The sequence below is a fragment of the Clavibacter tessellarius genome (genome assembly GCF_001618005.1).
GTDB lineage: Bacteria > Actinomycetota > Actinomycetes > Actinomycetales > Microbacteriaceae > Clavibacter > Clavibacter tessellarius_A.
The window spans coordinates 114,507-229,849 of the sequence record NZ_LQXA01000035.1; the positions used below are offsets into that span (position 1 = coordinate 114,507).

At 73.0% G+C, this 115,343-nt stretch carries 100 protein-coding genes, 2 tRNA genes, 1 other RNA gene and 1 pseudogene (2 of these 104 cut by a window edge); 50 read left to right on the plus strand and 54 right to left on the minus strand.

The window, feature by feature from the left end; genetic code table 11:
* The 3 genes from AWH51_RS09480 to AWH51_RS09490 all read right to left on the minus strand — a co-directional run.
* Positions 1-132, minus strand: partial view of an NAD-dependent epimerase/dehydratase family protein gene (locus AWH51_RS09480; RefSeq protein WP_063071826.1) — the start only. Its footprint begins 834 nt before the window's first position; the window shows 132 of its 966 coding nt (coding positions 1-132); its start codon is at positions 130-132; its stop codon lies off the left edge, out of view.
* A gap of 44 nt (positions 133-176) precedes the next feature.
* A complete protein-coding gene (locus AWH51_RS09485; protein WP_063071827.1) occupies positions 177-1,193 on the minus strand; it encodes a magnesium and cobalt transport protein CorA in 1,017 nt (338 codons plus the stop codon).
* A gap of 128 nt (positions 1,194-1,321) precedes the next feature.
* Positions 1,322-1,407: transfer RNA gene (locus AWH51_RS09490), tRNA-Leu, on the minus strand.
* 115 nt (positions 1,408-1,522) lie between these two features.
* On the opposite strand from AWH51_RS09490, the gene AWH51_RS09495 reads away from it, so the two are divergent.
* The 3 genes from AWH51_RS09495 to mshC are packed head-to-tail and all read left to right on the plus strand — an operon-like array spanning position 1,523 to position 4,982.
* Complete coding sequence (locus AWH51_RS09495; protein ID WP_063071828.1) at positions 1,523-2,833, plus strand: M20/M25/M40 family metallo-hydrolase; 1,311 nt, start codon at positions 1,523-1,525, stop codon at positions 2,831-2,833.
* Positions 2,834-2,875: 42 nt separating this feature from the next.
* Positions 2,876-3,694: an undecaprenyl-diphosphate phosphatase gene (locus AWH51_RS09500; RefSeq protein ID WP_063071829.1), complete on the plus strand. Its 819-nt coding sequence runs from the start codon at positions 2,876-2,878 to the stop codon at positions 3,692-3,694.
* A gap of 4 nt (positions 3,695-3,698) precedes the next feature.
* Positions 3,699-4,982 carry a cysteine--1-D-myo-inosityl 2-amino-2-deoxy-alpha-D-glucopyranoside ligase gene (gene mshC, locus AWH51_RS09505; RefSeq protein ID WP_063071830.1) on the plus strand — a complete coding sequence of 428 codons (1,284 nt, stop codon included), beginning with the start codon at positions 3,699-3,701 and terminating at the stop codon, positions 4,980-4,982.
* Positions 4,983-5,020: 38 nt separating this feature from the next.
* Here the strand turns inward: mshC and AWH51_RS09510 are convergent, their stop codons facing one another.
* Entirely contained in the window at positions 5,021-5,980 is a 960-nt protein-coding gene (locus tag AWH51_RS09510) for a PAC2 family protein (protein ID WP_063071831.1), read from the minus strand.
* Between the two features lie 89 nt (positions 5,981-6,069).
* Here AWH51_RS09510 and AWH51_RS09515 point away from each other — a divergent pair, with 89 nt between their 5' ends.
* From AWH51_RS09515 to lnt, 9 genes are all read left to right on the plus strand, one after another.
* Positions 6,070-6,765, plus strand: a complete 696-nt coding sequence (locus AWH51_RS09515) for an HAD family hydrolase (protein WP_063071832.1) — start codon at positions 6,070-6,072, stop codon at positions 6,763-6,765.
* Entirely contained in the window at positions 6,762-7,826 is a 1,065-nt protein-coding gene (locus tag AWH51_RS09520; protein WP_063071833.1) for a tRNA (adenine-N1)-methyltransferase, read from the plus strand. The genes AWH51_RS09515 and AWH51_RS09520 overlap by 4 nt, the downstream gene beginning before the upstream one ends.
* A 61-nt stretch (positions 7,827-7,887) precedes the next feature.
* Complete coding sequence (locus AWH51_RS09525) at positions 7,888-8,931, plus strand: FKBP-type peptidyl-prolyl cis-trans isomerase (protein ID WP_063071834.1); 1,044 nt, start codon at positions 7,888-7,890, stop codon at positions 8,929-8,931.
* Between the two features lie 46 nt (positions 8,932-8,977).
* A complete protein-coding gene (locus AWH51_RS09530; RefSeq protein ID WP_063071835.1) occupies positions 8,978-9,985 on the plus strand; it encodes a helix-turn-helix transcriptional regulator in 1,008 nt (335 codons plus the stop codon).
* Positions 9,982-10,971: a helix-turn-helix transcriptional regulator gene (locus AWH51_RS09535; RefSeq protein ID WP_063071836.1), complete on the plus strand. Its 990-nt coding sequence runs from the start codon at positions 9,982-9,984 to the stop codon at positions 10,969-10,971. The genes AWH51_RS09530 and AWH51_RS09535 overlap by 4 nt, the downstream gene beginning before the upstream one ends.
* Positions 10,972-11,170: 199 nt before the next feature.
* Positions 11,171-11,512 (plus strand): Sec-independent protein translocase subunit TatA, encoded by a 342-nt coding sequence (tatA, locus tag AWH51_RS09540; RefSeq protein ID WP_063071837.1) that lies wholly within the window; start codon positions 11,171-11,173, stop codon positions 11,510-11,512.
* A gap of 54 nt (positions 11,513-11,566) precedes the next feature.
* Positions 11,567-12,319 (plus strand): twin-arginine translocase subunit TatC, encoded by a 753-nt coding sequence (gene tatC / locus AWH51_RS09545; protein WP_063071944.1) that lies wholly within the window; start codon positions 11,567-11,569, stop codon positions 12,317-12,319.
* 103 nt (positions 12,320-12,422) lie between these two features.
* Positions 12,423-14,894, plus strand: coding sequence for a DEAD/DEAH box helicase (locus AWH51_RS09550; protein WP_063071838.1), 2,472 nt, complete (start codon positions 12,423-12,425; stop codon positions 14,892-14,894).
* The gene (gene lnt / locus AWH51_RS09555; RefSeq protein WP_175345502.1) at positions 14,891-16,489 is read left to right on the plus strand and encodes an apolipoprotein N-acyltransferase; all 1,599 of its coding nucleotides are present in this window, start codon (positions 14,891-14,893) and stop codon (positions 16,487-16,489) included. The genes AWH51_RS09550 and lnt overlap by 4 nt, the downstream gene beginning before the upstream one ends.
* A gap of 87 nt (positions 16,490-16,576) precedes the next feature.
* Here the strand turns inward: lnt and AWH51_RS09560 are convergent, their stop codons facing one another.
* Together AWH51_RS09560 and AWH51_RS09565 are read right to left on the minus strand one after the other, a co-directional pair.
* Positions 16,577-16,942 (minus strand): RNA polymerase-binding protein RbpA, encoded by a 366-nt coding sequence (locus AWH51_RS09560; protein ID WP_063071839.1) that lies wholly within the window; start codon positions 16,940-16,942, stop codon positions 16,577-16,579.
* 60 nt (positions 16,943-17,002) lie between these two features.
* On the minus strand, positions 17,003-17,824 hold the full coding sequence (locus tag AWH51_RS09565) for a glycerophosphodiester phosphodiesterase family protein (RefSeq protein ID WP_063071840.1): 822 nt from the start codon (positions 17,822-17,824) through the stop codon (positions 17,003-17,005).
* Between the two features lie 175 nt (positions 17,825-17,999).
* Between AWH51_RS09565 and AWH51_RS09570 the strand changes: the two genes are divergently transcribed.
* The 3 genes from AWH51_RS09570 to AWH51_RS09580 are packed head-to-tail and all read left to right on the plus strand — an operon-like array spanning position 18,000 to position 21,388.
* Positions 18,000-18,779 (plus strand): SDR family oxidoreductase, encoded by a 780-nt coding sequence (locus AWH51_RS09570; protein ID WP_063071841.1) that lies wholly within the window; start codon positions 18,000-18,002, stop codon positions 18,777-18,779.
* Between the two features lie 51 nt (positions 18,780-18,830).
* Positions 18,831-20,918: an alpha/beta hydrolase family protein gene (locus AWH51_RS09575; protein WP_063071842.1), complete on the plus strand. Its 2,088-nt coding sequence runs from the start codon at positions 18,831-18,833 to the stop codon at positions 20,916-20,918.
* Complete coding sequence (locus tag AWH51_RS09580; RefSeq protein WP_063071843.1) at positions 20,915-21,388, plus strand: NUDIX hydrolase; 474 nt, start codon at positions 20,915-20,917, stop codon at positions 21,386-21,388. Before AWH51_RS09575 ends, AWH51_RS09580 begins: the two co-directional genes overlap by 4 nt.
* Positions 21,389-21,449: 61 nt before the next feature.
* Here AWH51_RS09580 and AWH51_RS09585 read toward each other — a convergent pair whose 3' ends face one another.
* From AWH51_RS09585 to AWH51_RS09610, 6 genes are all read right to left on the minus strand, one after another.
* Entirely contained in the window at positions 21,450-22,466 is a 1,017-nt protein-coding gene (locus tag AWH51_RS09585; RefSeq protein WP_063071844.1) for a LacI family DNA-binding transcriptional regulator, read from the minus strand.
* Positions 22,467-22,501: 35 nt separating this feature from the next.
* Positions 22,502-23,431 carry a carbohydrate ABC transporter permease gene (locus tag AWH51_RS09590; RefSeq protein WP_217491915.1) on the minus strand — a complete coding sequence of 310 codons (930 nt, stop codon included), beginning with the start codon at positions 23,429-23,431 and terminating at the stop codon, positions 22,502-22,504.
* A complete protein-coding gene (locus AWH51_RS09595; RefSeq protein ID WP_081235020.1) occupies positions 23,428-24,390 on the minus strand; it encodes a carbohydrate ABC transporter permease in 963 nt (320 codons plus the stop codon). Before AWH51_RS09595 ends, AWH51_RS09590 begins: the two co-directional genes overlap by 4 nt.
* 74 nt (positions 24,391-24,464) lie before the next feature.
* A complete protein-coding gene (locus AWH51_RS09600) occupies positions 24,465-25,781 on the minus strand; it encodes an extracellular solute-binding protein (protein ID WP_063071845.1) in 1,317 nt (438 codons plus the stop codon).
* The gene (locus AWH51_RS09605; RefSeq protein WP_063071846.1) at positions 25,778-27,940 is read right to left on the minus strand and encodes a glycoside hydrolase family 36 protein; all 2,163 of its coding nucleotides are present in this window, start codon (positions 27,938-27,940) and stop codon (positions 25,778-25,780) included. The genes AWH51_RS09600 and AWH51_RS09605 overlap by 4 nt, the downstream gene beginning before the upstream one ends.
* A 71-nt stretch (positions 27,941-28,011) precedes the next feature.
* Positions 28,012-30,711, minus strand: a complete 2,700-nt coding sequence (locus AWH51_RS09610; protein WP_063071948.1) for a CBM35 domain-containing protein — start codon at positions 30,709-30,711, stop codon at positions 28,012-28,014.
* 484 nt (positions 30,712-31,195) lie between these two features.
* On the opposite strand from AWH51_RS09610, the gene AWH51_RS09615 reads away from it, so the two are divergent.
* Positions 31,196-31,402 carry a hypothetical protein gene (locus tag AWH51_RS09615; protein ID WP_063071847.1) on the plus strand — a complete coding sequence of 69 codons (207 nt, stop codon included), beginning with the start codon at positions 31,196-31,198 and terminating at the stop codon, positions 31,400-31,402.
* Here AWH51_RS09615 and AWH51_RS15910 read toward each other — a convergent pair.
* The 7 genes and pseudogenes from AWH51_RS15910 to zapE form a co-directional block, all read right to left on the minus strand.
* Positions 31,386-31,592, minus strand: a pseudogene (locus AWH51_RS15910) (universal stress protein); the annotation flags it as partial. The gene AWH51_RS09615 and the pseudogene AWH51_RS15910 overlap by 17 nt on opposite strands.
* Before the next feature lie 224 nt (positions 31,593-31,816).
* Positions 31,817-33,124, minus strand: a complete 1,308-nt coding sequence (locus AWH51_RS09625) for an endo-1,4-beta-xylanase (RefSeq protein WP_254654530.1) — start codon at positions 33,122-33,124, stop codon at positions 31,817-31,819.
* Between the two features lie 169 nt (positions 33,125-33,293).
* Positions 33,294-34,091: a putative protein N(5)-glutamine methyltransferase gene (locus AWH51_RS09630; RefSeq protein ID WP_081235030.1), complete on the minus strand. Its 798-nt coding sequence runs from the start codon at positions 34,089-34,091 to the stop codon at positions 33,294-33,296.
* Positions 34,092-34,215: 124 nt separating this feature from the next.
* A complete protein-coding gene (locus AWH51_RS09635; RefSeq protein ID WP_063071850.1) occupies positions 34,216-34,641 on the minus strand; it encodes a MarR family winged helix-turn-helix transcriptional regulator in 426 nt (141 codons plus the stop codon).
* 208 nt (positions 34,642-34,849) lie between these two features.
* Complete coding sequence (locus AWH51_RS09640) at positions 34,850-35,689, minus strand: aldo/keto reductase (RefSeq protein ID WP_063071851.1); 840 nt, start codon at positions 35,687-35,689, stop codon at positions 34,850-34,852.
* 223 nt (positions 35,690-35,912) lie between these two features.
* The gene (locus AWH51_RS09645) at positions 35,913-37,199 is read right to left on the minus strand and encodes an ammonium transporter (protein ID WP_063071852.1); all 1,287 of its coding nucleotides are present in this window, start codon (positions 37,197-37,199) and stop codon (positions 35,913-35,915) included.
* Positions 37,200-37,450: 251 nt separating this feature from the next.
* The gene (gene zapE / locus AWH51_RS09650) at positions 37,451-38,515 is read right to left on the minus strand and encodes a cell division protein ZapE (RefSeq protein WP_063071853.1); all 1,065 of its coding nucleotides are present in this window, start codon (positions 38,513-38,515) and stop codon (positions 37,451-37,453) included.
* Between the two features lie 156 nt (positions 38,516-38,671).
* Between zapE and AWH51_RS09655 the strand changes: the two genes are divergently transcribed.
* The 7 genes from AWH51_RS09655 (at position 38,672) to AWH51_RS09685 (ending at position 46,441) form a co-directional block, all read left to right on the plus strand.
* Positions 38,672-39,583, plus strand: coding sequence for a sulfurtransferase (locus tag AWH51_RS09655; protein WP_063071854.1), 912 nt, complete (start codon positions 38,672-38,674; stop codon positions 39,581-39,583).
* Positions 39,580-40,020 (plus strand): SufE family protein, encoded by a 441-nt coding sequence (locus tag AWH51_RS09660; RefSeq protein WP_063071855.1) that lies wholly within the window; start codon positions 39,580-39,582, stop codon positions 40,018-40,020. Before AWH51_RS09655 ends, AWH51_RS09660 begins: the two co-directional genes overlap by 4 nt.
* Positions 40,017-40,763: a dihydrofolate reductase family protein gene (locus AWH51_RS09665; protein WP_063071856.1), complete on the plus strand. Its 747-nt coding sequence runs from the start codon at positions 40,017-40,019 to the stop codon at positions 40,761-40,763. The genes AWH51_RS09660 and AWH51_RS09665 overlap by 4 nt, the downstream gene beginning before the upstream one ends.
* A gap of 80 nt (positions 40,764-40,843) precedes the next feature.
* Entirely contained in the window at positions 40,844-41,440 is a 597-nt protein-coding gene (locus AWH51_RS09670) for a DUF3000 domain-containing protein (protein WP_063071857.1), read from the plus strand.
* Between the two features lie 416 nt (positions 41,441-41,856).
* The gene (locus AWH51_RS09675) at positions 41,857-43,035 is read left to right on the plus strand and encodes an HRDC domain-containing protein (RefSeq protein ID WP_063071950.1); all 1,179 of its coding nucleotides are present in this window, start codon (positions 41,857-41,859) and stop codon (positions 43,033-43,035) included.
* Between the two features lie 71 nt (positions 43,036-43,106).
* The gene (locus AWH51_RS09680; protein WP_063071858.1) at positions 43,107-44,315 is read left to right on the plus strand and encodes a thiolase family protein; all 1,209 of its coding nucleotides are present in this window, start codon (positions 43,107-43,109) and stop codon (positions 44,313-44,315) included.
* Entirely contained in the window at positions 44,312-46,441 is a 2,130-nt protein-coding gene (locus AWH51_RS09685) for a 3-hydroxyacyl-CoA dehydrogenase NAD-binding domain-containing protein (protein ID WP_063071859.1), read from the plus strand. Before AWH51_RS09680 ends, AWH51_RS09685 begins: the two co-directional genes overlap by 4 nt.
* Before the next feature lie 63 nt (positions 46,442-46,504).
* Here AWH51_RS09685 and dxs read toward each other — a convergent pair whose 3' ends face one another.
* The 5 genes from dxs to dut form a co-directional block, all read right to left on the minus strand.
* Positions 46,505-48,457, minus strand: a complete 1,953-nt coding sequence (gene dxs / locus AWH51_RS09690) for a 1-deoxy-D-xylulose-5-phosphate synthase (RefSeq protein WP_063071860.1) — start codon at positions 48,455-48,457, stop codon at positions 46,505-46,507.
* Positions 48,458-48,571: 114 nt separating this feature from the next.
* Positions 48,572-51,385, minus strand: coding sequence for an aconitate hydratase AcnA (gene acnA, locus AWH51_RS09695; RefSeq protein WP_063071861.1), 2,814 nt, complete (start codon positions 51,383-51,385; stop codon positions 48,572-48,574).
* A gap of 213 nt (positions 51,386-51,598) precedes the next feature.
* Positions 51,599-52,372, minus strand: coding sequence for a DUF3159 domain-containing protein (locus AWH51_RS09700; RefSeq protein ID WP_254654531.1), 774 nt, complete (start codon positions 52,370-52,372; stop codon positions 51,599-51,601).
* A 2-nt stretch (positions 52,373-52,374) separates the two neighbouring features.
* Positions 52,375-53,064, minus strand: a complete 690-nt coding sequence (locus AWH51_RS09705) for a DUF3710 domain-containing protein (RefSeq protein ID WP_063071863.1) — start codon at positions 53,062-53,064, stop codon at positions 52,375-52,377.
* Positions 53,061-53,531 (minus strand): dUTP diphosphatase, encoded by a 471-nt coding sequence (gene dut / locus AWH51_RS09710; protein ID WP_063071864.1) that lies wholly within the window; start codon positions 53,529-53,531, stop codon positions 53,061-53,063. The genes AWH51_RS09705 and dut overlap by 4 nt, the downstream gene beginning before the upstream one ends.
* 38 nt (positions 53,532-53,569) lie before the next feature.
* On the opposite strand from dut, the gene AWH51_RS09715 reads away from it, so the two are divergent.
* Positions 53,570-54,019, plus strand: coding sequence for a DUF3093 domain-containing protein (locus AWH51_RS09715; protein WP_063071865.1), 450 nt, complete (start codon positions 53,570-53,572; stop codon positions 54,017-54,019).
* A gap of 47 nt (positions 54,020-54,066) precedes the next feature.
* On the opposite strand, the gene AWH51_RS09720 is transcribed toward AWH51_RS09715, so the two are convergent.
* Positions 54,067-54,360, minus strand: coding sequence for a DUF4193 domain-containing protein (locus AWH51_RS09720; protein WP_012038342.1), 294 nt, complete (start codon positions 54,358-54,360; stop codon positions 54,067-54,069).
* Between the two features lie 325 nt (positions 54,361-54,685).
* Between AWH51_RS09720 and sepH the strand changes: the two genes are divergently transcribed.
* Entirely contained in the window at positions 54,686-55,885 is a 1,200-nt protein-coding gene (gene sepH / locus AWH51_RS09725) for a septation protein SepH (RefSeq protein WP_063071866.1), read from the plus strand.
* Between the two features lie 26 nt (positions 55,886-55,911).
* Here sepH and AWH51_RS09730 read toward each other — a convergent pair whose 3' ends face one another.
* Positions 55,912-57,051: an alkaline phosphatase family protein gene (locus AWH51_RS09730; protein ID WP_063071867.1), complete on the minus strand. Its 1,140-nt coding sequence runs from the start codon at positions 57,049-57,051 to the stop codon at positions 55,912-55,914.
* A gap of 84 nt (positions 57,052-57,135) precedes the next feature.
* On the opposite strand from AWH51_RS09730, the gene AWH51_RS09735 reads away from it, so the two are divergent.
* A complete protein-coding gene (locus tag AWH51_RS09735; protein ID WP_063071868.1) occupies positions 57,136-59,682 on the plus strand; it encodes a DNA gyrase/topoisomerase IV subunit A in 2,547 nt (848 codons plus the stop codon).
* A gap of 81 nt (positions 59,683-59,763) precedes the next feature.
* On the opposite strand, the gene AWH51_RS09740 is transcribed toward AWH51_RS09735, so the two are convergent.
* Entirely contained in the window at positions 59,764-61,842 is a 2,079-nt protein-coding gene (locus AWH51_RS09740) for a DNA gyrase/topoisomerase IV subunit B (protein WP_063071869.1), read from the minus strand.
* A gap of 212 nt (positions 61,843-62,054) precedes the next feature.
* Here AWH51_RS09740 and AWH51_RS09745 point away from each other — a divergent pair, with 212 nt between their 5' ends.
* Positions 62,055-62,282, plus strand: a complete 228-nt coding sequence (locus AWH51_RS09745; RefSeq protein ID WP_012038337.1) for a DUF7455 domain-containing protein — start codon at positions 62,055-62,057, stop codon at positions 62,280-62,282.
* 108 nt (positions 62,283-62,390) lie between these two features.
* Here the strand turns inward: AWH51_RS09745 and AWH51_RS09750 are convergent, their stop codons facing one another.
* The 5 genes from AWH51_RS09750 to AWH51_RS09770 form a co-directional block, all read right to left on the minus strand.
* Positions 62,391-63,119: a type 1 glutamine amidotransferase gene (locus tag AWH51_RS09750; RefSeq protein WP_063071870.1), complete on the minus strand. Its 729-nt coding sequence runs from the start codon at positions 63,117-63,119 to the stop codon at positions 62,391-62,393.
* The gene (locus AWH51_RS09755; protein ID WP_063071871.1) at positions 63,116-64,396 is read right to left on the minus strand and encodes a Mur ligase family protein; all 1,281 of its coding nucleotides are present in this window, start codon (positions 64,394-64,396) and stop codon (positions 63,116-63,118) included. Before AWH51_RS09755 ends, AWH51_RS09750 begins: the two co-directional genes overlap by 4 nt.
* Positions 64,397-64,399: 3 nt before the next feature.
* A complete protein-coding gene (locus AWH51_RS09760; RefSeq protein ID WP_081235024.1) occupies positions 64,400-65,887 on the minus strand; it encodes an RNA polymerase sigma factor in 1,488 nt (495 codons plus the stop codon).
* Positions 65,888-66,099: 212 nt separating this feature from the next.
* The gene (locus AWH51_RS09765; protein ID WP_063071872.1) at positions 66,100-67,422 is read right to left on the minus strand and encodes an MFS transporter; all 1,323 of its coding nucleotides are present in this window, start codon (positions 67,420-67,422) and stop codon (positions 66,100-66,102) included.
* A gap of 54 nt (positions 67,423-67,476) precedes the next feature.
* Entirely contained in the window at positions 67,477-68,397 is a 921-nt protein-coding gene (locus tag AWH51_RS09770; protein ID WP_063071873.1) for a proteasome assembly chaperone family protein, read from the minus strand.
* Positions 68,398-68,534: 137 nt separating this feature from the next.
* Here AWH51_RS09770 and AWH51_RS09775 point away from each other — a divergent pair, with 137 nt between their 5' ends.
* From AWH51_RS09775 to sucB, 3 genes are all read left to right on the plus strand, one after another.
* Positions 68,535-70,043, plus strand: coding sequence for a leucyl aminopeptidase (locus tag AWH51_RS09775; protein ID WP_063071874.1), 1,509 nt, complete (start codon positions 68,535-68,537; stop codon positions 70,041-70,043).
* Between the two features lie 91 nt (positions 70,044-70,134).
* The gene (gene lpdA / locus AWH51_RS09780) at positions 70,135-71,508 is read left to right on the plus strand and encodes a dihydrolipoyl dehydrogenase (protein WP_063071875.1); all 1,374 of its coding nucleotides are present in this window, start codon (positions 70,135-70,137) and stop codon (positions 71,506-71,508) included.
* 58 nt (positions 71,509-71,566) lie between these two features.
* The gene (gene sucB, locus AWH51_RS09785) at positions 71,567-73,015 is read left to right on the plus strand and encodes a 2-oxoglutarate dehydrogenase, E2 component, dihydrolipoamide succinyltransferase (protein WP_063071876.1); all 1,449 of its coding nucleotides are present in this window, start codon (positions 71,567-71,569) and stop codon (positions 73,013-73,015) included.
* A gap of 22 nt (positions 73,016-73,037) precedes the next feature.
* Here the strand turns inward: sucB and AWH51_RS09790 are convergent, their stop codons facing one another.
* Positions 73,038-74,525: a protein kinase domain-containing protein gene (locus AWH51_RS09790; RefSeq protein WP_254654532.1), complete on the minus strand. Its 1,488-nt coding sequence runs from the start codon at positions 74,523-74,525 to the stop codon at positions 73,038-73,040.
* A gap of 348 nt (positions 74,526-74,873) precedes the next feature.
* Here AWH51_RS09790 and AWH51_RS09795 point away from each other — a divergent pair, with 348 nt between their 5' ends.
* Positions 74,874-75,584: a DUF4191 domain-containing protein gene (locus AWH51_RS09795; protein WP_063071877.1), complete on the plus strand. Its 711-nt coding sequence runs from the start codon at positions 74,874-74,876 to the stop codon at positions 75,582-75,584.
* A gap of 54 nt (positions 75,585-75,638) precedes the next feature.
* Positions 75,639-76,355, plus strand: a complete 717-nt coding sequence (locus AWH51_RS09800) for a J domain-containing protein (RefSeq protein ID WP_063071878.1) — start codon at positions 75,639-75,641, stop codon at positions 76,353-76,355.
* Positions 76,356-76,392: 37 nt separating this feature from the next.
* Here AWH51_RS09800 and AWH51_RS09805 read toward each other — a convergent pair whose 3' ends face one another.
* A complete protein-coding gene (locus AWH51_RS09805; protein WP_063071879.1) occupies positions 76,393-76,821 on the minus strand; it encodes an RDD family protein in 429 nt (142 codons plus the stop codon).
* A gap of 193 nt (positions 76,822-77,014) precedes the next feature.
* Between AWH51_RS09805 and glnA (AWH51_RS09810) the strand changes: the two genes are divergently transcribed.
* Entirely contained in the window at positions 77,015-78,439 is a 1,425-nt protein-coding gene (glnA, locus tag AWH51_RS09810) for a type I glutamate--ammonia ligase (protein ID WP_063071880.1), read from the plus strand.
* Positions 78,440-78,562: 123 nt separating this feature from the next.
* Here the strand turns inward: glnA (AWH51_RS09810) and AWH51_RS09815 are convergent, their stop codons facing one another.
* Together AWH51_RS09815 and glnA (AWH51_RS09820) are read right to left on the minus strand one after the other, a co-directional pair.
* On the minus strand, positions 78,563-81,583 hold the full coding sequence (locus AWH51_RS09815) for a bifunctional [glutamine synthetase] adenylyltransferase/[glutamine synthetase]-adenylyl-L-tyrosine phosphorylase (RefSeq protein ID WP_063071881.1): 3,021 nt from the start codon (positions 81,581-81,583) through the stop codon (positions 78,563-78,565).
* 58 nt (positions 81,584-81,641) lie between these two features.
* The gene (glnA, locus tag AWH51_RS09820; RefSeq protein ID WP_063071882.1) at positions 81,642-82,979 is read right to left on the minus strand and encodes a type I glutamate--ammonia ligase; all 1,338 of its coding nucleotides are present in this window, start codon (positions 82,977-82,979) and stop codon (positions 81,642-81,644) included.
* A gap of 85 nt (positions 82,980-83,064) precedes the next feature.
* On the opposite strand from glnA (AWH51_RS09820), the gene panB reads away from it, so the two are divergent.
* Positions 83,065-83,934 (plus strand): 3-methyl-2-oxobutanoate hydroxymethyltransferase, encoded by an 870-nt coding sequence (gene panB / locus AWH51_RS09825; protein WP_063071883.1) that lies wholly within the window; start codon positions 83,065-83,067, stop codon positions 83,932-83,934.
* A 9-nt stretch (positions 83,935-83,943) separates the two neighbouring features.
* Here panB and AWH51_RS09830 read toward each other — a convergent pair whose 3' ends face one another.
* Positions 83,944-84,126, minus strand: coding sequence for a hypothetical protein (locus AWH51_RS09830; RefSeq protein WP_063071884.1), 183 nt, complete (start codon positions 84,124-84,126; stop codon positions 83,944-83,946).
* 74 nt (positions 84,127-84,200) lie between these two features.
* Between AWH51_RS09830 and ppgK the strand changes: the two genes are divergently transcribed.
* Positions 84,201-85,022, plus strand: coding sequence for a polyphosphate--glucose phosphotransferase (gene ppgK, locus AWH51_RS09835; RefSeq protein ID WP_063071885.1), 822 nt, complete (start codon positions 84,201-84,203; stop codon positions 85,020-85,022).
* 78 nt (positions 85,023-85,100) lie between these two features.
* Here ppgK and rnpB read toward each other — a convergent pair.
* The 7 genes from rnpB to AWH51_RS09870 form a co-directional block, all read right to left on the minus strand.
* Positions 85,101-85,481, minus strand: an RNA gene (gene rnpB, locus AWH51_RS09840) — RNase P RNA component class A.
* 43 nt (positions 85,482-85,524) lie between these two features.
* Entirely contained in the window at positions 85,525-86,259 is a 735-nt protein-coding gene (locus tag AWH51_RS09845) for a zinc ribbon domain-containing protein (protein WP_063071886.1), read from the minus strand.
* A 75-nt stretch (positions 86,260-86,334) separates the two neighbouring features.
* Positions 86,335-87,162, minus strand: a complete 828-nt coding sequence (locus AWH51_RS09850) for a Nif3-like dinuclear metal center hexameric protein (RefSeq protein ID WP_063071953.1) — start codon at positions 87,160-87,162, stop codon at positions 86,335-86,337.
* A gap of 49 nt (positions 87,163-87,211) precedes the next feature.
* The gene (locus tag AWH51_RS09855; protein ID WP_063071887.1) at positions 87,212-87,409 is read right to left on the minus strand and encodes a hypothetical protein; all 198 of its coding nucleotides are present in this window, start codon (positions 87,407-87,409) and stop codon (positions 87,212-87,214) included.
* A 72-nt stretch (positions 87,410-87,481) separates the two neighbouring features.
* Positions 87,482-88,087, minus strand: a complete 606-nt coding sequence (locus AWH51_RS09860; RefSeq protein WP_063071888.1) for an energy-coupling factor transporter transmembrane component T — start codon at positions 88,085-88,087, stop codon at positions 87,482-87,484.
* On the minus strand, positions 88,084-88,770 hold the full coding sequence (locus tag AWH51_RS09865; protein WP_063071889.1) for an energy-coupling factor ABC transporter ATP-binding protein: 687 nt from the start codon (positions 88,768-88,770) through the stop codon (positions 88,084-88,086). Before AWH51_RS09865 ends, AWH51_RS09860 begins: the two co-directional genes overlap by 4 nt.
* Positions 88,767-89,414: a biotin transporter BioY gene (locus AWH51_RS09870; RefSeq protein WP_063071890.1), complete on the minus strand. Its 648-nt coding sequence runs from the start codon at positions 89,412-89,414 to the stop codon at positions 88,767-88,769. Before AWH51_RS09870 ends, AWH51_RS09865 begins: the two co-directional genes overlap by 4 nt.
* 85 nt (positions 89,415-89,499) lie before the next feature.
* Here AWH51_RS09870 and AWH51_RS09875 point away from each other — a divergent pair, with 85 nt between their 5' ends.
* A complete protein-coding gene (locus AWH51_RS09875) occupies positions 89,500-90,153 on the plus strand; it encodes a TetR/AcrR family transcriptional regulator (protein ID WP_081235034.1) in 654 nt (217 codons plus the stop codon).
* Here AWH51_RS09875 and AWH51_RS09880 read toward each other — a convergent pair.
* Positions 90,113-90,185: transfer RNA gene (locus AWH51_RS09880), tRNA-Val, on the minus strand. The genes AWH51_RS09875 and AWH51_RS09880 overlap by 41 nt on opposite strands.
* 91 nt (positions 90,186-90,276) lie before the next feature.
* Between AWH51_RS09880 and AWH51_RS09885 the strand changes: the two genes are divergently transcribed.
* Positions 90,277-90,966 (plus strand): DUF1345 domain-containing protein, encoded by a 690-nt coding sequence (locus AWH51_RS09885; protein ID WP_063071891.1) that lies wholly within the window; start codon positions 90,277-90,279, stop codon positions 90,964-90,966.
* Between the two features lie 18 nt (positions 90,967-90,984).
* Here the strand turns inward: AWH51_RS09885 and AWH51_RS09890 are convergent, their stop codons facing one another.
* Positions 90,985-91,458 carry a peroxiredoxin gene (locus AWH51_RS09890; protein WP_063071892.1) on the minus strand — a complete coding sequence of 158 codons (474 nt, stop codon included), beginning with the start codon at positions 91,456-91,458 and terminating at the stop codon, positions 90,985-90,987.
* Positions 91,459-91,684: 226 nt separating this feature from the next.
* On the opposite strand from AWH51_RS09890, the gene aceE reads away from it, so the two are divergent.
* The 6 genes from aceE to AWH51_RS09920 all read left to right on the plus strand — a co-directional run bounded on the left by aceE (position 91,685) and on the right by AWH51_RS09920 (position 99,382).
* A complete protein-coding gene (gene aceE, locus AWH51_RS09895) occupies positions 91,685-94,411 on the plus strand; it encodes a pyruvate dehydrogenase (acetyl-transferring), homodimeric type (RefSeq protein ID WP_063071893.1) in 2,727 nt (908 codons plus the stop codon).
* A gap of 16 nt (positions 94,412-94,427) precedes the next feature.
* Positions 94,428-95,702, plus strand: coding sequence for a PucR family transcriptional regulator (locus tag AWH51_RS09900; RefSeq protein WP_063071894.1), 1,275 nt, complete (start codon positions 94,428-94,430; stop codon positions 95,700-95,702).
* 94 nt (positions 95,703-95,796) lie between these two features.
* The gene (locus AWH51_RS09905; protein ID WP_063071895.1) at positions 95,797-96,717 is read left to right on the plus strand and encodes an ACP S-malonyltransferase; all 921 of its coding nucleotides are present in this window, start codon (positions 95,797-95,799) and stop codon (positions 96,715-96,717) included.
* A 31-nt stretch (positions 96,718-96,748) separates the two neighbouring features.
* Positions 96,749-97,762, plus strand: a complete 1,014-nt coding sequence (locus tag AWH51_RS09910) for a beta-ketoacyl-ACP synthase III (RefSeq protein ID WP_063071896.1) — start codon at positions 96,749-96,751, stop codon at positions 97,760-97,762.
* Positions 97,763-97,812: 50 nt separating this feature from the next.
* Positions 97,813-98,061 carry an acyl carrier protein gene (locus tag AWH51_RS09915; RefSeq protein WP_012038305.1) on the plus strand — a complete coding sequence of 83 codons (249 nt, stop codon included), beginning with the start codon at positions 97,813-97,815 and terminating at the stop codon, positions 98,059-98,061.
* Between the two features lie 79 nt (positions 98,062-98,140).
* On the plus strand, positions 98,141-99,382 hold the full coding sequence (locus tag AWH51_RS09920) for a beta-ketoacyl-[acyl-carrier-protein] synthase family protein (protein ID WP_063071897.1): 1,242 nt from the start codon (positions 98,141-98,143) through the stop codon (positions 99,380-99,382).
* Between the two features lie 102 nt (positions 99,383-99,484).
* Here the strand turns inward: AWH51_RS09920 and AWH51_RS09925 are convergent, their stop codons facing one another.
* Together AWH51_RS09925 and AWH51_RS09930 are read right to left on the minus strand one after the other, a co-directional pair.
* Positions 99,485-100,927 (minus strand): O-antigen ligase family protein, encoded by a 1,443-nt coding sequence (locus AWH51_RS09925; RefSeq protein WP_063071898.1) that lies wholly within the window; start codon positions 100,925-100,927, stop codon positions 99,485-99,487.
* Positions 100,928-101,145: 218 nt separating this feature from the next.
* Positions 101,146-101,664, minus strand: a complete 519-nt coding sequence (locus AWH51_RS09930; RefSeq protein WP_012038303.1) for a DUF3145 domain-containing protein — start codon at positions 101,662-101,664, stop codon at positions 101,146-101,148.
* 269 nt (positions 101,665-101,933) lie between these two features.
* On the opposite strand from AWH51_RS09930, the gene AWH51_RS09935 reads away from it, so the two are divergent.
* Entirely contained in the window at positions 101,934-102,521 is a 588-nt protein-coding gene (locus tag AWH51_RS09935) for a helix-turn-helix transcriptional regulator (RefSeq protein WP_063071899.1), read from the plus strand.
* Positions 102,522-102,564: 43 nt separating this feature from the next.
* Here AWH51_RS09935 and AWH51_RS09940 read toward each other — a convergent pair whose 3' ends face one another.
* Entirely contained in the window at positions 102,565-103,419 is an 855-nt protein-coding gene (locus AWH51_RS09940) for a DUF1684 domain-containing protein (protein ID WP_063071900.1), read from the minus strand.
* A 105-nt stretch (positions 103,420-103,524) separates the two neighbouring features.
* Between AWH51_RS09940 and AWH51_RS16285 the strand changes: the two genes are divergently transcribed.
* Entirely contained in the window at positions 103,525-103,707 is a 183-nt protein-coding gene (locus tag AWH51_RS16285; protein ID WP_063071901.1) for a hypothetical protein, read from the plus strand.
* A gap of 74 nt (positions 103,708-103,781) precedes the next feature.
* Here the strand turns inward: AWH51_RS16285 and AWH51_RS09950 are convergent, their stop codons facing one another.
* A complete protein-coding gene (locus tag AWH51_RS09950; RefSeq protein ID WP_063071902.1) occupies positions 103,782-105,452 on the minus strand; it encodes a bifunctional 3'-5' exonuclease/DNA polymerase in 1,671 nt (556 codons plus the stop codon).
* Between the two features lie 278 nt (positions 105,453-105,730).
* Here AWH51_RS09950 and AWH51_RS09955 point away from each other — a divergent pair, with 278 nt between their 5' ends.
* From AWH51_RS09955 to AWH51_RS09965, 3 genes are all read left to right on the plus strand, one after another.
* Positions 105,731-105,934 carry a cold-shock protein gene (locus AWH51_RS09955; RefSeq protein ID WP_012038298.1) on the plus strand — a complete coding sequence of 68 codons (204 nt, stop codon included), beginning with the start codon at positions 105,731-105,733 and terminating at the stop codon, positions 105,932-105,934.
* A 119-nt stretch (positions 105,935-106,053) separates the two neighbouring features.
* Entirely contained in the window at positions 106,054-106,341 is a 288-nt protein-coding gene (locus AWH51_RS09960) for a hypothetical protein (protein ID WP_063071903.1), read from the plus strand.
* A gap of 140 nt (positions 106,342-106,481) precedes the next feature.
* Positions 106,482-108,047, plus strand: coding sequence for a sugar transferase (locus AWH51_RS09965; protein WP_063071904.1), 1,566 nt, complete (start codon positions 106,482-106,484; stop codon positions 108,045-108,047).
* Positions 108,048-108,096: 49 nt separating this feature from the next.
* On the opposite strand, the gene AWH51_RS09970 is transcribed toward AWH51_RS09965, so the two are convergent.
* From AWH51_RS09970 to AWH51_RS16290, 3 genes are read right to left on the minus strand one after another with little or no spacing between them, the layout of a single operon-like run.
* Complete coding sequence (locus tag AWH51_RS09970; RefSeq protein ID WP_063071905.1) at positions 108,097-109,125, minus strand: glycosyltransferase family 4 protein; 1,029 nt, start codon at positions 109,123-109,125, stop codon at positions 108,097-108,099.
* Positions 109,122-110,363 (minus strand): lipopolysaccharide biosynthesis protein, encoded by a 1,242-nt coding sequence (locus AWH51_RS16045; protein WP_063071906.1) that lies wholly within the window; start codon positions 110,361-110,363, stop codon positions 109,122-109,124. The genes AWH51_RS09970 and AWH51_RS16045 overlap by 4 nt, the downstream gene beginning before the upstream one ends.
* Positions 110,360-111,451, minus strand: coding sequence for a hypothetical protein (locus AWH51_RS16290; RefSeq protein ID WP_063071907.1), 1,092 nt, complete (start codon positions 111,449-111,451; stop codon positions 110,360-110,362). The genes AWH51_RS16045 and AWH51_RS16290 overlap by 4 nt, the downstream gene beginning before the upstream one ends.
* Positions 111,452-111,902: 451 nt before the next feature.
* Here AWH51_RS16290 and AWH51_RS09985 point away from each other — a divergent pair, with 451 nt between their 5' ends.
* Together AWH51_RS09985 and AWH51_RS09990 are read left to right on the plus strand one after the other, a co-directional pair.
* Positions 111,903-113,018: a glycosyltransferase gene (locus AWH51_RS09985; RefSeq protein WP_063071908.1), complete on the plus strand. Its 1,116-nt coding sequence runs from the start codon at positions 111,903-111,905 to the stop codon at positions 113,016-113,018.
* A gap of 261 nt (positions 113,019-113,279) precedes the next feature.
* Positions 113,280-115,202, plus strand: a complete 1,923-nt coding sequence (locus AWH51_RS09990) for a glycosyltransferase (RefSeq protein ID WP_063071909.1) — start codon at positions 113,280-113,282, stop codon at positions 115,200-115,202.
* A 103-nt stretch (positions 115,203-115,305) separates the two neighbouring features.
* Here AWH51_RS09990 and AWH51_RS09995 read toward each other — a convergent pair whose 3' ends face one another.
* Positions 115,306-115,343: the final stretch of an acyltransferase family protein gene (locus tag AWH51_RS09995; protein ID WP_063071910.1), read on the minus strand. 1,087 nt of this gene lie beyond the right edge of the window; 38 of the gene's 1,125 nt are visible here — the last part of the coding sequence; the start codon falls outside the window, past its right edge — the gene reads right to left on this strand; the stop codon is at positions 115,306-115,308.

Sequence of the window (115,343 nt, forward strand, 5' to 3'; positions counted from 1 at the left end):
CCAGAGCGGGGACACGCGGTAGGGCTCGCGGGTGCCGCGGCTGACCGCGACGACGTCGTGGCCGGAGTCCACGAGGCGGGGGACGAGGAAGGTCCCGATGTGGCCGGTGGCTCCGATGACGACGACGCGCATCCCGTCACCCTATCGGCGCGCCGGGCGGCCGACCGGCCCGCGGATCAGATCCAGCCGCGCTTCCGGAACGCCGCGTAGAGGATGCCGCCCATCACGACCATGAGGCCGAGCGCGAGCGGATAGCCGTAGGTCCACTTCAGCTCCGGCATGTTGGTGAAGTTCATGCCGTAGATGGTGCCGACGAGCGTCGGCGCGAAGAGGATGGCCGCCCAGGACGAGATGCGCTTCACCTGGTCGTTCTGCGCGAGGCTCGTCTCGGTGAGCTTCTTCATCTCGTCGTTCTGGCGCTGGCCGACGAGGGTCGTGTGCACCGTCAGCGCGTTCTGCAGCAGCGTGCGGAAGGCGTCCGCCCGCTCGGCGACGCGGATGACGTGGTCGTGGACGTCACGGAAGCCGCGGCGCAGCTCGAGGTCCACGTCGCGCCGCTCGGCGGCGGCGCGGAGGTCGTCGAGCATCGCCCCGAGGGGCGCGGTGGCGCGCTGGAAGGCCGTGACCTCGCGCATGAGCGCGTAGATGCGGCGGGAGACGTCGGGATCGGCGCCGAAGATCTGGTCCTCGATCTCGTCCACGTCGTCCTCGAGGCCCGCGGCGACGGGCCCGTACTCGTCGACGACCTGGTCGAGGATCGCGTAGAGGACGGCGGTGGGGCCGAGCGCGAGCAGCTCGGGGTCGTCCTCGAGGCGGTGGCGGACGGCGGAGAGGTCGGGCGACTCGGCGTGCCGGATGGTGACCACGAAGTCCGGCCCCACGAACACGTGCAGCTCGCCGAACTCGACGCGCTCATCGGCGTCGACATAGCGCGCGGGCCGCAGGACGACGAACCAGGTGTCGCCGTAGCGCTCCATCTTGGACCGCTGGTGGCCGGTGAGGGCGTCCTCGACCGCGAGCGGATGCAGCCCGAACTCGGCGGCGACGTGGTGGAGCTCGTCCGCGTCCGGGCGGTAGAGGCCGATCCACGCGAGGCCCTGGCGCTCGCGCATCACCTCGAACGTCTCGTCGAGGCTCTCCGGATCCGCCGTGCGGACCCCCTGGACGTACACGGCGCTGTCGACGACGGTCATGCGATCTCGCTCTCGGGTCGGAGGCCCGTCGCGCGGGCCGAGAGCGACTGTAGCCGGGCGGTGGCCGAGCCGGCCGGGAACGAGGAAGAGCCGGTCGGATCCTCGTGGATCCGACCGGCTCTCGTGTGTGTCCGAAGGGGGACTTGAACCCCCACGCCCTAATACGGGCACTAGCACCTCAAGCTAGCGCGTCTACCAATTCCGCCATCCGGACAGGATGTGCGGCCCGCCGTCTCCGGCTGCCGAGAGACGACATTAGCACGGCTCGGGAGGCCTCTCGACCACCCGCCGGGCCGGACGCCCGTGCCCGGCCTCGATAGCGTGGACCCATGACCGACACGCTCCCCGACGACCTCGACGCCACCGCGCGGATCGCCCGCGACCTCATCCGGTTCGACACGACCAACCACGGCGAGGGCCGGTCGGAGGGGGAGACGGAGGCCGCCGAGTACGTCGAGCAGCATCTCAAGGACCTGGGGCTCGAGCCCGAGCTGATCGACGCCGCGCCCGGCCGCACGAGCGTCCTCGCCCGCATCCCGGGGCGCAACCGCGACAAGCCCGCGCTCGTCGTGCACGGCCACCTCGACGTGGTCCCCGCCGACCCGGCGAACTGGTCCGTCGACCCGTTCGGCGGCGTCATCAAGGACGGCATGCTCTGGGGCCGCGGCGCCGTGGACATGAAGAACATGGACGCGATGATGATCACCGCGCTCCAGGAGATCATCACCTCCGGTCGCGCCCCCGAGCGCGACCTCATCATGGGCTTCTTCTCCGACGAGGAGGCGGGCGGCGTGCTCGGCTCCGCGTACGTCGTCGAGAACCGCCCCGAGTGGTTCGAGGGGGCCACCGAGGCCATCAGCGAGGTCGGCGGCTACTCCATCGACCTGGCCGGCAAGCGCGCGTACCTGCTGCAGACGGGGGAGAAGGCGCTCATCTGGATCCGCCTGGTCGCCACCGGCACCGCGGGCCACGGCTCGCAGGTCAACCGCGACAACGCCGTCACGCGCCTCGCGGGCGCGGTCGCGCGGATCGGCATGGAGGAGTGGCCCGTCCACCTCACCGACACGACGCGCCAGCTGCTCGACGAGATCGCCCGGATCGTCGGCGCCGACCCGAAGCAGGTGACGCCGGACGACCTGGCCATCGCCACGGGCACGGCCTCGAAGTTCATCGCCGCGACGCTCCGCACCACCACCAACCCGACGCTGCTCACCGCCGGCTACAAGCACAACGTGATCCCCGACACGGCCGAGGCCCTGGTCGACATCCGCGTGCTCCCGGGCGAGGAGGAGGCCGTGCTCGCGCGGGTCCGCGAGCTGGCCGGCGAGGGCGTCGAGGTGCGCATCGTGCACCAGGACGTCGGCCTCGAGAACCCGTTCGACGGTCCGCTCGTGGACGCCATGGTCGCCACCCTCGGCGCGCACGACCCCGAGGCCGAGGTGCTGCCCTACATGCTCTCCGGCGGCACGGACAACAAGGCGCTCAGCCTCCTCGGGATCACCGGCTACGGCTTCGCGCCGCTCAAGCTGCCGGCCTCGATGGACTTCCCGGCGATGTTCCATGGCGTCGACGAGCGCGTCCCGCTCGACGCACTAGTCTTCGGGAGGCAGGTCCTGCGCGACCTCCTCCTGAACTACTAGATCCGAGCCCCAGGTGGGCCACCCGACACTGGGAGCACCCGTTTGAGCTATCTCGAGGCGATCATCCTGGGCCTCGTCCAGGGTCTGACCGAGTTCCTGCCCATCTCCTCGAGCGCGCACCTCCGCATCGCCGGGCTCTTCCTGGGCGGCGACCCGGGCGCGACGTTCACCGCCATCACGCAGCTCGGCACCGAGCTCGCGGTCGTGGTGTTCTTCCGCAGGCGCATCGGCAAGGTCCTGTCGGCCTGGTTCCGCTCGCTCCGCGGCGGCATGCCGAAGAGCGACCCGGACGTGCGCATGGGCTGGCTCGTCATCATCGGCACCATCCCCATCGGCATCGCGGGCTACCTCTTCCAGGACACGATCCGCTCCACGTTCCGCTCGCTCTGGATCGTCGCCATCGTGCTCATCGTCTTCGGCATCCTGCTCGGCCTCGCCGACCGGTACAGCCGCAGCGACCGGCTCGAGAAGGACATGACGTACGGGCACGGCGTGAGCATCGGCATCGCCCAGGCCCTCGCCCTCGTCCCCGGGGTCTCCCGGTCGGGCGCCACCACCACCGCGGCGCGCGCCTTCGGCTACGCCCGCCCGGTCGCCGCCGAGTACTCGTTCCTCCTCGCCGTACCGGCCGTCTTCGGCAGCGGCCTGTACGAGCTCGTGAAGAGCTTCGACGAGACCGGCCAGGCGGGCGCGGGCCAGACCGCGGTCGCGACGCTCATCGCGTTCGTCGTCGGCCTCGCGGTCATCGCGGGCCTCATGCGGTACATCTCCACGCGCACCTTCATGCCCTTCGTCGTCTACCGCGTCGCCCTCGGCGTCGTGCTGCTCGTGCTGCTCGGCACGGGTGCGATCGCGGCCTGATCCCGTGCGCGCCTGGTCACGTACCGCCGTCCCCGCCGTCGCGGGGGAGCCGCCCGTCCCGCAGCTGCACGACACGAGCAGCGGAACCGTCCGTCCCGCCGAGTGCGCGGGCGACGGCCGCGTGGGCCTCTACGTGTGCGGCATCACGCCGTACGACGCGACGCACATCGGACACGCCTCCACCTACCTCGCCTTCGACACCCTGCAGCGCGTCTGGCTCGACCGCGGCTACGACGTGGCGTACGTGCAGAACGTGACCGACGTCGACGACCCGCTGCTGGAGCGGGCGACCGCCACGGGCGTCGACTGGCGCGATCTCGCCGCCGAGCAGGTCGAGCTGTTCCGCACCGACATGGAGGCGCTGCGGATCCTCCCGCCCGACTCCTACGTCGGCGTGACGGAGGTCGTCGACGAGGTCGCGGCCGCCGTCGCCGAGCTCGTGCGACGCGGCACGGCCTACCCGGTCGACACCCCCGACGCCGTCGAGCCCGGCGCCCGGGACCTCTACTTCGACGTGGCCCGCGCGGGCGAGGACGGCCCCTGGGCGCTCGGCGACGAGAGCCGCTACGACCGCGACACGATGTCCGCGCTCTCCGCCGAGCGCGGCGGCGACCCCGAGCGGCCCGGCAAGCGCGACCCGCTGGATCCGCTGCTCTGGCGTGCCGAGCGCGCGGGCGAGCCCGCGTGGGACGGCGTCGTCGGCCGCGGACGGCCCGGCTGGCACATCGAGTGCGCCGTCATCGCGCTGCGGAAGCTCGACCGGCCCGTCACGGTGCAGGGCGGCGGATCCGACCTGATCTTCCCCCACCACGAGATGTCCGCCGGCCACGCCTCCGCCCTCACCGGCGAGGACTTCGCGTGCGTGTACGCGCACACCGGGATGGTCGCCTACCAGGGCGAGAAGATGAGCAAGTCGCTCGGCAACCTCGTGCTCGTGTCGCGCCTGCGGGCCGCGGGCGTGGATCCGCGCGCCATCCGCCTCGCGCTCCTGGCCCAGCACTACCGCACCGACTGGGAGTGGACGGACGCGCTCCTCGCGGAGTCGGTCGCCCGGCTCGCCGCGTGGGACGCGTGGGTCGATGCGGCGACGCCGCCCGTCGACGCCGTCGCGGAGGAGCCCGGCGAGCTCGTGCAGCTGGTGCGCGAGCGGCTGGCCGACGACCTGGACACCCCGGGCGCGCTCCTGCTGCTCGACCTCCGCGTGGCGACGGGCGTGCCCGCGACGCCCGTCGAGGTCGAGGCCGTCGACGCGCTGCTCGGCGTGCGGCTGGGGAGCCCCGCGGCCTGACCGGCGCAGGAGTCCGCGCGGTCCGCCGCGGCGCCGCCCTACTGGTCCTTCGGGTCCTTGGGCTCCCGGGGCCGCCACGGCTCGTCCGGGCGGTCGTCGCCTCGGCCGCGCGGCCCGTCGCCGCGGCGGAGGTACTTCTCGAACTCCTGCGCGATGGCCTCGCCGCTCGCCTCGGGGGAGTCGACGGTGTCCCGCGCCTGCTCGAGCTGCTGGATGTAGGACGCCATGTCCTCGTCCTCGCCCGCGAGCTGGTCGATGCCGGCCTCCCAGGTGGCGGCCTCCTCGATCAGCTCGCCGCGCGGGATCACGACGTCGACCATCTCCTCGAGCTTGTCGATGAGCGCGAGCGTGGCCTTCGGGGACGGCGCGCTGTGCACGTAGTGGGGGACCGAGGCCCAGAGCGAGACGGTGGGCATGCCCATCTCCTCGGCGCGCTGGGCGATGATGCTGAGGATCCCGACCGGTCCCTCGTACGTGCTCCGCTCGATGCCGAGCTCGGCGCGCACGTCCGCGTTCTCGCTCGTGGAGAAGACCGTGATGGGACGCGTGTGCGGAACGTCCGCGAGCAGCGCGCCGAGCAGCACGACGCCCTCGACGCCCGCGGCGCGTGCCGCGTCGAGCACCTCGGCCGTGAAGGCCGTCCAGTGCCGGGACGGCTCGACGCCGAGGAGGAGGTGGATGCTGCCGCCGTTGTCGCCGCTCACGCCGAGCTGCGCGTCGGCGGCCAGGTCCTGCGCGGGTCGCCGGGGGTCCTTCGGGCCGTAGAGCGTGGCGCCCGGCCACTCGAGCTCGCGGGTGCCGTCCTCCGCGAAGCCGATGGTGGGGCGGTTGAACTGGAAGTCGAAGTAGTCCTCGGGATCCACCGACGACACCGCCTCGAGGTCGAGGAGCTCCTTGAGCGCCCGGACGGCTCCGCTGGCGGCCTCGCCCGCGTCGTTCCAGCCCTCGAAGGCGACGACCAGCAGCCGTCCGCTCACGAACCTCTCGGCATCCGCCACGTGACTCCCGTCCCCTCCGACCCGACCACCCGGCCGGCGGTCGTCGTACGATCCTAGGACGCGGCGGCCCCCCGATAGACTCGCTCCCCGTGATCAGCAACAGACCCGCGGCCGTCCTCTGGGACATGGACGGCACCATCGTGGACACCGAGCCCTACTGGATGGTGGCGGAGGCGGCGCTGGTCGGCTCGTTCGGCGGCACGTGGACGCACGAGGACGGGCTCCGGCTCGTCGGCAACGGGCTGCCCGACTCGGCCCGCATCCTGCAGGAGGCCGGCGTCGACCTGCCCGCGGGCGAGATCATCGACCGCCTCAGCGACCGGGTGATGGAGCAGATCCTCGTCGAGGTGCCGTGGCGTCCCGGCGCGCGCGAGCTCCTCCGCGCGATCCGCGAGGCCGGCATCCCCACCGCTCTCGTCACCATGTCCATCGGCCGCATGGCCCGCCAGGTCGCCGACGCCGTCCCCTTCGACGCGTTCGACCACGTGGTCGCCGGCGACGACGTCTCCCGCAGCAAGCCGCACCCCGAGGCGTACCTGGCCGCGGCCGACCTGCTGGGCGTGGACATCCGCGACTGCGTCGCCATCGAGGACTCGGTGCCCGGGGTCGCCTCCGCCGTGGCCTCGGGCGCCACCGTGATCGCCGTCCCGCACCACGTCCCCCTGCCCGCCGACGACGCCTACGTGCTCTGGGACACGCTCGCCGGCCGCACGCTCGCCGACGTCGAGGCCGCCCACGATGCCCGGCGCGCCGGCGCCCCGACCCGCGACGAGGTGCGCGCATGACCGTCGACACCGCGGCCGCGCGCTTCAGCGGCCCGTTCCGCGCGGGCGACCGCGTGCAGCTGACCGGCCCCAAGGGCCGCCTCAACACGATCCTGCTCGAGCCCGGCAAGGTGTTCCACACCCACCGCGGCATGATCGACCACGACGACCTCATCGGCCTGCCCGACGGCAGCGTCGTGACGAACAGCGCTGGGGTCGAGTGCCTCGCGCTCCGCCCGCTCCTGTCCGACGTCGTCATGTCGATGCCGCGCGGCGCCGCGATCATCTACCCCAAGGACGCCGCGCAGATCCTCGGCCTCGCCGACGTGTTCCCGGGCGCCACGGTCGTGGAGGCGGGCGTCGGATCCGGCGCGCTCTCCATGTGGCTGCTGCGCGCCCTCGGCCCCACCGGCACGCTGCTCTCCTTCGAGCGCCGCGAGGAGTTCGCCGACGTGGCCCGCGGCAACGTCTCCAGCTACTTCGGGCACAGCCCCGAGAACTGGTCCATCACGCTCGGCGACCTCGCCGAGGCGCTGCCGACCGTGACCGAGCCGCACTCCGTCGACCGCGTCGTCCTCGACATGCTGGCCCCGTGGGAGTGCGTCGACGCCGTGGCCGAGGCGCTCACGCCCGGCGGCGTCCTGCTCTGCTACGTCGCCACCGTCACGCAGCTCTCGCGCGTGGCCGAGGCGCTGCGCGACACGGGCCTCTTCACGAACCCCGACGCGAGCGAGACGATGATCCGCGACTGGCACGTGGAGGGCCTCGCGGTCCGCCCCGAGCACCGCATGATCGGGCACACCGGCTTCCTCATCACCGCCCGGCGCCTCGCGCCCGGATCCGTCCTCCCGCAGCTCAAGCGCCGCGCGTCGAAGTCGGACTTCAGCGACGAGGACATGGAGGCCTGGACCCCCGGCTCGCTCGGCGAGCGCCGGGTCAGCGACAAGGTCCTGCGCAAGCGCGTCCGCATCGCGGAGCACGGCGCCGAGCTGGCGGGCGCGCGCGACGCGGCCGAGGCGGGCGGCGCGGCGGATCCCCACGGCGCGGCCGATGCGCCGGAGCCCGCCGACCCCACCGCCTAGGATGACAGGGCCGATCACGCGGGTGCGTGCCGGCCACCCCCACCATCGAAAGAGGAGTCACGTGCGCCGTTCCGCCGCGCTCACCGTCTGCGCAGGGCTCGTCCTGTCGCTCGCCGCCTGCAGCCCCTCGGGCTCCGGATCCGGTTCCGCGGCCGACTGCACGCCCCTCGGGCAGCCCGGCACCTCCTCGAGCGCGGTCCAGGCCACGGGCGACGTGGGCAGCGCCCCCGCCTCCGTGACGTTCCCGACGCCGCTCAAGCCCTCGGGCACCGAGGTCTCCGTCCTCGTCGCGGGCGACGGGGAGCGGGTTCAGCCGCACCAGGGCATCACCGCCGCGGCCTCCATCGTCGACGGCAAGACGGGCGAGACGCTCGCGGAGTACGCCCGCGTCGCCCCGAACTCGCGCACCACCGGGTCGAACGTCTTCACCACGGCGTCGCTGCACGAGGGGCTCCCGTACCTCGAGGACGCGATGACGTGCATGCCGGTCGGCTCGCGCCTCGCCGTCACCGTGCCGGTCTCCACCGTCTTCCCGGGCCAGGACCTCTCCTCCCGCGGGCTCGAGGCCACGGACGGCCTCGTCCTCGTCGTCGACATCATCTCCTCGTTCCCGGAGCGTGCCACCGGCGACCGGCGTCCCGCGCAGGCCGGGTTCCCCTCGGTCGTCACCACCGACGACGGCGTCCCGGGCGTCACGATCCCGCCGAGCACCCCGCCCACGGACTACCGCGACGCGCTGCTGCGCGCCGGCGACGGCGACGAGGTCGCCGAGGGCGACGTCGTCACGATGCAGTACACGGGAGTCGTCTGGGGCACGAGCGCCTCGGCCGAGAAGCAGGCCGTCTTCGGATCCAGCTGGGCCGCCGGCGGTCCCCTGCAGGTCCCCGCCGCCGCGAGCACGGCCGGGTCGGCGTCCGCGCCCTCCGCGGTCGTCGTCACCCCCGGACTCGCGAAGGCCCTGGTCGGCAAGCACGTGGGCGACCAGGTCATCGCGGTCGTCCCGCCGGGCGACGGATTCGGCGACCAGGCGTCCGCCAAGGTCCCCGCGGGTTCCACGCTGGTCTACGTCGTGGATATCCTCGGGACGAGCAAGCCGAGCAAGTAAGCGCATCGCCACCGGCCGGGGGCTGCACCACCGTGAGGACATCCGAGTGCCCGAGTCATCCCCCCGCCCCGCCGTGCCGGTCGAGGAGCGGCTGTTCAGCCTGGTGCTGGCGCTGCTCGCCACCGAGCAGGGCCTGACCAAGAACGAGGTCCTCTCGAGCGTCCAGGGGTACCGCCAGCGGTATCGCGCGGGCGGCGACAACGCGAACCTGGAGCGCCAGTTCGAGCGCGACAAGGACGACATCCGCGACCTCGGCGTGCCGCTCGAGACGGTCGAGTCCCCCGGCCAGGAGGGCAACAACCAGCTCCTGCGGTACCGGATCCCGCGGGGCGCCTACGAGCTGCCCGCGGACCTGTCCTTCACGCCGGAGGAGACGACGCTGCTCAACCTCGCGGCCATGGTCTGGCGCGAGGGGTCGCTGTCGGGGGAGTCGCGCCGCGCGCTCATCAAGCTCCGCTCGCTCGGCGTCGAGTCGGACGACCCGGTCATCGGCTACGCGCCTCGGCTGCGCACGCGCGAGGCGGCGTTCGGGCCGCTCAGCGTCGCGTTGGAGCGTCACGTGCTCGTCACGTTCGGCTACCTCAAGCCCGGGGAGCGCGCCGCGCGGACCCGCACCGTCGCGCCGCTCGCGCTCGTCCAGCACCAGGGGCGCTGGCACCTGCACGGCATCGACCAGGACGCCGACGGCCCGCGCACCTTCCTGCTCTCCCGCATCGTCGACCGCGTCCGCGTCACGAGCCGCGCGTTCACGCCCGAGGGGGAGGACCACGCCGAGCGCGCCCTCGCCGACCTCGACCGGGTGTGGGCGAACGGCGTCGGCGAGGTGTCGGTGGTGCCCGGCAGCGACGCGGAGATCCGCCTCCGCCGCCGCCGCGACACCGAGGACCTCGGCGACGGGCGCCTGCGCGTGCACTACTCCGACACCAACCTGTTCGCGGACGAGGTGGCCGGCTTCGGCCCCGAGGCGCGCGTGATCGCGCCGCCGCGGCTGCGCGACGCCGTGCGCGCCCGCCTCGCCGAGACCGCCGCCGCCCACCGGGAGGACGCATCGTGACCGACCGCGCCGCACCGCTCCAGGCGCAGGACAAGCTCGCCTTCCTGCTGGCCCTCGTGCCGTACCTCACCGACCACGGGCGGGTGAGCGTCGCCCAGGCCGCCGCGCACTTCCGGGTGCCGGCCGAGCAGATCCGCCAGGCCGTGCGCCTCATCGCCGTCTCCGGCGTCCCGGGATCCACCGCGTCGTACCAGCACGGCGACCTGTTCGACATCGCCTGGGACGACTTCGAGGACAACGACCAGATCGTCATCACGCACATGGTCGCCCTCGACGACTCGCCGCGCTTCTCCGCGCGCGAGGCGGCGGCGCTCATCGCGGGCCTCCAGTACGTCTCCTCCCAGGCCGACGCCAGCGACCTCGACCTCGTCGGGCAGCTCATGGCGAAGCTGGCGCGCGGCTCCTCGGCGAGCCCCAGCCAGGTCGCCGTCGCCGCCGGCGCGGGCGACCGCACGCGCGAGGACCTGCGCCGCGCCATCGCCGACGTGCGCCGCGTCGAGTTCGACTACCGCAGCCCGCGCGGCGGCACGGAGCGCCGGGTCGTGGATCCGCTGCGCCTCGAGTCGGTCGATCAGGACTGGTACCTGCGCGGCTGGGATCTGGCGCGCGGCGCCGTCCGCACGTTCCGCCTCGACCGCCTCGACGAGCTCCTCGTCACCGACCTCCCGCCGGAGCACCGCCCCCAGGACGTCGTGCTCGGCGACACCCTGTTCGAGCCGAGCCCCGACGACCTCCGCGTCTCGCTGGAGGTGGAGGAGTCCGCGCTGCCGCTCCTCGGCGACTTCGTGGGGGACGAGCGGCCCGTGCCGATCCCCGGCAGTCCGGGCCGCGTGAAGCTCACGGTGCGCGTGGCGCACTACCAGGGCCTGGTGCGGCTCGTCGCGGGCATGGCCGGCGTCGTCGTGGTCACCGGCCCGCCGGAGGCGCGTGCGGCCGTCGCCGACTGGGCCGCACGCGCCGCGGCCGCCTACGACGCGGAGGGCTGACCGGGCTCCACCTGCCGCGGGCGGGCTCCGCTCCGGTCGCCCGACCCCTCGTCGGCTCCCGCGAACACCGGTAGGCGCGCGAGGCGAACTCCGCGTGAACCGCTCGGCCCTCCCTGCCGTCCCCAGGGTCCCGACGATAGACTCGTCCTCAATCCGACAACGACTGTCCGGCCTTCGTGACCTAAGGAATGTGAACCACATGCTCGGAAACGCCTTCAGCGGCTGGCACCTCGTCATCATCCTCGTCGTCATCGTCCTGCTCTTCGGCTCCACCAAGCTGCCGGCCCTGGCGAAGAGCGTCGGCCAGTCCATGCGCATCTTCAAGGGCGAGGTCAAGACCATGAAGGAGGAGAGCGCATCCGACCGCCGGGACGACACCCGCGAGGAGAACCGCCGCCGCGACGAGGAGCGCTACCGCTCGGACGACCGCGACGCCCCGCGCGACTTCGTCCGCCCCAGCGACACCCGCGCCGACGAGCCCCGCTACGACGCCCCGCGCTACGACTCCCCGCGTGACGGGGACTCCCGCCCCCGCGCCTGATCCGTGAGCACCACCGAGCGGCCCCGCGCCACGAAGCGGGACGCCGAGGGGCGCATGTCCCTCGTCCAGCACCTGCTGGAGCTGAAGAAGCGCCTGTTCATCGCCGGCGTGGCCATCGTCCTGGCGATGGTCGCGGGCTGGTTCCTGTCGTCGTTCGTGCTCGAGGCGCTGCGCGCGCCCATCGAGGAGATCAACGCCGAGCAGGGGCGGAACGCGAGCCTCAACTTCCCGACCATCACGTCGGCCTTCGACCTGCGACTGCAGATCGCCCTCTACGTGGGCCTCATCATCTCCAGCCCGGTGTGGCTGTACCAGGTCTTCGCCTTCCTGGTCCCCGGCCTCACGAAGACGGAGCGCCGCTACACCTTCGGCTTCTTCTTCTCCGCCGTGCCGCTGTTCCTCGGCGGATGCGCGGCCGGCTGGTTCGTGCTGCCGCACATCGTCGCGCTGCTCACGCAGTTCGCCGGAGCGGGGGACTCCTCGTTCATCACGGCGCGCGAGTACTTCGACTTCGTGCTGAAGCTCGTGTTCGCGGTGGGCATCGCGTTCGTGCTGCCGGTGTTCCTCGTGCTGTTCAACTTCATGGGGATCCTCACCGGCACGGCGATCATCAAGTCGTGGCGCATCGCCATCCTGCTGATCATCCTGTTCTGCGCCATCGCGACGCCGGCGGCCGACGTCATGTCGATGTTCCTGCTGGCCGTGCCGATGACGGTCCTGTACCTGATCGCCGCGGGCATCTCGCTGCTGAACGACAAGCGTCGTGCGCGTCGGGCCGCGACGCTCACGGACGACCTGCTGCCCTGACGCGCGCGGGTCCCGCGCATCCGACGCCCGTCCCGCGAGGGGCGGGCGTCGTCGCGTCCGCGCCCGGCCGACGCCCGGATCCGCCGCCTAGACTGGCGGCATCGTGACAGACCAGCTCTCGCCCGCCGAACGCTACGCCGCCTCCCGGAGCCGCCGCGGCCTGCCGCTCCTGGAGCAGTTCGCCAGCGGCCTGCGCTTCGACCTCGACCCGTTCCAGCGCGCCGCTGCCGCCTCGCTCGAGAACGGCCGCAGCGTGCTCGTCGCCGCGCCCACCGGCGCGGGCAAGACCGTGGTCGCCGAGTTCGCGGTGTTCCTCGCGATGCAGCGTCCGAGCGCCAAGATCTTCTACACGGCGCCGATGAAGGCCCTGAGCAACCAGAAGTACGCCGAGCTCGTCGCGGAGTACGGGCCGGACGAGGTGGGGCTCCTCACGGGCGACACGAACGTCAACAGCCGGGCGCGCATCGTCGTCATGACGACCGAGGTGCTGCGCAACATGCTCTACGCGGACTCCGACCTCCTCCGCGACCTCGCCTTCGTCATCATGGACGAGGTGCACTACCTCGCCGACCGCTTCCGCGGCGCCGTGTGGGAGGAGGTCATCATCCACCTGCCGCAGAGCGTGCGGATGATCTCCCTGAGCGCCACGGTCTCCAACGCGGAGGAGTTCGGCGACTGGCTGCAGGCCGTCCGCGGTGAGACCGACGTCATCGTCTCGGAGGATCGTCCCGTGCCGCTGGAGCAGCACGTCATCGTGCGGCACCGCATGGTCGACCTCTTCGACTCCTCCGGGCTCGCGGCCACGCATCGCGTGAACCCCGAGCTCGTCCGGATGACGCACGGCGGCGGCCGCGAGTCCGCCCGCGTGCGCGCCGGGCAGAGCCAGGGCCGCGGCCGCGGGGGAGCGGGCGGCGGTTCCGGACGACGCGCTCCGGGCCCCTGGGAGCGCGGGCGCATGGACCGGCCCGAGGTGGTCGCCCTCCTCGACGAGCGCAACCTCCTGCCGGCCATCTTCTTCATCTTCAGCCGCGCGGGCTGCGACGCCGCGGTCAAGCAGGTGCTCCGCGCGGGCGTCCGGCTCACGCACGCGGACGAGCGCGACGAGATCCGCGCCGTCGTGGAGGAGCGCTGCCGCACGCTGCGGGACGAGGACCTCGCCGTCCTCGGCTACTGGGAGTGGCTCGAAGGGCTCGAGCGGGGCGTCGCCGCGCACCACGCCGGGATGCTCCCCGCCTTCAAGGAGGTCGTCGAGGAGCTGTTCCAGCGCAAGCTCGTGAAGGCCGTGTTCGCGACCGAGACGCTGGCCCTCGGGATCAACATGCCCGCCCGCACGGTCGTGCTCGAGCAGCTGGAAAAGTTCAACGGCGAGGCGCGCGTGCCGCTGACACCGGGGGAGTACACGCAGCTCACGGGCCGCGCCGGCCGCCGCGGCATCGACGTCGAGGGCCACGCGGTCATCCAGTGGAAGGACGGGCTGGATCCGCAGGCCGTCGCCTCGCTCGCGTCCCGTCGCACGTACCCGCTCAACTCCAGCTTCCGGCCCACCTACAACATGGCCGTCAACCTGATCGACCAGTTCGGCCGCGAGCGCACGCGCGAGGTGCTCGAGTCGTCGTTCGCGCAGTTCCAGGCCGACCGGGCCGTGGTCGACCTCGCCCGCAAGGTCCGCACGCAGGAGGAGTCCCTCGCGGGCTACGAGAAGGCGATGGCCTGCCACCTCGGCGACTTCCGCGAGTACTCGGGCCTCCGCCGCGAGCTCAGCGACCTCGAGCGGGCCACCGCGGCGCGCGCCGACATGCAGCAGCCGGGCCAGCACGGCGAGCGCGACAAGCGCCAGCGCCAGCTCGCCGACCTCCGCCGCCGGATGAAGGCGCACCCCTGCCACGCCTGCAAGGACCGCGAGTCGCACGCGCGCTGGGCGGAGCGCTGGTGGCGGCTCAAGCGGCAGACGGATGCGCTGGGCCAGCAGATCCGCACGCGCACCAACGCCGTCGCGAAGGTCTTCGACCGGGTCACGGAGCTGCTCCTCTCCCTCGGCTACCTGAAGCGCGCCGTCGACGGCCAGGTGGCGCCGACGCCGAACGGGCGGATGCTGAAGCGCATCTACGGCGACCGCGACCTCCTCGTCGCCGAGTGCCTGCGGACGCAGGTGTGGGTCGACCTCGACCCCGCCGGGCTCGCCGCGATGGCCGCGTCGCTCGTCTACCAGCCGCGCCGCGACGAGGGCGACCGCAACGAGCGGAACCTGCCGCGCGGGGCGTTCCGGCCGGCGCTCGAGCGCACGGAGGAGATCTGGTCGCGGCTCGACGACGTGGAGCGCGAGCGCCGCCTCCCGACGACCGAGCCGCTCTCGACGGGCTTGTGCGCGCCCATGCACCGCTGGGCGCGCGGCGGCACCCTGGACGCCGTGCTCGACGAGGCCGACCTCGCCGCGGGCGACTTCGTCCGCTGGACCAAGCAGACCATCGACCTCCTCGACCAGCTGTCGATCGTCGCCGACGGCCCCGTCTCCCGGAACGCGCGCACGGCCCTCGACAGCATCCGGCGCGGCATCGTCGCGTACTCGTCGGTGTGACCGCGCTCGCCCGCGCGCCCCGACGGGAGCGCGCCGCCCACCCGCTCGTCGACGTCGACGTCGACGAGCCGCGCATCCGCCCGCCGCTGCCGCTCTGGGGTGCGATCCTGGCGGCCGCGCTGTCCGGCCCGGTCCTCGACGCCGCGTTCCCCGACCGGGGTCTGTGGCCGATGGTGTTCCCCGGCATCGCCCTCGTGCTCCTGGCGCTCCGGGGCCGGCGCGCGGGGCCGGCGTTCCTGATCGGGCTCGTGGCCGGACTGGCCTTCTACCTGACCCACATCGAGTGGGCGTCGCTCTACCTGGGACCCGTGCCGTGGATCGCCCTCTCGGCGCTGGAGTCGCTGTTCGTCGCCACGGGCGCCGCGGTCATCGCCACGGCGTACCGCTGGATCCCCCGCGCGTTCCCCAGGGTGGCGGGACGGGTCGTGCTCCTGCCCGTGGCCGTCGCGGGCCTCTGGACGGCGCGCGAGGCGATCTCCGCGGTGTGGCCGTACGGCGGCTTCGCGTGGGGGCGCGTCTCGCTGTCCCAGTCCGAGGGCCCGTTCGCGCACCTCGTCACCTGGCTCGGCCTGTCCGGTCTGTCCTTCGTCCTCGTGCTCCTGGTGGCGCTGCTGCTCGAGCTGGCGGCCGAGGAGCGCGTCCGGCGGTCATCCCGTGCGCTCGTGGCCGGGATCGCCGTCGCTCTCGTGCTGGTCGTGCCCGCGTTCCCGGTGACGACCACCGGGACGACGCGCGTCGCCGCCGTGCAGGGGAACGCCAAGGCCGGGTACTTCGACGGCGCGCGCTACGGCGACATCCTGCGCGCGCACCTCCGGGCGACGGAGGAGATCCCGTCCGACGCGGGCGTCGACATGGTCGTGTGGCCCGAGAACGCGGCCGACGCGGATCCGCTGCGCGACCCCGGATCGGCCGCCGCGCTCGACCGCGTGGTGGCCCGTCTCGGCGCGCCGCTCGTCGTCGGCACCGTGACGGAGCGCGACGGCCGCTTCTACAACGAGTCGCTCGTGTGGACGGGGGGTCGGGCGACCGACCACTACGACAAGAAGCACCCCGTGCCGTTCGGCGAGTACGTGCCCGACCGCGCGTTCTGGGAGCCGTTCGCGCCCGACCTCATCGGCCTCATCCAGCGCGAGTACACGCCGGGGACGACCGACCAGGTCATGGACGCCGCGGGCGTGACCGCGGGCATCGCCATCTGCTTCGACATAGTCGACGACCAGCTCACGACCGACATGGTGCACGAGGGCGCGGACCTCATCCTCGCCCAGTCGAACAACGCCGACTTCGGCCGCACCGACGAGAGCGTGCAGCAGCTGGCCATCGCCCGGATGCGCGCGCTCGAGACCGGCCGCAGCGTCGTGAACATCTCGACCGTGGGCACGAGCGCCGTCGTCGGCCCGGACGGCCGCGACCTCGACCGCCTGCCGTGGTTCACCGCCGGCTCGATGGTGGTGGACGTGCCGACCGCGGACGTCGTGACGCCCGCGATCCTCGTGGGCCGCGACATCGAGTGGCTCGTCTCGGGGCTCGGCCTCGGAGCCCTCGCGGTCGCCGGTCTGGCGCTCGGGCGCCGCGGGCGACGCGCGGCGCGCTGACCCGGCCGGCGACGACGGCCCGGACGCACGAGAGCCCCCGGCCGAAGCCGGGGGCTCTCATGACGCGCCGCGATCGGAGGGCGCGGGTCAGGCGCCGATGCGCTGCTGTCCGCGCCGGGCGCGCAGGACGGCGAGGCGCTCCTCGAGGAGCTCCTCCAGCTCGGCGCGCGTGCGGCGCTCGAGCAGCATGTCCCAGTGGCTGCGGGGGATCTTCGCCTCGACCTCGTCGTGGGCCACGGGCGCGCCCTCCGAGTCGAGCAGGCGGCCCTCCTGGCCGCTCTTCGGCGACTCCCACACCTCGGGGACCTCGGCGTCCGCCGAGAACACGACCTCGAACGTGGTGCCGTCGGCCGTGCGGTAGGTCTTCCTCTGCCGGGGGGAGAAGCTCACGCCCTCCTCGCTCTGCAGGCTCGTGGAACCGAGCCGCATCCCGCGCAAGCTGCGATCTGCCATGGTGGTCTCCTCTCGCGATGCACTCCCCGTTGTAAACCGCGCGGCTGAGAGGATCCTTTCTCAGGACGTCCGGTTCCCAGGCGAATCCCAGTCCCTGGCTCGCAATTCGGCGACGGCCCGCTCCGGCCTGTCCGTCACGATCCCGTGCACCCCTGCTCTGACCAGGCGGATCATCTCCGCAGGGTCGTCCACCGTCCACACGTGCACCTCGCGGACCACGCGCGCCAGTCCGCGGACCATGGCGGGGGATGTGGTGCGGATCCCCAGGACCGTGCGCGGCATCTGCACGGCGTCGATCCCGCGGAGGGCCGCGCGGACGACACGGGAGAGGCCGAGCCGCGCTCCGAGCACCGCGATGACGAGGCGCAGGGCGTCGGCCGACGTCGCGACGCCCGGCAGGAGCGCGACCGCGCGCCTCCGCCGCGGTCCCGAGAAGGAGGTGACGAGCACGCGCTCCACGGCGTCGGCCGCGAGGATCTCGCGCGCGACCGCAGCGGGTGCCGAGCGCCCCTTCACGTCGACGTTGACGCGCGCCGACGGCAGCGCGCGGAGGAGCTCCGCCAGGGTCGTGACGCGGGCCCCCGACCCGAGGTCGATCCCGCGCAGCTCGGCCAGGGTCATGCGCTCGACGCGGCGCCGGTCGCCCGTGAGCCGACGGAGGTCGGCGTCGTGCCACAGCACGCACGCGCCGTCCGCCGTGACGCGGGCGTCGGTCTCGAGGTGCGTGATCCCGGCGTCCCACGCGGCGCGGAAGGCGCCGAGGGTGTTCTCGACCGTTCCGGGTCGGATGCCGCCGCGGTGGGCGAGCACGCGGGGGAGCGCGTCGTCGAGGTAGCGGACGGGGCGCGCGGCGCCGGGAGCGTCGTGGGGGAGGTGCGCCATGGCCCGTGCCGTCCCCCCTCGCCGCCTCACCCGAACCTAGACCCGAGCGCGCGGGCCCGTTGGTAGGCTCTCAGGCGCCGTCGGCGTGGTGCCCAGCCCGCCCGTCGGAGTCCCGGCAGCAGCCGGATGACCCGTCGCGCGCCCACGGGTGCGCACCTTCGAGGAGGAGACCCCTGTGAGCACCGTCGACGAGATCCGCCCGTTCGCCCCCGACGAGCTGCGCGGTCGGCGCGCCCTCGTGACGGGATCCTCCCGCGGCATCGGCGCCGACACGGTCGCCTACCTCGCCGGCGCCGGCGCGGACGTGGTCGTCAACTACCGCAACAAGGCGGCCCGCGCCGAGAAGCTCGTCGCGAAGCTGACCGAGGGCGGGTCGAAGGCCGTCGCGGTCGGGGCCGACCTGACGGACCCGGCGTCGGTGGACGCGCTCATGGCGACGATCCGCACCGAGCTCGGCGGGCTCGACGTGCTCGTGCTCAACGCGTCCGGCGGCATGGAGAGCGGCATGGCCGAGGACTACGCCATGACCCTCAACCGCGACGCGCAGCTGAACGTGCTCCGGAGCGCCCTGCCGCTCCTGACCGACGGCGGCCGGGTCGTATTCGTCACGAGCCACCAGGCCCACTTCATCCGCACCACCGAGACCATGCCCGAGTACGAGGCGGTCGCCCGCAGCAAGCGCGCGGGGGAGGACGCCCTGCGCGAGCTCATCCCCGAGCTCGACGCCCGCGGCATCGGCTTCGTCGTCGTCTCGGGCGACATGATCGAGGGCACCATCACGGCCACGCTCCTCGGCCGCATGAACCCGGAGGCCATCCAGGAGCGCAAGGAGGCATCCGGCGGCCTCTACAACGTCTCGCAGTTCGCGGCCGAGGTCGCGCGCGCGGTGGTCGACCCGATCCCCGCGGACCACCTCCGCCTCGTGGGCGACACGAGCAGCTTCCGTCCCGAGTGAGGCGGCCGCGCGGCCCGTGGCCGGCGGCGGGCGCGGGCTAGGCTCGGGGCGATGAAGACCACGGATCTCGACCTCCTCACCTCCGTCTCCCGCCCCGCCGTCTCGCCCGACGGCCGCCTGGCCATCGCGTCCGTGACGCGGCCGCGGGTGCATGCCGACGCGTACACCGGCCAGCTGTGGGAGGTGGCGATCGACGGATCCGTGCCGCCGCGCCGCATCACGCGCGGGTTCCGGGACACGGCGCCCCGCCTGTCGCCCGACGGCGCCGTGCTGGCGTTCCTGCGCGCGGAGCCGAAGGGCCCGCCGCAGCTGCACGTGGTCCGCGCCTCGGGCGGCGAGCCCGTCGCCGTGACCGACGAGCTGCTCGGGGTCGGCGCGTACGACTGGGCGCCGGACGGGACGCGCATCGTGTACGCGGCACGTGTCGCCGAGCCCGGCCGGTACGGGAGCGTCGAGGGCGTCTCCTCCGCGGCCGAGCCCGCCCGGCGGATCACGACCACGAAGTACCTCGCCAACGGGCTCGGCTGGTCGACCGACCGGCACGTGCAGCTCCACCTCGTGGAGGTCCCGGACCTGGACGCCGAGCCGTTCGCGGCGGCGGTGCCGTCGGGGTACCCGGACGCCGCGGATCCGGCCGTGCGCGGCACGGGCGCGGACGCCACGCCGTCGGCCGCCGAGCGCGCCGGGGTGCCGCCCGTCGTCCGGCTCACCGACGAGCCGGTGGACCACGGATCCCCGCGCTTCTCCGCCGACGGGTCCGAGGTCCTCTTCGTCGCCTCGCGGCACGAGAGCCGCGACGACGACCTGCTCGCCGGCGCCTACGCCGTGGCGGTGCCCGCCCGCGGCGCGGCCCCGTCGGGCGTGGCCGAGGTGCGCACGGTCGTCTCGCACGAGGCCGGGCTGGGCATCGGCGAGGCGGTCGCCGTGGCCGGGGGCCGCGTCTTCCTGCTCGCCCAAGACCTGGGGGAGAGCGGCGTCGACTTCGTCGCGCGCAACACGTCCCTCTACGTGCTCGATCCCGGCGACGCCGCCCCGCGCGTCCTCACGGACGCGGAGACGACCGATCTCGGCGGCAGCGACATCACCGTGCTCGACCGGGACGCCGTGCTCGTCCTCAACGCCTCGCGCGGGACCGTGCAGCTGCTGCGCGTCGACACGGACGGGGCCGTCGAGGCCCTCGTCGACGACCAGGTCGAGGTCACGGGGGTCGGCGTCGGGGGAGCGACCATCGTGGTCTCCCTGACGGATCCGCGCACGCACGGCGACCTCGCGCTCGTCCGCGACGACCGCGCGCCCGACGCGAGCTCGGCCCTCGTCCCGCTCACCGACTTCTCCGCCTCGCTCCGCGAGCGCGGCATCCGTCCGCTGCACGAGCTCGTGGTCGACGGCCGCGACGGATACCCCGTGCACGGCTGGGTCGTGCTGCCGGAGGGGGAGGGGCCGCACCCGGTCCTCCTCGTGATCCACGGCGGACCGTACGCGGCCTACGGCGTGCACCTGTTCGACGAGGCGCAGGTCTACTCCGACGCCGGCTACGCCGTCCTCCTGTGCAACCCGCGCGGCGCCGCCGGGTACGGGCAGGCGCACGGACGCGTCATCAAGGAGCGGATGGGCACGGTCGACATGCACGACGTGCTCGACTTCCTCGACGGCGCGATCGCGGTGCACGAGTCCCTCGACGGATCGCGCACCGGCATCATGGGCGGGTCGTACGGCGGCTACCTCACGGCCTGGACCATCGCGCACGAGCACCGCTTCCAGGGCGCGATCGTGGAGCGCGGCTTCCTCGACCCGGAGCTCTTCACCGGCACGTCCGACATCGGCACGTTCTTCGGCGAGGAGTACACGGGCCATGACGAGGAGACGCGTCGCGCGCAGAGCCCGCAGGCGTCCGCGCACCAGGTGCGCACGCCCACGCTCGTCGTCCACTCCGAGGACGACCTGCGCTGCCCGCTGTCGCAGGCCGAGCGGTACCACCTCGCGCTGGTGCGCGCGGGCGTCGAGACCGAGATGCTCGTGTTCCCGGGCGAGGACCACGAGCTGAGCCGCTCGGGCCGCCCGCGGCACCGCGTGCAGCGGTTCGAGGCGATCCTCGAGTGGTGGGCGCGGCACCTGCCCGTCGGCGGAGGCACCCGATGAGCGACGGCGAGGTCGTGCGGCACGTCCGCGACACCGCGCGGATCCTGCTCGTCGACGAGCGCGACCGCCTGCTGCTCTTCCTCACGAACTACTCCACGGACGTGGACCTGCCGCCGCGCTGGCTGACGCCCGGCGGCGGGATCGACCCGGGCGAGACGCCGGCCGTCGCGGCGCGCCGGGAGCTGTTCGAGGAGACCGGGATGCGCGTCGACTCCGTGGGCGAACCCGTCTGGGAGCACGACTACGCGCGCAACCGGATCGACGGCGGACTCGACGTCGGCCACTCGACGTTCTACCTGGTGCGGACGGAGGCGTTCGCGCCCGTGTCGGACAACTGGATGCCCGACGAGTTCGACGACATCCACGCGCACCGCTGGTTCACGCTCGACGAGCTGGCGTCGACCGAGGATCCGGTCGAGCCGGCGGAGCTCGTCGAGGTCGCGCGCAAGGTGCTGTCCACCCGGTCGTGATGCGGCCCGGAGGGCGTTCCCTCCGCGCGACGCCGTCGCCTGTCCCGCCCGGCGGGGAGCGCTAGCGACGCCGCGGGGCCGGCCCCGTGCTCTCGCGCGCGACGACGACCGCCTCGTCCGTGGTGAGCGGCGCGGTCGGCTCTCCCGCCATCAGGGACTCCAGCTGCCCGAAGGCGCGGGTGCCGAGGGCGGCGAAGTCCTGGCGTGCGGTCGTGAGGGCAGGCGAGAAGAGCTGGGCGATCGGGTGGTCGTCGAAGCCCGCGACGCTGACGTCGGCTGGGACGGCACGGCCCTCGTCGGCGAGGCCGCGGATGACGCCCATGGCGATCTCGTCGTTGCCGCACAGGACGGCCGTCACGTCCTCGTGGGCGAGCTGTCGGCCGATCGCGCGGCCTGACGCCGGCTCCCACGTGGCGTCGTGGATCGTCGGCTCCTCGATGCCGCTCTCGGCGAGGGTCCGGCGCCACCCGGTCGTGCGGCCGTCCTCCTTGCCGGACGGGGGCACGCGCACGTAGTGGACGGTGCGGTGCCCGAGCTCGAGCAGGTGACGGGTGAGCGCCGCGGATCCCGCGGCCTCGTCGATGACGGCCTGCGGGACGGCGGCGGCGATCTCGCCGGAGATGGCGACGGTGGGCAGGGACGACGGGACGGCGGCGAGGGCGGCGACGCCCTGGGGGTCGAACTTCAGCACGACGACGCCGGCGACCGCCTGCTGGAGCGCGAAGTCGACCGCCGTGCCGACCTCCTCCGGGTCCACCGAGTCGACGACCGTGATGCTCACGAGGTACCCGGACGCGCGTGCGCTCACCTCGATCCCGCGGAGGGTCTCGGCGTAGCCGTAGCGCGAGGTGCCGCCGGACAGCACGGCGATGACCCGGGACCGCCCGTTGGCCAGCGCCCGGGCGGCCGGGTTCGGGCGGTAGCCGAGCTCCTGGATCGCCTTCCGCACCCGCTCCGTCTTCTCGGCGCTCACGCGCGCGGCGCCGGTGATCACCCGGGACACGGTGGGCGCGGAGACGCCGGCGACGCGGGCGACGTCGTCGAGGTTGGCGGGTCGGCCGGCGGGGACGGTGGGCATGATCCCCTCACCATATGGCGGGACGACCGCGGCGGTCACTTGACGGCGCCACTGGTGATGCCCGCGATGATCTTGCGCTGCATGACCATGAAGGTGACGAGCAGCGGCAGGCTCATCACGATGACGTAGGCGAAGATCAGGTGCCAGTTCTGCAGGTAGAGCCCGCTCGAGGCGACCTGGAAGAGGTTGAGCGGGAGGGTGTCGAGACGCCCGCCGACCACGAACAGCGCGTAGAAGACGTCGTTCCAGACGTACAGGCAGATGAGGATCGTCGCGGTGGCCAGGGTCGGACCGAGCAGCGGCAGGATGATGCGGACGAACACGCGCACGGGTCCGGCGCCGTCGACGCGGGCCGCCTCCTCCAACTCGACCGGGATCGTGCGGACGAATCCGGTGACGAAGAAGACGACTGTCGAGAGGTACATGCCCATGTACACGGCGATCATGCCCTCCGGCGTGCCCGCGAGCCCGATCTGGCGCAGCAGCAGCACGATCGTGACGACGGCCGGCGGGAGCACGATGCCGCTGATGGACAGGGCGTAGACGACCGCCATCACGCGGCTCGAGCGGCGGGCGAGGACCCACGAGGCCATGGATCCCAGCAGCAGCACCCCGAGCACCGAGGGGACCATGACGAGCAGGCTGCCGAGGAAGGCCGGGAGCATGCGGCCGTCGGCGACCACGGTGGCGACGTTCTCGAGCAGCTGCCACCGGGAGGGCGGTGCGAGGTCCGGTCGCAGCGCCTCGGCCTGGTCCTTGCCTGCCGTGACGACGACCATCCAGAACGGGATGCCCAGGAGGATCACGACGAGGGCGATCGCCGCGAGGGGCTGGAGGATCGGACGTCGAGGCCGCCGGGCGCCCCGCCGTCGCGGAGCGTCCGCGCCCGGCCGCCCGGCGGCCGAGGACGCTCGCGGGTCGGACGGGGCCCCGAGGGTCGGGGAGGCGGCGGCGGAGACGTTCACGAGAGCACGTCCTCTCTCGTGCGCAGGATGCGGATGACCGGGAAGGCGAGCACCGCGACCATGAGGAAGAGCGCGAGGCTCATCGTCGTGGCCTGGGCGAAGAGCCCCTGCCCGAAGGTGCGGAAGATGAAGATGTCCAGGAGCTCCGTGGTGCCGCCCGGGCCGCCCCCCGTGGTGGCCTGCACCACGTCGAAGCCGTTCATGGATCCGAGCAGCGAGGTGGCGACGTTGAACGTGACCGCGGGCGCGAGGAGCGGGAAGCGGATGGTGCGGAAGGTGGCCCACCAGCCGGCGCCGTCGAGGCGGGCGGCCTCGAGGACGTCGCCGCTGATGGTCTTGAGGCCGGCGAGGTAGATGAGCATCGAGAGGCCCATCCACTTCCACGCGTGGATGAGGGCGACGACGACGATGGTCCAGGTGGTGCTGCCGAGCCATGCGGTCGTGACCGGGGTGCCCGTGACGGCGCCGAGGATCGCGTTCACTGCGCCGTCGGGCTTGAGGAGCGCCTGGAAGACGTAGCCGACGGCCAGGGCGGACATGACGACGGGGACGAAGAACGCGACGCGCGCCATGCGGTTCACGCGGGTGTCCGCCTCCAGGACGAGGGCGAGCACCAGCCCGGAGAGGTTCTGGAGGACGGCCACGAGGACGGCGTACACGAGCGTGATCCGGAGGCCTCCGACGAGGCTGCCGTCGGCGAGCAGGGAGGCGAAGTTGTCCGTGCCGACGAACGCGATGCTCGACTTGTAGCTCGACCAGTCCGTGAACGCGTAGACGAAGTCGAAGGCGGTCGGGATGAGGAAGAACACCACGAGCACGACGAGGGCGGGGACGAGGAACCACGCGGGGTGGTCGTGTGACCGGCGGCGGGTCGTCCCGCCGCGTCGGCCGGCGGCGGGCGGAGGGGTGGCCGATGGCCGCGCGGTCGGGGCGCGGAGTGCGGTCGGGGATGCGGTCATGGGGGCTCCTCGAGGATGCGGGGACGAGGCGGCGCGCGGCCGCCCCGTCGGGGACGTGCGGAGGGGAGGGGCGGCTAGAAGCCGGTGGCGCCCTGCGCCTTGGCGAGCTCGGCGAACTGCCGCTGGGTGGCCTCCGCGACCTCCTGGGGCGTCATCGTCCCCTGCAGCATGTCGGCGAGGTCGAGGTAGAGGTCCGGGTTGGCGATGGCGAGCACCTGCATGGATCCCACGGCGTCGGGGACGGACGCGGCCGCGGCCCGGAGCGCCTCGGGTACGTCGGACGGGGTGTCCACCCCCGTGAGGACCGGCACGGTCGACTGGTCCTGGACGAAGGCGGGGTAGCTCTCGCCCATCCAGTAGGAGAGGAACTGGCGCGCGGCGGCCTCCCGCTTCGCGTCGCCGGTGCGGAACGCGACGAGCGCGTCGCTCTGGTCGGGGATGAAGGTGGCGACGTTGCCCGTGGGGGAGATGGGGAAGAAGCCGATCTTCTCGTTCAGCTCCGCGGTGTCGGCCTTGGCCTGGAGCTGCGTGAAGAAGCTGTTCACCTGCATGACCATGGCGGCGCGGCCGGACAGGAGGGCGTCGCCCTGGTCCTCGAAGGTGGCCGTCCGGATGTCGGAGTTGAACAGGCCCTCGTCGACGAGCCCCTGGTATCCGTCGATGGCGTCCTGGATGGTGGGATCGGTGAACTTCTCCTTCCCGGAGTCGACGCGGTCCCAGAGGCCGCCCTTCGCCGCGTCGGCGAGGGCGACGGACACCCACCACTGCGTGGCCCACTTGTCGCCGCCCATCTCGAAGAAGGGCGTGACGCCCCTGGCCTTGAGCTCGCGCGCGTCGGCGAGGAACTCGTCCCAGCCGGTCGGGGTCGTGGTGATGCCGGCGTCGGCCAGGACCTGCTTGTTGTAGTAGACGCCCTCGACGGCGGGGGTCGAGACGAGGGCGGCGTAGCGCGTGTCGTCGAGCACGCCGGTGATGCCGGCGTAGTCCGCGGCGTACGAGCCGAGCCACGGGGCGCCGTCGAGGGGCTGGAGGTGCTGCTTCGCGTTCAGCGCCGTGAGGCTCGATGCGGTGGGCTGCCAGAAGGCGAGGTCGGGCTCGTCGCCGGTCGCGACCTTGGTCTGGACCCCCTGCTCGTAGGGATCGGGGATGGTCTGCACCTCGACCTTCGCGCCGGTCGCCGCCTCGAAGCCCGCGACGACGCTGTCGGGGGTCTTCGTGCTGTTCTGCGCGGCCCAGATGGTCAGGGTCGTGCCGGTCAGGTCGGCGTCCTCGGCCGGCCAGGTGACGGGTCCGGCCGCGGGGCCTCCCGCTCCGGGGTCGCTGCAGGCGGTGAGCGCGAGGGCGGCGGTGAGGGCGAGTGCCGTCGCGCCGGTCTTCCAGGTGAGCTTCATCGGTCGTCCTTCGAGATGGGGTGATGCGGGGGAAGGGGGGTGAGGGAGAACGTGCGTGCGCCGACGGAGCCGGCGGGGGAGCGGACGGTGAGCGTGCCGACCTCGGCGTCCCACCGGGTTGGCCACCGGGCCAGCCGCCGCGGGAAGACGACGTCGACGTAGACCTCCCGGCCCCGGAGCGCGGGGAGCGCGAGCGCCTGCTCCCCGTCCGCGTCGCCGCGGTCCCAGACCGAGACGAGGGTGACGCGGTCGGTGGAGAGCGCGGCGCTGACTAACCGGTCCTCCCATCCGGGCAGCCCGGTGGGCCAGGAGGGCACGGCGTCGACGAGCTCGGGACGCAGGGACCGCGCGGCGGAGACGGCCTCGCGGACGAGGTCCAGCTGCTCGCCGTCCATCCGGTTGAGGTACCCGGACAGGAAGTAGCGGCCGAGCAGGCTCGTGACGAGGCAGAAGGCCGACTCCTCCTCCGTCATCGACGGCTGGGGGTAGGCCCAGCTCGCCGCCTGCTCGGGGAGCATCGACAGGGGGGCCGCCGCCGCGATGGGCGGATACAGCAGGAAGTCCTGCTGGTCGGAGGTGGATTGCGCCTGGACGCGGGATAGGATCGCCGGGTCGGCGCGCATGGCCCCGGAGGAGCAGGCCTCCAGGACGAGCTCGGGGTGGCGGTCGAGGACGCCGTCGAGCCAGGTCAGCACGGCGCGGGAGTGGCCGAGCAGGCCCGCGCCGGCGCTGGGGGCGTCGACGTCGGTCCCGGCGCCGGGGTCGGTGTTGTAGTCGAGCTTGAAGTAGCCGACCCCGAAGTCGCGCACGAGGCGGTCGACGACCTCGTCGAGGTGGGCGCGCGCTGCGGGGTGGCGGAGGTCGAGGTGCAGCCGCTCCTGCTCCTGGATCCGTCGGCCCGCGCGCTGGAGGAACGCGTCGTGGGGGAGGGACGAGGCGACGGGGCTCCGGACCCCGACGGACTCGGGCTCGAGCCACAGGCCCGGGACCATCCCGTGGGAGCGGATCCGGTCGGTGACCTCGGCGAGGCCGCCCGCGAACCGGACGCGCGACGGCTGCCAGGCGCCGACGCTCGGCCACCAGTCGCCTCCGTCGTCGTACCAGCCGGCGTCGATGCAGAACACCTCGGCTCCCACCGCCGCAGCGGCGTCGACGAGCGGGAGCAGCTTCTCGGTCGTGGGATCGCCGTCGAGGGTGTTCATGTAGTCGTTGAAGACGATGGCGGGGCGTGCGTCGTCCGGATGCGCTCGCCGCGTCGCGCGGCGGTGGCGCGTCAGCGCGGCGGCGGCCGCGTCGAGGTCGGCTCCGAGGGCGATGGTGACCGGCACGGTCGTGAAGGCCTCCCCGGGAGCGAGCGGCTGCTGCCACTGGTGGTCGACGTCGGTGGGGCCGGAGAGGGCGACGAACACGTCGTCGACGTGCTCGCCCACCTCCCAGCGCCACGGCCCGTTGTTCTCGACCTGCCACAGCCACGTCATCCCGCCCGCGGCGGAGACGGCGCCGCCGAGGGGGAGCGCGCCGCCGGTCGACCAGGTGCCCTGCGAGGTGCGCCGGACGGCCGATCGCGGGGTGTGGCCGGTCAGGTCCTGGTGGATGGCGGGCAGCTCGTCGCGCAGACGGGTCGTCGTCCACCGCCCTTCGCCCAGCCAGTCGCTGCGGCCCTGGAGGAGCGACCAGGCGTCGGCCGTCGGGAGCGAGCCGTCCCGGGATCCGAGGGCGTGGGCCCAGGAGCTGACGGAGTGGAGCGTGAGCGGCGCGTCTCCCGTGTTCTCGATCGTCGTGGACGCGCTGAACGCCGCGTGCCCCGCGGCGCGGAGGTGGAGGGTGCTCCGGATCCCGTCGGGGGAGTCGGAGACGAGGTCCAGGCCGCCGTCCGGCGTGGTGCGCGCGTGGGCGAGCCGGAGGGTCGTGCCGAGTCGCGACTGCACGAGGCGGGATCCGACGAGGGTGCGCCCGTGGCCGGCGGCGAGGACGTCCGTCACCGGGATGGCCCCGGGGATGCGCACCTCCACCCCCGCGGCACGGGCGCCCGCGAGGCGGACGGGCGCGTCCCCGTGTGCGAGCTCGAGGGTGAGGCCGGGGGTGCTCCAGCGGATCTCGCCGGGCGGCTGCGACGTCGTCCGATCGTCCCGGGGGAGCAGGAGGGGGTCGAGGGTCATGGGGTCCTTTCGTCCCGCGTGACGGGAGGGGAGCCGGCTGGCGGCCTCGCGGTCGCCGGCCGGCGCGGGCGTCAGCGGGAGGTGGTGACGGGCGAGCCGACGGCCTGCTTGGCGAGCGTGACCGTGTCGATGTCGGGGGCGTACGCGCTCGCGTTGCCGAGGGTCAGCGCGCCGCCCGCCGTGGTGAGGGTGACCGGCTGCGCGTAGTCCCAGAAGCTGCTCCAGGAGTAGTCGTGCCGTACGGTCACCCGCGCTCGGGCTCCGCCGGCCTCGGAGACGTCGACGAAGCGGCTGATCACCTGCGGGTTGTAGTTGATCGCGGCCGTCTTGTCGGCGTTGGCCGCGGAGAGGGTGAGGACGTAGTCGCCCGCCCCGAGCCCGGACGGGCGGGTCATCGTCGCCGTGTTGCCCGCTCCGCCGCCCAGGCTGCCCAGGACGCCGACCGCGCTCTGCGCGTCGGCCGAGCCGTTCGACCCGCTCGACGCCGGCAGGGTGCGGATCGCCGTGGCCCCGGCGCGGGCGAGCTGCTCGGCCTCGACGCGGACGGCGTTCCCCGGCGCGGTGTCCGCCGCCCGCTGGCTGGAGCCGCGGGTGGTCGTGATGTCGGTGACGGTCACCCCCGTCGACGAGGAGACGCCGATCTCGTTCACGCCCTGGGTCAGCCACACGCGGACCGTGGTGCTCCACGCGCCGGCCCCCGCCACGCTGCCTGCGGGCACCGACCGGTCGCCGACCCTCAGCCCGAGCGAGGACGCGCCCTCGGTCGTGTACCGCACGGCGACGTCGTGGTAGCCGCTCTCGGCCGCGGAGACGAAGAACGAGGCCGATGCCGATCCGCCGAGACGGGCACCGCCGTCCGCCGCGGCGCGGGGCTGCTGGTAGACGAGGCGGGCGCCGGATGCGAGGCGGGCCTCGGTCGCGGGATACGTCGTGGGCTCGCCATCGGTGGCGTCGCGCAGCTCGAAGCGGTCGAGCGTGACGGCGCTCCCCGGGAGCCGGGTCGTCCCGTCGCGGCTCGCCCGGAGCGAGAGCGAGTGGGTGCCGGCGCGGAGCGGGACGAGGACGTCGGTGCTGCCCCGGTACGTGGAGGACAGGTCGGCGGAGTACTTCACGAGCTGACCGAAGGCTCCGTCGACGAAGAGCGCGTGCTGTCCGGGTGCCTGGCCGGCGCCGGCGAGCACGGACAGGCGGTAAGTCCCGTCACGGGGCACGGTGACGTTCCACGTGGCCGAGGATCCGACCTGGTCGAACCCGCCGACGTCGCTCCCGCCGGAGGCCATGAAGGACCACTCGCGCGTGGGATCCTGCGCCTGGACGGTGGCGTCGTGGAGCGCGGTGGCCTCCGCCTCCACGCTGCTGACGAGCGAGGAGTCCACGGCGGGCCGCTGGGCGAGCGGCTTGGTGATCTGCACCTCGTAGGCGGAGTACCTGTCGCTGTTCGGGATGGTGAGGGTGGTCGCGCCGGAGGCGAGCGCGGCGCGGGTCGAGAGGACGACCGGGGGCTGCCGGGAGAGGCCCTCGGCGCCGTTCAGCCGCGCGGCGCGGACGACGACGTCGACGCTCGTGCCGAAGCTCGCCGGATCCAGGCCGGTCAGGTCGAGGCCGATGTCGGACGATCCGCCGCCGACGAGCACGGTCGCCTTGCCATCGGCGTCGTCGCGGGCCCCGATCGCCTGCACCGTGTCGGCGACGTCGGCCTTCGGGGGAGTGACCTTCACCGTGCGGCTGCCGGCGAGGTCGCCGTACCACTTGAACATCCACCAGCCGCCGTTGGCGCCGTTGCTCCGGGCGGAATTGTCGGAGAGGTTGCCGGCGTAGTTCCAGTAGGCGGTCTGCGCGTCGACCTTGCGGTCCTCGAACATCGAGAGCCACTGGACGAGCTGTCCGGGCACGCCCATGTCGCGGAGCATGCCGTACTCGGTGATGTCGACCGGGATGTCCGGCAGGCCGAGGTCGCGGAGGATCCCCTGGTACTGGTCGTCGTGCCCGCGGAATGTGGCGAGGTTCTGGGTCCCGAGCTCGTGCCAGATGAAGACGTCGGGGAGCTCGGACCTCTGCTTCGCGTACGCGAGCAGGTCGCGGCTGCGGTCGGCGCGCCAGACCGAGTCGCCGGGACCGCCGATCCTCGCCTTGCCGAGGCCGTGCGCCGCGTAGATCTGCTGGATCGCGTCGTACGCGGCAGACCAGTCGGCGAGGAACTGCGACTTCTGGTTCGCCCAGTCGGGGTACCAGTTGCCGCCGTCGGGCTCGTTGAACGGGATGAACACGTACTTCTCGGGGTGCTCGGACTTCGTGGCCACGGCCTCCACAGCCTTGCGGAGCAGGGGCAGGTAGTCCCACTCGCCGTCGCCGTTCGCGTCCCCGGGGCGCTTGCCGCCGTTGTAGGCCCAGTCGGGGTACTCGTCCTGGAGGTAGACGTACAGGTCCTTGCCGCCGGCGGAGAAGAAGCCGTGCTCGACGTCGAGGGCGTCGCCATCGGGGTGCTGGGTACCCTGCGGCGGCTTCTGCGACGTGTTGGTGACGTGGGCGCCGGCGAGGACGGCGGGCGACGGGGATCCGTCGTCGCCGAGCCCGTACAGCGTGCCCGTCGCACCGCCGCGGAAGGCGCCGGTGCTGGTGCCGAAGTCGACGGCCACGCGACTGGTCGCGGCGGATGCGGATGTGGGGGATGCGACCAGCGACGCGCCGGACAGCGCGAGCGACAGCGCGCCTGCGGCTGCGGTGCAGCCGAGCAGCGCCCGTCGGAGAGGGGACCGGGTGGACTTCGACAACGTGTGCACTCCTTCGTACTTCCTCTAGGCCATCACGACTCCGTGAAAGCGCTGTCACGGATCATGTCCGATGACGCGGAGGTGCGCAAGCGCTTTCACGGAACTTGCGCCGGTGTTCACCTGGATGGCCGCAGGCCGGCGTCGCACGACGCGGTGTCCCGGCGGGCGGCTCGGCTGGCGACCGCGCGGGGTGGCACACGACGTCCCGACGAACGACGTCCACCAGGCGCGTCGGCCTCGAAGCGATGGCGTGACGCAGGAGCCGTGTGGCCGGGCATCAGGAGTTCACGAGGCAGGCTGGCTCAACCCGCTCTCGCCCTGATCAACACCGCTGATAATGTACATTATGTCATATGAGGCGTAGTCGCGGCTCGGTCGGGGTGACCGGACCGCCCTCCTCGGCCCCAGCGGCCCCAGCGGCCACGGCGCGCTGCGGCCACGGCGCGCTGCGAGGCGACCGGCACCGGATGGTGGCGACCACCTCGTGACGCTGCGTGCACTGCGCTGGCGCTCCCGGCCGGGCCGCTCCGCGATGGACGGCGACGAGAACTTCACGCGCTGCGTCGACGACGTCCGCGACCGCAGGACGGTCATCGCGGTCGCCGGCCTCAGCATGCCCGCGCGCGGCGGGGAGCATCTCGCCCTCCCCCGCCGCGCTCGAGGCGACGCGCGGCTCAGCCCCGGGTGGTGACGAGCGACGGCGCGGGCGCGTCGGACGCGCGGCTCCCGTCGCCGAGGGCTTCCGCGCCGGCGCTGACCGGGTCCTCGTGCTCGACGAGCGGGGCGTGCATGACCAGCACGGGGCAGGCGGCGTGCTCGGCGCAGGCGGAGCTGACGGATCCGAGGAGGAGCCCGACGAAGCCGCCGTGGCCCCGGCTGCCCGCCCGGGGAGGACGGACGTCCGCGAGCGCGGACGCGGTGGTGCGGGGAATGCTCATCGTCGAACACCTTCCATGCGTTCCGACTCCGGTGTCGGATTCTCGCAACGTAGGCACCCCCTCCCCCCGGGGCAAGGTATCCGAAGACCTTCGTCGCATGAGGCGACGAACGCGGAGCGGCCCCCGTCCTCGGCGAGGACGGGGGCCGCTGCGGTGTCGGGCGGTGATCAGCCCTTCGGCAGGGGCGGGCGCGCCGGGAGCAGGCCCGGGTTCACGATGCCCCAGTACGCGGGCATCGCCTCCTGGTTGGTCCCGAACGGGAGCGGCTGCTCCCAGGGCTGGTCGATCGCCGGGCTGTGCAGCCAGGTGTGCGAGTTGTCGGATCCCCAGAAGGTGACCGAGTCGAGGTTCCCGGCCTCCTGCCGGATCATCGTGAACAGGTCCTTGTAGACCCAGCCCACGGCCGCGGCGGTGTCGTCCGGGTTCGAGTAGACCGGCGCCGTGTGGCTCCGATTCTGGCTGTCGCCGGTCGCGGCCGCCTGCGAGGCGCCGACGTCGAGCTCGGAGACGGCCTCGAGGAGCTTCGGGTCGATCGCCTTCACCGCGTGGATAGTGGTGCGGAGCTCCTCGATGTCGCTCCGGAGGCCGATGTGGCTCTGCTGCGACACGCCCTCGACCGGGATGCCGCGCTTCAGGAGGGCGGAGATGAGTCCGAGGTAGTCGGTGCGCTTGCTCGGCGAGTCGGTGTTGTACTCGTTGATGAAGAGCTTGACGCCCGGGAAGTACTTCTTCGCGAGCTGGAAGCCCTCGTCGACGAAGCCCTCGCCCAGCACCTGGAACCAGCGGGTGTCCTTCATGTGGTGCGGGTTGGCGTTGGGGCCGTCGTCGATGACCTCGTTGACGACGTCCATGGCCCAGATGGGGCTGTTCCCGTTCGGGTAGCGGGACGCGATGTGGTCGGAGATCGCCTTGACGTGGGCCTCCATGCGCGCCTTCAGCAGCGCCTGGTCGGCGGGGCTGTTCGTGAGCGGCCGACCGTTGTCGAGGAAGAACCACGCGGGCGTCTGCGGCATCCAGAAGTCGACGTGGAAGTACATCTTCATGCCGTGGGCGTCGGCGAAGTCCAGCAGACGGTCGATGCCGGAGAAGTCGAACTGGCCCTCGACGCGCTGGATGGCATCGGCCTTGCCCTCGTTCTCCGGGGTCATGGCGTTGAAGTGGCGGGCGATGAGGTCGGACGAGGTGCCCTGCACCTCACCGCTGCCCATGGCCACGCCGACGTGCTCGATGCCGGCGTCGCCGAGGACGTCCTTGAGGGCGGGGACCTGCATGCCGGGGACGGGCGTGCTGGGGGCGGCCGCGGAGGCGGAGGCGACGGGGACGCCGACGGCAGCCGCGGTGAGGACGGCGGCGGCCGCGGCGACGGCGGCGAGGCCGCGGCGGGGTCGGCGGCGGCGGAGCTCGGGATCGGGGTGGGACGGCGTCACGCGGACGGACGCCTCGGAGCGGGTGGAGCGGATGGGACGGGGAGTCACTGGTGCCTCTCGTGCGATGGATGGGACACAGGGACTCTAGGCAGGACCGCCCCGACGCCGCGCGGCTTGTTGACAGGTGCCAACGAGATCGGCGGCGGGTCACGGATGCGGGCGGTCCGTCGCCGTCGCCGTCGCGTGTCGCCGGCGGGTCGGCCGGTCCGCCGCCTGGTCAGCGCGGGCGGCGGCCGGTGACGACCCGGGTGCCGTCGTCCGCGTCGTCCTCGGGCGCGTCGATCCGCTCCACCCGCGCCTCGAGCCCGGCATCGGCGAACGCGGCGACGGCGTCGTCGAGCTGCGCGTCCGCGACCTCGACGAGGAGGATCCCGTCGGGCGCGAGCCAGGGGCCGCTCCCCCGCGCCACGCGTCGCAGCACGTCGAGCCCGTCGGGCCCGCCGTCGCGCGTCGCCTCCGGCTCGTGCAGGCGGGCCTCCGGCGGCATGAGGGCGAGCGCGGCACGCGGCACGTACGGCACGTTCGCGACGAGGACGTCGATCCGGCCCCGCAGGTCGTCCGGCAGGGCGTCCAGCAGGTCGCCGCGGTGCACGGTCGCGCGACGCGGCTCGAGGTTGCGGGCCGCGCAGGCGACCGCGACCGGATCCACGTCGGAGGCGTGGACCACGGCGCCGGGCACGTCGTCGGCGATCACGGCGGCGATGGCGCCGGATCCGCAGCAGAGGTCGACGACGACGGGTCGCCGTCTCCCCCGGGCCGCCGCCGCGGCGGCATGGGCCAGCCGCTCCGTCCGGCGGCGCGGGACGAAGACTCCGCGGTCGACGAGGATCCTCCGCCCGGCGAACTCCGCCCAGCCGATGACGGTCTCGAGCGGCTCGCCGGAGACGCGGGCGGTCGCCATCGCCTCGAGCTCCGCTGCCCGTGCCGCCAGGAGTCCGCGCGTCGCGGGGATCGACGGGGCCGTGGGGTCCGTGGGGCGCGCCGGATCCGGGTGGCGCTCGACGGACGCGGCCATGAGGAGCTCGGCCTCCTCCTCGGCGAAGACGCATCCCGCGGCCCGGAGGCGGAGCACGAGGGAGGCGAGGCCGGGAGCGTCGACGCGGCGGGCGTCGTCCGGCGTCGTCACGGTCGCCGCACGCTCAGGCGTCGCTGCCGAGGTGATCCAGCAGCGCGGCGACCCGGAGGAGCTCCTCGCCGCGCACCGGCGGGTGCGCGTGCTCCGCGGCCTGCACGAGCCACTCGGCGCGGGCGAGGTGCACCTCCGCGAGGAGCTGGCGCCCGCCGTCGGTGAGGCGCAGGAAGGATCCCGCGGCGTCCTGCGACTCGACGACGAAGCCCTTCTGCATGAGGCTCGCGAGGCTCGGGACGGTGGCCGCGCGTGCGGTGCGGGTGTCGAGCGCGAGCGACGTGCGGTCCATGCGCTCGGTGCCGGCCAGGCGGCGCAGGATGAGGATCTGCACGCCGGTGAGGCCGTCCCAGCTGGCGTCGACGGACGTGTCGATGCGCTCGGTCACGGCGCTCAGCGCGTGCGCGAGCCGGGTGTGCGGCTCGGTCGGGTCGGTCACGGGTGCTCCTCGGATGCGTGACCGCTCGCGCGTCGACCCCGCGGCTGCGGGTGGGCGGCGGGTGTCATGTCGTGATGCTCACGGTAGCGCCGGCGGGGGCCCCGCACGAGGGCGGATCCGGGATGCGACGCGGGACGACGACGCCCGCCGCGGCCGGGGCCGGGCGGGCGTCGGGGTGATGGGGCGTCGCCGGGGTCCGGCGGCCGGATCAGGACGGGAACTGCGTGAAGTCCGCGGTGTCCGGGTCGGCGCCGAGTCGCGTGCCCGACTCCAGGGTGTCGATCTCCGCGAGCTCCTCGATCGAGAGCTCGACCTCGATGCTCTCGAAGTTGGCGACGATGCGCTCCGGGGTCACCGACTTCGGGATCACGATGCGGCCCTGCGCGAGGTGCCAGGCGAGCACGATCTGCGCGGGCGTGGCGTCGTGCTCCTTCGCGAGGCGCGTGACGATCTCCGACTCGAGGTCGGCGCCCTGGCCGAGCGGGCTGTACGCCTCGACCTCGATGCCGCGCTCCACCGAGAACGTGGAGAGGTCGTGCTGCTGGAACGTCGGGTGCACCTCGATCTGGTTCACCACGGGCACGACGTCGGTCTCGGCGGCCAGCTGCTCGAGGTGCTTCTCGAGGAAGTTGGAGACGCCGATCGCGCGGATGAGGCCCTCGGCGTGCAGCGCCTCGAAGGTCTTCCACGTCTCGACGAACAGGCCGTGGCGGGCGTAGGGCCAGTGGATGAGGTAGAGGTCGACCGCGTCGACGCCGAGCTTGCGGCGGCTGTCCTCGAAGGCGGTGCGCGCGCTGTCCGCGCCCTGGTCGCCGTTGCGGAGCTTGGTGGTGATGAAGAGCTCTTCGCGCGGGATGCCCGTCGCCTTGATGGCGGCGCCCACGCCCTCCTCGTTGTAGTAGCCGGCGGCGGTGTCGATGTGGCGGTAGCCGGCCTCGAAGGCGCGCTCCACGGCCTGCTGCGTCTCGGCGGGCGGGGTCTGGAAGACGCCGAAGCCCAGCTGCGGGATGGTGACGCCGTTGTTCAGGGTGATGAGGGGGGATGCCATGTGCTCTCGTCTTCTTCGTCTCGATGGTCACGGGGGCGGGGCGCCGTCGTGCTCGGCTCCCCGCGTGCATCCACCGTACGCCCGGCTCGCGTCCCGACGACCGGGGGGACGGCGGGCTCCGCGCTGGGCGAACAGGAGACCGCGCGCCCGGCGCGTCCCGAGCACGACGACGGGCGCCGTCCTCTCGCGAGGAGCGGCGCCCGTCGGGTGGCGCGGAGCGGGATCAGCGGCCGGAGGTCTCCAGCACGTAGCCCTCCTCGCCGTGGACGATCGTGTCGATGCCCGCGATCTCGTCCTCGTTCTTCACCCGGAAGCCCATGGTCTTCTGGATGATCGTGCCGATGACGTACGAGAGCACGAAGGAGTAGATCAGCACCGCGAACGCGGCGAGGGCCTGCTTGCCGAGCTGCTCGAAGGTGCCCGAGTAGATGAGGCCCACGTTCGTGGCGAAGATGCCGATGTAGAGCGTGCCGATGAGGCCGCCGATGAGGTGGATGCCCACCACGTCGAGCGAGTCGTCGAAGCCGAGCTTGAACTTCAGCTCGATCGCGACGGCGCAGACGGCGCCGGCGACCAGGCCCAGCACGATCGCCCAGATGGGCGACAGCGAGGCGCAGGCCGGGGTGATGGCGACGAGGCCGGCGACCGCGCCGGATGCGGCGCCCACCGAGGTCGGCTTGCCGTCGCGGATCTTCTCCACCACGAGCCAGCCGAGGATGGCCGCGGCGGGCGCCGCGATGGTGTTGAGGAACGCGACGGCCGCGAGGCCGTCGGCCGCGAGCTCGGACCCGGCGTTGAAGCCGAACCAGCCGAACCAGAGGAGGCCGGCGCCGAGGAGCACGAACGGCGGGTTGTGCGGCACGTGCATGCCCTTGGCGAACCCGACGCGCTTGCCGAGGACGAGCGAGAGGGCGAGCGCCGCGGCGCCCGCGTTGATGTGCACCGCGGTGCCGCCCGCGAAGTCGATGGCACCGACGTTGTAGGCGATCCACCCGCCGTCGACGTTCGCGCCGTCGACGGCGGTGAAGTTGAAGACCCAGCTGGCGACCGGGAAGTAGACGACCGTCGCCCAGACGCCCGCGAACACCATCCACGCGCCGAACTTGGCGCGGTCCGCGATGGCGCCGGAGATGAGCGCGACGGTGATGATCGCGAAGGTCGCCTGGAAGGCGGCGAAGGCGAGCGTCGGGTAGGCGGTGGTCTGCTCGCCGAGGGCGGCGGTATAGGCGTCGCCGAGGCCGAGCTGGCCGAGGTCGATGCCGAGGACCCCGTCGATCCCGACGAACCGGTCGTTGGCGCTCGGCCCGCCGGGACCGTTGCCGAACGCGATGGCGTAGCCGTACAGGACCCAGAGGAGCCCGATGAGGCCCATGGCCCCGAAGCTCATCATCATCATGCTGATGACGCTCTTGGCCTTGACGAGCCCGCCGTAGAAGAACGCCAGACCCGGCGTCATCAGGAGGACCAGCGCCGCGGCGATCAGGAGGAAGGCGGTGTTGCCTTGATCCATGGTGTTTCACCTCTCGTAGATCGTGCAGGGGGTCGCACCGACGGGAGGCGAGCGGCCGCCCGTGTGGTCGGGGGGTTCGGCGCGAGCCGGGTGCCGGGTACGGCTCCAGTGTCCGGGGGCGAGGTTTCGCGGGCTCGCCGGCCGTGTTTCGGGCGCGTTACACGGGCGGCGGCCGTGTGAACATCGTGTTACCGGGGGCCTCGGAGGCCGTCGCGGGCGTCCCGCACCCAGCTCCGCGGGAGGCGCGTGCGCTAGAGCTCGCGGGCCGAGGCGGTGAGCGAGATGAGCCGGGAGATGGCCCGCAGGTACTTCTTCCGGTACCCGCCCGCGAGCATCTCGGCGGAGAACGCCTCGTCGAACGGCGTCCCCGTCGCCAGCAGCGGGATCTGCGCGTCGTACACGCGGTCGACGAAGGCGACGAAGCGGAGCGCGTCGGTCTGGCCCGTCAGCTGGGCGACGTCACGGAGGGCGATCACGTCGACGCCCTCGATGAGCTTCACGTACTTCGAGGGGTGCAGGCGGGCGAGGTGCCCGACGAGGTCCGCGAAGCCGTCGACCGTGACCGCACGCCCGCCGGAGCCCGCGGCCTCGGCCCGCGCGTCGAGGTCGGCGTCGGCGACCGTCACCGCGTGGCCCTCGAAGGCGCGGCGGCGGTAGTCGAGGCCGTCGATGCGGATCGTGTCGAACCGGTCGCTCATCGCCTGGATCTCGCGGAGGAAGTCGGCCGCGGCGAAGCGCCCCTCCCCCAGCGCGTTCGGCGGGGTGTTGCTCGTCGCGGCGATGCGCGTGCCGTCGGCCACGAGGTCGGAGAGCAGCCGGGTCATCATCATGGTGTCGCCCGGGTCGTCGAGCTCGAACTCGTCGATGGCGACGAGCGTCGCGCCGCGGAGGATCTCCACCGCGCCCTGGTAGCCGAGGGCGCCGACGAGCGCGGTGTACTCGATGAAGGTGCCGAAGTACTTCGGTCCCGGCATGGCGTGCCAGAGGGACGCGAGCAGGTGGGTCTTGCCGACGCCGAAGCCGCCGTCGAGGTAGACGCCGGGCTTCACGGCCGGTGCCTTCCGCCGGGAGAAGAGCCCGCCCCGGGATCCGGCGCGGTCGCCCGAGAAGGCGCGGAGGACCTCGACGGCCTGCGCCTGCGTGTCGTACTCGGGGTCGGGCCGGTACGTGTCGAACCGCGCCTCGTCGAACTGGCGCGGGGGCACCAGGTGCGCGGCGATCTCCTGGCCGGTGATGCTCGGCGACCGGCCGACCAGCGCGCCCGGTCCCGCGCCGCGCTCGTCGTGGTGCCGGGATCCGGTGTCGGTGTTCGTCACAGGTGGGTCTCCGGCTGTCATGGGAAGGTCCCGCGCATCGCGAACCGTTACCGTGGATGGTGGTCGACGCGCGCGCCGAGCGCCCGCGGAAGACCCCCAGACTAGACCGCGTTCCACCCAGCGCGGCCCCCGAGGCCGCGAGATCAGGAGAGCCCCATGGCCGTCGAGCCGGACACCACCCCCAGGTTCGCCGAGTACGCGCACCCCGAGCGGCTCGTGAGCGGCGACTGGCTCCAGGAGCGCCTCGCCGACGGCGCGCTCACGCCCGGCCTCGTGGTCGTCGAGTCGGACGAGGACGTGCTGCTCTACGAGACCGGCCACATCCCCGGAGCCGTGAAGCTCGACTGGCACACCGACCTCAACGACCCGGTCCAGCGCGACTACGTCGACGGCGAGCGGTTCGCGCAGCTCATGTCGGAGCGCGGCATCGCCCGCGACAGCACGGTCGTCATCTACGGCGACAAGAGCAACTGGTGGGCCGCGTACGCCCTCTGGGTGTTCACCCTCTTCGGCCACGAGGACGTGCGCCTCCTCGACGGCGGCCGCGACAAGTGGATCGCCGAGGGCCGCCCGGTCACCACCGACCAGCCGGTGGTCGCCCCCGCCGAGTACCCCGTGGTCGAGCGCCGCGACGAGGAGATCCGCGCATTCAAGGACGACGTGCTCGCGCACCTCGGCAACCCGCTCATCGACGTCCGCAGCCCCGAGGAGTACACGGGCCAGCGCACGACCGCGCCCGCCTACCCCGAGGAGGGCTCGCTCCGCGCCGGCCACATCCCCACGTCGCGCAACGTGCCGTGGGCCAAGGCCGCCGCCGAGGACGGCTCCTTCAAGACGCGCGCCGAGCTCGACGCCGTCTACCGCGAGGGCGCGGGCCTCTCCGACGGCGACGACGTCGTGGTGCTCTGCCGCATCGGGGAGCGCTCCAGCCACACGTGGTTCGTCCTCACGCACCTGCTGGGCTTCGAGGGCGTCCGCAACTACGACGGATCCTGGACCGAGTGGGGCTCCGCCGTGCGCGTCCCCATCGTCCAGGGCGCCGAGCCCGGGGAGCTGCCCTCCCGATGACCGGCTCCCCCGTGCTGCCCGCGGCGCTCGCCGAGATCCGCGACGACTTCCTCGCGCTCGGGCAGCGCGACCGGCTCCTGCTGCTGCTCGACTTCAGCAACGAGCTGCCGGAGCTGCCCGCGCGCTACGCCGAGCACCCCGACCTCCTCGAGCGCGTCGAGGAGTGCCAGTCGCCCGTGTTCATGTTCGTGGAGGTCGTCGAGGGCGACGTGCACGTGCACGCGCAGGCGCCGGCCGAGGCGCCCACGAGCCGCGGCTTCGCCTCGATCCTCGCCCAGGGCCTCGACGGGCTCCCGGCCGAGGAGGTGCTCGCGGTGCCGGACGACTACCCGTCCACCATCGGGCTCGACGCGGCCGTCTCCCCGCTGCGCATGCGCGGCATGACGGCCATGCTCGGCCGGGTCAAGCGGCAGGTGCGCGAGCGGCTCGCCGGGTGAGGATCACGCGGGTCCTCCCCGTCGCGGGCGCCGGCGAGGCCGCGGCGTCCCGCGGGCTGGAGGACGACGGCACGCGCGCGTGGCTCGAGGGCCTCTACCGACCCGGATCCCCGGTCCACGTGCGCCTCAACTTCGTGGCCTCCGTCGACGGCAGCGTGATCGGCGCCGACGGGTCGTCCGACAGCCTCAGCAGCGCGGTCGACCGCCGGATCCTCGGCGTGATCCGCGAGGTCGCCGACGTCGTCCTCGTGGGCGCCGGCACCGTGCGCGCCGAGCGGTACGTGCTGCCCCGCCGCACGCCCCTGGCGGTCGCCACGTCCTCGGGAGACCTCACGGGCCACCGCTTCGACGCGGATGCCGCCGCGGGATCGCTCCTCGTCCTGTGCCCGCCCGAGGCGCGCGACCGCGCCGTCGCCACGCTCGCCGGGGTTCCCGCCGAGATCGTCCCGGTCCCGCTGGGCGCCGCGGCCGACGGCCGCCTCTCCGGCGATGACGTCGTCGACGCGCTCGGCCGCCACGGCCTCACCGGCGTGGTGTGCGAGGGCGGGCCGGCGCTCGCCGCGGCGCTCGTCGCGGCGGGCCGGGTCGACGAGCTCTGCCTCACCACCTCCCCCGAGCTCGTCACGTCCCTGACGCCGCTCGTGCCCGTGGGCTCCGGGGTCCGCGCTCCGCTGCGACTCACGCAGCTGCTCCTGGACGACGACCACCGCACGTACGCCCGCTGGGCGGTCGACCGCGGCTGATGCCCTGGTCGCGGGCGCATCGCCGCGGGCCGACCGGCGTGGCTCCCGGCGGGCGCGACGGCGGACCGTAGTCTGCCCACGTGGTAGACACCCGTGACAGTGCCGAGGATCCGCCCGAGTTCCGCGCGGCGCTGGACGCGCTCCGGCGGGCCACCACCCGGTCCGAGCTCGTGCTGACCGAGATCCCGTCGCCGTCGTCGAACCTCGCGCCCTACGCCGTGGCGCTCGCCGCCGACGTGTCGCCGTCCGGCCACGCGTCCGACTCCGAGCTCGGCACGGGCCGCTTCATCCTCCTGCACGACCCCGAGGAGCCCGACGCCTGGGGCGGCGCCTTCCGCATCGTCTGCTTCGCGCAGGCCCCGCTCGAGACCGACATGGGCACCGACCCGTTCCTCGCCGACGTCGCGTGGTCGTGGCTCGTCGACGGCCTGGCCTCCCGCGGCGCGCGCTACACGGCGCCCTCGGGCACGGCCACCCGGATCATCTCCACCGGCTACGGCGAGCTCGCGCGCCAGGGCAGCGGCGCCAAGATCGAGCTGCGCGCCTCGTGGACCCCCGCCGACGCCGACGTGACCGCCCATGTGGAAGGCTGGGGGAAACTACTGTGCATGCTCGCCGGACTCCCTCCCGCGGGCGAAGGAGTGACACTGCTATCAGCGCGACGCACCCGGACGTGAACGCCCCGTCCGACACCCCCGACCCCGCCGACGGACGCCAGGAGGCCACCGGCTCCGCGACCGCGACGCCACTGACCCGGCCGGCCATGGGCGCGTCCCTGTTCTCGGACGTGCCGGGATCCACGGCCACGGACGCCGTGGTCGCGCGCACCCGGACGCGCACCCGCCGGGAGGCACCCGCCGTGGAGCCCGCGGCGGCGCCCGAGGCGGACGCAGCCGAGGCGGACGCGCCCGACGGGCCGGTCGCGGAGCCCGCCGAGCCCGAGGCCCGATCCCGCTCGTCCCGCGGTCGCGGCCGTCGCGCGTCCTCCGCTCCGGCCAGCGCGGCTCCGGAAGCCGAAGCCGCCGCCGACGCCCCGGATGCCCCCGCGCGCCCCGCCCTCCGCGAGGCCGCGGCGACGGGCGACCTCACGGTCATCGACACGCGCGAGGAGTACCTGCGCGCGGTCGAGGCCATCGCGGCCGGCACCGGACCCATCGCCGTCGACGCCGAGCGCGCCTCCGGCTTCCGCTACAGCCAGCGCGCCTACCTCATCCAGGTGTTCCGCCGCGGCGCCGGCACGTTCCTGTTCGACCCGCCGGCCGTCGGCTCGTTCGCCGAGCTCGACGCCGTGATCCGCGACGTCGAGTGGGTGCTGCACGCCGCGAGCCAGGACCTCGCGTGCCTCCGCGAGGTCGGGCTGGATCCGCAGCGCATCTTCGACACGGAGCTCGCCTCGCGCCTCCTCGGACTGCCCCGCGTGGGCCTCGGCACGGTGGTGGAGGAGCTGCTCGGGATCCACCTGGCCAAGGAGCACTCGGCGGCGGACTGGTCGACCCGGCCGCTCCCCCGCGCCTGGCTCGTGTACGCGGCGCTCGACGTGGAGCTGCTCGTCGACGTCCGCGACGAGATCGCCCGGCGCCTCGAGGAGCAGGGCAAGACGCGCATCGCCGAGCAGGAGTTCGCCGCGACGATCGCCAAGGAGGCGAAGCCCGCGCGCGTCGAGCCGTGGCGTCGCCTCAGCGGACTGCACGGCGTCCGCGGCGGCCGCAACCTCGCCGTCGCCAAGGAGCTGTGGGAGGCCCGGGACGCGTACGCGCGCGAGGTCGACACGAGCCCCGGCCGCCTCGTCCCCGACGGCTCGCTCGTGGCCGTCGCGCGCGTGCTGCCGCAGTCCAAGCGCGACCTGGCGGCCGTCCGCGAGTTCTCGGGCCGGGCGAGCCGCAGCGAGATCGACCGGTGGTGGGCCGCGGTGGAGCGCGGGTTGGCGGCCACGGAGTTCCCGTCCCTGCGCGGCACCGGCGAGTCGATGCCGCCCGCCAAGGCCTGGGCCGACAAGGACCCCGCCGCCGACCGCCGCCTCAAGCGCGCGCGTGCGGCCGTCCAGGACGTCGCGGACGGGATGTCCCTCCCGCAGGAGAACCTGGTGACGCCCGAGGTCCTCCGCCGCGTGGCCTGGACGCCGCCCGCCGACCTCGCGCCCGAGGCCGTCGGCGAGGCGCTCGCGTCGTGGGGGGCGCGCCCCTGGCAGATCGAGGCGGCTGCGGCTGCGGTGGCCGCGGCCTTTGTCGATGCGGACCAAGAGGACGACGCACCCGACGACGGGGCCTCGTAGGAACAGTCAACGGATTCGGCCCCCGTCCGGCTTCTTCCTAGGGTGGGGGAAATCGATGCGAGGAGGCGTCAGTGGTCGAGAGAGCCGAAGTCCATTTCGTGGACGGGGTCCGCACCCCGTTCGGGCGAGCGGGCGAGAAGGGCATGTACTGGCGGACCCGGGCCGACGACCTCGTCGTCAAGGCCATGATCGGGCTGCTGGAACGGAACCCGCAGGTCCCGAAGGACCGGATCGACGAGGTCGCCATCGCGGCCACGACGCAGACGGGCGACCAGGGCCTCACGCTCGGGCGGACGGCGGCGCTGCTGGCCGGGCTCCCCCGTTCGGTTCCGGGCTTCGCCATCGACCGGATGTGCGCGGGCGCCATGACGAGCGTCACCGCGACGGCCGGCGGCATCGCCTTCGGCGCGTACGACCTCGCGATAGCCGGCGGCGTCGAGCACATGGGCCGCCACCCGATGGGCTTCGACGCGGACCCGAACCCGCGCTTCCTCGCCGAGCGGCTCGTCAGCCAGGACGCCCTCAACATGGGCAACACGGCCGAGCGGATCCACGACCGCTTCCCGGCGCTCACCCGCGAGCGGGCCGACCGCTATGCGCTGGCCAGCCAGCAGAAGACCGCCCTCGCGTACGCGAACGGCGACATCCAGCCGGACCTCGTGCCCGTCGCGACTCGATCCGACCAGGGCTGGGGGCTCGCCACCCGCGACGAGGCGATGCGCCCCGAGACGACGCTCGAGGGCCTCGCCGGGCTCCGCACCCCGTTCCGCCCGCACGGCCGCGTCACGGCCGGCAACTCGTCGGGCCTCAACGACGGCGCGACGGCCGCCCTGCTCGCGAGCGGCGACGCCGTCAAAGAGCTCGGCCTCGCCCCCAAGATGACGCTGGTGTCCTTCGCCTTCGCGGGCGTGGAGCCCGAGATCATGGGCATCGGACCCGTGCCGAGCACGGAGAAGGCGCTCCGCAAGGCCGGCCTCACGATCGACGACATCGGGCTCTTCGAGCTCAACGAGGCGTTCGCCATCCAGGTGCTCAGCCTGCTCGACCACTTCGGGATCGACGACGCCGATCCGCGCGTCAACGAGTACGGCGGCGCCATCGCCGTCGGCCACCCGCTCGCGTCCAGCGGCGTCCGGCTGATGAACCAGCTCGCGCGCCAGTTCGAGCAGCACCCGGAGGTCCGCTACGGCCTCACGGCGATGTGCGTCGGCCTCGGCCAGGGCGGCAGCGTCATCTGGGAGAACCCGCACTTCACCGGCAAGAGGAAGAGGAACAAGTGACCGACACCAGCCGCTTCCGGGAGCTCGTGGCGCTCGATCCCGACGAGGTCGTCACGCACTCGTTCGTCCGCGACGTCCACCTGCCCTCCGGCGGCGTGCTCGCGCTCGTCACGCTCGACAACGGGCGCGACCACACCCGGCCGTCCACGCTCGGGCCGGCCACGCTGCTGGAGCTCGCCGATGTGCTCGACCGCCTCACGGTGCGCGCGGCCGCCGGGGAGATCCGCGGCGTCGCGATCACCGGCAAGCCGTTCATCCTCGCCGCGGGCGCCGACCTCAGCAAGGTCGGCGAGATCCCCAGCCGCGAGGTCGGTCGTCAGATGGCGCAGCTCGGGCACGACACCCTCGGACGGCTGCACCGGCTCGGCGTGCCGTCGTTCACGTTCGTCAACGGTCTCGCGCTCGGCGGCGGGCTCGAGATCGGGCTGAACTCCGACTACCGCACGGTCGACGAGTCGGTGCCGGCGGTCGCGCTGCCCGAGGTGTTCCTCGGCATCATCCCCGGCTGGGGCGGGGCATGGCTGCTGCCGAACCTCATCGGCATCGAGAACGCCCTGAAGGTGATCATCGAGAACCCGCTCAAGAACAACCGCACGCTGAAGGCGGAGGACGTCATGGAGCTCGGCATCGCCGACGCGTCGTTCCCGTCCGCGTCGTTCCTCGAGCAGTCGATCCGCTGGGCCGACGGCGTCATCTCGGGCGCCATCGAGGTGAAGCGCCCGAACGCGCCGGGGCGCCTCGAGCGCATCGCCAAGTGGGACGTCGCCATCGGCATCGCCCGGAAGTCCCTCGAGCAGCGGATCGGCACGGTCGCGCTCTCGCCGTACCGGGCGCTCGACCTGCTCCAGGGGGCGAAGCGCAGCACCCGCGAGGAGGGGTTCGCCGCGGAGGACGAGGCCCTCGCGGACCTCATCTCGGGCGACCAGTTCCGCGCGAGCATCTACGCGTTCGACCTCGTGCAGAAGCGCGCCAAGCGGCCCGCGGGAGCGCCGGACAAGGACCTCGCGCGTCCGGTCACCAAGGTCGGCGTGGTCGGCGCCGGGCTCATGGCCTCGCAGTTCGCCCTCCTGTTCGTGCGTCGGCTGCAGGTCCCCGTCGTGATCACCGACCTCGACCAGGCGCGCGTCGACGCGGGCGTCGCCGGCATCCACGGCGAGATCCGGAAGCTGGCCGAGAAGGGTCGCGTCTCCCCCGACGAGGCCAACCGGCTCACGGCGCTCATCACGGGGACGACCGACAAGGCCGACTTCGCCGACGCGGACTGGGTCATCGAGGCCGTCTTCGAGGAGCTCGGCGTGAAGCAGGCCGTGTTCGCGGAGATCGAGCAGCACGTCTCCGAGACGGCGATCCTCGCGACGAACACGTCGAGCCTCTCGGTGGAGCGCATCGGCGAGCGGCTCGCGCACCCGGAGCGGCTCGTGGGCTTCCACTTCTTCAACCCGGTGGCGGTCATGCCGCTCATCGAGGTCGTGCGGACGCCGCAGACCACGGACGAAGCGCTCTCGACGGCGATGCAGGTCGCGAGGAAGCTCAAGAAGAACGCCGTGATCACCCGCGACACCCCGGGGTTCGTGGTCAACCGGATCCTGGCCAAGGTCCTCGGCGAGGCCATGCACGCGGTGGACACGGGCACGCCGTTCGAGGTCGTCGACCGGTCGCTCGCGCCGTTCGGCCTGCCGATGACGCCCTTCGAGCTGCTCGAGCTCGTGGGCCTCAAGGTCGGCGCGCACGTGCTCGACACGCACCACGCGGCCTTCCCCGACCGGTTCTTCGAGAGCCCGAACCTGCACCGGCTCGCGGACCTCGGCCGCATCTACGCGCGCGACGCGAAGGGACGGCCGACGGGCTTCGACAAGGAGGCGGTGCGGATCGTCAAGGGCGGCAAGTCGCCCATGACGGCCGAGGAGATCCGCGAGCGGGTCGAGACCGGCCTCGCGGACGAGGTGCACCGCATGCTGCAGGACGACGTGGTGCACGCGGCCGAGGACATCGACCTGTGCCTCATCCTGGGCGCCGGCTACCCGTTCCAGATGGGCGGCCTCACGCCCTACCTCGACCGGGTCGGCGCGAGCGAGCGCGCGTTCGGCACGACCTTCCACCAGCCGGCGATCCGCGGCGTCGCGTAGCGCGACACCGCACGACGGAGGGCCCGGCCGCGACGGCCGGGCCCTCCGTCGTCGTGCTGCGGCCTACGGCTGCTCGTCGTCCTCCGGGGCCACGGACACGCGGTCGGCATCCTCGCGCAGGGGCCGGGCGGCCGGCACGCGGCTGCCGAGGACCTGCGCCACCACGTCGCGCGCGATGTGCTGCGGCGTCAGGCCGACGCGCTCGAGGATCTCCGCGCGGCTGGCGTGGTCGAGGAACTCGTCCGGGAGCCCCAGCTCGGTCACGCCCGTGTCGATGCCGGCCTCCCGGAGGTCCTGGCGGATCCGGGTGCCGATGCCGCCGACGACCACGCCGTCCTCGATGGTCACGACCAGGCGGTGGGCGCCGCCGAGCTCGACGACGCTCCGCGGCACCGGGACGACCCAGCGGGGGTCCACGACGGTCGCGCCGATGCCCTGGGCCTGGAGCCGCTCGGCGACCTCGATGCCCATGGCCGCCATCGGACCCACGGTCACGATGAGGACGTCCTTCGCCTCCGACTCGTGCAGCACGTCCACGCCGTCGTCGAGGCGCCGCAGGGCATCGATCTCGTCGCCGACGACGCCCTTGGAGAAGCGCACGACGGTGGGCGCGTCGTCCACCTTCACGGCCTCGCCCAGCTCCTCGCGGAGGCGCGTCGCGTCCCGCGGGGCGCTCAGGCGGATGTGCGGCACGATCTGCAGCAGGGCGAGGTCCCACATGCCGTGGTGGCTGGGTCCGTCCGGACCGGTCACGCCCGCCCGGTCGAGCACGAAGGTCACGCCGGCGCGGTGCAGGGCGACGTCCATGAGGACCTGGTCGAAGGCCCGGTTGACGAAGGTCGCGTAGAGCGCGACGACGGGGTGGAGGCCGCCGAACGCGAGGCCGGCGGCGCTCGTCACCGCGTGCTGCTCGGCGATGCCCACGTCGTGGACGCGGTCGGGGTGCTTCTCGGCGAACTTGTGGAGGCCCACGGGGCGCAGCATGGCGGCCGTGATGCCGACGATGCGCGGGTCCTCGTCGGCGAGGGCGAGGATCTCGTCCGCGAAGACGCTCGTCCAGCTCGCGGCCTGCGCGGCGTCGATCGGCTCCCCCGTCTCGGGGTCGATCTGGCCGACGGCGTGGAACTGGTCGGCCACGTCCCGGCGCGCCGGCTCGTAGCCGCGGCCCTTCTCCGTGATGGCGTGCACGATGACCGGGGCGCCGTAGTCGCGCGCCTGCTGGAGCGCCTCCTCCATGGCCTGCTGGTCGTGCCCGTCGATGGGCCCCAGGTACTTGATGTCGAGGTTGGAGTAGAGCGCCTCGTTGTCCGTGACGCGCGTGAGGAATCCGTGCAGGCCGCCGCGGAGCCCGCGGTAGAGGCTGTCCCCCGGCGCCCCGAAGACCCCGAACACGCGCTGGCTCGTCTCGTAGAGGCCGCGGTAGGTGCGGCGCGTGCGCACCGTGTTGAGGAACCGCGCCATGCCGCCGATCGTCGGGGCGTAGGAGCGGCCGTTGTCGTTGACGACGATGATGAGCTTGCGCGTGTTGTCGTCGGAGATGTTGTTGAGCGCCTCCCACGTCATGCCGCCCGTGAGGGCCCCGTCGCCCACGACCGCGACCACGTGCCGGTCGGTCTGCCCGGTGATCCCGAAGGCCCGGGAGATGCCGTCCGCCCAGCTCAGCGAGCTGGACGCGTGCGAGCTCTCGACGATGTCGTGCTCGGACTCCGACCGCTGCGGGTAGCCGGCGAGGCCCCCGGACGCGCGGAGCCGGCTGAAGTCCTGGCGGCCCGTCACGAGCTTGTGCACGTACGACTGGTGCCCGGTGTCGAAGACGATCGCGTCCTTCGGCGAGTCGAAGACCCGGTGGATCGCGAGGGTCGTCTCCACGACACCGAGGTTCGGGCCCAGGTGGCCGCCGGTCTTGGACACCTCCGCGACCAGGAACTGCCGGATCTCCACGGCGAGCTCGAGCATCTGCCCGGGGCTCAGCCGGTCCAGGTCACGGGGTCCCGTGATGGTCTCGAGGATTCCCATGCTGACCGCCTTCCCTCGGACGCCATGTCGCGACGTCCGCCTCATCGAGTGTACGCAGGGCCCTGCATGCACGAAGGAGGCCGGGCGTCGCCGCCCGGCCTCCTCAGCCTCCTGTTACGCGACGAGGCTGCGCAGCACGTACTGCAGGATGCCGCCGTTGCGGTAGTAGTCCGCCTCGCCGGGGGTGTCGATGCGCACGACCGCGTCGAACTCCACCTTCTCCTTGCCCGCGGGCGAGTCGGAGGTGGGGGCGGCGACCACGCGCACGGTGCGCGGGGTGGTGCCGGAGTTCAGCGCCTCGAGACCGGTGATGCTGATCTCCTCGGTGCCGTCGAGCCCGAGCGTGTCCCAGGTCTCGCCCGCCGGGAACTGCAGCGGGACGACGCCCATGCCGATGAGGTTGGAGCGGTGGATGCGCTCGAAGCTCTCGGTGATGACCGCCTTGACGCCGAGCAGGCTCGTGCCCTTGGCCGCCCAGTCGCGCGACGAGCCGGAGCCGTACTCCTTGCCCGCGAGGATCACGAGCGGGGTGCCGGCGACCTGGTAGTTCTCCGACGCGTCGTAGATGAAGGACTGCGGGCCGCCCTCCTGCGTGAAGTCGCGCGTGTAGCCGCCCTCGACGCCGTCGAGCAGCTGGTTGCGGAGGCGGATGTTCGCGAACGTGCCGCGGATCATGACCTCGTGGTTGCCGCGACGCGAGCCGTAGGAGTTGTAGTCCTTCCGCCCCACGCCGTGCTCGTCGAGGTAGCGGCCCGCGGGGCTGTCCGCCTTGATGGAGCCGGCCGGGCTGATGTGGTCGGTCGTGACCGAGTCGCCCAGCTTGGCCAGCACCCGCGCGCCCGTGATGTCGGCGACCGGCGTGGTCTCCATCGTGAGGCCCTCGAAGTACGGGGGCTTCCGCACGTAGGTGGACTCCGCGTCCCACTCGAACGTCGCGCCCGTGGGCGTGGGGAGCGAGCGCCAGCGCTCGTCGCCGTCGAAGACGCCGGCGTACTGGTGCGTGAACATGCCCGTGTCGATGGAGCTGTCGATGGTCGACTGGACCTCGTCCGCGTCGGGCCAGATGTCCTTGAGGAACACGTCGTTGCCCTCGGTGTCGGTGCCGAGCGCGTCGGCGTCGAAGTCGAAGTTCATCGATCCGGCCAGCGCGTACGCGATCACGAGCGGCGGGCTCGCGAGGTAGTTCATCTTCACGTCGGGGTTGATGCGGCCCTCGAAGTTGCGGTTGCCCGAGAGGACCGCCGTCACCGCGAGGTCGTTGTCCTGCACCGCGGCGGAGATCTCGTCGAGCAGCGGGCCCGAGTTGCCGATGCAGGTCGTGCAGCCGTAGCCGACGGTGTAGAAGCCGAGGTCCTCGAGGTACGTCGTGAGGCCGGACTTCTCGTAGTAGTCGGTGACGACCTTGGATCCGGGCGCCAGCGTGGTCTTCACCCACGGCTTGGCCTTCAGGCCCTTCTTGCTGGCGTTGCGGGCGAGGAGCCCGGCCGCGAGCATGACCGACGGGTTCGACGTGTTGGTGCACGAGGTGATCGCCGCGATGGCCACCGCGCCGTGGTCGAGGGTGAAGTCGCGCCCGTCCTCGAGGGTGACGCGCGTGGGCTTCGTGACGCTCGTGGGGCTGTTCGACGCGTGGTGCGTCTCGTGCGTGGAGTGCTCGTCCTCCGGCTGCAGCTCGCCCGGGTCGGACGCGGGGAAGCTCATGGCCGACGCGAGGTCGACGATGTCGTGGTCGACCTTCGCGTAGTCGTTGAGGTCGCGCTCGAACTGCGACTTCGCGTCCGTCAGCTCGATGCGGTCCTGCGGGCGCTTCGGGCCGGCGATGGACGGCACCACGGTGGACAGGTCGAGCTCGAGGTACTCGCTGAAGGTGGGCTCCACCGACGCGTCGTGCCAGAGCCCCTGCTCCTTGGCGTAGGCCTCGACGAGCGCGACCTGCTCGTCGCTGCGGCCGGTGAGGCGCAGGTAGTCGAGCGTGACGTCGTCGATGGGGAACACGGCGGCGGTCGAGCCGAACTCGGGGCTCATGTTGCCGATGGTGGCGCGGTTCGCGAGCGGGACGGCGCCGACGCCGGAGCCGTAGAACTCGACGAACTTGCCGACGACGCCGTGCTTGCGCAGCATCTGCGTGATGGTGAGCACGACGTCCGTCGCCGTGACGCCTGTGGGGATCTCGCCGGAGAGCTTGAAGCCGACGACCTTGGGGATGAGCATCGAGACCGGCTGGCCGAGCATGGCCGCCTCCGCCTCGATGCCGCCGACGCCCCAGCCCAGCACGCCCAGGCCGTTGACCATGGTCGTGTGCGAGTCGGTGCCGACGCAGGTGTCGGGGTAGGCCTGGAGGACGCCGCCGACCTCGCGCGTCATGGTGACGCGGGCGAGGTGCTCGATGTTGACCTGATGCACGATGCCGGTGCCGGGCGGGACGACCTTGAAGTCCTCGAACGCCGTCTGGCCCCAGCGGAGGAACTGGTACCGCTCGCCGTTGCGCTCGTACTCGATGTCGACGTTGCGCTCGAGCGCGTCCTCGGAGCCGAAGAGGTCGGCGATGACCGAGTGGTCGATGACGAGCTCGGCGGGCGCGAGCGGGTTGATCCGGGTCGGGTCGCCGCCCAGCTCGCCGACGGCCTCGCGCATGGTGGCCAGGTCGACGATGCAGGGGACGCCGGTGAAGTCCTGCATCACGACGCGGCCCGGGGTGAACTGGATCTCGGTGTCGGGCTCGGACTCGGGCACCCAGTCGCCGAGGGCGCTGATCTGCGACCCCGTGACGTTCTTGCCGTCCTCGGTGCGGAGCAGGTTCTCCAGCAGCACCTTGAGGCTGAACGGGAGCCGCTCGTGGCCCGGCACGGTGTCGATGCGGTAGATCTCGTAGTCGGTGTCCCCGACGCGGAGTGTGTCCTTCGCGCCGAAGCTGTTGATTGCAGACACGTGGCCCTCTTCCCTCGCTGGATGGGCGCGGAACCCGCGTTCCGCCCGTCATCCGATCTTGGTCGCCCGCCGCGGCCGGGTCCAGTAAGGCGACCCTGAGCGGGCGCGCCGACGCGGGCGGGGACGGCGTCGATGTATCTCGACGTCGAGATAAACGTATCACCGCCTCGACCGGTCGTCGCCGCGGCGCGCGCGGGCGGGACGGGTCTCGCGTCAGGCGGCCGGGGAGGCCGAGCGGTCGGCCGCGTACACCGCGCGGACGAAGAGCCACGAGAGCACGAGCAGCACGCCGTAGAGCGGCGTGCCCATCACGAGGCGAGCGACGCCCAGCGCGTCGATCGCGTCGGCGAGGTAGAGCGGGAGCTGCACCGCGAGGCGGAGGCCGAAGAACGCGACCCACACGAGCGTGAGGAGCCGGAGCGCGCGGGACTTCCGCCGGTCGCCTCGCCAGGCGGTGCCGTCCCCCATGAGGAAGCCGACGGCGACGCCGACGAGCGGCCAGCCGACGACGACCGACACGAGCAGCACGGTGAAGTAGGCCCCGTTGGTCCAGAGGCCGAGGGCGTAGAAGTCGCGCCCCTCCCCGGACCGCAGGGCGAGGACGGCGGAGATCACGATGCCGACGAGGCCGCCGACCGCGGGGGCGACGGCCGAGCGCTGGACGAGGCGGGCGATGACCGCCACGACCGCGACGCCGACCGGGACGGCGACCGACAGCACGATGTCGCGCGTGAGCGTGAAGGCGACGAGGAAGAGGAGGCCGGGCACGATCGCCTCGAGGACGCCGCGGACGCCGCCCATCGCGCCGATCAGGGCGGAGGGCGTCATCGGCTCGCCGCGCGCGGCCTGGCCGAGCCCGGCGCGCTCGGCGGCCTGGGCCATGCTCGCGCCGAGCGCCTCGCCCGCAGCCGGAGCGGCGGGACCCTGCTGCTCGGACCCGGCGTCGGCTGGCGCGCCCGGCCGGCGCGGCTCGTCGCCCGCCGTCACGCTCAGGAACCCAGCGCCGGGGCCGGGGCCTCGCCGGCGGGTGCCGCGCCCGACGTGGTGCCGACCTGCGCGGCCGGCATCTTCAGGGGGATGAGGTCGCGCGGGGGCATCGGCGAGGATCCGCGGACCACGACGACGCTGCGGAACAGGTCCTCGACGGCGGCGGCCGCCTCGGGGTCGGACACGGCGCGGCCGGTGATGACGCCGCGCAGGAACCAGCGCGGACCGTCGACGCCGATGAAGCGCGCGTCGCGGGTGGTCGCCGCCGGCTGGCCCGGCTGCGGGACGACGGGGATGACCGCGTGCAGCTCGGGGCCGAACGGACCGTCGGCGAGGCGCGTGGTGCCGCCCTGCTTCTGGATCTGCTCCCCGATCGTCGTGCGGATCTCATGCCACAGGCCGCTCGAGCGCGGCGCCGCGAAGGGCTGCACCTGGAGGCTGGACTCGGCGAAGTCGAGCCCGACGGCGACGACCTGCTGCGTGCCCTCGGCCACCTCCAGACGGAGGTGCAGGCCCTCGCGCGGCAGGATCTTGATGCCGCCGAGGTCGACATAGGGACGGACCGGGTTCGCCTCGGTCTCGTCGAGCGGCCCCTCGTCGGCCCGGTCGTCGGGCGCGGACTTCGCGTCGAGGACGTGCTCGGCCTCGTCCGCGACCGTGTCGTCGGGCTGGTCGGTGGTGTCGTCGGTCATGTTCGGTCTCCTGACTCTCGGGCGGGGAGGGCGCCGGTGCCCGTGGAGCCGAAGCCCCCCGAGCCGCGGTGGCTCCCGGGCAGCTTCTCCACGGGCACGAAGCGCACCCGGCTGACCGGCATGACGACGACCTGCGCGATGCGGTCGCCGACCGCGACATCGTACGCGTGGTCGGCGTCGGTGTTGAGGAGCGTCACCCGGATCTCGCCGCGGTAGCCCGCGTCGACGGTGCCGGGCGCGTTGACGATGGTGATGCCGTGGCGTGCCGCGAGCCCGCTGCGCGGAAGCACGAAGGCGGCGTGGCCGTCCGGGAGGGCGATCGAGACTCCCGTGCCGACGGTGGCCCGCCGACCGGGCTCGAGGCGCACGGCCTCCGCGCTCACGAGGTCGGCACCGGCGTCGCCGGGGTGCGCGTAGGCGGGGATCGGGGCGTCGCCCGCGATGAGGACGTCGACGGGATCGGGCACGGTGAGAGGCTAGTGCAGGAATCTGATCGAATAGGCGCATGCCCCCACCCCCCTACAGAGAGCGGCTCCGGCCGGCTCCCTGGCTCTTCGTCGCCACCGCCCTCGTCATCCCCGCGAGCCTGCTCGTCTTCCTCCCCATCAGCGTCGTCGCCGGGGTGGTGGTCGCGATCGTCCTCTACGCGGGGGTCGTCGCGACGCTCGTGCTCACGAGTCCCGTGATCGAGGTGGTCGACGGGCGGCTGCGGGCCGGCCGCGCCACCATCGACGTGGACCAGCTCGGCGAGCCCGAGGCGTTCCGCGGCGCCGACGCGACGGCCGAGCGCGGCGTGCGGCTGCACGCGCGGGCGTTCCTCGTGATCCGAGGGTGGGTGGATCCGGTGGTCAAGGTGCCGCTCCTGGACGCGGCGGACCCGGCGCCCTACTGGCTGGTGTCCACACGGACGCCGGAACGACTGATCGCCGCGATCCGGGGATCGCGGCGATCATGACGTGCGGTGAGGCGCATGGCCTCTAGGGGCTCTCGCCCGGCGTCTCCCTAGGCGGCGCACTCCTGGCAGATGGGCCCGAGCTTCTCCTGGTGGTCGATCTGCGAGCGGTGCTTCACGAGGAAGCAGCTCACGCAGGTGAACTCGTCCGCCTGCGGCGGCAGCACCACGGTCTCGAGCTCGAGGTCGGAGAGGTCGGCTCCGGCGAGGTCGAAGCTCCCGGGGTTGTCGGCATCGTCGACGTCCACGACCCCGGACATGCGGTCCGGGACGCGCTCCTTGAGAGCCTCGATCGAGTCGGAGTCGTCCTCCGTCTTGCGCGGGGCGTCGTAATCAGTTGCCATTCCTGTCCACTTCTCGAATAACCGCCGAACGGAATCGGCGGGCACAGTTTGCATGAATCGCATCCGGATAGCAAACCGTCCCAGGGCCCCTCGCGAGGCACCTGATCGGGCGTTCCGATGCGGAGCGCCGGCCCGTGTCCGGGCCTCGGACGCGGACTCACACGGTACACCGTTCGCGCACTAACTGAGTGCCCTCCGGCGCCGCGATCCCGCCTCCCGACGCTCTCGTCCGACACAAGTCGCGGCGCGCCACGCGTATTCCCCGGAAGAGGGGCCGGTTCGTGACATCGTGAATCGTCCAGTGAGCGCGAGAGGCGTGGAACACATGCAGGATCTGAAGATCGTCGGAGTCGAGGACGGCGCCCTCGTCGTCGAGACGGTGGGCGGCGACCGCCACCGCCTCGCCATGGACGACGCGTTCCGCCAGGCGCTGCGCCGTCAGACGGGTGATGGCGGCGCCGTGCGCAAGGCCGCGCCCCGCATCATCCAGTCGTTCATCCGCCAGGGCATGAGCGCGGAGGACGTGGCCCGGGAGACCGGGGCGTCGGTCGAGTACGTGCGCAAGTTCGAGGGGCCCGTCGTCGCCGAGCGCGAGCACGTCGTGCGCAGCGCGATGAAGGTCCCCGTCCACACGGCCATCGAGGTCGACCCGATGGGCCAGGGCACGCTCTTCGGCCAGGTCATCGAGGAGCGACTCGAGTCGCTCGGCGCGACCGACGTGCGCTGGAGCAGCTGGAAGGAGCAGCTCGGCGGCTGGGTGGTCAAGGCGTCCTTCACCTCCGAGGAGATCGACCACGACGCGCGCTGGGCCTACGACCCCAAGAAGCACGCCCTCTCCCCCGCCAACAACGAGGCCGTCACGCTCTCGCAGCAGGGCGAGATCCGAGGCGCGCTCATCCCCAGGCTCCGGGCGCTGCCGCCCGAGACGGTGGACACGCACCAGGAGGACGGCGTCACGCGGTTCGACAGCGGGGCGTTCCGGCTCCCGGAGCCGGTCGCATCCGCCACGCAGGACACCGCGCCCCAGCCGTGGGAGGCGCCGCGGCGCGAGGAGGGCGCCGCCGTGACGCACCTGGGACGACAGGGGAACCACCCCGCCGGGAGCCAGCAGCCGGCCCGCGTCGCCCAGGCCGAGCTGAACGAGACCGCCGACCTGCTCGAGGCGCTGCGCCGCCGGCGCGGGGAGCGCGAGTCCGTGCCGCGCGAGGACGAGGGCGACGCGGCGGACGCGTCGCCGGCCGAGTCCCCGTCGCCCGCCGCGCGCGGCGGCGAGCCGCTCACCCGTCCGCGCGGCGGGCAGCGCGGCGCTCCCCCGCTGCGCTCCGCCGTGGTCCCCGGCATCGGCCGCGGGGAGTCGGGACGCGAGCGCTCGCAGGGCGACGCCGAGGACGAGGGCCTGCGGACCCCCGGCGGCGCCGAGTCGCGCGGATCCGGCAAGGCCTCCGGGCGACGCGGACGAACGGCGATGCCGAGCTGGGACGAGATCGTGTTCGGCGCGCGCAGCGACGACGACCACCTGGCCTGACGGCCGCCCGTCGGATCGGTCCCGGGTCAGCCGCGCGCGAAGGCTCCGGCGCGGATGAGCGGGACCAGCCGCTCCTCGTCCGAGAAGGAGCCGTGCTGGCCGACCATCCGGCGCGCGCCCTGGTCCCGCGGGCGTCCGTCGTAGTAGGCGATGAGCGCGCGCGCGGCCACGACCACGTCGCCGATGCGCGGAGCGACCCCGTCGCGGACCTCGCCGTACCAGTCCGCTGCGAGGGCCTCGTCACGCGTGGCGACATGCGCGCGGCCGCCCTCAGACGCGCGCCAGGCGTCGGCCAGCGCGTCGGCGTCGACACCGGGCTCCAGGTGCAGGTGCAGGCAGCGCGGCTCGCCGGCGACGTGCCGGACGCCCGCCACGAGCTCGGGCACGCGGTCGAAGAGCACGTGCGACTCGGCGGGCACGTCGACGATCCCGTGGTCGGCCGTGACGAGCAGGCCCTCGCGCGCGCCGAGCCGGTCGCGGAACGGGCCGAAGGCGGCATCGAGCTCCTCGAGATCCCGGAGCCAGCGGTCGGACTGCCAGCCGTGGGAGTGCGCGGCCTGGTCGAGCTCCGGGACGTAGAGGTAGACGAGCGCGCGCGGCGTGCGGTCCAGGAGGGCGCGGGTGGTCGCGAACCGGTCCGCCATCGACTCGGCGGGGACGTAGGTCGCGCCGCGGAGGGCGGCACGGGAGAAGCCGGACCCGGAGTAGCGCGCCGGGCCGACCGCGAACGCCGGCACTCCCGCCGTGGCCGCGCGCTCGAAGACGGTGGGGACGGGCTGCCACTCCTCGGGGACGCTGCGGGCGTCCCATCCCGAGAGGAGCTTGAGGACGCGGTCGCCCGCGGGGTCGAGCGCGCTGTAGCCCACGAGGCCGTGCTCCCCGGCGCGGACGCCCGTGGTGAACGACGTGATGCTGGCGGCGGTCGTGGTGGGGAACCCCACGTCGACGAGGTCGCGCTTCCGCCAGTCGCGCACGAGGTTCCGCGCGTGTCCGGCCCGCGCGCGGAGGGCGGCGGAGCCGAGCCCGTCGACGAGGACGACCACGGCGCGGTCGACCGGGGGCAGGGACGCCTCGGACCCCTCCCCCGCGAGGGCGGCGAGGCAGCCGGGCAGGACCGCGGTGAGGCTCATCCGGCCGGATCCGGGCGCCGGTAGCATGGGGGCCATCCGGCCCAGTCTGCCACAGCAGCCCGGCGCGCATCCGCGCCGTGACGCCGATCCGACGCAGCGCGATCCCGACCCAGAGAGTCCATGAGTCCCTCCACCACGAACACCACGCCCGACGAGCCCGCCGAGCGGATCGAGGACGTCGACGTCTCCACCGAGATGGAGAACTCGTTCCTCGAGTACGCCTACTCGGTCATCTACTCCCGGGCCCTGCCCGACGCGCGCGACGGCCTCAAGCCCGTGCAGCGCCGCATCCTCTACCAGATGAGCGAGATGGGCCTCCGTCCCGACCGCGGGCACGTGAAGTCAGCGCGCGTCACGGGCGAGGTGATGGGCAAGCTCCATCCCCACGGCGACTCGGCCATCTACGACGCGATGGTGCGCATGGCGCAGCCGTTCACGCTGCGGGTGCCGCTCATCGACGGGCACGGCAACTTCGGCTCGCTCGACGACGGGCCCGCCGCCCCCCGGTACACGGAGGCGCGGCTGGCGGCCTCGGCCCTCGCGATGGTCGAGGGCCTCGACGAGGACGTCGTGGACTTCGTGCCCAACTACGACAACGCCTTCATGCAGCCGGCCGTGCTCCCGGCGGCGTTCCCGAACCTGCTCGTCAACGGCGCCAGCGGCATCGCGGTCGGCATGGCGACCAACATGGTGCCGCACAACCTCATCGAGGTCGTGGGTGCCGCGCGTCACCTCATCGACCACCCCGACGCCTCGCTCGACGACCTCATGGCCTTCGTCCCGGGGCCCGACCTGCCCACCGGGGGCACGATCATCGGCCTGGCCGGCGTCAAGGACGCGTACCTCACCGGCCGCGGCAGCTTCAAGACCCGCGCGCGCGTCTCCGTCGAGAGCCTCACGCCGCGGAAGTCGGGCCTCGTCGTCACCGAGCTGCCGTACCTCGTCGGCCCCGAGAAGGTCATCGAGAAGATCAAGGACGGCGTCCAGAACAAGAAGCTCTCCGGGATCACGAACGTCACGGACCTCACCGACCGCACGCACGGGCTGCGGCTCGTCATCGAGATCAAGACGGGCTTCAACCCGGAGGCGGTGCTCGAGCAGCTGTACCGCTACACGCCGCTCGAGGACGGGTTCAGCATCAACAACGTCGCGCTGGTCGACGGCAGCCCGCAGACGCTGGGCCTGAAGGAGCTGCTGCAGGTCTACGTGGCGCACCGGCTCGACGTGGTCACGCGGCGCACGCGCTACCGGCTCGCCCGCCGGCAGGAGCGGCTGCACCTCGTGCTCGGGCTCCTCATCGCGATCCTCGACATCGACGAGGTCATCCAGGTCATCCGCGGCAGCGACGACACCGACCAGGCGCGCGCGCGGCTGATGGACGTGTTCGACCTGTCGACGCTGCAGGCCGACTACATCCTCGAGCTCCGCCTCCGTCGTCTCACGCGGTTCAGCCGCATCGAGCTGGAGGAGGAGCGCGACCGGCTGCGTGCCGAGATCGCCGAGCTCGAGGCGATCCTCGCGGATCCGCTCCGCCTGCGCGCGCTCGTCTCCAGCGAGCTCCAGGAGGTGGCCGACCGCTTCGGGACGCCCCGGCGCACTCTCCTCACGGAGGCGGCGCCGAGCGTGGCGGGCGCGTCGAGCCGCCGCACGGCGCCCGTGCTCGAGATCGCCGACGTGCCCTGCCGCGTGCTGCTCTCGACGACGGGCCGCGCGGTCCGCGTCGACCTGCCGACGGACGCCCCCGGCACGCCCCTGCAGACAGTGCGCCGCAGCTCGCACGACGCGGTGCTCACGGCGATCGAGACCACGAGCCGCACGCGCATCGGCGCCATCACGAGCACCGGGCGCCTCATCACGATGACGCCCGTCGACCTGCCCGTGGTGCCCGTCGCGAGCGTGCAGCTCGGGGCGGGCGTGCGGATCCGCGACTACCTCGGCCTCACCGACCGGAAGGAGCGGGTCGTCGCTCTCGTCGCGCTCGAGTCCGACGAGGCGATCGCGATCGGCACGCGTCAGGGCGTCGTCAAGCGGGTCGCCCCCTCGTCGCTGCCCGCCAAGCCGGAGTTCGAGGTCATCGCGCTCAAGAAGGGCGACGAGGTCGTCGGCGCGCGCCAGGGCGCCGAGACGGACGAGCTCGTGTTCGTCACCAGCGAGGCGCAGCTGCTGCACTTCCCGGCGGTCTCCGTGCGCCCGCAGGGCGTGCAGGCGGGCGGCGTCGCAGGGGTCAACCTCGCCGCAGGCGCCCGCGTGCTGTTCTTCTCCTCCGTGGCGCCCGAGGGCGCCCAGGTCGTCACCGTCTCCGCGTCGTCGGCGACCATCGCCGGCGTCGACCCCGGGCGGGCCAAGGTGTCCGCCTTCGGGGACTTCCCGCGGAAGGGCCGCGCGACGGGCGGCGTGCGCGCGCACGCCTACCTCAAGGGCGAGGACCACCTGGCCCTCGCCTGGGTGGGCCCCGGCCCGGCGCTCGCGGTCGGCCCCGCCGGCGAGGTGCGGCAGCTCCCGCCCACCGGCATGAAGCGCGACGGCTCGGGCATCCCGCTCGAGAAGGCCATCGGCGGCGTCGGCCAGGCGGTCACCCCCGCCGAGGTCCCGGACGCGGCGTCGGGCGCCGCCGTGGGCGTCGTGGAGCCCGCGGCCGAGGACGGGTCCGCCCCGCTCGAGACGTAGTCCCGGTACGGACGACGACGGCCGCGGATCCCTCGGGGTCCGCGGCCGTCGTCGTCGTGCGCCGGGTGTGGCACCCGCGCGTCACACGTCGATGCGGTCCCGCACGGCGCCGGCTCCGTCGATGATGAACTCCTTGCGCGGCGCCACGTCGTTGCCCATCAGCAGCTCGAACATGCGCGTCGCCGCCTCGGCGTCGTCCACCCGCACACGGCGCAGCGTGCGGTTGCGGCGGTCCATCGTGGTGGTCGCGAGCTGGTCGGCGTCCATCTCCCCCAGGCCCTTGTAGCGCTGGATGGGGTCCTGGTAGCGCTTGCCCTGCCGCTTCGCCTGCGCGAGCACGGCTGCGAGCTCGCGCTCCGAGTAGGTGTAGATCACGTCGTTGGGCTTCGACCCCGGGTTCATCACCACGACGCGGTGCAGCGGCGGCACGGCGGCGAACACGCGGCCCTCGTCGATCATCGGCCGCATGTAGCGGAACAGCAGCGTGAGCAGCAGCGTGCGGATGTGGGCGCCGTCGACGTCGGCGTCGCTCATGATGATGATCTTCCCGTAGCGCGCGGCCGACAGGTCGAACGTGCGGCCGGATCCTGCCCCGAGCACCTGGATGATGGACGCGCACTCTGCGTTCGAGAGCATGTCCGGCAGGGAGGCCTTCTGCACGTTGAGGATCTTCCCGCGGATGGGCAGCAGCGCCTGGTACTCGCTGTCGCGGGCGAGCTTCGCCGTGCCGAGGGCCGAGTCGCCCTCCACGATGAACAGCTCGCTGTTCGCGACGTCGTTCGACCGGCAGTCCACGAGCTTCGCCGGCAGGGAGGAGCTCTCCAGCGCGTTCTTGCGACGCTGCGTCTCCTTGTGCGTGCGGGCCGAGATCCGCGACTTCATCTCGCCGACGACCTTCTCGAGGAGCACGGCCGTCTGCGCCTTGTCCTCGCGTCGGGTCGACTCGAAGCGCTCCGCCATGGCCTTCTGCACCACCTGCGACACGATCTGGCGCACGGCCGGCGTGCCGAGCACCTCCTTCGTCTGCCCCTCGAACTGCGGCTCGGGGAACCTCACCGTGAGCACGGCCGTGAGCCCGGCGAGCACGTCGTCCTTCTCGAGCTTGTCGGTGCCGACCTTGAGCTTCCGGGCGTTCGCCTCGACCTGCGCGCGGACGAACTTGAGCAGCCCCGCTTCGAACCCGGCCTGGTGCGTCCCGCCCTTGGGCGTCGCGATGATGTTGACGAACGACTTGAAGCGCGTGTCGTACCCGGTGCCCCAGCGCAGCGCTATGTCGACGGCGCACTCGCGGGTCAGCTCGGTGGGCACCATGGCGCCGCCGTCGGTGAGGACGGGAACCGTCTCCGTGAACGTGCCCGACCCCTCGAGCCGCCAGGTGTCGGTGAGCGGCGCGTCGACGGCGAGGTGGTCGACGAACTCCGCGATGCCGCCGTCGAAGCGGAAGGACTCGCGCACGGGCTGCTCGCCGCGGAGGTCCTCGATGTCGATGCTGAGGCCCGGGACGAGGAACGCCGTCTGCCGCGCTCGGCCGAGCAGCTCCTCGGTGAGGAAGGACGCGCCGCGGGTGAAGATCTGTCGGTCGGCCCAGTAGCGGATCCGCGTGCCGGTGACGCCCTTGCGCACCTTGCCGACGACACGCAGCTCGCTGCCGGACGTGAAGGGGCGGAACGGCGCGTCGGGGCTCGGCTCCCCCTCGTCGTCGAAGATGCCCGGCTCGCCGCGACGGAACGACATGGCGTACGTCTTCCCGCCGCGGTCCACCTCCACGTCGAGCCGCTCCGAGAGGGCGTTGACGACGGACGCGCCGACGCCGTGCAGGCCGCCCGAGGAGGCGTAGGAGCCGGATCCGAACTTGCCGCCGGCGTGCAGCTTGGTGAAGACGACCTCGACGCCGGACAGCCCGGTCTTCGGCTCGATGTCCACGGGGACGCCGCGTGCGGTGTCCCGGACCTCGACGCTCCCGTCGGCGTGCAGCCGGACGTCGATGCGGTCGCCGTGCCCGCCCAGGGCCTCGTCGACGCTGTTGTCGATGATCTCCCAGAGGCAGTGCATGAGGCCGCGCGAGTCGGTGGAGCCGATGTACATGCCGGGCCGCTTGCGGACCGCCTCGAGGCCCTCGAGGACGGAGAGATGGCGGGCGGAATAATCGGATGCTGCCACGTGCTGTCCTCCATGTGCGTCCGGCGTTCGCCGGACGCGAGCCGATGTCGATCTTAACCGCCACCCGGTGCCTCCCCCTCCGACCCGCCGTCCCCGCTCGCGCCTACGCGCAGAGCGAAACGTCGGGCCCGAGGACAGCAGCCACCCGGGAGCACGTGGTCTACTTGACGCATTCGGCTCGACACACGACCCGACCCGGAGGGGAGCATCACATGACACCGACCGCGACCGAGCGTCCCGTCGACGAGCTCGACAACCACCAGCTCACCGCCAACGACCGCTGCGACAGCTGCGGTGCGCAGGCCTACATCCGAGTCGAGGTCAACAGCTCCGAGCTCCTCTTCTGTGCCCACCATGGCAAGAAGTACCAGGAGAAGCTGTCGGCCATCGCCACGAGCTGGCACGACGAGTCGAGCCGCCTGCTCGACGAGCGGGCCTAGGCACGGACTCCGCGTCGGCTCCGGCCGACGCTCGAAGGGCGCATCCTCCTCGGAGGATGCGCCCTTCGTCATGCGGGGGCACCGGGCCGGTCGGCCCGGAGCCCGTCGTCAGTAGTGGGCGGGCCGCGCCATGACGGTGGCGCGCGCCTCGCGCGCCCAGCCGTCGAGCCGGTCGAGCGTGCCCGAGATGTCCGCGGGGAGCTCCCGGCCGTGACGCGCGAGGGCGGCGGCGAGCAGCTCGTCGGCGAGCCGCGGGTTGAGCGCGAGCACCGGTCCGCCGAGGTGCGTGCCGATCGACGATCCGATGCGCACGCCCTCCTGGCCGCCGCCGTTCCCGGATCCCGCCCGCACGGCCCCGAGGGGCGCGTGGGTGCGGATGTCGAGCGTCGACCCGTGGTTCTCGTAGCCGACGAGCTCGCCGTCGGCCGTGTCGACGACGAGGTCGCCCACCTGCCGGGCGGCGGTGAGCTGCGTGCGGATGGGCAGCACGCCCGCGCCCACGAGCTCTCCCCCGTCGACGAGACGGACGGTCTCGCCCAGCAGCTGGAGGCCGCCGCCCACGGCCAGGAGCGGCACTCCGGACGCCTGGAGGGCGACGAGGTGGGCCGCGTGGGACACGAGGTCCGGCAGCACCGTGCGCTGCGCGGACAGCGGCCCGGATCCCGCGAAGACGATGTCGGCGTCGCCCGGGTGCCCGCCGCCCGGTGCGTGCCGGACGACCTCCGTGCGTATGCCGCGGATGCGCGCGCGCTCGACGAGCACCGTCACGTTCCCGCGGTCCCCGTTGATGCCGAGCTCCTCCGGGTAGAGGTGCAGGATGCGCAGGACGTCGCTCACGCCGGTCCCCCTTCGAGATCCGTCCGCCCGAGGATGCGGCGGATCGCCATCATCTGCTCGTAGTTGACGATCATGGTCTTGACCCCGCGGGACGGCTTCTCCAGCGCGAGGAACGCCTGCACGGCACGGCGGAGGTCGGGCTCGACGCGGCCGACCTCCAGTCCCTCGTAGCCGAAGCGCACCGCCAGCTGGTAGCCCTTCGTGCCCGAGACGACGTCGGCGTGCGTGAGCGCCGAGAGGTCGGTGTCGTAGATCCACGACGGGTCCGGCGTGCCGTCGTCGACCGCGAGCAGCACCTGCTCGGGCGGGTCGCCCAGAGCGTCGAGGTTCATCTGCAGGCTCGCCGGGTTCTTCATCATGATGATCTCGATGTCCTCGTCCCCGGCGCGCAGCACCTCCCCACGTCCGTAGACGGCGGCGACCGAGCCGAGGCCCTCGGCGGCGAGGGCCGGGTCGAACCGGTCGCCGAGCACCCGGCGGGCCGTGGCCAGCGCACCGGCGGCGTCGACGGCGTAGTGCAGTCCGCGGGAGGGGAGGCGGGCGGTCAGATCCCCCGAGGCGAGGCGGAAGACGGCGTCGCGACCCTCGAGCGCCACGGCCTCGACCGCGGCCGGCGCCTCGACGGGTGCCGGATCCTCGGATCCGAAGCGCGGTGCGGATGCGAGCCCGTGCTTGCTGTCGCCGAGCAGGCCCGGGGAGACGCCGAACCAGTCCACGGCGACGCGGCCGGACGACGTCGCGTCCGCGGCGATGGCGTTGACGTTGGCGTCGTCGCGGTTCGCGACCACGGCCTCGGTCGCGGTCGCGGCGATGCGCTCGAGCATGCCGACGACCCGGTCCGGCTCGTGGAAGCGGTTGAGCTGGTCGATCTGGATGTTGAGGAGCAGCACCGTGCGCGGGGTCAGCAGGGCCGAGAGCGCCACCCCGTAGGCCTCGTCGATCTCGAGCACCGCGACGTCGGCGTCCAGGCGTCCCGAGGGGTCGGCGTCCGCCAGCACCGCCGAGGCGATCCCCTGGGGCAGGTTGCCGCCGGAGGGGTTCGTGAAGACCCGGAGGCCGTGGGCCCGGAGGACCGCGGTGAGCATGTGGGTGGTGGTCGACTTGCCGTTCGATCCCGTGACGGCGACCACGCCGTGCGGGAGGTCGGCGATGGTGCGCTCGAGGAAGCGAGGCTCGAGGCGGAGGGCGACGACGCCGGGCACGGCGGAACCGCCGCCGCGGAGACGGGCGGCCCAGCGGGCGGCCCGTCCCGCGGCGACGGCGAGGCGCAGCGGCACGGCCTACTCGAGGTAGTCGCGCAGCGACTGCGAGCGCGACGGGTGGCGGAGCTTGGCCATGGTCTTGGACTCGATCTGGCGGATCCGCTCGCGCGTGACGCCGAACGTGTCGCCGATCTGGTCGAGCGTCTTCGGCATGCCGTCGCCCAGGCCGAAGCGCATGCGGATGACGCCCGCCTCGCGCTCGGAGAGGGAGTCGAGGAGCGACTCGAGCTGCTTCTGCAGCATGGTGAAGCCCACCGCGTCGGCCGGGACGACCGCCTCGGTGTCCTCGATGAGGTCGCCGAACTCGCTGTCGCCGTCCTCGCCGAGGGGCGTGTGGAGGGAGATGGGCTCGCGTCCGTACTTCTGGACCTCGATGACCTTCTCGGGCGTCATGTCGAGCTCGCGCGACAGCTCCTCGGGCGTGGGCTCGCGGCCCAGGTCCTGGAGCATCTGGCGCTGCACGCGGGCGAGCTTGTTGATGACCTCGACCATGTGCACCGGGATGCGGATCGTGCGGGCCTGGTCGGCCATGGCGCGCGTGATCGCCTGGCGGATCCACCACGTGGCGTAGGTGGAGAACTTGAAGCCCTTGGTGTAGTCGAACTTCTCGACCGCGCGGATGAGGCCCAGGTTCCCCTCCTGGATGAGGTCGAGGAACTGCATCCCGCGACCCGTGTAGCGCTTCGCGAGGCTGACGACGAGGCGGAGGTTGGCGCCCAGCAGGTGGCTCTTCGCCCGCTGGCCGTCGCGCGCCACCCAGCGCAGCTCGCGCTCGAGCTCCCGCGAGATGCCGGGGGTGTTCGCCAGCTTGTCCTCGGCGAAGAGGCCCGCTTCGATGCGCATGGCGAGCTCCACCTCCTCCGCGGCGTTGAGCAGCGCGACCTTGCCGATCTGCTTGAGGTAGTCCTTGACGGGGTCGGCGGTGGCGCCCGTGATGGTCGTCGAGTAGACGGGGACGTCCTCGTCCTCCTCCTTGTTCGACAGGACCATGGCGCCGGTCGGCAGCGGTTCGAGCGCCACGGGCGGCTTCGGAGCGCCGTCCTCGACGGCCTCGTCCTCCGAATCGTCCTCGACGGCCGGGACCACGACCTCCTCGGCGTCCTCGTCGGATGCGTCGCCCGGGCCGTCCGTCGCGGGCGCGGCCTTCTTCGCGGCGGTCTTGCGAGGCGCCTTCGCCGGAGCGGCGGCATCGTCGCCGCCGGCAGCGGCCTTCTTCGCGGCAGCGGCCTTGGCGCGAGCCGTGGGCGCCTTGGCGGGCGCGGCCGGCGTCGTCTCCGCGGCGGGCTCGTCAGCGGCGGCGGCGGCCTTCGCCGCGGCGGCCTTGCTCGGGGCCTTGGCCGCGGGGGCCTTGGCGGTGGCCTTCGCCGCCGGGCTCTTCGCGGCAGGGGCCTTGCGGGCGGGGGCGCGCTTGGCGGGTGCCGTCGCCTCGCCCGTCGCGGCGTCGTCTGCCGGGCTGGTCGCGGTCGCCGCGTCCAGCGTGGCGGACGGGGTGGAGGGGGTGGCCATGCGAACACCTTTCGTCCCCACGGGCGACCGGTCGCGCGCTCCGCGGTGGCTCTGCGGGGTGACCTGCCGGAGGTGGGTCGGGGTTGTTTTCGGACATTGCTAGGACCCATGTCAAGTCCGCTGCTCGTGCACCACCGGGGCGGCGCGAGATGCGGGACATGAACGGGTCCGTACCTGATTATTGCACGGATGCCGGCGAGGACGAGCCACCGTCACGCGCGGCGCCGACGACGCCTGTCGAGGTAGGCAACCCAGAGCGGCCCCACCCGCATTCCCTCGTCGGCCATGGCGCGACGCGTCCGCCTCCGGGTGCGGACGAGCATGACGACCCCGAACCCCACCACCAGGTACTGGACCGCGAACGCGACCCGGAACGAGTCGAAGGAGTAGAGGTCGCTCGGCGCGCCGCCGGCGACGCGGATGCCGTCCTGCACGTCGAGGGCGATGCCGATGAGCAGCATCGTCGTGAAGCTCGCGGTGAAGCCGCCCACGTTGACCACGCCCGAGGCCGCCCCGAGGCTCCGCGGCGGGTTGAAGGTGCGCGCGAAGTCGAGGCCGACCTGCGATCCCGTCCCCCCGACGCCGATCACGACGACCATCACGAGCACCGCCCACAGCGGCGGGACGCCGGGCCAGAGGAGCACGACCGCCCAGGCAGCCCCCATCATGGCGACGATGCCGAGGACGAGGTTCGAGCGGCGGAACGGGAACCGGCCGGTGAGGATGCCGATGGACGGCCCGACCACCATGCCCGAGGCCACGATCACGATGAGGATGCCGGACGCGAGCGCCGGGCTGTACCCGAGTCCCCCGACGAGGAACGGGAAGCCCCAGAGAAGGCTGAACACGCCGCCCGGGGACTGCGTCACGAAGTGCGACCAGAAGCCGAGGCGCGTCCCGGGCCGCCGCAGGCTCCGCCCCAGCTCGCGCATCGAGTCGCCCCACGACACCCGGGGCGGCGGCGGATCCCCGGCCGGGCGGTCCCGCACGGCGACCGCGACGGCGACCAGCGCCACGACCGCGACGGACGCGGACCCGACGAACGCCGGGGTCCAGCCGGCGGTGTGCAGCACCAGCGAGAGGGGGACGGCCGAGAGCACCTGCCCCAGCTGCCCCACGTTCGCGAACCACTGCGAGAGCACGGGGACGCGCGGGCCGGAGTGCCAGGCGTTGATGAGACGGAGCCCCGACACGAAGGTCATGGCGTCCCCGGCGCCCACGAGCACGCGTCCCGCGACGGCCACCTCGAGGGTGGTGGAGAACGCGAGCGTCAGCTGGCCCGCGACCATGAGGAGCGCGCCGCTCGCCAGCAGCGCGCGCGGGCCGACGCGGTCGATGAGCACGCCGACGGGGATCTGCAGCGCCGCGTACACGACGAGCTGCGTGACGGCGAGCGTGGACAGCAGCGCCGCGGAGACGTGGAACCGGTCGCCGGCCTCGACGGCCGCGACGCCGAGCGACCCCCGCTGCAGGACGGAGGAGAGGTACGCGGCGGTGGCGACGCCGAAGACGATCCGGGCGCGGCGTGTGCTCATCGCCCCGAGACTATCGGCGCGCGACCCGCGTCCCCGGTGCCCTGGGGACGCGGATCAGACCGCTTCGCCGTCCCCCGGACGACGGCGGGCGAGGAACTTCTCGAGCTCCGCGGCGATCTCGTCCGCGGAGGGCAGCGCGCCGTCCTCGTCCGTCAGCGGGGACTTGAGCGGCGTGTCCTCCATGTAGCTGTCGTACCGCTCCTCCAGCGTCGTCACGAGCCGCGCCAGCTCCTGGTTGCCGGCGACCTGCTCGTCGATGCGGCCGACGAAGTCCCGGCCCTCCTCGCGCAGGCGGTCCGTCGGGAAGATGAGCCCCGTGGCGGCGCTGATGCTCTCGAGAGCGGCGACCGCGGCGAGCGGGAACTCGGTGTCGGCGAGGTAGTGCGGCACGAGCAGCACGAACCCGGCGACGGGGTGCCCCGCGTCGTGCAGCCGGTGCTCCACGAGGTGGAGGGCGTTCGCCGGCACCTGCGTGTGCGGCTTCCAGACGGAGAGCGCGTCGATGAGCTCCGTGCGGTTCCCGCTCACGGTGACGTTGATGTCGCGCGTGTGCGGCACGGGCATGGGGATGCTGTGCACCCACGTCGTGGTGGAGACGCGGTAGCGGTCGACGATCCCCAGGACGGCGGCCGTGAACGCCTCCCAGCGGAAGTCGGGCTCGAAGCCCGTCAGCAGGAGGAAGGGCTGGCCGATCTCGTCGTGGGCGAGGTAGAGGGCGAGCCGGGCCGGACGGTAGTCGGCGAGGTGGTCCTGGTCGAAGTAGATGGTGGGGCGGCGGGCGCGGTAGTCGAGCAGCGTGTCGGTGTCGAAGCGGAGGACGTCGCGGTGGCTGAGCGTGTCGAGGAGGTAGGCGCTGACCTGGGAGACGCCGGACCCGGCGTCGGAGAACCCCGTGAGGCCGGCGACCAGGGGCAGGCCGGTCGGGACCTCGCCGATGTCGGTGTCGATCTCGTACAGTCCGTCCGCGTCAGCCATGCGTCAACTCTAGGCCGCGCTCCAGACGGCCTCCCGCGGTCACGGCATGCCGCGGTGGCGCCCACAGCGAACACGCGCAGTGCCCGAGCGGGTGGCCGCGGACGGCGCGCAGGCCTCCGTCGATAGGCTCGTGGCCCATGACCACTCCCCTGCTCTCCGTGTCCTCCGACCGCGCCGTCGCGACCACGGCCGACGTCCTCGTCGTCGCCGTCTCCTCCGAGAGGGAGGGCGTCCGCGTGCATGCCCCGGAGGGCCTCGAGCTCGACGTCGCCGGGCTCGTCGCGGTCGGCGTCACCGGCGGTCGGGACGAGGTCACGCGCATCGCCGGCACCGGCACGGCCGCCCGTGCCGTCGCGCTCGTCGGGGTCGGCTCGGCGCCGCTCGACGCGGTGGCCCTGCGGTACGCCGCCGGGACCGCCACGCGTCAGCTGCGCGGGATCGAGAGCGTCGTCCTGGCGCTGCCGGTGTCCTCCCGCGGGGAGCTCACCGCCGTCCTGGAGGGCGCCGCGCTCGGCGTCTACTCCTTCGACTCCTACCGCCACGACTCCCTCGCGGGCCAGAAGGCGCGCGCCTCCGTCATCACGGTCGCCGCCTCGGGCGACTCCTGGACCGCGGACGACGCGGACGAGGCCGTCGCCCGGGCGGTCGCGGTCGCTAGCGCGGTCGCCGGCACGAAGGACCTGGTCAACACCCCGCCGCTCGACCTCTACCCCGCCACCTTCGTCGACGCCGTGCACGCGCGCACGGCGGACCTGCCCGTCGAGGTCCGCGTCTGGGACGAGGAGGCCCTCGCGTCGGACGGCTTCGGCGGCATCCTCGGGGTCGGCCAGGGCTCCACCCGGCCACCGCGCCTCGTCAAGGTCGCCTACTCCCCCGCCGGCGCCACCCGCCACCTGGCGCTCGTGGGCAAGGGCATCACCTACGACACCGGCGGCATCTCGCTGAAGCCCGCCGTCCCCATGATCGGCATGAAGTACGACATGACCGGAGCGGCCACGATCCTCGAGGTCGTGGTCGCGGCGGCCCGCCTGGAGCTGCCCGTGCGGCTCACGGCATGGCTCTGCATCGCGGAGAACATGCCCTCGGGATCCGCCATCCGTCCCGACGACGTCCTGCGCATGCGCGGCGGCACGACCGTCGAGGTGCTCAACACGGACGCCGAGGGCCGCCTCGTCATGGCGGACGGGCTCGTCGCGGCGAGCGAGGAGCATCCCGACGCGGTCATCGACATCGCGACCCTCACCGGAGCCCAGGTCGTCGCGCTCGGCGAGCGCTACTCGGCGGTGATGGGCGACGACGATCTGGTCGCCCGTCTCCTCGGCGTCGCCCGGGAGCAGGGCGAGCCCATGTGGGGGATGCCGCTGCCGGAGGAGATGCGCGCGCTGCTCAACTCGGACGTGGCGGACATCGCGAACGTCAAGCCGGGGAACCCCGCGGGCGGCATGCTCGTCGCCGGGGTCTTCCTGCAGGAGTTCGTCGGACGCACCAGCGACGCCGAGGACGCACCCCGCATCCCGTGGGCGCACATCGACATCGCCGGTCCGTCGCACAACAAGGGCGGCGGCCACGGCTTCACGGGCAAGGGCCCGACGGGCGTCGGGGTCCGCACGCTCCTCGCTCTGGCCGCCGGTTTTACCCGCGCGTAGTAGGCTCGGAGAGGCCTCCTGAGGGGGTCCCGCGCCTGCCCGGTCGGGCGGTCGCATGAGACGACCTTGATGCATACGAGGGAGATCCTGGGTGTCGGAACAGAACTTTGACGTGGTGGTGCTCGGCGGCGGGAGCGGTGGCTACGCAGCCGCCCTCCGCGCGGTTCAGCTGGGCAAGACCGTGGGCCTCGTGGAGAAGGGCAAGCTGGGCGGCACCTGCCTCCACCGCGGCTGCATCCCCACGAAGGCCCTCCTGCACTCGGCCGAGGTGGCCGACGTGTCGCGGGAGTCGGAGAAGTACGGCGTCAACGTCACGTTCGACGGGGTCGACATCGCGCGCGTCACGGCGTACCGCGAGGCCATCGTCGCCAGCAAGTACAAGGGCCTCCAGGGCCTCATCAAGGCCCGCGGCATCACCGTCATCGAGGGCGAGGGCCGCCTCACGTCCGGCACGACCGTGCAGGTCGGCGACCAGACCATCACCGGGAAGAGCATCGTCCTCGCGACGGGCTCGTACTCGCGCACGCTCCCCGGCCTCGAGATCGGCGGCCGCGTCATCACGAGCGAGCAGGCCCTCGAGCTCGACTACATCCCGAAGAAGGTCGCCATCCTCGGCGGCGGTGTCATCGGCGTGGAGTTCGCGTCGGTCTGGCGCTCCTTCGGCGTCGACGTGCAGATCATCGAGGCCCTCCCCCACCTCGTCCCGAACGAGGAGGAGTCGATCAGCAAGCAGTTCGAGCGCGCCTTCCGCAAGCGCGGCATCGCGTTCTCGCTCGGCGTGCGGTTCAAGTCGGTCACGCAGGACGACCAGGGCGTGCAGGTCACGCTTGAGGACGGCACCGCGTTCGACGCCGACATCCTGCTCGTCGCGGTCGGCCGGGGACCCGCCACCCAGGGCCTCGGCTTCGAGGACGCGGGCGTGAAGACCGACCGCGGGTTCGTCCTGACGGACGAGCGCCTGCAGACCAGCGTCCCCGGCGTCTACGCCGTCGGCGACATCGTCCCCGGCCTCCAGCTCGCGCACCGCGGCTTCCAGCAGGGCATCTTCGTCGCGGAGGAGATCGCGGGCAACAAGCCCGTCGTCGTCGACGACATCAACATCCCCAAGGTCACCTACTCCGACCCCGAGGTCGCGAGCGTCGGCTACAGCGAGGCGAAGGCCGTCGAGAAGTTCGGCGCCGACAAGGTCTCCAGCTACGAGTACAACCTCGGCGGCAACGGCAAGAGCTCGATCATCGGCACGGCCGGCTCCGTGAAGGTCGTGCGGGTGCAGGACGGCCCGGTCGTCGGCATCCACATGATCGGCGCGCGCGTCGGCGAGCTCATCGGCGAGGGCCAGCTCATCGTGAACTGGGAGGCCTACCCCGAGGACGTCGCCAACCTGGTGCACGCCCACCCCACTCAGAACGAGGCGCTCGGAGAGGCCCATCTGGCCCTCGCCGGCACCCCGCTGCACGCCCTCTAGCACCCGCCATCACCGACACACAAGCCGGGTCCGGAGTCGGGCCTGAAGGAGACAACCCATGAGCGAATCCGTCAACCTCCCCGCACTCGGCGAGAGCGTCACCGAGGGCACGGTGACCCGCTGGCTCAAGAACGTCGGCGACCACGTCGAGGTGGACGAGCCCCTCCTCGAGGTCTCGACCGACAAGGTCGACACGGAGATCCCCTCCCCCGTCGCGGGCGTGATCGAGGAGATCCTCGTCCAGGAGGACGAGACCGTCGAGGTCGGTGCCGTCCTCGTGCGCATCGGCGACGGCTCGGGTGGCGGCGACGCCCCCGCCGAGGAGCCCGCGGCCGCGGCCGAGCCCGAGCAGCAGGACGAGCCGGCCGAGGAGGCCGTCGACGACCAGGTGACCCCGTCCACCGAGGCGGATGACGACTCCGAGGCGCCCGCGCCCGTCGAGCCCGAGCCCGCCCCTGCGGCCCCGCAGCCGGCCGCGGCCGAGGAGACCCCGGCCCCCGCGCCGGCGGCTCCCGTCGCTGCCGCTCCCGCGCCGGCCGTGGCTCCCGCGCCCGCCGCGGCTCCGGCTCCGGCCCCCGCCGCGTCCGGCAACGCGGGCTACGTCACCCCGCTGGTGCGCAAGCTCGCCAACGAGCGCGGCGTCGACATCGCGTCGGTCACGGGTACCGGGGTCGGTGGCCGCATCCGCAAGGAGGACGTCCTCGCCGCGGCGGAGGCCGCCGCCTCCGCCGTCCGCTCCACGGCTCCGTCGGCGCCCGCCGCCCCGGCCGCGGCTCCCCTCGAGACGTCGCCGCTGCGCGGCACGACGGCCAAGATGTCGCGCATGCGCAAGCTCATCGCCGACCGCGCGGTGGTCTCCATGCAGTCGACGGCGCAGCTCACCTCCGTGGTCGAGGTGGACGTCACGAAGGTGGCCCGCTTCCGCGACCGTGTGAAGGGCGAGTTCCTCGAGAAGACCGGCGTCAAGCTCTCCTTCCTGCCGTTCTTCGCACTGGCCGCAGCGGAGGCACTGCGCGCCTACCCGGTCGTCAACGCGACCGTCGACGGCGACAGCATCGTCTACCCGGATCACGAGAACATCAGCATCGCGGTCGACACCGAGCGCGGCCTGCTGACCCCCGTGGTCAAGGACGCCGAGGGCAAGAACCTCGCCCAGTTCGCGTCGGAGATCGCCGACCTCGCTGCCCGCACCCGCGACAACAAGCTGTCGCCGGACGAGCTGGCAGGCGGCACGTTCACGCTCACCAACACGGGTTCGCGTGGCGCGCTGTTCGACACCCCGGTGGTCTTCCTGCCGCAGTCCGCAATCCTCGGCACCGGCATCGTCACCAAGCGCCCCGTCGTCATCACGGCCGACGGACAGGACACGATCGCCATCCGCTCCACGGTGTACCTGGCGCTCTCGTACGACCACCGCATCGTCGACGGCGCGGACGCCTCCCGCTTCCTCGTCGCGGTGAAGAACCGCCTCGAGGCGGGCGCCTTCGACGCCGACCTCGGCATCTAGCGCACGCACCTGACGGTCGGCCTCACCGGTCGTCCATCAGGTCGCGGATCCGCCATCCGGCCTCCCCCCTGACCATCAGGAGGGAGGCCGGTCGGCGTTCCGGGGCATCCGCGTCCCCGTGCATCGTGATGAGCGCCGTGTCGCCGAGGCGCTGGGCCGTGTCCAACCGGTCGGACGCGTGCAGCTCGGAGCCCTCCGGCCCTCCCGACCGTGCCCGGGAACGGTCGGCGTCCTCGATCGCGGAGTCCGGCTGATCCACCTCGTGGAGGCATCCGTCCGAGGCGGCGCGCAGGCACGCCGCGCGAAGCCGGAGCAGCGCCGGCGCGGCGACGTCGGGATCCGGGGAGGCCGCCGCATCCGCGTCGGGATGATCCGGCACCACGTCCGTCGGTACCTGCTCCGGCATCCCGTCGGCGGTCCCCGGTCCCGTCGAGGGCGTCGGGCGCCCGACGGCCGTCTGCGGGGCGTCGTGCGCCGCGGCGCCCAGCATCGGCACGACGACAGCGCCGGATGCCGCGACGAGGAGCGCCACGGCGCCGCCCACCCACGCACGCGGACGCACCGCGGCCGTCTCCCGTAGGACGGCGGCGCCGGCGATGCGCAGGCGGGCGGCGCACCGGCGCCCGAGCGTCTCCCGGGGCGCCCGATGGCGGCGAGGCGCGACGCGCGGGAGGACTCCCCTCGACGCCTCGACCCGCCTCTCGCGCCGCCGGGGGACACGCGGCCCGTCGGGGAGCGGCCCGATCGCCGCGGCGCCGGGTACGCCGCCGACGGGCCACCGGTCGTCGTCCGCCGGGTGGAGCGCGATGTCCGCCAGAGGTGCCGCATCCACGGTCTCCAGCAGCCGATCGGCGAGGTCGTGCGCGGTGGCGTCCGATTCGCCGTGGACCGCGTCGTCGAGCCGGGTGAGCCAGTCGTCCCAGCAGGAGTCAGCGGATCGCGGCCCCCCGTCATGGGGCATCCGGAGCGCAGCCGCCATGCGCGCCACCCGGGCCAGGTCGTCCGCCATCGGGTCCGTGCCGTGGCCGGGTCCGGAGGCCGCTCCCTCCTCGTCCGATCCGCCCGGCAGGTGCGCGGATCCGAGCCCGCCGAGCACCGGGCGCCCCGTCCCGTCCAGGAGGACGTGCGTCAGGTCGAGCGCCCCGTGCGCGATGCCGACCTGGTGGAGGTCGCCGAGACCCCGCAGGACGGACGCCAGCAGGGTCGCCACCTCCCCGGGCGTCAGGCCGCCCCTCCTGCCCACGAGCGCCGCCGCGGTGCCGCGGGCGCACAGGGTCTGGACGAGGCACGTGCCGCCGTCCGCGAGCGACGCGACGTCGAGCAGGCGCACGACGTGCTCGGAGTCGACCGCCTGGAGCGCCAGTATCTCGGTGTGGCCACGACTCCGCTGCGTGGCGGGGACGATCTTCACCGCGACGTTGCCCGAGGGGTCCTCGCCGTCGCCCAGGCGCGCCGTGGGTCGACCGAGGAACACCTGCGCGCGCTCGCCCCGGCCGACGAGCCGGACCAACCGGTAGCCGGCGATGTCCGATGCGCCGTCGACGGGTCCCGTGCCCGCACGGCGCCGAGCGGCGGCGGGCGTCCGCCCCGGTGGCGAGGGACGTCGCTCCCCGTCCCGCGCGCGCGTCTCCCGCGATCCCCGCCTTCCCTCACGTGCTCCCTGCACGACCACCGTCCTCCCCGGCTGCCGCTCCCCTGTCGAGGAGGGGCGGCCCCTCGGAGGGGGAGCATGCGCGACGCGTCGTGTCGAGGCGGCTCCGCCGCTGCTGTCGGGGATGGCGTCGCCTTCGCGAGGCTGGGAGGGAGCCAACGTGGCGCGGTGCCGGGACGTGCCCGGGCACCGGGTATCCTGGGCACCATGGCCCGCAAGACAGCCTCTCCGAAGGCGCCCAAGGAACCCGGCCGCATCAAGCAGATGTGGCAGGTCTTCCAGATGACCCGGCGGTACGACAAGAGCTCGGTCTGGTGGATGCTCCTGGCGCTGCTCGGGCCCGTCGTCGTCGGCATCCTGCTCGCCGTCTTCGCGACGGGCGGCAGCTGGCTCACCGCGATCCTCTTCGTGATCGCCGGCGTCTTCGCCGGCATCCTCGCCTTCCTCATCGTCCTCGGGCGCAAGGCCGAGCGCGCCGCGTACCTGCAGATCAAGGGCCAGCCCGGCGCCGTCGGCGTGGTGCTCCGCAGCTCGCTCAAGCGCGGCTGGGTCGGGAGCGAGATGCCGGTCGCCGTCAACGGCAAGTCCCAGGACGCGGTCTACCGTGCCGTCGGGCGTCCCGGGGTCGCGCTGATCGGCGAGGGTCCCAAGAGCCGCACGACGCGCATGCTCGAGGACGAGCGCCGCAAGATCGCGCGCGTCCTCCCCAACGTGCCCGTGCACTTCGTCTTCGTGGGACCCGACGCCGACTCCGTCGAGCTGCACAAGCTCGCCGGCCGGCTGCAGCGCTTCCCGCGCACCATCACGAAGGCGGAGGTGCTGGCCGTCAACAACCGGCTCACCTCCCTCGGGCAGAACAGCATGCCGATCCCGAAGGGCGTGGACCCCTTCAAGGTGCGCCCGTCGCGCGCCCGCTGATCCCCCTCTCGTCGCCCGTTTGCGCGGGCATGCGCCCCGGCGCAGACTGAGCCCATGGATCCGGTCTCCGCTGCGGCCCTGCTCGGGGTCGCCGTCGACGCCGACCGGCCCACCATCAGCCGGGCCTACGCGCGCCGGGCCCGGGAGACGCATCCGGATCGGCTGCCCGGCGCGACGCCGCAGCAGCTCCGCACGGCACACGAGCGCTTCGTCCAGCTCACCCTCGCGCGCGATGCGCTGCTGCTGCGTCGCGATCCGAGGTCGACGCATCCCGGTGCGGTTCCCCGTCCGGGTCCCGCGGCGGCCCCCCGCGACGCGACGCCGCCGGTGACCGCGACACCCGAGCGCCGCCATCCCTACGGACGATCCCGACGCGAGCTCGCACGCAGGGGCCTCGGGCCGTCGATCGCCGCGGTGTGCGGGCTCGCGGGCATCCTGGTGGTCCTGGTGACGTTCCAGGACTCGACGCGGGCGCAGTTCACGACGATCGGCGCCGACCTGACACGGGACGCGGTCGTCGTGCCGGTCCTCGATCCTGCCTCCCGCGCGAGCGAGTGCGTCGACACCACGTCGTGCACGCTCCTGGACATGACGGCCCCCGAGGACTGCAGCGCGGCCCTGGCGCGCTTCGAGGTGACCACGGGGCGCACGGACGACGGCCGCGAGACCGAGAGCCGCGAGCTGGGCGCCGTCCGTGCCGGGTCGCCCGCCCGCGTGGTGCTCGGCGGGGTCGACCCGGAGCTCGTCTACCTCGGGTGCGAGCCCGGCTGACGCCGAGCCGCACCGTCCCCGAGGGGGCGTGCCGCGGTCACGACGTGCGGACGAGGACCGTGCCGGAGAAGACGTCGTGGAGGCCGCGCTGGTCGGCGTTCCAGACCACCGCCGGCACCACCAGGCACAGGAGGACGGTGCGGAGCGCGGGGCGCCAGAGCGACACGTAGCCGCCCGTGAGCGGCCGCACGCGCATCCCGAGGACGACGTGGCCGACGCTGCCGCCCAGCGTGACGACGAGGACGTACTGCATCACGGCGAAGATCGCGAGCGTCGCCGTGGCGTCGTAGGAGAAGAAGGCCCACGACACGACGACCGCGAGGGCCCAGTCGATGCACACGCCGACGATCCGCCGTCCGGCGCGGGCCACGGAGCCCCGCCCCCGCTCCGGGAGGCCGAGGCGCTCCCCCGGCCACCTGTTCCGTCCGGGATCGCCGAGTTCGGGGCTGTACGGGGTGGCGGGCACGCATCGATCCTAGGCGCGCGGGCGGTGGATCCCCTGATCTCCGGGGCATGCGGACAGTCGGCGACGCGCCCGGGACGGCCTGCGTAACATCGCGGAAACACGGCGGTTATGGCGAGGTAACCCCTTCCCCCTAGGGTCGGAGAGGCTGAAACCGTCAGTCTCATCCGCTCCGGCCCCCTTTTGGAGACACCACATGTTCAGAGACTCATCCGAGGTGCTCGCGTTCATCAAGGACACCGACGTCAAGTTCCTCGATATCCGGTTCACCGACCTCCCCGGGGTGCAGCAGCACTTCAACATCCCCGCGTCCACCGTCGACGAGGAGTTCTTCTCCGTCGGCCAGCTGTTCGACGGCTCGTCCATCCGCGGCTTCGCGAGCATCCACGAGTCGGACATGCAGCTCATCCCCGACGTGACGACCGCCTACGTCGACCCGTTCCGCATCGAGCGCACGCTCATCATGGTGTTCGACATCTACAACCCCCGCAACGGCGAGATCTACGCCCGCGACCCGCGCCAGGTGGCCAAGAAGGCCGAGAAGTTCCTCGCCGCGTCCGGCATCGCCGACACCGCGTTCTTCGCCCCCGAGGCCGAGTTCTACATCTTCGACGACGTCCGCTACGAGGTGAACCAGCACACGAGCTTCTACTCGGTGGACTCCGAGGAGGGCGCGTGGAACTCGGGACGCGAGGAGGAGGGCGGCAACCTCGGCAACAAGACGCCGTACAAGGGCGGCTACTTCCCCGTCAGCCCGGTCGACAAGCAGGCCGACCTCCGCGACGACATCAGCCTCAAGCTGATCGACGCAGGACTCATCCTCGAGCGCGCGCACCACGAGGTGGGCACGGGCGGCCAGGCCGAGATCAACTACCGCTTCGACACCATGGTGCACGCGGCGGACGACATCCTGAAGTTCAAGTACATCGTCAAGAACACGGCCGAGCAGTGGGGCAAGACGGCCACGTTCATGCCGAAGCCGCTCTTCGGCGACAACGGCTCGGGCATGCACACGCACCAGTCGCTCTGGAACGACGGCAAGCCGCTGTTCTACGACGAGGCCGGCTACGGCGGCCTGTCGGACGTCGCGCGCTGGTACATCGGCGGCATCCTCAAGCACGCGCCCGCCATCCTCGCGTTCACGAACCCGACGGTGAACTCCTACCACCGCCTCGTGCCCGGCTTCGAGGCGCCCGTCAACCTCGTGTACTCGGCGGGCAACCGCTCGGCGTCCATCCGCATCCCGATCACGGGCACCAACCCGAAGGCGAAGCGCATCGAGTTCCGCGCGCCCGACGCGTCGAGCAACCCCTACCTCGCGTTCGCGGCGCAGCTCATGGCCGGCATCGACGGCATCAAGAACCGCATCGAGCCGCACGAGCCCGTCGACAAGGACCTCTACGAGCTCCCGCCCGAGGAGGCGAAGAACATCCCGCAGGTGCCGGCGTCGCTCGGCGCCGCGCTGGACGCGCTGGAGGCCGACCACGACTTCCTCACGGCCGGCAACGTGTTCACGCCCGACCTCATCGAGACGTGGATCGAGTACAAGCGCGAGAAGGAGATCAAGCCCCTCGCGCAGCGCCCGCACCCGTTCGAGTTCGAGCTGTACTACGGCGTCTGATCCCCTCGCCGCCCCGCATCGGGGCGCCTGACGCACGGGCCGTCCTCCTCCGGGAGGGCGGCCCGTCGTCGTGTCCGCGGGAAGCCGATGGGGCGGCTCTCGGATGGGTGAGGTGACGCGGGGTCAGGCCCCGAGCGGATCCATGCGGTCGTCGAGCCCGTAGAAGAGCCGCTCGAACACCGCGCGCGACCGGCGCGTCACGCCCAGGTACTCCTCCTCCAGGACCGACGCGGATCCGGGCGGGTACTCCAGCAGGCGCGCGATGGCGTCGAGCGCCGCGCGGTCCGCGGGGAGGACGTCGGCCGTGCGGTTCGTCCAGAGGGTCATGGCCGAGCGCACGCGGGACGCCAGGAGCCAGGCCTCGCGCAGCCGCTCGGCGTCATCCGGCGCGACGAGCCCGGCGTCGACCGCCGCGTCGAGGGCGCCGAGCGTGGTCGGCGTGCGCAGCGCCGGGTGCGCGTGCGCGTGCTGCAGCTGCAGGAGCTGCACGAGCCACTCGACGTCGCTGAGGGAGCCGCGTCCGAGCTTCAGGTGCCGCGTCGGATCCGCGCCCTGAGGGAGCCGCTCGTTCTCCACGCGCGCCTTGATGCGCTTGATCTCCCGGACGTCGGCCTCGCCGATGGCCGCCGGGTACCGGATCCGGTCCGCCAGCTCCGTGAAGTCCGCGATGAGCCCGCTGTCGCCGACGACGCCACGTGCGCGCAGGAGCGCCTGCGCCTCCCACGTGAGCGACCAGCGCTCGTAGTAGGCCCGGTAGGACGCGAACGAGCGGACGACGGGGCCGTTGCGGCCCTCGGGTCGGAGGCCCGTGTCGAGGTCGAGCGGCAGGCGCGAGTCCTCGGTGAGGCGCGTCAGCTCGGACACGATGAGCTGCGCGCGGCGCTGGGCGAGGTCGGGGTCCATGCCGGCGATCGGGCGGTACACGTGCATCACGTCGGCGTCGGAGCCGAAGCCGAGCTCCGCCCCGCCGTAGCGGCCCATGGCGACCACGGCGTACTCGGGCCACGGCCCGTCCTCGCGGCGGATGGCGCGCATCACCCCGCGCAGGGTGGCCGTGGTGATGTCCGCGAGCGACGGCCCGAGGGTCTCGACGTGCGTGACGCCGACGATGGCGCCGATCGCGAGACGCAGGACCTCGCGGCGCCGCAGGGTCCGGAGCGCCGCGGCCGCCGCGTCGGCCGTGGGGTGGCGGTTCACCGTGGCCACCGCCTCCTCGTCGAGCGATGCCCGGGAGCGGGGCCGCAGATCCTCATCGCGGGCGAGCCACGCGGCCGCCTCGGGAACGCGGTCGAGCAGCTCGGACACGTAGCGGGATCCGGACAGCACCTGCGTCAGCCGCTGCGCCGCGCCCGCGGAGTCGCGCAGCATCCGCAGGAACCACGTCGCCTCGCCCAGCGCCTCGCTGAGCCGGCGGAACGCGAGCAGGCCGTGATCGGGATCCGGTCCATCCGCGAACCACTGCAGGAGCACGGGCAGCAGGTGACGCTGGATGGCGGAGCTCCGGGACACGCCCTGCGAGAGCGCGCGGATGTGCGCGAGGGCACCGCGCGCGTCGACGAAGCCGATGGCCGAGAGGCGCGCCGCGGCCTGGTCGCTCGTGAGGGCGAGCGTCTCCTCGGGGAGGGAGGCGACGGCGGCGAGCAGCGGGCGGTAGAACAGGCGCTCGTGCAGCGTGCGGACCCGGGTCTTGGTGGCGGTCCACCGCGCGACGAGCTCCTCTGCTCGCCCGTCGAGGCCCGTGCTGCGCGCGAGAGCGCGCAACCGCTCCTCGTCGACGGGCATGAGGTGCGTGCGGTGCAGGCGCTCGAGCTGGAGGCGGTGCTCGAGCAGGCGCAGGTAGCGGTAGTCGCGGGCGAAGTCGCCGGCCTCCACGCGCCCGATGTAGCCCGCGTCGGCGAGGGCGACGAGCGCGGGCAGCGTGCCGCGCTGCCGCACCTGCTCGTCCGTCTGGCCGTGGACCAGCTGGAGGAGCTGCACCGTGAACTCGATGTCGCGGATGCCGCCGGGCCCGAGCTTGATCTGCTGGTGCAGCTGCTCGGCGGGGATGTTGTCCGTCACGCGCGTGCGCATCCGCTGGACCTGACCGACGAAGCCCTCGCGGGACGCGCTCGACCAGACGAGGGGAGCCACCGCATCGGCGTACCGCTCCCCCAGCTCGGCGTCGCCGGCCAGCGGCCGGGCCTTGAGGAGCGCCTGGAACTCCCAGTCCTTGGCCCACCGGTCGTAGTACGCCAGGTGCGAGTCGAGTGTGCGGACGAGGGCGCCGGCCTTGCCCTCGGGCCGGAGGTTCGCGTCCACCTCCCAGAGCGCGGGCTCCACCTCGTGCTCGTCGATCCCGCGCATGGTGAGCACGGCCAGCCGCGTCGCGAGCTCGACCGCGCGATGGGGCTCGATCGCGGGCTCGCCGTCGGCGTCCGTCGCGGCCTCGGCCACGAAGATGACGTCGACGTCGCTGACGTAGTTCAGCTCACGGGCCCCCGCCTTGCCCATGCCGATGACGGCGAGGCGGGTCGCCGCGATCTCGTCGGGACGGGCGCGGCCGAAGGTGCCGGGCGCCGACAGCTCGGCGCGGGCGACCGCGAGCGAGGCCTCGAGCGCGGCGCCCGCGAGGTCGGCCAACGCGGCCGTGACCGGTCGGACGGCCACGAGCGGGTCCGGGTGCACGAGGTCCCACGCGGCCACGCGGGCCACGAGGGCGCGGTACCGGATGCGGAGCGCCGCGCGCGCCTCGGCCCCGGTGATCGCGGCGACGCCGTCCACCGCGCCCACGGAGGCGAGCAGCACCTCCCGCACGTCGCCCGGCGCGGGCGAGTGCGCGAGCGGGAGGGCGAAGGCGTCGAGTTCGGCCGGATGCCGCGCCAGGAAGTCGGCGAGTCCGGCGGAGGATCCGAGCACCCGGGCCAGCCGGTGCCGCGCGTCGGCGTCGTCGAGCACGGCGCGCGTCCGCTCCGGGTCGAGCCGCAGCAGCCGGACGAGCGCATCGAGCGCGGCATCGGGATCCGCGCTCGGCGTCAGCGCCTCCACCAGGTCGGCCTCGGCCCACGCGGAGAGGTCGGCCGCCTCGGCCAGGGTCTCCCCCACCTCGCTCAGCCGGGCGAAGCCGGCGCGCGCGAGCGCGCCGGTCAGGGTCTGTCCGCGTCTCATCGGGTGCTCCGGCCTCGTCGTCGGATGTCGGTGCGGATGCGTCGGGCGGGGATCCGCGTCAGAGCATCTCGAGGTTCGAGCGGAGCTCGTACGGCGTCACCTGGGCGCGGTAGTCGCGCCACTCCTGGCGCTTGTTGAGCAGCACGTAGTTGAACACCTGCTCCCCCAGCGTCTCGGCGACGAGCTCGGAGCGCTCCATGAGCTGGATCGCGTGGTCGAGGCTCGACGGCAGCGGCGCGTAGCCGAGGGCGCGACGCTCGGCGTCGCTCAGGCTCCAGACGTTGTCCTCGGCCTCGGCGGGGAGCTCGTAGCCCTCCTCGATGCCCTTGAGGCCCGCGGCCAGCATGAGCGAGAACGAGAGGTACGGGTTCGCGGCGGAGTCGATCGCGCGGTACTCGACGCGCGAGCTGTTGCCCTTGTTCGGCTTGTACAGCGGCACGCGGACGAGCGCGGAGCGGTTGTTGTGCCCCCACGTGACGAAGCTCGGGGCCTCGCCGCCGCCCCAGAGGCGCTTGTAGGAGTTCACGAACTGGTTGGTCACGGCCGTGATCTCGGGGGCGTGCTTGAGCAGCCCCGCGATGAACTGGCGGCCGATGGTCGAGAGCTGGTACTCGGCGCCGGACGCGTAGAACGCGTTGACGTCGCCCTCGAACAGGGACATGTGCGTGTGCATGCCGCTGCCGGGCTGATGCGCGAGGGGCTTCGGCATGAACGTCGCGTACACGCCCTGCTCGATCGCGACCTCCTTGATGACCGTGCGGAAGGTCATGATGTTGTCGGCCGTGGTGAGCGCGTCGGCGTAGCGGAGGTCGATCTCGTTCTGGCCCGGCCCCGCCTCGTGGTGGCTGAACTCCACCGAGATGCCGAGGTCCTCGAGCATGCGCACCGAGCGGCGGCGGAAGTCGTGCGCCGTGCCGCCGGGGACGTTGTCGAAGTAGCCCGCCGCATCCACCGGCTCCGGGCCGTCGACGCCGAACTCGCTCGACTTGAGCAGGTAGAACTCGATCTCGGGGTGCGTGTAGAAGGTGAAGCCGCGGTCGGCCGCCTTCTCCAGCGTGCGCTTCAGGACGTTGCGCGGATCCGCGATGGCGGGCTGACCGTCGGGCGTGGAGATGTCGCAGAACATGCGCGCGGTGGGGTCGATCTCGCCGCGCCACGGGAGGATCTGGAACGTCGTCGGATCCGGGTGGGCCAGCATGTCGGCCTCGTAGGAGCGGGTGAGCCCCTCGATGGCGGAGCCGTCGAACCCGAGGCCCTCGGCGAACGCGCCCTCGACCTCGGCCGGGGCGATCGCCACCGACTTCAGGGTGCCGGTCACGTCGGTGAACCACAGGCGCACGAACTTGATCCCGCGCTCCTCGATCGTCCGCAGGACGAAGTCACGCTGCTTGTCCATCCACCACCCTCTCGTCGGAGTCCAACCTACCGGCTGACCAGGGGCGGCGCGGAGCGCGACGGGGCCCGCCCGTAGACTCGCGGACATGCAGAGCCCCGACGCTGCCGTCACCCCGCCCGAGCCCGCCCGCCTCCCCTCGGAGGCCTCCGCCGCACCGAAGCGCGTGCGGATCCGCCACTTCGCCCGGGCCAAGGAGCAGGGGCTCAAGATCACCGGGCTCACGAGCTACGACATGCTCACGGCCGGCGTCTTCGACGAGGCCGGGATCGACTTCCTGCTCGTGGGCGACTCGGCGGGCAACACGGTGCTCGGCTACGACACGACCGTGCCCGTCACGGTCGACGAGCTCCTCCCGCTGGCGCGGGCCGTGGCCGCCTCCGCCCAGCGCGCGCTGGTCGTCGCCGACCTGCCCTTCGGCTCCTACGAGTCGGGCCCCGACCAGGCGCTCGCCACGTCGGTGCGCTTCATGAAGGAGGCGCGCGCGCACGCCGTGAAGCTCGAGGGCGGCGTGCGGAGCGCGGAGCAGATCCGCCGGGTCGTCTCCTCCGGCATCCCCGTGATGGGCCATGTGGGCTTCACGCCGCAGAGCGAGCACGGCCTCGGCGGGCACATCATCCAGGGGCGCGGCGACGCGGCCGAGGCGCTGCTCGCCGACGCGCGCGCCGTCGAGGACGCGGGTGCGTTCGCGGTGGTGCTGGAGATGGTCCCGCAGGAGATCGCACGGCGCGTCACCTCCGAGCTGCGGATCCCCACGATCGGCATCGGCGCGGGCCCGGGCACCGACGGGCAGATCCTCGTCTGGACGGACTTCGCGGGCCTCACGTCGGGTCGCGTGCCCCGGTTCGTGCGCCGCTACGCGGACATGCGCCAGGTGCTGCTCGACGCGGCCACGCGCTACCGGGACGACGTCGTCGCCGGCGCCTTCCCGTCGGAGGCCGAGAGCTACTCCGACTGAGGCCGGCCGTCAGTCGGCGTCGCGCTCCTCGGCGGCCCACTGCTCCGAACGCTCGCGCAGGCGCTGCGGCGCGGCGGCGGCCTCCTCGGCCGTGGCGAACGGGCCGATGCGGTGGACGCCAGGGGACAGCATCCCCTTCTCCACCTCGCCCGTGCGGTCGTCGTACCAGTACTGCTCGTCGCTGTCGCTCATGCTGCCGATGCTAGGCCCGCCGGGCCCGGTCGGGCGGGCGGGACGCGGTCGGACGAGCCGGTAGGGTCGCTTGCATGAGCGAGGACGCGACGACCGCAATCGGCATCGACATCGGCGGCACGGGGATCAAGGGCGCCATCGTGGATGTCGCGACCGGCGAGCTGAAGAGCGAGCGCGTGAAGCTCCCGACGCCGCAGGGCGGCGAGCCCGAGGACATCGTGGCCACCGTCACGCAGATTATCGAGGCGCTCGGCGAGGTGCCCGCGGGCACGCCGCTCGGCGTGTGCTTCCCGGCCGCGATCGTCCACGGCACGACCATGTCGGCCGCCAACGTCTCCCCCAGCTGGATCGGCCTCGAGGCCGAGAAGCTGTTCGAGGAGCGCCTGGGCCTCGAGATCACCTTCGTGAACGACGCCGATGCGGCCGGCTACGCCGAGGCTCGCTACGGCGCGGCCAAGGACGTGCGCGGCCTCGTGATCATGACGACGCTCGGCACCGGCATCGGCACGGCCCTCATCCACGACGGCGTCCTGATCCCCAACGCGGAGCTCGGCCACATGGACGTGGCCGGCCGGCGCGACTTCGAGCGTCGCGCGTCCTACGCCGCCAAGGAGCGCGCGCACCTCAACTGGAAGCGCTGGGCCGCGCGCCTGCAGGTCTACTACGGCCAGCTCGAGAAGCTGATGTGGCCCGAGCTGTTCATCGTCGGCGGCGGCGTCTCCAAGAACCACAAGCACTTCCTGCCGCTGCTGCGCCTCCGCACGCCCATCGTGCCGGCGGAGCTGCGCAACAACGCCGGGATCATGGGCGCGGCCGCCCTCGCCGCGCACGCGGTCGGCGCGAGCACGCACGCCCCCGCCGCCGAGCTCGTCGACAAGACGAAGCCCGAGGACTGACGCGGACCGCAGCCCCGCACGACGGAAGCGGCCGGACCCCCGAGGGGATCCGGCCGCTTCCGCGTCTGGCGCGTGGTGCGGATGGGCCGGCTGATACGCCGGGTTCTGTCCCGGTGCACAAGGCACCATGGACGGCCATCTATCTCGGAGCTGCGTCACCGCAGCCCTCCAGCGGTCTACCCGGGGACTGGACGAGCAGCCTGTGCGTCCCCTGTTCGACCTTGCTCCGGGCGAGGTTTGCATAGCCGACCCGATCACTCGGGCCGCTGGTGGTCTCTTACACCGCCGTTTCACCCTCACCCGCCGCTTCCGCGACGGGCGGTCTGCTCTCTGTTGCACTGTCTCGCGGGTCGCCCCGGGTGGGTGTTACCCACCGCCCTGCTCTGCGGAGCCCGGACGTTCCTCGACGCGGTCTCCCCCTCTCGGGATCCTCCGCGGCGCGACCGTCTTGCCGACCCATCCGCGGGGACGAGTCTAGGGCAGGGCTCGGCCGGCGGTCGGCCTAGAGGCCGGACTCGTCCGTGCGGACGAGGATCGCGTTGCTCTCGGGGTCGATGACGACGTCGTCGGGCGCGCGCTTGCGCAGCGCGTCGAGGTCGCTCTGGTGGAGGGCGATGTTGCTGCCGAGCGAGATGCCGCGGTGGAGCATCGCGGCGCCCACGCCGTAGCGGGCGCGCTGCTTCTCGTAGAGGGCGAGGAGGTCCTCGGGGAACCGCGACGCCCGGGCGTCGCGGTCCTGCTGCGCTTGCTCGGCTTGGACGCGCAGCTCCACGGCGGCGGCGTCGCGCTCCGCCTCGAGGGCCGCGATCCGGTCGGCGAGGGCATCGCGCTCCACGGACACCTCGGCCTGCGCGGCCTGCGCCTCCTCGAGACGCTGCATGACCTCGAGCTCGACCTCCTCGAGGTTGTCGCGGCGGCGCAACAGCGACTCGAGCTCGCGCTCCAGCGCCTGCACGTCCTTGGAGCTGCCGCCCGCCTCGATGCGGCTGCGGTCGCGGTCCATGCGCGCCTGCACGACGGCCACGTCCGACTCGATCCGCGCCAGCTCCGTCTGCGCGTCCTCGACGACGCCGGTGCGCTCGCTGAGGCGGCGTCGGACGCCGTCCATCTCGCGCTGCAGCGCGTCGATCTGCTTCAGCTGCGGGAGCTGGGCGAGGCGGCCGCGCAGGTGCGTCAGCCGGGTGTCGATCTCCTGCAGGTCGAGGAGCTCCTTCTGGACGCTCGGATCGGCTTTCATGCTCTCCCTCTCGTGGTGCGGCGGTGCGACGTGCGCGCCGGCCGGTGGTGCGGGGTGCGGCCCGTGCCGCGTGCGTCACTGGGTGACGGCGAAGTCCCAGGGGTCGGTGCGGATGTCGCTGACGGTGACGTCGGTGCCGGGCAGGGCAGCGCGGAGCGCGTCCGCCGCGACGTCGAGCCACAGCCACTCGCTCGCCCAGTGCGACGTGTCGAGGAGGTACGGGGTGCCGCCGGCGAGCGCGGCGGACTCGCGGGCCTCGCTGGCGGGGTGGTGCCGCAGGTCGGAGGTGATGTAGACGTCGGCTCCCCTCACGGCAGGCGATCCCAGGAGCGAGTCGCCCGCCCCGCCGCACAGGGCCACGCGTCGCACGGGGGCGTCGTACGGGCCGGCGGCACGGATGCCGGTGGCCGTGGGCGGCAGGATCCGTGCGAGCTCGGCGGCGAGGCGCCCGAGCGTCGTCGCGGCGGGCAGGTCGCCGACCCGGCCGATGCCGCGGACGCCGTCCCCGGCCGGCTCGAGGGGCCGCAGGCTCTGCGGCGGGATGCCGAGCAGGGCGGCGAGGCGCCCGGACGTGCCCTCCTCGACGACGTCGGACGTGGTGTGCGCGGCGTAGAGCGCGCAGTCGGCGCGGACGAGGTCGGCGAGCAGGGCGCCCTTGTAGCCGGTCTCGGCGATGGTCGTGACGCCGCGGAGGAGCAGCGGGTGATGCGTGAGCAGGAGGTCGGCGTCGGCGGCGACGGCCTCGTCGACGGTGGCGCGCACGGCGTCGACGGCCAGGTGGATCCGCTCCACGGGGCGGGCGGGGTCCCCGCTCACGAGCCCCGAGGCGTCCCAGTCCGACGCGCCCGCAGGCGGCCAGGCGTCCTCGATGGCGCGGACGGCGTCGGCGAGGGTGTGGGTCACGTCGCCCATCGTAACGAAGGGGCGTCGGGCGCCGACGCGCGGGAGGACCTCAGCCGCGGCGTCCGCCACGCGATGCGGAGCCCCCGCCGCCCACCGCCGTAACCTCGGGCAGGATCCCGGGGGTGGGCACGAGCGGCTCGAGCGGCCACAGCGCGCGCTGCGACGAACCGGGGTGCCTGCTCGATCCGTGGGTCGCGGCGTCGACCACGGACCGGGAGGCCTCGTCGTCGCCGGTGTCGGGGCTCATGGGGGAACAGTAGCGGGGAAGACCGTGAGGACCCTAACGGATGCACGATCCGCGCACCCGCCGTCCGCAGGGTCAGCGCACGCCGCGCGCGGCCAGGGCGTCGCCCAGGTCGTCGGCGTGCTTCAGCGCGAGGACGAGGAACGGGACGACCGAGGTCGTGATGCCCGTCCGCCCGCCGCGGGCCCTCTGCGCGTCCCGCACGTCGCGTGCGAGGCGCGCGAGCACCGGCACGGTCGACACGGTGACCGCGAGCAGCAGCGCGACCCGCTCGGAGTCGAGCCCGAGCCGCCGGGCCGGTCGGAGGCCCCGTTCCACCGCGTCGAGGATCTCCGTCGTCGAGGTCGTCAGCATGAGGAGGCCCGGGACGGCGATGGCCGCCGCGATGCGCGCGGTGTTCGACACCGCCGGCTCGACGCCGAGGAGGACCAGCTGGCTCACCAGCGTGAACAGCAGGATCCACCTCGTCGCCCGCACCTGGCGCCCCAGCGCCCGCAGCCCGAGCGCTCCGTCGCCGAGTCCGGCCGCGCCGTAGCAGGCGATGGCGATGGCGAGGGCGGCGACGGCTCCCGCCCAGGTGGACGGGAGGACGGAGACGCCGAGCACGACGAACGCGACGAGCACGAGCTCGGGCCCGGTGGGCATGCGGGCGAGGCGTCCCGCCGAGGGTCCCGCCGTCATGCGAGCATCGCCTCGTACTCGGCGACGACCTCCGCGGGGGGCCCGACCCGACGCACCCGCCCGTCGGCGAAGAGCACGGCGGCGTCGCAGCGCTGCGCGGCGGCGAGGTCGTGCGTGACGAGGAGGAGCCGGTGCCCGTCCTCGAACAGGTGGTCGGCGACCCGACGGGCGTTGCGCGCGTCGAGGTACGCGGTCGGCTCGTCGGCGATCACCAGCTCCGGCCCCCGGACGAACGCGCCCGTCAGGGCGAGCAGCTGCTTCTGGCCGCCGGACAGGTCGTGCGCGGACCTGTCGGCCAGGTCGCCGAGCCCGAAGCGCGCGAGCGCTGCGTCGACGCGCGCGTCCGACTCCGCCCGCGACAGCCGCTCGGGCCGCAGCGAGAAGGCCACGTCCTCGCGCACGGTCGGCATCACGATCTGGGCGTCCGGGTTGCTGAACACCAGGGCCACGCGTCGCCGCAGCTCGCGGGCGTCGCGTTCCGGATCGAGGCCCAGCACGCGGAGGTCGCCCGCGTCCCGCCGCACCAGCCCGCCGACGAGCCGCGCGAACGTGCTCTTGCCCGAGCCGTTCTCGCCGACCACGGCGACCGTCCGCGCGTCGAGGTCGAGGGTCACGTCCGCGAGCACGTCGACGTCGCCCAGACGGACGCCCACGCCCTCGAGCCGCAGGGCGGGAGGCGTCACGTCGTCGGCACCGCTCGCGCGTCGCGGGCCCGGGTCCAGCCGGCGCGGCGGCGGAAGGCGCGCGGGTAGCCGCGCACCAGGGTCATCACGATCCCCGTCGCGATGACGGTCTTGATCGCGTCCCCCGGCAGGAACACCAGGCTCGTGAGGACGGTCTCGCCGAGCGGCAGGCGGGTCACCGCGCTCTGCACGGGGATGCCGACCGCGTAGATCGCGAGGATGCCGCCGGCCACCATGCCGACCGCCGTGCGCCAGGCGACGGGTCGTCGCCCTCCCGCGTGCACCACGAGCCCGATCACGAACGCGCCCAGGATCCAGCCGACGAGGTACCCCGCGCTCGGCCCGGCGAACACCCCGAGCCCGCCGGCGCCGCCGGACAGGAGCGGCAGCCCGACGGCGACGAGCAGCAGGAGCACGACGATGCAGAGGGCGCCGAGCCACGGGCCGAGGATCGCGCCGGCGAGCATCACGCCCAGGGTCTGCGCGGTGATGGGCACGCCGCCGAGCACGCTGATGCCGCCGGGGAGCCCGAGCACCGCGATCACGGCGGCCAGGACCGCGACCCGGGCCAGGTCGGTGGCGTCGACGCGGGGCGTGCGCTCCGCGCGCTCGAAGCCCCGGGCGGGGAGGGAGGACGGGGTCATGGGCATCCTTCGGATCGGCGCGACGGCAGGTCGTCGGCAGCGGGAGCCGGACCGGCTCCTGAACGCCGTTCACTATAGTGAGCGCATGGCGGACGCGCGCGGCGGGAGGCGTCTCACCCGCGACGACGTCGCCGCGGCGGCCCTCCGGCTCCTCGACGAGCACGGCCTCCCCGACCTCACGATGCGCCGGCTCGGCGCCGCCCTCGACGTGCAGCCGAGCGCGCTCTACTGGCACTACCCGGACAAGCAGACCCTCCTGGCGGCGGTGGCCGACCGCATCGTGGCCGGAGCGGCGCGGCACCGCGGAGGCGCGGACGCCCCGGGCGACGCCACGGCGGCCATCCGCGACCAGGCGTCCGCGCTGCGCCTGGCGCTCCTCGCGCACCGCGACGGCGCCGAGGTCGTCGCCAGCACGACGGCCCTGGGCCTCGGCGCGGCGGATGCCCGGGACGCGCTCGCGGCGGCGGTCGCGGGTGCCGGCTTCGCCGCCGGTGCCGCCGATCGCGCGGCGGACGCGCTCCTGCACTTCGTGCTCGGCCACGTGACCCACGAGCAGCAGCGGACCCAGCTCGCCCGCCTCGGGGTGATCGCGGCCGACGAGCACCGCGGGGGCGACGCGCGGGACGGCTTCGACTTCGGGATCGACCTGCTGGTGCGCGGCCTGGCGTCGCTCCGCGGGCGGGAGACGGGATCCGGGGTGGGCCCTGCCGGGCTCGAACCGACGACATCCACGGTGTAAGCGTGGCGCTCTACCAACTGAGCTAAGGGCCCGGGCGGCCGGGGATCCGGCGCCCCGCCATGCTAGCCGACCGCGTCGGCGCGCCCCCGCTCGGGGGACGGGGAGCGCCGTAGCCTCTCCCCCGTGCCCACCCACCCCTCGCGCCGCACGGTCGCGGAATCCCGCTGGCCCGCTGCGGCCGGCCTCCTCGCCGCGGTCGCGCTCTACGGCGTTGCGCCGACCGCCGTGCCCCCGGGCGTGCGGATCGCCGTGGTCGTCGCCGCCGTCGCCCTGCTCGTCCCGCTGGTCGTGCTCAACCCGCGCCGCCTCGATCGGGAGACCGCCTGGTCGCGCGGGCTCGGCCTCGCCCTCGGCGGTCTCCTGCTCGTCGCGAACCAGGTGAGCCTCGTGGTGCTCGTGGTGGCCCTCGTCGACGCCTCGGAGGCGGGTCCGGAGCTGCTCCTGACGGCGCTGCAGGTGTGGACGACGAACATGCTGGCCTTCGCGCTCGTCTACTGGGAGATGGACCGCGGCGGCCCCGTCGCGCGCCGGGCGCACGCCCGGGCGTCGCTCGCGCCGGCGGACTTCCGCTTCCCCCAGGACGAGGACGCGGGGGCCGTCTCCGAGGTGGCCAGACGGTCGTCGGAGCACGCCGACTGGGTGCCGGGCTTCGTCGACTACGCGTACTTCTCGCTGACGAACTCCATGGCGTACAGCCCCACCGACGTCATGCCGCTGTCGCACCGGGCCAAGGGCCTCATGGCGCTGCAGGCGTTCGCGGGCTTCGTGATCCTCGCGCTCGTCATCGCCCGGGCCGTCAACATCCTCAGCTGACGGCGGGCGACGACGGCATCAGGCGGGGACGAGAGCCAGGTCGCGGATGGCGGAGCGGTAGGCGTCGAGCTCGCGCGCCTCGCCCGGAGCCGTGATGAAGCTGCGGCGGATGATGCCCCGCGTGTCGATGAGGAACGTCGCGCGGTTGGCGAAGCCCTTCCCCTCCAGGAACACGCCGTACTCCTTGGCGACCTGGCCGTGGGGCCAGAAGTCGGCGAGGAGCTGGAAGTCGATGCCCTGCTGTTCGGCCCAGGCCCGCAGGGTGTGCTTGCTGTCGACGCTGATGCCGATGAGCTCCACGCGGCTGTCCGCGAACATGCCGAGGTTCTCCTCGAGCTGGCACATCTCGCCGGTGCACGTCCCGGAGAACGCCAGGGGGAAGAAGACGAGGGCGACCGCGCGATGACCGCGGTACTCGCTCAACCGGACCCGCTCTCCGAACTGGTTGGCGAGCTCGAAGTCGGGAGCCTGTGTGTCGTTGGCCAGGGCCATGGGGTGCGGTTCCTTCCGTGCCGGCAGATGTCCCCTGTCTGGCACGAGGACCGATCCTACGCCGGGGTCCCGCGATGTCCAGCGTCGCCGCCGCGCCGCTCCCGGCCGCCGTCGGTGACCGTCGGTCCGCATGGGTAGGCTTGCCCTCGGCGTACGCGCGGTCTCGCACCCTTCGAGCCCCGTGGCACCGAAGACGATGTCTGCACACCACAGGAAGAGGTCGAGGGTGACTGTCAACGACCAGGATCCGTACTCGGTGAACCACACCGACAGCGATCCGGAAGAGACCGCCGAATGGAACGAGTCCCTCGACGGGCTCGTCGAGACGCAGGGTCGGGGTCGCGCGCGCGACGTCATGCTCAGCCTCCTCAAGCGCTCGAAGGAGCTGCACCTCGGGGTGCCGATGGTCCCGACCACGGACTACATCAACACCATCGCGCCGGAGAACGAGCCCGACTTCCCCGGTGACGAGGACCTCGAGCGCCGCTACCGCGCGTGGATCCGCTGGAACGCGGCCGTCACCGTGCACCGGGCGCAGCGTCCCGGCATCGCGGTCGGCGGGCACATCGCCACGTACGCCTCCTCCGCCGCCCTGTACGAGGTCGGCTACAACCACTTCTTCCGCGGCCAGGACCACCCGGGCGGTGGCGACCAGGTCTTCGTGCAGGGCCACGCCTCCCCCGGCACCTACGCGCGCGCCTTCCTGGAGGGACGTCTCAGCGAGCACCAGCTCGACGGGTTCCGCCAGGAGAAGAGCCACGAGGGCGGTGGGCTGTCGTCCTACCCGCACCCCCGCCTCATGCCGGAGTTCTGGCAGTTCCCCACGGTCTCGATGGGCCTCGGCCCCATCAACGCCATCTACCAGGCGCAGGCGAACAAGTACCTCACCAACCGCGGCATCAAGGACGCCTCCGACCAGCAGGTCTGGGCCTTCCTCGGCGACGGCGAGATGGACGAGGTCGAGAGCCGCGGACAGCTCCAGGTGGCGGCGAACGAGAAGCTCGACAACCTCAACTTCGTCATCAACTGCAACCTCCAGCGCCTCGACGGACCCGTCCGCGGCAACGGCAAGATCATCCAGGAGCTCGAGAGCTTCTTCCGCGGCGCCGGCTGGAACGTCATCAAGGTCGTCTGGGGTCGCGAGTGGGACGACCTGCTCGCCCGCGACACCGAGGGCGCGCTCCTCGAGCTGATGAACCGCACGCCCGACGGCGACTACCAGACCTTCAAGGCCGAGAGCGGCGCCTACATCCGCGAGAACTTCTTCGGGCGCGACGAGCGCACCGCGAAGCTCGTCGAGGGCTACACCGACGACCAGATCTGGAACCTCAAGCGCGGCGGCCACGACTACCGCAAGGTCTACGCGGCCTTCAAAGCGGCCAGCGAGCACACGGGCCAGCCCACGGTGATCCTCGCCAAGACCGTCAAGGGCTACGGCCTCGGCCCGAGCTTCGAGGGCCGCAACGCGACCCACCAGATGAAGAAGCTCACGCTCGACAACCTCAAGCAGTTCCGCGACGAGATGCGCGTGCCGATCACGGACGCCCAGCTCGAGGAGGACCCGTACCTGCCGCCGTACTACCACCCCGGCCAGGACGACGAGGCGATCCAGTACATGCACGAGCGCCGTCGCGCGCTCGGCGGGTACTCCCCCGAGCGCCGCACGAAGCACACGGCCATCTCGCTGCCGGACGACTCGGCCTACCGCATCTCCAAGAAGGGCTCCGGCACGCAGGAGATCGCCACGACCATGGCGTTCGTCCGGCTGCTCAAGGACCTGATCCGCGCGAAGGACTTCGGCAACCGCGTCGTCCCGATCATCCCGGACGAGGCCCGCACGTTCGGCATCGACGCCTTCTTCCCGACGGCGAAGATCTACAACCCGAACGGCCAGCACTACACGTCGGTCGACCGCGAGCTGCTGCTGTCCTACAAGGAGAGCCCGCAGGGCCAGATCGTGCACGTGGGCATCAACGAGGCGGGCGCGCTGGCGGCGTTCACGAACCTCGGCACCACGTACTCGACGCAGGGCGAGCCGCTCATCCCGATCTACGTCTTCTACTCGATGTTCGGGTTCCAGCGCACGGGCGACGCGATCTGGGCGGCGGGCGACCAGATGGCGCGCGGCTTCCTCATCGGCGCGACCGCCGGCCGCACCACGCTCACGGGCGAGGGCCTGCAGCACGCGGACGGCCACTCGCTGGTCCTGTCGGCAACCAACCCCGCGGTCGTCTCCTACGACCCGGCGTACGCCTACGAGATCGGGCACATCGTGCGCACCGGCCTCGAGCGCATGTACGGCGGCGAGCACGAGGACCCGAACGTCATGTACTACCTCACGGTGTACAACGAACCGATCATCCACCCGGCCGAGCCCGAGGGCGTGGACGTGGACGGCATCGTCCGCGGCATCCACAAGCTCAAGGACGGCTGGGTCGACGGCCCGAAGGCGCAGCTCATGGCTTCCGGCGTCGCCGTCCCGTGGGCCCTCGAGGCGCAGCAACTCCTCGCCGACGACTGGGGCGTGTCCGCGGACGTCTGGTCCGTCACGTCCTGGGGCGAGCTCCGCCGGGACGGCCTGGCGGCCGAGGAGCACAACCTGCTCCACCCGCACTCCGAGGAGCGCGTGCCGTACCTGGAGGAGAAGCTCCGCGGATCCGAGGGCCCGTTCGTCGCGGTCACCGACTTCTCGCACGCGGTGCCCGACCAGATCCGCCAGTTCGTCCCCGGCGACTACTCGACGCTCGGCGCCGACGGCTTCGGCTTCTCGGACACGCGTCCGGCGGCCCGCCGCTTCTTCGCGATCGACGGCCCGTCGATGGTCGTGAAGACGCTGCAGCGCCTCGCCAAGCAGGGCAAGGTCGACCGGGACGCGCCGAAGTGGGCGATCGACAAGTACCGCCTGCTGGACGTCACCGCCGGCACGACCGGATCGGCGGGCGGCGAGGCGTGAGCTGCGCCGACCTGACGTGACGACGAGCGACCGGCACGACACCGACGTGGAGACCGGGGAGACGAAGGCGGAGACGCTGACGTGGCTCCGGTCCCTCTCGGGCGAGCTGGCGAGCGCGACGCTCAAGCGGCTCGAGGACACGCTGCCCTGGTACGGCGCGATGCCGCCCGGGCGGCGGTCCGCGGTCGGGCTCGTGGCGCAGGCCGGCATCACGTCGTTCATCCACTGGTACGACGACCCGGACTCCACGCCCTGGATCGCGGCGGACGTCTTCGGCGCGGCGCCGCGCGAGCTCCTGCGCTCGGTGACGCTGCAGCAGACGCTGCAGCTCATCCGCGTCACCGTGGAGGTCGTCGAGGATCGCGTCCGCGACCGCCACCGCACGGTGCGGGACGCGATCCTGCTCTACTCCCGAGAGATCGCCTTCGCCGCGGCCGACGTGTACGCCCGCGCCGCCGAGGCCCGGGGCCTCTGGGACGCTCGGCTCGAGGCGCTCGTGGTCGACAGCATCCTCTCGGGCGAGTACGACGACGAGCTGCCGTCCCGCATCGCCGCCCTCGGGTGGCACGGACACGGCGAGGTGTCCGTCCTCGTCGGCACGGCGCCCCCCGTGCTCGACGTCGACCAGCTCCGGCGCACCGCGCGGCACCTCGACGCCGACGTCCTCATCGGCGTGCAGGGAAGCCGGCTCGTGCTCGTGATCGGGCGCGCGTCGCCCGCGGTGGCGGATCCGGAGGTCCCGGAGGCGGAGGCGACGCGGGTCGCGTTCCTCGAGATCGCCACGCAGCTCGAGCCGGGGTTCGGGAACGGCCACCTCGTGCTCGGCCACGAGGTGCCGAGCCTGGTCGAGGCCTCCCGCAGCGCGCGGGCCGCCCTCGCGGGGTTCGCCGTCGCGCGCTCCTGGCGCAACGCCCCGCGACCGACGCTCGCCGACGACCTGCTCCCCGAACGCGCCCTCGCCGGCGATCCGCTCGCGCGCTCGACCCTCATCAACCGCATCTACAAGCCCCTCCAGGCGCACTCGACCGAGCTGCTCGCGACGCTGTGGTGCTACCTCGACACCGGTCGGTCGCTCGAGGCGACCGCGCGGGAGCTGTTCGTGCACCCGAACACCGTGCGGTACCGCCTGAAGCGCGTGTCGGACGTCATCGGCTGGGATGCGACGGGGGCCCGCGAGGCGCTCATCCTCCAGGCGGCGCTCATCATCGGCAGCATCGCCGAGGCGGGGACCGTCGTGCCCAAGCAGCAGACGCCCGGTCGGACGCGGCCGAAGCGCCAGGCGGCCCGGTGACCCGCCGATCGTGTGGCCTCGTCACAACGTCGTGGAGGATCCTCTGTAGGACCTCGACTCCGACGCGGCTCGCGCACGCTGGGAGGATGGACGGATGATCATCGTCGTGTGCCCCGGCCAGGGCTCCCAGAAGCCCGGATTCCTCTCCCCGTGGCTGGAGCACCCCGATCACGCCCGGCTCCTCGGCGAGCTCGGCGACGCGGCCGGGCTCGACCTCGTCTTGCACGGCACCACATCCGACGCGGACACCATCCGCGACACCGCCGTCGCGCAGCCGCTCATCGTCGCGGCGGGCATCATGGCCCTCCGGGCGCTCCTCGCCGACGGCCGGGACGCCTACGTGGCCGGCATCGCCGGGCATTCGGTGGGCGAGATCACGGCGGCGGCGGGCGCCGGGATCCTCACCGACACGGAGGCCATGGCCCTCGTCCGCACGCGGGGCGACGCGATGGCCGAGGCCGCGGCCACCACGCGCACGGGCATGAGCGCCGTCGTGGGCGGCGACCAGGACGCCATCCTGGCGCGGCTCGCGGAGCTGGGCCTGGAGCCCGCCAACTACAACGGCGGCGGCCAGATCGTCGTGGCCGGCGAGCCGGAGGCCCTCGCGGCCCTCCAGGCCGAGCCGCTCCGGGGGACGCGCGTCATCCCGCTCCAGGTGGCGGGGGCCTTCCACACCCACCACATGGCGCCCGCGGTGGACGCGCTCCGAGACGCCGTCGCCCCGCTCGCGCCCCGCGACCCCCGCTTCCCCGTGTGGACGAACCGCGACGGCAGCCGGGTCGACTCCGGTGCCGCCTACCTCGACCTCATCGTGGGCCAGGTCGCGAGCCCGGTGCGCTGGGACCTCTGCATGGAGGCCTTCGACGCCGCCGGCGTCACCGGGCTCATCGAGGTCGCTCCCGCGGGCGCCCTCACCGGACTCGCCAAGCGCGGCCTCAAGGGGCTGCCGACCCTCGCGCTCTCCACGCCCGACGACCTCCCGGCGGCCATCGACATGCTCGACGCGCACGCCTGATCCCGCCGCACCCGACACCGAACAGGGACACATGACCGCCCAGCCCCGCCCCACCATCCAGACCGCGCCCGTCGTCGAGCGCTTCACCCGCATCTGGGGCCTCGGCGCCGCCCGCGGCGAGCTCGACGTCCCCAACGACGACCTCGTCGGGCCCATCGACTCGTCCGACGAGTGGATCCGCCAGCGCACCGGCATCGTCACCCGCAAGCGCGCGGGCGCGGACGTCGACGCCGTCGACCTCGCGACCACCGCCTCGCTCGAGGCCATCGCGAAGGCCGGCATCCGGCCCGAGCAGATCGGCATCGTCCTCGTCTCCACGGTGAGCAACACCGTGCAGACGCCGTCGATGGCCGCGCTCCTCGCCGACCGCATCGGCGCGAACCCGGCGCCCGCCTACGACATCTCGGCCGCGTGCGCCGGCTACACGTACGGCATCGCGCAGGCGGACTCCTTCATCCGCTCGGGTCTCGCGGAGTACGTGCTCGTGGTGGGCGCGGAGAAGCTGTCCGACATCGTCGATCCCACCGACCGCTCCATCTCGTTCCTGCTCGGCGACGGCGCGGGCGCTGCGATCGTCGGCCCGAGCGACACCCCCGGCATCTCCGCCACCGTGTGGGGCTCCGACGGCTCCAACTGGGACGCCGTCGGCATGACCGGCACCCTGAAGAGCATGCGCGACGGGTCCGCGTGGCCCACCCTCCGCCAGGACGGCCAGAAGGTCTTCCGCTGGGCGGTCTGGGAGATGGCCAAGGTCGCCAAGGAGGCGCTCGACCGCGCGGGCATCACGGCTGACCAGCTGGCCGCGTTCATCCCCCACCAGGCGAACATGCGCATCGTGGACGAGTTCGCCAAGCAGCTCGGCCTTCCGGATACGGTGGCCATCGCGCGCGACATCGAGACCACCGGCAACACGTCGGCCGCCTCCATCCCGCTCGCCACCCACCGCCTGCTCGAGGAGGACCCGTCGCTCTCGGGCGGCCTCGCCCTGCAGATCGGATTCGGCGCCGGACTCGTGTTCGGCGCGCAGGTCGTCGTCCTGCCCTGAGTCCCGCCCCATAAGCTGTTCCGGTCATCACGAACCACGAGGAGATACACATGGCACTGTCCACCGAAGAAGTCCTGGCCGGCCTGGCCGAGCTCGTCAACGACGAGACCGGGATCGCCACCGACACCGTCGAGATGGACAAGTCGTTCACCGACGACCTGGACATCGACTCGATCTCGATGATGACGATCGTCGTCAACGCCGAGGAGAAGTTCGACGTGAAGATCCCGGACGAGGAAGTCAAGAACCTCAAGACCGTCGGCGACGCGGTCACGTTCATCACCAACGCGCAGTCCTGACCGCGCGGAGGATGGCCGGCCCCGACCTCGGGGCCGGCCATCCCCCTCCCCTGTTCCCGACGTCGAGGAGACGCCACGCATGACCACCCCCAAGAAGATCGTCGTCACCGGCATCGGCGCGACGTCGCCCCTCGGCGGCACCGCCGAGGAGACCTGGCAGGCGCTCCTCCGCGGCGAGTCGGGCATCACCACCCTCGAGCAGGACTGGGTGGCGAAGTGGGACATCCCCGTGACGTTCGCCGGCCAGGCGAAGGTGCCCTCCTCCGAGGTCATGGCGCGCATCGAGACCAAGCGCCTCGACCCGTCCAGCCAGTTCGCCCTCACGGCCGCGCGTGAGGCCTGGGCCGACGCGGGATCCCCCGAGGTCGACCCGCTGCGCTTCGCCGTCGACTGGGCCACCGGCATCGGCGGCGTGTGGACCCTGCTCGACGCCTGGGACACCCTCCGCGAGAAGGGCCCGCGCCGCGTCCTCCCCATGACCGTCCCCATGCTCATGCCCAACGGACCGGCCGCGGCGGTCGGCATGGACCTCGGTGCGCGCGCCGGCATCCAGACCGTCGTCTCCGCCTGCGCGTCGAGCACCGAGTCGATCGCCAGCGCCTACGCGCACCTCCAGGCGGGCCGCGCGGACATCATCGTGGCCGGCGGCTCCGAGGCTTCCATCCACCCGCTGCCCATCGCGTCGTTCGCGGCGATGCAGGCCCTCTCGAAGCGCAACGACGACCCCGCGGGCGCCTCGCGTCCCTACGACATCTCGCGGGACGGCTTCGTCCTCGGCGAGGGCGGTGCCGCGCTCGTGCTCGAGACCGAGGAGCACGCCATGGCGCGCGGGGCCCGCATCTACGCGGAGCTCGTCGGCGGCGCGGTCACCAGCGACGCGTTCCACATCACGGCGCCCGACCCCGAGGGGACGGCGGCCGCGCGCGCCATGATCGCGAGCATCGAGGGCGCGGGCTACTCGCGCGGCGACGTCTCGCACATCAACGTCCACGCGACCAGCACGCCGGTCGGCGACATCGCGGAGTACAAGGCGCTCGAGCGCGTGTTCGGCGAGGCGGTGCACGGCATCCCCGTGAGCGCGACGAAGGCGTCCACCGGGCACCTGCTCGGCGGCGCCGGCGCGATCGAGGCGGTCTTCACGGTGAAGGCCCTCGCCGAGCGCACCGCTCCCCCGACGATCAACCTCACGGAGCTGGATCCCGACATCCGGCTCGACGTCGTGACGTCGCCGCGTCCCCTCGGCGACGGCGACCTGCTGGCGATCAGCAACTCGTTCGGCTTCGGCGGGCACAACGCGGTCATCGCGTTCCGCAGCGTCTAGCCCGCCACCGCACGCGAAGAGGCCCCGACCAGCAGGTCGGGGCCTCTTCGCGTGCGGTGCCCGGAGAAGATGACCGGGACTCTCGCGGGACGCGCTGACGGGTCAGGCCTGCATCCGCATCCCGGTGCTCCCCGCCGGACCGGGTGTCAGGCGGTGCGCGATGGCGGCCGGTTCCTCGTCGGATGCGGACGGCGTCCCCTGCAGCGTCTTCGCGTGCAGGCCGCTCGCGATCGCGACCGTCGCGAGGAGCAGGGTGAATCCGAAGCCGCGGTCCTCGAGCGGCGTGCCGAAGGGGATGTTGCAGAGCATCACCAGGAGCAGGCCCCACCACGCGGTCGTGGCGGGAGAGGGGCCCATGGCGCGCGTGGCCTTCCAGATCGACCAGCCCATCGCGGCGATGAAGGCCGCGACGGCTGCCGTGCCGAGCCAGCCCAGGCGGACGACCGTCAGGAGCGGGGTGTCGAGGACGATGGGGATGGTGTAGCCGAGCCCCATGCCGAACACCGGGCTGCTGTCGATGAGGCCCGTGGCCACGACGTAGGCGTTCTGCCTGATGGCATACGACTGGTCCGCACCGCCCTGGCCGTTGAGGACGGTCAGGGACGCCCGGATGCGGCTCTGCAGGAAGTCCGGATCCGCGATCGCCACGGAGGCGACGATCGGGAAGACCAGACCTGCCAGGACACCGCCGATCACGAGGAGCCCGAGCATCTTGCCCGGCGGCACGCGCATGCTCCGCTGGAGGCCCAGGACGGCGAAGACGGCCGCGAACACGATGAGGTTGGTGCGCGTGCCCGTGATCAGCATCGCGATGGGGATCCCGACGACGGGCACCAGCCAGAGGATGCGCGCCAGCCGCTTCTCCGCGTGGAACACCATGACGAGCGCCAGCGCGAAGGCGAAGGACGGCAGCATCAGGCTCGAGAGGATGAACCGACCCGTGGAGAGGGCGGTGACGCCCCGCCGGTCGAGCCAGTCGAAGGCGAATCCGACGGCCGCCACGAGTCCGAGGACACCCACGAGGGGGTACGTGATCCGGGGCGGGATGTCGCGTCCGGCGTCGAGCCCGATGACCGGACCCAGCACGATGAGGAGGTAGAAGATCGCCTGCCGGCCGAAGGTGCCCAGGTCGGAGCCCTCGGGTGAGGCGAGGAAGCTCAGGCTCACGATCGCGAGCAGGGCCAGTCCGACCCACACCAGCGACTTGAAGTGGCGCGCGTACGAGGGGGGCGAGGCGATGAGGCGCACCACGGACACCGCGGCGCACACGACGAGCAGTCCCGCGTAGACGATCTTGTTGGCGCTCAGGTCGCCGCTCGAGCCGAGCACGAGCAGGCCTCCGACGACGACGAAGAGGAACCGGACCACGGAGTTGCGGATGATGAAGAACAGCACGATCGGCGCCAGCCCGACGGCGGTGCCGACGAACGGGTCCCAGGCGAGGACGTACGTCGACCCGAGGATCCACAGGGCGCAGCCGAGCACGAGGGCCGGGCTCGAGAGGCCGGCCAGGCCGGCGGTTCGGGTCGAGAGTCGTTCCCGCATGGTGTCGTCGCCGATCTCGCTGTGCTCGTCGCACGTCCGGTAGGAGGGATTGCCCGCGAAGCCATCCGGTCGGACTGCGCTCCGCGTGCCCCGAGCATCGCCGGCGAGGCCCCCCGGTCTCTTCACGTGGAACCTATCACGCACCGTCGGCGCCGTCGGGCCGGGCGGTCGGCGTCGTTCGGCGGCGGACGGGAGGAGGCGCCCGCCGCGCGTACGGGTCAGCCGACCTTGTGCAACCAGACCACGGGGCTGAAGTCGCTCGCGTGGCGGAACGCCTCGAGCTCGTCGTCCCAGGCCTGTCCCATGGCGAGGCGGAGCTCGCGGTGCAGCTCCAGGGTGTTGGAGCCGGCGACGTCGAGGGCGTAGCGGATCCTGTCCTCGGGGATGACGGTGTTGCCCGCCGTGTCGGTCTGGGCGAAGAAGACGCCGAGGTCGGGCGTGTGCATCCACCGGCCCCCGTCCCGGCCGGGACCCGCGTCCTCGGTGACCTCGTAGCGCAGGTGCTCCCACCCGCGGAGGCCGCTGGCGATGGCGGCGCCGGACCCCTCCGGGCCCTCCCAGTAGTACTCCGCGCGCATCGCGCCCTTCAGCACGGGCTGCGGATCCCAGGTGAAGTTCACGGCATGACCGAGCGCGCGACCCGCTGCCCATTCGACATGGGGGCAGAGCGCGCGAGGAGAGGAGTGCACGTAGAGCACTCCTCGAGCCGGTCTTGAGTTGGCGACGGGTGCTTCCATGGGTCTCCTCCATCCGATCAGATGCGTCTTCCCCAACGATCTGCGTGCGATGGACGAGCTCCACACCTGCCGGTGCGGCCGGCGCGGACGCCGACGGTCCTCATCATGGCGGGTGATCCTGGGGATCGGCAACATCGCGGACGCGACGCGCCGAGGGAGACGTCATCCGGGCGATCGGGCGCCGGGGACGGCGGCGGGTCCCCCGGGCGTGCATGCCGGGAATGCCTATGCTCCAGGGGGCGGCCCGCCGGGCCGGGGGCGGAGGACGCATGTCGGTGCGGCACGCCCTCCTCGCGATCCTCACCGAGGGCACGTGCTACGGGTACCAGCTCCGCACGGAGTACACCGCTCGCACCGGGACCGCGGCGCCCCTCAACGTCGGTCAGATCTACAACACCCTCGACCGCCTGGAGCGGGACGGCCTCGTCGTGAAGGGCACGACCGACGAGGCCGGGCACGTGCCGTACACGATCACGGACGAGGGCCGAGCGGACGTCGGCGCGTGGCTGGACGAGACGATCGGGCCGCCGGCGACGCGCGACGAGCTGCTCGTGAAGGTCGCGCTCGCGCTGTCCCTGCCCGGCGCGGACGCGGGCGCCCTGGTCCGTGCCCAACGCGAGCGCTCGCTCGCGGACGCCCGCGAGCTCGCGCTGTCCCGCGAGGCGCACGACACCGACGTCCCGCTCGCCGTCTCCCTGGCGGCGGACGCGGTGGAGGCCGCCCTGACCGCGCGGCTCGCCTGGCTCGACGCGGCCGAGCGTCGGATCCTCGACGCCGGTGCCGCGGGCACCCGACCGACGGGCTTCGCCGCCGCCCCGCGACGCGGTCGACCCGCGCGACGCGACGCGCAGCCGTAAGGCCGCGCAGCCGTAGGGCCGCGGAGCAGGTCCCGAGGGCGGCTCAGTGCAGGAGGCCGCCGTCCTTGGCCAGCACGTTCTTCTCCCCGGCCTCGATGGGCACGGCGAAGCGGTTCTGCTTCGGCGGCATCGGGCAGTTGAAGTTGTAGCTGAACGCGCACGGCGGGAGGTAGGCGCGGTTGAAGTCCAGCGTGATCGTGCCGTCGGGCGAGGGCGCCACCATCAGGAAGCGGCCCACCCCGTACGTCGACTCGCCGCTCGTGGCGTCGGAGAAGACGAGCAGGAGCGCGCGGCCCTCGCGGAACGCGGCGAGCGAGTACTCCACGCCGTCCTTGGTGAACGTGATCTCGCCGGGGACCACCTTGTCCTTGGTCGCCCCGTCGTCCTTGAGATGCTCGAAGCCCATCGCGCGTCCGCCCTCGATGGGCGTGAAGTCCGCCGTCACGACCCACTCCTCGGAGTAGGGGAACGCGTCGATGCCGCCGAAGTCGCGGATCGCCTCGCTCTGCGCGTCCCAGACGCGGAGCGCGTAGGTGCCCTCCTCGCTCGCGATGACGAAGGCGGAGACCGTGTCGCTCGCGACGACGGTGGAGGGGGCCGCGTCGTCGCGGCCGCGGACGACCGCCTCGCCGTCCACGAGCACGCCGTCCACGATGAGCCCGTCCGATGGGGACGCGTGCACGCGCAGGCCGGAGGACCCGGGCTCGAGCGGCGACCAGGTGCCTGGGATGCCGTAGACGGGCTGCGGCGCGGCATCGTGCGAGATCCACTGGGTGTTGACGAGGGCCAGGTTGCCCTGCGGGAGGACGACCATCTGCTCGCGACGCGCGCGGAAGACGGCGAGGACCTCCGCCGGATCGGTGGGCGCGGGGGCGACGGGGGCGACGGGATCGGTCATGCCCCCATCCTCGCCGCCAGGAGGTCGGCGGCCAAGTCGACGCGGGCCGAATCGGTCGTCGTCGGCGGGGTTCCCCCGCGCGGGAGGCGGGCGTACGGTCGGGGCATGAGCACAGACCGAGAGAGCACCTCGACCGACGACGACGGCACGACGACGCACACCGAGGAGCACGTGGAGTCCTCCTCGATCACCGAGGAGAGCGGGTCCGCGGGATCCACGCCCGACGGCTCGGGCAGCAACACCTCGGAGGGCGAGGACCACGAGGGCGACGTCGGCTCCGGCGGCTGATTCCTGCCCACCGCTCCACCCGACGCCCGGTCCCCGTGAGGGACCGGGCGTCGTCGCATGCGGACGGGGAGGCGCTACTTGGCCTGGGCGTAGTCGTCGACCACCGCGATCGTGACCGGGAAGTCGACCGGCGCATCGCCGAAGAGCAGGCGCCCGGCCTCCGCGGCGGCCTCGGTCACGGCGTCGCGCACCTCGTCGACGCGGTCGTCGGGTGCGTGGACCATGACCTCGTCGTGCAGGAAGAAGACGAGGTGCGGACGGGACCCGGGCCGTTCGAGCGCGGCGAGCCGTCGACGCAGGCCGGCGAGCCAGCTCAGCGCCCACTCGGCGGCGGAGCCCTGGACGACGAAGTTCCGCGTGAAGCGGCCCTGGTCGCGCGCCGAGGTGCGTGCGCGGGCGGCGTCGGCCGGCGACGCCTCGGCGCCCTGACCGCGCTGGCGGACGTCCCGCCACGCGTCGGTGGGAGGCGGGGAGGAGCGGCCGAGCCGGGTGCTGACGATGCCGCCGCTCTCCCCCACCCGAGCCGCCTGCTCCACGTAGCCGGTGGCCCGCGGGTAGGCGCGGACGAGGCGCGGCATCAACCGGCCGCTCTCGCCGGAGGTGGCCCCGTACATGGCGCCGAGCATCGCGACCTTGGCGTGCGCTCGGGTGTCGACCACGCCGGCGTCGACGAGCCCCTGGTAGAGGTCCGTGCCCCGGCCCGCATCGGCCATCGCGCGGTCCTCGGCGAGGGCGGCGAGGATCCGGGGTTCGAGCTGGGCGGCGTCGGCCACCACGAGGCGCCACCCCCGATCCGCGCGCACGGCCGAGCGGATCTGCCTGGGGAGCTGCAGCGCGCCGCCCCCGCTCGCGGCCCACCGCCCGGTGACCACGCCGCCCGGCACGTAGCCGGGGTGGAAGCGGCCGTCGCGGATCCACGTCTCCATCCACGTCCAGCCGTTGGCCGTGAGCAGGCGGGACAGCTTCTTGTACTCCAGGAGGGGCGCGATGACCGGGTGGTCGATCTCCTGCAGCTCCCACTGCCGCGTGCTGGAGGCGTCGATCCCGGCGCGACGCAGGGAGCGGAGCACGTCGGGCGGGCTGTCGACGTTGAGGTCCGGGGCGCGGAGGATCTCCCGGATCCTCGTGCCGAGGCGCAGCAGCGCCGGAGAAGTGCCGCCGGGCGCCGGGCGCGGCCCGAGCGCGTCGACGAGGAGCGCGTCGTGCACGGCCGTGTCCCACGGGAGGCCGTCGTGCTCCATCTCCGCCGCGACGAGGGCGCCGGCGGACTCCGCCGCCAGCAGCAGGCGCAGCCGTCCGGGCGCGGCGCTGCCGGCGACGGCCGCGAGCTGGAGACGCAGCTCGGCGACGAGCTCGTCGGCGGATCGCCCCTCGGCCGCGTCGAGGTCGTCGAAGAGCGTCTCGCCCTGCGCCGGGTCGCGTTCGATGCCCGCGGGGCGGTCCCACGGGCCGGGCGGCGTGCGCGCCAGGGCGCTGTCCGCGGTGAGGGTGGAGAGGCGGAGGATCGCGTGGCAGAGCCGCAGGTCGTGGCACCGCGCGACGCGGACGCCCGCGGCGAGGAGCGGGCGCGCCCAGGTGCGGGTGTCGTCGAAGACCCAGCGCGGCGGGTCGGTGGAGCGCTCGCGTTCGGCGGCGACGCGCGGCCAGTCGGCGGATGCCACGTCGCGGGCGGCGACGACCCGGCTCGTCGCGTCGAGGTCGACGAGCCGCACGCCGTCGGGCGTCCTCGCGACCAGGATGTGCACTCCCCCATCATGGCGGCCGCCTCCGACGCCGCCGTCCCCGGAGGCGGGATCCGGATCGCGGCGGTCCGGGATGCGGCCCCTCCACCGCGTAATGCAGGGAAACACCGCACGCGAATCTGCCCGCATCCCCCTTTTGCGCCGCGGTACCCGCTAGGGTTGCTCACAAGTCGTCAGGTCCTCGAGATCCGCCCGGTCCGCCGGAGTCGTGTCAGAGGGGCAGACGACCTGCGGTCCCGGGTCCCGGGATCGATGCATCTCTTTTTGAAGGAAATTTCGTCATGGCAACAGGCACCGTCAAGTGGTTCAACGCTGAAAAGGGCTTCGGCTTCATCGCTCCCGACAACGGAACCGCGGATGTGTTCGCTCACTACTCCGCGATCGCGACGGGCGGCTACAAGTCGCTCGACGAGAACCAGAAGGTGGAGTTCGAGGTCGCCCAGGGCCCCAAGGGTCCCCAGGCTGAGAACATCCGCCCGCTCTAACGCCACCCGCCCACCCCTGGTGGGCGACGCACGCTGAGCTTCCGGGAACGGCTCCGACCATGCGGTCGGAGCCGTTCTCCCGTTAACGGGTGGCTCCGGGCGTGGGGGATCATGGGGCCGTGCCCTCCTACCGCATCACCATGACCGTCGGAGCGCTGCGGCCGGGCGCCGATCCCGCCGACGTGCTGCCGGCCGCCGCCCGCGAGGCCGCCGCGCGCGCCACGCTCGAGGCGAACGACATCCAGGTCGTGCGGGGCGAGGCCCGCCTCACCGTCCGCTTCACCGCCGACGACGACGCCATGGCCGAGCGCGTCGCCGGAGCCGTCCGGGCGCGGACCGCGGAGCTCGTCGCCGTCCCGCGGGCGAGCATCACGCGCCGCGACGGCGGCACGTGGACGCGCATCTGACCCCGTGATCCGCGTCCGCGGATCGCTGTGCTCCCGTCCGGAGAGCGCCATGCCGCCGGGCATGCGAGGGGTTCGCCTGTAGTCTCGGATCCTGGAGCCGATGACGCCTCAGGGGGACGCACCATCGGCTTGGGGGGACAGTGATCGGACAGAGGGCGACGCACGGACCGGATGCTCAGGACACGGGCTCCCCGTCGCATCCGGAGGAGCGCGCCGCGCGCGGCACGCGTCCCGACGTCGGGCCCGTCACCGCGGCCGACGGCGCCCGCGCGAACGACTGGCGTCGCACCTACGCGTTCGGCCTCGTGATCACCGACCTCCTCGTGCTCATCTGGGTGGTATTCGGCGTGCAGATCGCCTGGTTCGGCGTGACGACCTCCGACGTCGCCTTCAACGGCGACTACGACGGCGTCACCGTCAGCTACTCCCTCATCTCCATCGTCATCGTCGCCTGCTGGATGCTCGCCCTCGGCATCTACGGCACGCGCGGCTACCGGGTGCTCGGCACGGGACCGCAGGAGTACCGGCTCATCCTCTCGGCCACGGTCCGGCTCTTCGGCATGGTCGCGATCGTCGCGTTCCTCGGCCGCATCGACTTCGCGCGCGGCTACATCATCCTCGCGCTGCCCCTCGGGCTCGTGACCCTCGTGCTCAGCCGCTGGATGTGGCGGCAGTGGCTCAACGTGCAACGCGCGAAGGGTCGCTACTCCTCCCGCGTGCTCCTCATCGGATCCGAGGCCTCGACCGGCTTCCTCGCCCGGGAGCTCGCCCGCCAGCCCTACGCCGGCTACCTCGTGGTGGGGGCCTGCATCCCGTCGGGCGTCATCGCGGCCACCCTCCCCGGCACCGGCATCCCCGTCCTCGGCAAGCTCGACGACCTCCCGGCCGCCATGCGCGCCGTCGACGCCGACACCATCGTCATCGCGAGCAACGACGAGCTCGCGCCGGAGCGGATCCGGGAGCTCAGCTGGTCGCTGGAGCCCGGACGGCAGCACCTCGTGGTCGCGCCGAGCCTCACCGACATCGGCGGCCCCCGCATCCACACCCGACCTGTCGCCGGCCTGCCGCTCATCCACGTGGAGACGCCGCGCTACGAGGGCACGAAGCTCTTCGCCAAGAGGGCCTTCGACATCGTCGCGAGCGTGCTCATCCTCGTGTTCGCGTCGCCGCTCTTCCTCGCGATCGCCGCCACCATCCGGTTGAGCACCCCGGGCCCGGTCCTGTTCCGCCAGGAGCGCGTGGGGATCAACGGTCGCCCGTTCCCCATGCTCAAGTTCCGCACCATGGTGACGGACGCGGAGGCGCGCCTGCTCGACCTGCAGGAGCAGAGCCGGGACGCCGGCAACTCGGTGCTCTTCAAGATGAAGGACGATCCCCGCGTCACCCCGGTCGGGCGGTTCCTCCGGCGCTACAGCCTCGACGAGCTGATGCAGCTCGTCAACGTCCTGAACGGCACCATGTCGCTCGTGGGGCCCCGGCCGCCGCTCGCCCGCGAGGTGGAGACGTACGAGATGAAGGTGCACCGTCGGTTCCTCGTGAAGCCCGGCATCACCGGGCTGTGGCAGGTGAGCGGCCGCTCGAACCTCTCCTGGGAGGACAGCGTGCGGCTCGACCTCTACTACGTGGAGAACTGGTCCATCGTGGGCGACCTGGTGATCCTCTGGAAGACGGCGCGCGCCGTGCTGCAGCGCGAGGGGGCGTACTGAGCGGGCCCGGCTCGCGGTCCACGACGCGGGACGCGTCCGGCGAGCCGGGTCAGCCCGCGTCGGCCTCCCGGGGGCCCGCGACGCCGGCGATGCGGAGGTAGGCGCCCGCCGTGGCGCCGATGCTGAACTCCGCGCGGACGCGCGCGCTCGTCGAGGCCGCCCGGTCGAGCGCGGCGGGGAGGTCCGAGAGGACGGACCGGATCGCGGCCTCCGCCGACGAGGCGTCGCCGGACGCGAAGGTCGCGGCGGGCACGTGGGAAGGGAGGGTGGCCGCGACGTCCGCGCTGCACACCACCGGCAGCCCGACGGCCGCCGCCTCGAGCACGCCGATGCTGTGCGCCTCCCGGCTCGACGGGTGGAAGCACAGGTCGGCGGAGGCGAGGTCCGCACCGACGTCGTCCGAGGGCCCGGGGAGCAGGCGCTCGAGGCCGCGCGCCCGCACGTCCTCCCAGAACCGCGCGATCCTCGGGTCGGTCCGGAGGATCGGGCCCAGCCAGGAGAACGCGACGGCGGCGTCACCCCGCGCGAACCGGTCGACCACGTCGAGCCACAGCTCGGGTTCCTTCTGGCTGGCGACGCGCGCCATGGTGATGACGCGGGCGGGCTGACCCGGGGCCCCGGACCGGCGCGGCAGCTCGCCGGACACGCCGTTCGGGACGAGGACCGGGCGGGCCCTCCGCGGGAAGTGCGCCGCGTACTCGTCCACCTGCTTCCGGCTCACCGCGATGACGGCGCGCGCGCGGCGGCGGCTGTGCGCCTCCGCCTGCCGAAGGAGGGGGGAGGCGAAGTCGTCGGTCGCGCTGTGCAGCACGGACAGCAGCGGCGTGCGGCGGGGGGTCACGATGGCCGAGTAGAGGTTCGGGAGGGCGGAGTGGCTCACCACCAGGTCGGGGTCGATGTCGCGGATGACGCGCCGCAGCCGCCGCCCGCGCGCGACCTTGCCCGTGGAGGCCCCCTCCGGATCGAGGTAGGCCAGCTCGGCGGTGTGGCCGAGCCGACTCCACTCCGCGGCGAGGCTCGCGACGAGCGTCTCGGCGCCGCCGATCTGCGGCCGGAGGAGCAGCTGCAGGATCCTCACGATGCGTCTCCCCCGCCGGCCCGCGCGCGCCCCGTGCGGGTGAGCAGCAGCAGGAGGAGGAGCATGCACGCCTGCGTGACCAGGAAGGCGAACGCGGCCCCGACCGCGCCGGAGAGCGACGCCAGGACCGCGACGAGACCGAGCTGGATGGCGACGAGGGAGAGCGTCACGAACGACACCGCCCTGTCCCGACCGAGGCTCTGCAGGAAGACGGCGACGGGCTGGTTCACGATGGCGAACAGCGTCCCGAAGGCGAGGACGCGGAGGACGGTGGCGGACTCCGCGTAGGCGTCGCCCACCAGCACGTCCACGAACACCGGGGCGCCGATGATCACCACGAGGCACGCGGCCAGGGCGGCGCCGGGCAGCCACAGGGCCCTCTTGACCTGCGGCCACGCCGCGCTCCAGGACCGTGCGCGGGCGACCACGGGGACGGCCGCGGCCGCGAAGGCCGAGACGGCGAGCCCCATGGGCTGCGTCCAGCGGTTGACGGCCCCGTAGATCCCCGCGGCGGCGGGTCCCGCCACGGCTGACATGATGGCGACGTCGAGGACCTGGGACGTGGCGGCCATCGAGCTCAGCCCGTAGAACCCGGAGCCGCGCCACGGGTGGCGCCGCAGCTCGGGGGTGACCAGGAGCCGGCGGCGCCCCGGCATCTGCGACACGAGCAGCAGGGTGCCGCCGATGGAGCCGCAGACGAGGGCCAGCCACAGGGAGGCCGCGCCGTCCGCGCCGAGCAGCATGCCGCCGAAGAGGACGAGCATCCCCACCAGGCGGTCGACGACCAGGGACAGCGAGACGACGCCGATGCGCGAATGCGCGCGGAGCGGGACCTGGGCCGTCTGCGAGATCAGCAGGAACATGGCGATGGGCGCCGCGGTCCACAGCCACGGATTCGGTGAGAGGGCGTGGAGCAGGACGCCGCCGATCGTGAAGGCGACCAGCGCGATCAGCGTCTTGGCGAGCGCGCGGCGGGCGAGGTCGTGCGTGGTCAGCGCACCCTTCGCCGTCTCGCGGATCCAGAGCGAGTTGGTGCCGAAGTCGAGGACGCCGACGGCGCTCGTGGCGATCGCGATGGCCGTGACCACCTGCCCGAACGCGGTGGGGCCGCTGACCCGCGCGGCGAACAGGTAGATGAGCGCCGTGAGGATCTGCGCGAACGCGGTCGACGCGGCCAGGAAGGTGGCCTGCCGTCCGAGACCGCCGGACGGCGCGGGAGCGGGTGCCGCGTCCGTCACAGCAGCGCCGACGTGAAGCGGGAGGTGCCCATGTCGGGGACCGGGGCGGGACGGTCCGCGCGGCACGCATCGGCCATCCCCGACGCGATCGCGTCGACCGTGAGCGGGGTCCAGGTCGCGTGGGCGGGCACGGCGTCCGCATCCCTCCGGAGGCTCGCGGCCCCCGACAGCAGCAGGCGCGTGCCCGACATGACGGCCTTGCCGAGGATGCCGCTGGGGCCCTCGTTCGAGTGCGCGAGGACGACGCAGTCCACGGCGCCGATGGCGGCGTCGAGCTCGACGTCCTCGAGCATCCGGTCGACGACCACGATCCGGGCACCCCGCCGCCGGGCCTCCTCGAGATGCGGCTCGGCCGCGGCCAGCTGACCGTCGTAGACGGAGCCGCCGACGAACAGGCCGGTGCCCTCCCCGGCGATGCGGGCGAACGCCTCGGCGACCAGGGGCAGGTTCTTGCGCGCGGTGATCGCGCCGACCACGCCGAACCACCGGCGCTCCCCGTCGATGCCGAAGCGCTCGCGGAAAACCGCGACGTCCGCGGTCGCGGCGGCCAGCGTCACCGGGTCGTTCGCGACGGGGAAGCGGGACCTCCCGGCCCAGACCGAGGACTTCAGGACGGTCACGGTGGTGGATCGGCGCAGGCCGGCCAGCGCCATCGTCGCGCGCTTGGACCACTGACGGGCCAGCGGACGGAGCGCCTGGTCGCGACGCAGCACCGGTTCGCGCATCACCAGCGCCGTGACATGGGGCAGGTCCCTGCCACGGCGCGTCACCAGCGACACGAGGTGGCGGTCGCCGTCCGGGATGACGATGCGGCGGGCGCCCTCCCGGAGCGCCACCCGCGAGGCGGACGCCACGTCCGCGCGGGGGACGTCGACGACGGTGAACGCCGACGGCAACCCGCCGAGGAACTCCGCCGCATGCGGCCCGTCCATCTGCCCGGGACGGGTCACGAGCACGGGTCGCCCACCCTCGGCGAGGATCGCGTCCGCGAGGAGGCGCACGTAGTAGAAGCGGTGGCCGTCGCCGTTCCCCTCGAGGATGAGGACGGGTGCGCCGGTGGCGTCCGGCGCGGGTCGTCCGGCGCTCATGCGCGGAGCTCCTCGGCGTCCGACCGCAGCCGGGCTGCGCGGGTGGCCGGGATCAGCACGCGTGCCCGGGTCGTGTCGTGCGCGGGGAGGCCGGTGCGCACGGCACGGCCGCGCGCTCGGACTCCGACGACAGCTCCGGACATGCCCGTACCCCCATGCGACTCGTCCCCTCCCGACGTCGGCGAGAGGGACGAGCCCCCTGCCCGGACCAGTATGCCCGACCCCGTGCGGGTGTCCGCCCCGTGCTGCCGTCGGGGACCGGGACGCTCCGGCGACGCCGGGCTAGGGTCGTTGTGAGGGGTGGCGCCGTCGCGATGACGCGCACACCGGTCCGATCCACCGACGAGCTGGGGCCGTCGGGCGCATCACGGGTCGTCGGGCACCCCCGATCGTCGAAGGGGGAGACGATGGAGGACATCGTGCGCACGGGATCAGCAGACGAGGGCCGGACGTGAGCCGCCGGGTGGCGGTGACGCAGCCGTACGTGCCGGGGTACCGGGAGCGGCTGTGGTCCACCGTGATCGAGGAGCTCCGCGAGGCCGACGTGGACTGCCGGGTGTTCTACGGCGGGGACCGCGAGCAGGAGCGGGACGTCGCGGCGCGCGGCGACGGGATCGAGCCGGGCTGGGCCAGCCGCATCGGCGTCCTCACGCTGCAGCCGGTGCGCTCCGTGCCGAAGTTCGTGTTCCGGCGCCTCCCGCGCACCTGGCGGGGCCGGGACGTGCTCCTCGTGACCGAGATGCAGGGCACCAACCTGAACGCCTGGCTCCGTGCCGGGCTGCGTCAGAAGTACGTGACGCTCGGGCACGGGATCTCGGCGACGACCACCCAGTCCCCGCTCGCCGACGCCGCGGAGAACCTCCTCAACTCGCAGGCCACCCGCGCCCTGACCTACACGGAGACCGGTCGTCGCCACGTGCTCGCCTCGACACGGCTGCGCGACGACCAGGTGTCGGCGTTCCGCAACTCCACGGACACGTCGCGGCTGCAGCGGGCGATGGACGACGTCACCCCCGCGGACACGGCGGCGTTCCGCGAACGGCACGGCATGCCCGCCGACGCGCGCGTGTCCTTCTTCCTCGGCGCCCTCAACCGCTTCAAGGCCGTCGACCTGCTCGTGGAGGCCGCCCGCATCGTGTTCGCCGCGGATCCCGCGCAGTGGCTCGTGGTGGCGGGTGACGGGGAGTCCCGCGGGCTCGTGGAGCGTCTGGCGCGCGAGACGGGACGCGTCGTGCTCCTGGGGCAGGCGGGTCCCGCGGACTTCGCCCCGGCCGCCGCCATGTCGCACTCCCTGCTGAACCCCGGACGTGTCGGCCTCGTCGCGGTCGACGCGCTCGTCATGGGCCTCCGGGTGGTGACGACCTCCGGTGCCGCGCACGCTCCCGAGCACGAGTACCTGCGACCGGGGGTCGACGTCGTCGAGGTGCCGCCGACCCCGGAGGACTACGCACGTGCCTGGATGGCGGAGGAGGAGCCGGCCGACGCGCCGGCCGCCGACCACCCCACCATCGAGGCCGCCGCCCGCACCATCAGCGCGACCATCCTCGACGCGCTCGGACCGGCCTGAGGGGAACCGGGCGGGTCGGGACTCGACGCTGGCGGGACATCAGCGGCATCCCGGTGGAGAGATCGCGCGGAAGACGGGCCCTGCGCTCCTAGACTGCAGCCGCCGCGCCATTCCCACAGTGACGGACCAACCCGGGTCCGCAGTGGGTCTGCGTCGAGGGAGAGCAGTGAAGCACCACCACGCCCATGCCCGGGGGCCGTCGCACACCGTCCTGCGCGACTCCGCGCCGACACCCCGCCATGAGGACCGGCGCCTCCCCCGATGAGGATCGTGCAGTTCGTCTCCGCGGGCCCCGCGGAGCATGCCCTCGACGGTGCCCTCCCGGAGGCCGTCGCGCAGTGCCGCGAGCTGGAGCGCCGCGGCCACGACGTCATCCTGCTCGTCGCGCGCCTCGGCGACGCCGACCTCCGCGTCGCCGGCGTGCGGATGGTCCTGCAGCGCGTGGAGGCGATCCCCGGATCACCCGTGCTGCGCTCCCCCGCCGTCCGCGCCTGGCTCATCGCGCACGCGCGGGAGATCGACGTGCTCCACGTCCACGCGGGACCGGACCTGCTCCACCTCGAGGTGGCGTCCACCGCGCGGCGACTCGGCATCCGCTACGTCATGCAGGCGCACGTGACCGAGAGCCCGGGCGGCGGGACGCCATCGGCGTCCGGCCTCCGCGGCCCCGCCGCCCGGGCCATCCGGGGAGCGGCCGCCGTCCTCGCCCGGTCGGACGACGAAGCCGCGACGCTGCGGGCGCGGTTCGCCCACGTCACCGTGCTGCGGGTCGCCGACGGCCTCGTCGACGCCGGCCCCCTCGTCGAGACGCTCGAGGACGGGATCCCGGACGACCTCCGCGAGCTCGGGCCCGTCATCGTCCCCGACGCGCCGCCGGAGGTCGTCCCGCGTGCCGTCGGGGTGGTCCTCGCCGACAGCGCCCTCCGCGAGCGCGTCGCCGACGGGACGGACGCGGTCCTCCCGGAGCTCTCCTCGATCGGCGCGACGGTCGACGCGCTGCTCGCCCTCCCCGAGTCCGGCCGGAGCGCGGCGACCCGGCCGTCGGTCGTGTGGGTGACCAACCTGGCACCGCCCTACCGCGTCCCCGTCTGGGACGCGCTCGCCCGCGAGGTCGACCTGGAGGTCTGGCTGCTCGAGACGGACGAGCGCCTCCGCAGCGACGACAACAACCGGGGCGACGACTGGACCGCGGGCGACCGCGCGGCCGCGTACCGCACGCGGTTCCTGCCCAACCGCGTCGTGCGGCGCGGCGAGGCCCGGCACTACGTGACCGGGTGGCTCCCGCGTTCCTCGCTCCGCGGCAAGGACGCGATCCTCATCGGCGGGTGGGACTCCCCCGCCTACTGGGTGGCGTCGTGGTCCGCGAAGCTCGCCGGCGTGCGGCGCGTGGGGTTCTACGAATCCCACCGGTTGTCGCAGCAGCACCACGGCGGCGTCGTCGCGCGCGTGCGCCGCGCGTTCTTCCGGAGCATGGACGAGATCGTCGTGCCGGGCATCGCCGCGTGGGAGGGCCTCGTCGCCGAGGGCATCGACCCGCAGCGCATCCGGGTCGGGTTCAACGCGGTCGACGTCGAGGGCATCCACGCGCGGACCCGGGCGGCGCGACTCGCCGCCGGCCGACCCACGGGGCCGGTGGGCTCGCGACTGCTGTGCGTCGGACAGCTCATCCCCCGGAAGAACGTCCTCAGCCTCATCGAGGCGCTGGCGGCGCCCGAGCTCGCCGCGTGCACCCTCACCGTGGTCGGCGCGGGCCCGGAGCGCGAGGCGCTGGAGGGTCGTGCCGAGGAGCTCGGCCTGGGCTCGCGCATCACGTTCGCCGGCTACGTGCCCGTGGCGGATCTCCCCGAGCAGTTCGCGCGCCATGACGTGCTCGTGCACCCGGCGCTCCAGGAGGTGTGGGGCCTGACGGTGAACGAGGCCCTGGCTGCCGGGCTGACGGTGGTCGTCGGCGAGCACGCCGGTGTCACCCCGTCCGTGCGGGACATGGCCGGCGTCATCGTCAGCCCGGTGTCCGTCGAGGGGCTCCGGACCGGGATCGCCGCGGCCGTGCCGGCCGTGCTCATCGACATGCCGGAGATCCTCCTGCGGACGCCCGCGGAGTTCGCGGCCACGTTCCGCGACGCGATGCTGGTCGACCGCGTCGGGTCCCGCCGCCCCGAGCGCGCACGCGGCACGCGGGCGTGACGGGCGCCGGGTCGTCGCACCGTCCCTGACGGGGATCCGTCCACAGCGTCCGCGCACGCGCATCCGGCGAGCCCGGGCGGCGCCGCGGTCGCGGGTACAGCGGTCACCGGGCGACAGCCTCCGCGGCGGGCCTCGATCCCG

Coding starts and splice junctions, on each gene's coding strand:
- AWH51_RS09730 (WP_063071867.1), bottom strand. CDS start 57,051: ATGGCCCCCATGCTACCGGCGCCCGGATCCGGCCGGATGAGCCTCACC.
- AWH51_RS09660 (WP_063071855.1), top strand. CDS start 39,580: ATGACCGGCTCCCCCGTGCTGCCCGCGGCGCTCGCCGAGATCCGCGAC.
- AWH51_RS09655 (WP_063071854.1), top strand. CDS start 38,672: ATGGCCGTCGAGCCGGACACCACCCCCAGGTTCGCCGAGTACGCGCAC.
- AWH51_RS09770 (WP_063071873.1), bottom strand. CDS start 68,397: ATGGCTGACGCGGACGGACTGTACGAGATCGACACCGACATCGGCGAG.
- AWH51_RS09765 (WP_063071872.1), bottom strand. CDS start 67,422: ATGAGCACACGCCGCGCCCGGATCGTCTTCGGCGTCGCCACCGCCGCG.
- AWH51_RS09720 (WP_012038342.1), bottom strand. CDS start 54,360: ATGGCAACTGATTACGACGCCCCGCGCAAGACGGAGGACGACTCCGAC.
- AWH51_RS09715 (WP_063071865.1), top strand. CDS start 53,570: ATGCCCCCACCCCCCTACAGAGAGCGGCTCCGGCCGGCTCCCTGGCTC.
- AWH51_RS09855 (WP_063071887.1), bottom strand. CDS start 87,409: ATGAGCCCCGACACCGGCGACGACGAGGCCTCCCGGTCCGTGGTCGAC.
- AWH51_RS09815 (WP_063071881.1), bottom strand. CDS start 81,583: ATGAGACGCGGACAGACCCTGACCGGCGCGCTCGCGCGCGCCGGCTTC.
- AWH51_RS09605 (WP_063071846.1), bottom strand. CDS start 27,940: ATGACCCTCGACCCCCTCCTGCTCCCCCGGGACGATCGGACGACGTCG.
- AWH51_RS09585 (WP_063071844.1), bottom strand. CDS start 22,466: ATGCCCACCGTCCCCGCCGGCCGACCCGCCAACCTCGACGACGTCGCC.
- AWH51_RS09870 (WP_063071890.1), bottom strand. CDS start 89,414: ATGACCCCGTCCTCCCTCCCCGCCCGGGGCTTCGAGCGCGCGGAGCGC.
- AWH51_RS09735 (WP_063071868.1), top strand. CDS start 57,136: ATGAGTCCCTCCACCACGAACACCACGCCCGACGAGCCCGCCGAGCGG.
- AWH51_RS16290 (WP_063071907.1), bottom strand. CDS start 111,451: ATGAGCGCCGGACGACCCGCGCCGGACGCCACCGGCGCACCCGTCCTC.
- AWH51_RS09940 (WP_063071900.1), bottom strand. CDS start 103,419: ATGACCGATCCCGTCGCCCCCGTCGCCCCCGCGCCCACCGATCCGGCG.
- AWH51_RS09915 (WP_012038305.1), top strand. CDS start 97,813: ATGGCACTGTCCACCGAAGAAGTCCTGGCCGGCCTGGCCGAGCTCGTC.
- AWH51_RS09630 (WP_081235030.1), bottom strand. CDS start 34,091: ATGGCCGCGTCCGTCGAGCGCCACCCGGATCCGGCGCGCCCCACGGAC.
- glnA (WP_063071880.1), top strand. CDS start 77,015: ATGTTCAGAGACTCATCCGAGGTGCTCGCGTTCATCAAGGACACCGAC.
- AWH51_RS09485 (WP_063071827.1), bottom strand. CDS start 1,193: ATGACCGTCGTCGACAGCGCCGTGTACGTCCAGGGGGTCCGCACGGCG.
- AWH51_RS09760 (WP_081235024.1), bottom strand. CDS start 65,887: ATGGCCACCCCCTCCACCCCGTCCGCCACGCTGGACGCGGCGACCGCG.
- AWH51_RS09565 (WP_063071840.1), bottom strand. CDS start 17,824: ATGGCGCACCTCCCCCACGACGCTCCCGGCGCCGCGCGCCCCGTCCGC.
- AWH51_RS09930 (WP_012038303.1), bottom strand. CDS start 101,664: ATGGAAGCACCCGTCGCCAACTCAAGACCGGCTCGAGGAGTGCTCTAC.
- AWH51_RS09890 (WP_063071892.1), bottom strand. CDS start 91,458: ATGGCCCTGGCCAACGACACACAGGCTCCCGACTTCGAGCTCGCCAAC.
- AWH51_RS09905 (WP_063071895.1), top strand. CDS start 95,797: ATGATCATCGTCGTGTGCCCCGGCCAGGGCTCCCAGAAGCCCGGATTC.
- AWH51_RS09830 (WP_063071884.1), bottom strand. CDS start 84,126: ATGAGCGACAGCGACGAGCAGTACTGGTACGACGACCGCACGGGCGAG.
- AWH51_RS09705 (WP_063071863.1), bottom strand. CDS start 53,064: ATGACCGACGACACCACCGACCAGCCCGACGACACGGTCGCGGACGAG.
- AWH51_RS09600 (WP_063071845.1), bottom strand. CDS start 25,781: ATGAAGCTCACCTGGAAGACCGGCGCGACGGCACTCGCCCTCACCGCC.
- AWH51_RS09925 (WP_063071898.1), bottom strand. CDS start 100,927: ATGCGGGAACGACTCTCGACCCGAACCGCCGGCCTGGCCGGCCTCTCG.
- sepH (WP_063071866.1), top strand. CDS start 54,686: ATGCAGGATCTGAAGATCGTCGGAGTCGAGGACGGCGCCCTCGTCGTC.
- AWH51_RS09520 (WP_063071833.1), top strand. CDS start 6,762: ATGACCGTCGACACCGCGGCCGCGCGCTTCAGCGGCCCGTTCCGCGCG.
- ppgK (WP_063071885.1), top strand. CDS start 84,201: ATGAGCGAGGACGCGACGACCGCAATCGGCATCGACATCGGCGGCACG.
- AWH51_RS09775 (WP_063071874.1), top strand. CDS start 68,535: ATGACCACTCCCCTGCTCTCCGTGTCCTCCGACCGCGCCGTCGCGACC.
- sucB (WP_063071876.1), top strand. CDS start 71,567: ATGAGCGAATCCGTCAACCTCCCCGCACTCGGCGAGAGCGTCACCGAG.
- AWH51_RS09560 (WP_063071839.1), bottom strand. CDS start 16,942: ATGGCAGATCGCAGCTTGCGCGGGATGCGGCTCGGTTCCACGAGCCTG.
- AWH51_RS09795 (WP_063071877.1), top strand. CDS start 74,874: ATGGCCCGCAAGACAGCCTCTCCGAAGGCGCCCAAGGAACCCGGCCGC.
- AWH51_RS09640 (WP_063071851.1), bottom strand. CDS start 35,689: ATGGCATCCCCCCTCATCACCCTGAACAACGGCGTCACCATCCCGCAG.
- tatA (WP_063071837.1), top strand. CDS start 11,171: ATGCTCGGAAACGCCTTCAGCGGCTGGCACCTCGTCATCATCCTCGTC.
- AWH51_RS16285 (WP_063071901.1), top strand. CDS start 103,525: ATGAGCACAGACCGAGAGAGCACCTCGACCGACGACGACGGCACGACG.
- AWH51_RS09990 (WP_063071909.1), top strand. CDS start 113,280: ATGAGGATCGTGCAGTTCGTCTCCGCGGGCCCCGCGGAGCATGCCCTC.
- AWH51_RS09845 (WP_063071886.1), bottom strand. CDS start 86,259: ATGAAAGCCGATCCGAGCGTCCAGAAGGAGCTCCTCGACCTGCAGGAG.
- AWH51_RS09860 (WP_063071888.1), bottom strand. CDS start 88,087: ATGACGGCGGGACCCTCGGCGGGACGCCTCGCCCGCATGCCCACCGGG.
- dxs (WP_063071860.1), bottom strand. CDS start 48,457: ATGGGAATCCTCGAGACCATCACGGGACCCCGTGACCTGGACCGGCTG.
- AWH51_RS09800 (WP_063071878.1), top strand. CDS start 75,639: ATGGATCCGGTCTCCGCTGCGGCCCTGCTCGGGGTCGCCGTCGACGCC.
- AWH51_RS09920 (WP_063071897.1), top strand. CDS start 98,141: ATGACCACCCCCAAGAAGATCGTCGTCACCGGCATCGGCGCGACGTCG.
- AWH51_RS09935 (WP_063071899.1), top strand. CDS start 101,934: ATGTCGGTGCGGCACGCCCTCCTCGCGATCCTCACCGAGGGCACGTGC.
- AWH51_RS09575 (WP_063071842.1), top strand. CDS start 18,831: ATGAAGACCACGGATCTCGACCTCCTCACCTCCGTCTCCCGCCCCGCC.
- AWH51_RS09875 (WP_081235034.1), top strand. CDS start 89,500: ATGGCGGACGCGCGCGGCGGGAGGCGTCTCACCCGCGACGACGTCGCC.
- AWH51_RS09595 (WP_081235020.1), bottom strand. CDS start 24,390: ATGACCGCATCCCCGACCGCACTCCGCGCCCCGACCGCGCGGCCATCG.
- panB (WP_063071883.1), top strand. CDS start 83,065: ATGCAGAGCCCCGACGCTGCCGTCACCCCGCCCGAGCCCGCCCGCCTC.
- AWH51_RS09645 (WP_063071852.1), bottom strand. CDS start 37,199: ATGGATCAAGGCAACACCGCCTTCCTCCTGATCGCCGCGGCGCTGGTC.
- AWH51_RS09745 (WP_012038337.1), top strand. CDS start 62,055: ATGACACCGACCGCGACCGAGCGTCCCGTCGACGAGCTCGACAACCAC.
- AWH51_RS09580 (WP_063071843.1), top strand. CDS start 20,915: ATGAGCGACGGCGAGGTCGTGCGGCACGTCCGCGACACCGCGCGGATC.
- AWH51_RS09955 (WP_012038298.1), top strand. CDS start 105,731: ATGGCAACAGGCACCGTCAAGTGGTTCAACGCTGAAAAGGGCTTCGGC.
- glnA (WP_063071882.1), bottom strand. CDS start 82,979: ATGGACAAGCAGCGTGACTTCGTCCTGCGGACGATCGAGGAGCGCGGG.
- AWH51_RS09910 (WP_063071896.1), top strand. CDS start 96,749: ATGACCGCCCAGCCCCGCCCCACCATCCAGACCGCGCCCGTCGTCGAG.
- tatC (WP_063071944.1), top strand. CDS start 11,567: ATGTCCCTCGTCCAGCACCTGCTGGAGCTGAAGAAGCGCCTGTTCATC.
- AWH51_RS09495 (WP_063071828.1), top strand. CDS start 1,523: ATGACCGACACGCTCCCCGACGACCTCGACGCCACCGCGCGGATCGCC.